Annotated in this window: 111 protein-coding genes, 2 tRNA genes and 2 pseudogenes (1 of these 115 running past the window's edge); 55 read left to right on the top strand and 60 right to left on the bottom strand. The window is 62.6% G+C overall.

The genetic code is table 11. From position 1 onward, the window contains the following. The 4 genes from sucD to GFD25_RS04460 form a co-directional block, all read left to right on the top strand. Positions 1–302: the end of a succinate--CoA ligase subunit alpha gene (sucD, locus tag GFD25_RS04475; protein ID WP_163230360.1), read on the top strand. It extends 628 nt beyond the left edge of the window; 302 of the gene's 930 nt are visible here — the last part of the coding sequence; its start codon lies beyond the left edge, outside the window; its stop codon occupies positions 300–302. Further along, a complete protein-coding gene (locus GFD25_RS04470; protein WP_163230358.1) occupies positions 299–1,762 on the top strand; it encodes a cell division protein PerM in 1,464 nt (487 codons plus the stop codon). The genes sucD and GFD25_RS04470 overlap by 4 nt, the downstream gene beginning before the upstream one ends. Further along, a complete protein-coding gene (gene purH, locus GFD25_RS04465) occupies positions 1,710–3,341 on the top strand; it encodes a bifunctional phosphoribosylaminoimidazolecarboxamide formyltransferase/IMP cyclohydrolase (protein ID WP_163230356.1) in 1,632 nt (543 codons plus the stop codon). The genes GFD25_RS04470 and purH overlap by 53 nt, the downstream gene beginning before the upstream one ends. Positions 3,342–3,475: 134 nt before the next feature. After that, positions 3,476–3,754 carry a DUF3017 domain-containing protein gene (locus GFD25_RS04460; protein ID WP_163230354.1) on the top strand — a complete coding sequence of 93 codons (279 nt, stop codon included), beginning with the start codon at positions 3,476–3,478 and terminating at the stop codon, positions 3,752–3,754. On the opposite strand, the gene GFD25_RS04455 is transcribed toward GFD25_RS04460, so the two are convergent. Further along, positions 3,677–4,666 carry an MIP/aquaporin family protein gene (locus tag GFD25_RS04455; protein WP_163230352.1) on the bottom strand — a complete coding sequence of 330 codons (990 nt, stop codon included), beginning with the start codon at positions 4,664–4,666 and terminating at the stop codon, positions 3,677–3,679. The genes GFD25_RS04460 and GFD25_RS04455 overlap by 78 nt on opposite strands. Before the next feature lie 242 nt (positions 4,667–4,908). Here GFD25_RS04455 and GFD25_RS04450 point away from each other — a divergent pair, with 242 nt between their 5' ends. Beyond that, positions 4,909–5,685, top strand: coding sequence for a pseudouridine synthase (locus tag GFD25_RS04450; RefSeq protein ID WP_163230350.1), 777 nt, complete (start codon positions 4,909–4,911; stop codon positions 5,683–5,685). Continuing rightward, positions 5,682–7,820, top strand: a complete 2,139-nt coding sequence (gene der / locus GFD25_RS04445; protein ID WP_163230348.1) for a bifunctional cytidylate kinase/GTPase Der — start codon at positions 5,682–5,684, stop codon at positions 7,818–7,820. Before GFD25_RS04450 ends, der begins: the two co-directional genes overlap by 4 nt. Before the next feature lie 106 nt (positions 7,821–7,926). On the opposite strand, the gene GFD25_RS04440 is transcribed toward der, so the two are convergent. The 8 genes from GFD25_RS04440 to GFD25_RS04405 form a co-directional block, all read right to left on the bottom strand. Continuing rightward, complete coding sequence (locus GFD25_RS04440; protein WP_163230346.1) at positions 7,927–8,493, bottom strand: hypothetical protein; 567 nt, start codon at positions 8,491–8,493, stop codon at positions 7,927–7,929. Positions 8,494–8,631: 138 nt separating this feature from the next. Beyond that, entirely contained in the window at positions 8,632–10,218 is a 1,587-nt protein-coding gene (locus GFD25_RS04435) for an ATP-binding cassette domain-containing protein (RefSeq protein WP_163230344.1), read from the bottom strand. A 577-nt stretch (positions 10,219–10,795) separates the two neighbouring features. Next, positions 10,796–12,712 carry an ABC transporter ATP-binding protein gene (locus GFD25_RS04430; protein WP_163230342.1) on the bottom strand — a complete coding sequence of 639 codons (1,917 nt, stop codon included), beginning with the start codon at positions 12,710–12,712 and terminating at the stop codon, positions 10,796–10,798. Next, complete coding sequence (locus GFD25_RS04425) at positions 12,712–14,637, bottom strand: ABC transporter ATP-binding protein (RefSeq protein WP_338024622.1); 1,926 nt, start codon at positions 14,635–14,637, stop codon at positions 12,712–12,714. Before GFD25_RS04425 ends, GFD25_RS04430 begins: the two co-directional genes overlap by 1 nt. 213 nt (positions 14,638–14,850) lie before the next feature. Then, positions 14,851–15,774, bottom strand: a complete 924-nt coding sequence (locus tag GFD25_RS04420) for a LysR family transcriptional regulator (protein WP_152357600.1) — start codon at positions 15,772–15,774, stop codon at positions 14,851–14,853. A 111-nt stretch (positions 15,775–15,885) separates the two neighbouring features. Continuing rightward, positions 15,886–16,515 carry an HAD family hydrolase gene (locus GFD25_RS04415; RefSeq protein WP_163230338.1) on the bottom strand — a complete coding sequence of 210 codons (630 nt, stop codon included), beginning with the start codon at positions 16,513–16,515 and terminating at the stop codon, positions 15,886–15,888. A gap of 126 nt (positions 16,516–16,641) precedes the next feature. Then, a complete protein-coding gene (locus GFD25_RS04410) occupies positions 16,642–18,537 on the bottom strand; it encodes a bifunctional ADP-dependent NAD(P)H-hydrate dehydratase/NAD(P)H-hydrate epimerase (protein ID WP_163230414.1) in 1,896 nt (631 codons plus the stop codon). A gap of 198 nt (positions 18,538–18,735) precedes the next feature. Further along, a complete protein-coding gene (locus GFD25_RS04405; RefSeq protein ID WP_163230336.1) occupies positions 18,736–19,143 on the bottom strand; it encodes a winged helix-turn-helix transcriptional regulator in 408 nt (135 codons plus the stop codon). Between the two features lie 144 nt (positions 19,144–19,287). Here GFD25_RS04405 and GFD25_RS04400 point away from each other — a divergent pair, with 144 nt between their 5' ends. Together GFD25_RS04400 and GFD25_RS04395 are read left to right on the top strand one after the other, a co-directional pair. After that, a complete protein-coding gene (locus tag GFD25_RS04400; protein ID WP_163230334.1) occupies positions 19,288–19,758 on the top strand; it encodes a MerR family transcriptional regulator in 471 nt (156 codons plus the stop codon). 96 nt (positions 19,759–19,854) lie between these two features. Then, positions 19,855–20,622, top strand: coding sequence for a carboxymuconolactone decarboxylase family protein (locus GFD25_RS04395; protein ID WP_163230332.1), 768 nt, complete (start codon positions 19,855–19,857; stop codon positions 20,620–20,622). Positions 20,623–20,716: 94 nt separating this feature from the next. On the opposite strand, the gene GFD25_RS04390 is transcribed toward GFD25_RS04395, so the two are convergent. The 3 genes from GFD25_RS04390 to GFD25_RS04380 all read right to left on the bottom strand — a co-directional run bounded on the left by GFD25_RS04390 (position 20,717) and on the right by GFD25_RS04380 (position 24,797). After that, positions 20,717–21,847 carry a 5-methyltetrahydropteroyltriglutamate--homocysteine S-methyltransferase gene (locus tag GFD25_RS04390; protein ID WP_163230330.1) on the bottom strand — a complete coding sequence of 377 codons (1,131 nt, stop codon included), beginning with the start codon at positions 21,845–21,847 and terminating at the stop codon, positions 20,717–20,719. A gap of 113 nt (positions 21,848–21,960) precedes the next feature. After that, complete coding sequence (locus tag GFD25_RS04385; RefSeq protein WP_163230328.1) at positions 21,961–23,010, bottom strand: cation diffusion facilitator family transporter; 1,050 nt, start codon at positions 23,008–23,010, stop codon at positions 21,961–21,963. A gap of 185 nt (positions 23,011–23,195) precedes the next feature. Further along, positions 23,196–24,797: an ABC-F family ATP-binding cassette domain-containing protein gene (locus tag GFD25_RS04380; RefSeq protein WP_163230326.1), complete on the bottom strand. Its 1,602-nt coding sequence runs from the start codon at positions 24,795–24,797 to the stop codon at positions 23,196–23,198. 208 nt (positions 24,798–25,005) lie between these two features. On the opposite strand from GFD25_RS04380, the gene pcp reads away from it, so the two are divergent. Then, positions 25,006–25,656 (top strand): pyroglutamyl-peptidase I, encoded by a 651-nt coding sequence (gene pcp / locus GFD25_RS04375; RefSeq protein WP_163230324.1) that lies wholly within the window; start codon positions 25,006–25,008, stop codon positions 25,654–25,656. Between the two features lie 213 nt (positions 25,657–25,869). After that, on the top strand, positions 25,870–26,676 hold the full coding sequence (locus GFD25_RS04370) for a M15 family metallopeptidase (protein ID WP_163230322.1): 807 nt from the start codon (positions 25,870–25,872) through the stop codon (positions 26,674–26,676). Here GFD25_RS04370 and GFD25_RS04365 read toward each other — a convergent pair. Both GFD25_RS04365 and GFD25_RS04360 read right to left on the bottom strand, forming a co-directional pair. Continuing rightward, positions 26,673–28,100: a sensor histidine kinase gene (locus GFD25_RS04365; RefSeq protein ID WP_163230320.1), complete on the bottom strand. Its 1,428-nt coding sequence runs from the start codon at positions 28,098–28,100 to the stop codon at positions 26,673–26,675. The genes GFD25_RS04370 and GFD25_RS04365 overlap by 4 nt on opposite strands. After that, positions 28,097–28,768 (bottom strand): response regulator transcription factor, encoded by a 672-nt coding sequence (locus GFD25_RS04360; protein ID WP_163230318.1) that lies wholly within the window; start codon positions 28,766–28,768, stop codon positions 28,097–28,099. Before GFD25_RS04360 ends, GFD25_RS04365 begins: the two co-directional genes overlap by 4 nt. A 157-nt stretch (positions 28,769–28,925) precedes the next feature. Between GFD25_RS04360 and GFD25_RS04355 the strand changes: the two genes are divergently transcribed. The 16 genes and pseudogenes from GFD25_RS04355 to GFD25_RS04280 all read left to right on the top strand — a co-directional run bounded on the left by GFD25_RS04355 (position 28,926) and on the right by GFD25_RS04280 (position 49,661). Further along, entirely contained in the window at positions 28,926–29,711 is a 786-nt protein-coding gene (locus GFD25_RS04355) for a hypothetical protein (protein WP_163230316.1), read from the top strand. Positions 29,712–29,793: 82 nt separating this feature from the next. After that, the gene (locus GFD25_RS04350) at positions 29,794–30,855 is read left to right on the top strand and encodes a peptidoglycan-binding protein (protein WP_163230314.1); all 1,062 of its coding nucleotides are present in this window, start codon (positions 29,794–29,796) and stop codon (positions 30,853–30,855) included. Further along, on the top strand, positions 30,852–31,640 hold the full coding sequence (locus GFD25_RS04345; protein WP_338024621.1) for an ABC transporter ATP-binding protein: 789 nt from the start codon (positions 30,852–30,854) through the stop codon (positions 31,638–31,640). The genes GFD25_RS04350 and GFD25_RS04345 overlap by 4 nt, the downstream gene beginning before the upstream one ends. Then, a complete protein-coding gene (locus GFD25_RS04340) occupies positions 31,633–32,832 on the top strand; it encodes an ABC transporter permease (protein ID WP_163230312.1) in 1,200 nt (399 codons plus the stop codon). The genes GFD25_RS04345 and GFD25_RS04340 overlap by 8 nt, the downstream gene beginning before the upstream one ends. An 86-nt stretch (positions 32,833–32,918) precedes the next feature. Further along, positions 32,919–34,445 carry a DUF3375 domain-containing protein gene (locus tag GFD25_RS04335; protein ID WP_163230310.1) on the top strand — a complete coding sequence of 509 codons (1,527 nt, stop codon included), beginning with the start codon at positions 32,919–32,921 and terminating at the stop codon, positions 34,443–34,445. Position 34,446: 1 nt separating this feature from the next. After that, the gene (locus GFD25_RS04330; RefSeq protein ID WP_163230308.1) at positions 34,447–35,133 is read left to right on the top strand and encodes a DUF4194 domain-containing protein; all 687 of its coding nucleotides are present in this window, start codon (positions 34,447–34,449) and stop codon (positions 35,131–35,133) included. A gap of 1 nt (position 35,134) precedes the next feature. After that, positions 35,135–38,647, top strand: coding sequence for an ATP-binding protein (locus GFD25_RS04325; protein WP_239512400.1), 3,513 nt, complete (start codon positions 35,135–35,137; stop codon positions 38,645–38,647). A gap of 4 nt (positions 38,648–38,651) precedes the next feature. Next, a complete protein-coding gene (locus GFD25_RS04320; protein WP_163230306.1) occupies positions 38,652–39,842 on the top strand; it encodes a DUF3322 and DUF2220 domain-containing protein in 1,191 nt (396 codons plus the stop codon). Between the two features lie 138 nt (positions 39,843–39,980). Next, a pseudogene (locus GFD25_RS04315) lies at positions 39,981–40,691 on the top strand (DUF1287 domain-containing protein); the annotation flags it as partial. Between the two features lie 235 nt (positions 40,692–40,926). After that, positions 40,927–41,655: a hypothetical protein gene (locus tag GFD25_RS04310; protein WP_163230302.1), complete on the top strand. Its 729-nt coding sequence runs from the start codon at positions 40,927–40,929 to the stop codon at positions 41,653–41,655. Between the two features lie 217 nt (positions 41,656–41,872). After that, a complete protein-coding gene (locus GFD25_RS04305; RefSeq protein ID WP_163230410.1) occupies positions 41,873–43,267 on the top strand; it encodes a UTP--glucose-1-phosphate uridylyltransferase in 1,395 nt (464 codons plus the stop codon). 153 nt (positions 43,268–43,420) lie between these two features. Next, positions 43,421–45,367: a helix-turn-helix transcriptional regulator gene (locus GFD25_RS04300; protein WP_163230300.1), complete on the top strand. Its 1,947-nt coding sequence runs from the start codon at positions 43,421–43,423 to the stop codon at positions 45,365–45,367. Between the two features lie 47 nt (positions 45,368–45,414). Further along, on the top strand, positions 45,415–45,726 hold the full coding sequence (locus tag GFD25_RS04295; protein WP_163230298.1) for a hypothetical protein: 312 nt from the start codon (positions 45,415–45,417) through the stop codon (positions 45,724–45,726). 4 nt (positions 45,727–45,730) lie between these two features. Next, the gene (locus GFD25_RS04290; protein WP_163230296.1) at positions 45,731–48,343 is read left to right on the top strand and encodes a DEAD/DEAH box helicase; all 2,613 of its coding nucleotides are present in this window, start codon (positions 45,731–45,733) and stop codon (positions 48,341–48,343) included. A 111-nt stretch (positions 48,344–48,454) separates the two neighbouring features. Beyond that, positions 48,455–48,802: an RNA polymerase-binding protein RbpA gene (locus tag GFD25_RS04285; RefSeq protein ID WP_163230294.1), complete on the top strand. Its 348-nt coding sequence runs from the start codon at positions 48,455–48,457 to the stop codon at positions 48,800–48,802. A gap of 142 nt (positions 48,803–48,944) precedes the next feature. Next, entirely contained in the window at positions 48,945–49,661 is a 717-nt protein-coding gene (locus tag GFD25_RS04280) for an HAD hydrolase-like protein (RefSeq protein WP_163230292.1), read from the top strand. A gap of 240 nt (positions 49,662–49,901) precedes the next feature. On the opposite strand, the gene GFD25_RS04275 is transcribed toward GFD25_RS04280, so the two are convergent. The 13 genes from GFD25_RS04275 to GFD25_RS04215 all read right to left on the bottom strand — a co-directional run bounded on the left by GFD25_RS04275 (position 49,902) and on the right by GFD25_RS04215 (position 60,386). Then, on the bottom strand, positions 49,902–50,264 hold the full coding sequence (locus GFD25_RS04275) for a C4-dicarboxylate ABC transporter (protein WP_163230290.1): 363 nt from the start codon (positions 50,262–50,264) through the stop codon (positions 49,902–49,904). Between the two features lie 81 nt (positions 50,265–50,345). Then, positions 50,346–50,972, bottom strand: coding sequence for a MerR family transcriptional regulator (locus tag GFD25_RS04270; protein WP_163230288.1), 627 nt, complete (start codon positions 50,970–50,972; stop codon positions 50,346–50,348). 94 nt (positions 50,973–51,066) lie between these two features. After that, complete coding sequence (locus tag GFD25_RS04265; RefSeq protein WP_163230286.1) at positions 51,067–51,504, bottom strand: FHA domain-containing protein; 438 nt, start codon at positions 51,502–51,504, stop codon at positions 51,067–51,069. Between the two features lie 18 nt (positions 51,505–51,522). Further along, the gene (locus tag GFD25_RS04260) at positions 51,523–52,359 is read right to left on the bottom strand and encodes a DUF881 domain-containing protein (protein ID WP_163230284.1); all 837 of its coding nucleotides are present in this window, start codon (positions 52,357–52,359) and stop codon (positions 51,523–51,525) included. A gap of 3 nt (positions 52,360–52,362) precedes the next feature. Beyond that, positions 52,363–52,695, bottom strand: coding sequence for a small basic family protein (locus GFD25_RS04255; protein WP_163230282.1), 333 nt, complete (start codon positions 52,693–52,695; stop codon positions 52,363–52,365). Between the two features lies 1 nt (position 52,696). After that, positions 52,697–53,713, bottom strand: a complete 1,017-nt coding sequence (locus tag GFD25_RS04250) for a DUF881 domain-containing protein (RefSeq protein ID WP_239512398.1) — start codon at positions 53,711–53,713, stop codon at positions 52,697–52,699. 3 nt (positions 53,714–53,716) lie between these two features. Then, positions 53,717–54,382 (bottom strand): CDP-alcohol phosphatidyltransferase family protein, encoded by a 666-nt coding sequence (locus GFD25_RS04245; RefSeq protein ID WP_163230279.1) that lies wholly within the window; start codon positions 54,380–54,382, stop codon positions 53,717–53,719. A gap of 12 nt (positions 54,383–54,394) precedes the next feature. Then, a complete protein-coding gene (gene hisG / locus GFD25_RS04240; protein ID WP_163230277.1) occupies positions 54,395–55,246 on the bottom strand; it encodes an ATP phosphoribosyltransferase in 852 nt (283 codons plus the stop codon). Positions 55,247–55,342: 96 nt separating this feature from the next. Then, positions 55,343–55,606 (bottom strand): phosphoribosyl-ATP diphosphatase, encoded by a 264-nt coding sequence (locus GFD25_RS04235; RefSeq protein ID WP_152357539.1) that lies wholly within the window; start codon positions 55,604–55,606, stop codon positions 55,343–55,345. 30 nt (positions 55,607–55,636) lie between these two features. After that, positions 55,637–56,305 (bottom strand): ribulose-phosphate 3-epimerase, encoded by a 669-nt coding sequence (gene rpe, locus GFD25_RS04230; protein ID WP_163230275.1) that lies wholly within the window; start codon positions 56,303–56,305, stop codon positions 55,637–55,639. A 63-nt stretch (positions 56,306–56,368) separates the two neighbouring features. After that, positions 56,369–57,298: a prolipoprotein diacylglyceryl transferase gene (lgt, locus tag GFD25_RS04225; protein ID WP_163230273.1), complete on the bottom strand. Its 930-nt coding sequence runs from the start codon at positions 57,296–57,298 to the stop codon at positions 56,369–56,371. Between the two features lie 106 nt (positions 57,299–57,404). Further along, on the bottom strand, positions 57,405–58,274 hold the full coding sequence (trpA, locus tag GFD25_RS04220) for a tryptophan synthase subunit alpha (RefSeq protein ID WP_163230271.1): 870 nt from the start codon (positions 58,272–58,274) through the stop codon (positions 57,405–57,407). Between the two features lie 24 nt (positions 58,275–58,298). Then, positions 58,299–60,386 (bottom strand): bifunctional indole-3-glycerol phosphate synthase/tryptophan synthase subunit beta, encoded by a 2,088-nt coding sequence (locus GFD25_RS04215; protein ID WP_163230268.1) that lies wholly within the window; start codon positions 60,384–60,386, stop codon positions 58,299–58,301. 186 nt (positions 60,387–60,572) lie between these two features. On the opposite strand from GFD25_RS04215, the gene GFD25_RS04210 reads away from it, so the two are divergent. Continuing rightward, positions 60,573–62,015, top strand: coding sequence for an MATE family efflux transporter (locus GFD25_RS04210; protein WP_163230266.1), 1,443 nt, complete (start codon positions 60,573–60,575; stop codon positions 62,013–62,015). On the opposite strand, the gene GFD25_RS04205 is transcribed toward GFD25_RS04210, so the two are convergent. The 5 genes and pseudogenes from GFD25_RS04205 to GFD25_RS04185 all read right to left on the bottom strand — a co-directional run. Next, positions 62,000–62,761 carry an SDR family oxidoreductase gene (locus GFD25_RS04205; RefSeq protein ID WP_163230264.1) on the bottom strand — a complete coding sequence of 254 codons (762 nt, stop codon included), beginning with the start codon at positions 62,759–62,761 and terminating at the stop codon, positions 62,000–62,002. The genes GFD25_RS04210 and GFD25_RS04205 overlap by 16 nt on opposite strands. A 101-nt stretch (positions 62,762–62,862) precedes the next feature. Beyond that, complete coding sequence (locus GFD25_RS04200; RefSeq protein WP_163230255.1) at positions 62,863–63,738, bottom strand: deoxyribonuclease IV; 876 nt, start codon at positions 63,736–63,738, stop codon at positions 62,863–62,865. 59 nt (positions 63,739–63,797) lie between these two features. Further along, entirely contained in the window at positions 63,798–64,331 is a 534-nt protein-coding gene (locus GFD25_RS12160; RefSeq protein ID WP_239512397.1) for a phospholipase D-like domain-containing protein, read from the bottom strand. Beyond that, the gene (locus GFD25_RS12465) at positions 64,243–66,984 is read right to left on the bottom strand and encodes a TOTE conflict system archaeo-eukaryotic primase domain-containing protein (protein WP_420837545.1); all 2,742 of its coding nucleotides are present in this window, start codon (positions 66,982–66,984) and stop codon (positions 64,243–64,245) included. Before GFD25_RS12465 ends, GFD25_RS12160 begins: the two co-directional genes overlap by 89 nt. Then, a pseudogene (locus GFD25_RS04185) lies at positions 66,961–67,392 on the bottom strand (VOC family protein); the annotation flags it as partial. The pseudogene GFD25_RS04185 and the gene GFD25_RS12465, both read right to left, overlap by 24 nt. 214 nt (positions 67,393–67,606) lie before the next feature. Here GFD25_RS04185 and GFD25_RS04180 point away from each other — a divergent pair. Further along, positions 67,607–68,218 (top strand): isochorismatase family protein, encoded by a 612-nt coding sequence (locus GFD25_RS04180; RefSeq protein ID WP_163230406.1) that lies wholly within the window; start codon positions 67,607–67,609, stop codon positions 68,216–68,218. Positions 68,219–68,272: 54 nt separating this feature from the next. Here GFD25_RS04180 and GFD25_RS04175 read toward each other — a convergent pair whose 3' ends face one another. From GFD25_RS04175 to GFD25_RS04165, 3 genes are all read right to left on the bottom strand, one after another. Beyond that, positions 68,273–68,758 carry a hypothetical protein gene (locus tag GFD25_RS04175; protein ID WP_163230254.1) on the bottom strand — a complete coding sequence of 162 codons (486 nt, stop codon included), beginning with the start codon at positions 68,756–68,758 and terminating at the stop codon, positions 68,273–68,275. Positions 68,759–68,808: 50 nt separating this feature from the next. Next, positions 68,809–69,528: an SOS response-associated peptidase gene (locus tag GFD25_RS04170; RefSeq protein WP_163230252.1), complete on the bottom strand. Its 720-nt coding sequence runs from the start codon at positions 69,526–69,528 to the stop codon at positions 68,809–68,811. Between the two features lie 63 nt (positions 69,529–69,591). After that, a complete protein-coding gene (locus GFD25_RS04165; RefSeq protein WP_163230250.1) occupies positions 69,592–69,891 on the bottom strand; it encodes a DUF2316 family protein in 300 nt (99 codons plus the stop codon). A gap of 243 nt (positions 69,892–70,134) precedes the next feature. Between GFD25_RS04165 and GFD25_RS04160 the strand changes: the two genes are divergently transcribed. Beyond that, a complete protein-coding gene (locus GFD25_RS04160) occupies positions 70,135–71,094 on the top strand; it encodes an aldo/keto reductase (protein WP_163230248.1) in 960 nt (319 codons plus the stop codon). 73 nt (positions 71,095–71,167) lie between these two features. Here GFD25_RS04160 and GFD25_RS04155 read toward each other — a convergent pair whose 3' ends face one another. Next, complete coding sequence (locus tag GFD25_RS04155; protein WP_163230246.1) at positions 71,168–71,800, bottom strand: pyridoxamine 5'-phosphate oxidase family protein; 633 nt, start codon at positions 71,798–71,800, stop codon at positions 71,168–71,170. Positions 71,801–72,057: 257 nt separating this feature from the next. Between GFD25_RS04155 and GFD25_RS04150 the strand changes: the two genes are divergently transcribed. The 6 genes from GFD25_RS04150 (at position 72,058) to GFD25_RS04125 (ending at position 76,633) form a co-directional block, all read left to right on the top strand. Further along, on the top strand, positions 72,058–72,702 hold the full coding sequence (locus tag GFD25_RS04150; RefSeq protein WP_163230244.1) for a GNAT family N-acetyltransferase: 645 nt from the start codon (positions 72,058–72,060) through the stop codon (positions 72,700–72,702). A gap of 26 nt (positions 72,703–72,728) precedes the next feature. Further along, positions 72,729–73,430 (top strand): response regulator transcription factor, encoded by a 702-nt coding sequence (locus GFD25_RS04145; RefSeq protein ID WP_163230242.1) that lies wholly within the window; start codon positions 72,729–72,731, stop codon positions 73,428–73,430. Then, positions 73,409–74,686 carry a hypothetical protein gene (locus GFD25_RS04140; RefSeq protein ID WP_163230240.1) on the top strand — a complete coding sequence of 426 codons (1,278 nt, stop codon included), beginning with the start codon at positions 73,409–73,411 and terminating at the stop codon, positions 74,684–74,686. Before GFD25_RS04145 ends, GFD25_RS04140 begins: the two co-directional genes overlap by 22 nt. A gap of 231 nt (positions 74,687–74,917) precedes the next feature. Then, a complete protein-coding gene (locus tag GFD25_RS04135; RefSeq protein WP_163230238.1) occupies positions 74,918–75,400 on the top strand; it encodes a hypothetical protein in 483 nt (160 codons plus the stop codon). Positions 75,401–75,562: 162 nt separating this feature from the next. Next, entirely contained in the window at positions 75,563–75,940 is a 378-nt protein-coding gene (locus tag GFD25_RS04130; protein ID WP_163230235.1) for an SdpI family protein, read from the top strand. Between the two features lie 279 nt (positions 75,941–76,219). Beyond that, on the top strand, positions 76,220–76,633 hold the full coding sequence (locus tag GFD25_RS04125) for a hypothetical protein (protein ID WP_163230233.1): 414 nt from the start codon (positions 76,220–76,222) through the stop codon (positions 76,631–76,633). Positions 76,634–76,752: 119 nt separating this feature from the next. On the opposite strand, the gene GFD25_RS04120 is transcribed toward GFD25_RS04125, so the two are convergent. Continuing rightward, positions 76,753–77,373 (bottom strand): hypothetical protein, encoded by a 621-nt coding sequence (locus GFD25_RS04120; protein WP_163230231.1) that lies wholly within the window; start codon positions 77,371–77,373, stop codon positions 76,753–76,755. 212 nt (positions 77,374–77,585) lie between these two features. Here GFD25_RS04120 and GFD25_RS04115 point away from each other — a divergent pair, with 212 nt between their 5' ends. Next, positions 77,586–78,431, top strand: a complete 846-nt coding sequence (locus tag GFD25_RS04115; RefSeq protein ID WP_163230229.1) for a DsbA family protein — start codon at positions 77,586–77,588, stop codon at positions 78,429–78,431. A 76-nt stretch (positions 78,432–78,507) separates the two neighbouring features. Here GFD25_RS04115 and GFD25_RS04110 read toward each other — a convergent pair whose 3' ends face one another. Beyond that, positions 78,508–79,794 carry a DUF2142 domain-containing protein gene (locus tag GFD25_RS04110; RefSeq protein WP_163230227.1) on the bottom strand — a complete coding sequence of 429 codons (1,287 nt, stop codon included), beginning with the start codon at positions 79,792–79,794 and terminating at the stop codon, positions 78,508–78,510. Positions 79,795–79,982: 188 nt separating this feature from the next. On the opposite strand from GFD25_RS04110, the gene GFD25_RS04105 reads away from it, so the two are divergent. From GFD25_RS04105 to GFD25_RS04090, 4 genes are all read left to right on the top strand, one after another. Beyond that, the gene (locus GFD25_RS04105) at positions 79,983–80,504 is read left to right on the top strand and encodes a GNAT family N-acetyltransferase (protein WP_163230225.1); all 522 of its coding nucleotides are present in this window, start codon (positions 79,983–79,985) and stop codon (positions 80,502–80,504) included. After that, positions 80,497–80,955 carry an ASCH domain-containing protein gene (locus tag GFD25_RS04100; protein ID WP_239512396.1) on the top strand — a complete coding sequence of 153 codons (459 nt, stop codon included), beginning with the start codon at positions 80,497–80,499 and terminating at the stop codon, positions 80,953–80,955. Before GFD25_RS04105 ends, GFD25_RS04100 begins: the two co-directional genes overlap by 8 nt. 32 nt (positions 80,956–80,987) lie before the next feature. After that, positions 80,988–81,476 (top strand): GNAT family N-acetyltransferase, encoded by a 489-nt coding sequence (locus tag GFD25_RS04095; protein WP_163230223.1) that lies wholly within the window; start codon positions 80,988–80,990, stop codon positions 81,474–81,476. A 465-nt stretch (positions 81,477–81,941) separates the two neighbouring features. After that, positions 81,942–83,270, top strand: a complete 1,329-nt coding sequence (locus GFD25_RS04090) for an MFS transporter (RefSeq protein WP_163230221.1) — start codon at positions 81,942–81,944, stop codon at positions 83,268–83,270. A gap of 130 nt (positions 83,271–83,400) precedes the next feature. On the opposite strand, the gene GFD25_RS04085 is transcribed toward GFD25_RS04090, so the two are convergent. Further along, on the bottom strand, positions 83,401–83,856 hold the full coding sequence (locus tag GFD25_RS04085) for a GNAT family N-acetyltransferase (protein ID WP_163230219.1): 456 nt from the start codon (positions 83,854–83,856) through the stop codon (positions 83,401–83,403). Positions 83,857–84,139: 283 nt separating this feature from the next. On the opposite strand from GFD25_RS04085, the gene GFD25_RS04080 reads away from it, so the two are divergent. Beyond that, positions 84,140–84,556: a peptide deformylase gene (locus GFD25_RS04080; protein WP_163230217.1), complete on the top strand. Its 417-nt coding sequence runs from the start codon at positions 84,140–84,142 to the stop codon at positions 84,554–84,556. Positions 84,557–84,630: 74 nt separating this feature from the next. Here the strand turns inward: GFD25_RS04080 and GFD25_RS04075 are convergent, their stop codons facing one another. The 16 genes from GFD25_RS04075 to GFD25_RS04000 form a co-directional block, all read right to left on the bottom strand. Further along, positions 84,631–84,996, bottom strand: coding sequence for a phage holin family protein (locus GFD25_RS04075; RefSeq protein ID WP_163230215.1), 366 nt, complete (start codon positions 84,994–84,996; stop codon positions 84,631–84,633). Between the two features lie 200 nt (positions 84,997–85,196). Continuing rightward, positions 85,197–86,753, bottom strand: coding sequence for an anthranilate synthase component I (locus GFD25_RS04070; protein WP_163230213.1), 1,557 nt, complete (start codon positions 86,751–86,753; stop codon positions 85,197–85,199). After that, the gene (gene hisI / locus GFD25_RS04065) at positions 86,750–87,166 is read right to left on the bottom strand and encodes a phosphoribosyl-AMP cyclohydrolase (RefSeq protein WP_163230211.1); all 417 of its coding nucleotides are present in this window, start codon (positions 87,164–87,166) and stop codon (positions 86,750–86,752) included. The genes GFD25_RS04070 and hisI overlap by 4 nt, the downstream gene beginning before the upstream one ends. Positions 87,167–87,247: 81 nt before the next feature. Further along, positions 87,248–88,018, bottom strand: coding sequence for an imidazole glycerol phosphate synthase subunit HisF (gene hisF / locus GFD25_RS04060; protein ID WP_163230209.1), 771 nt, complete (start codon positions 88,016–88,018; stop codon positions 87,248–87,250). A gap of 111 nt (positions 88,019–88,129) precedes the next feature. Further along, entirely contained in the window at positions 88,130–88,993 is an 864-nt protein-coding gene (locus GFD25_RS04055; RefSeq protein ID WP_163230207.1) for an HAD hydrolase family protein, read from the bottom strand. Beyond that, a complete protein-coding gene (locus GFD25_RS04050; protein WP_163230205.1) occupies positions 88,990–89,940 on the bottom strand; it encodes an L-lactate dehydrogenase in 951 nt (316 codons plus the stop codon). Before GFD25_RS04050 ends, GFD25_RS04055 begins: the two co-directional genes overlap by 4 nt. A gap of 75 nt (positions 89,941–90,015) precedes the next feature. Further along, complete coding sequence (gene secG, locus GFD25_RS04045; RefSeq protein WP_163230203.1) at positions 90,016–90,273, bottom strand: preprotein translocase subunit SecG; 258 nt, start codon at positions 90,271–90,273, stop codon at positions 90,016–90,018. Positions 90,274–90,447: 174 nt separating this feature from the next. Then, a complete protein-coding gene (gene tpiA, locus GFD25_RS04040) occupies positions 90,448–91,242 on the bottom strand; it encodes a triose-phosphate isomerase (protein WP_163230201.1) in 795 nt (264 codons plus the stop codon). An 86-nt stretch (positions 91,243–91,328) separates the two neighbouring features. After that, positions 91,329–92,534: a phosphoglycerate kinase gene (locus GFD25_RS04035; RefSeq protein ID WP_163230199.1), complete on the bottom strand. Its 1,206-nt coding sequence runs from the start codon at positions 92,532–92,534 to the stop codon at positions 91,329–91,331. 165 nt (positions 92,535–92,699) lie between these two features. After that, the gene (gene whiA, locus GFD25_RS04030; protein WP_163230197.1) at positions 92,700–93,647 is read right to left on the bottom strand and encodes a DNA-binding protein WhiA; all 948 of its coding nucleotides are present in this window, start codon (positions 93,645–93,647) and stop codon (positions 92,700–92,702) included. A gap of 187 nt (positions 93,648–93,834) precedes the next feature. Continuing rightward, positions 93,835–94,794 carry an RNase adapter RapZ gene (gene rapZ / locus GFD25_RS04025; RefSeq protein ID WP_338024619.1) on the bottom strand — a complete coding sequence of 320 codons (960 nt, stop codon included), beginning with the start codon at positions 94,792–94,794 and terminating at the stop codon, positions 93,835–93,837. Then, positions 94,791–95,738, bottom strand: a complete 948-nt coding sequence (locus GFD25_RS04020) for a shikimate dehydrogenase family protein (RefSeq protein WP_163230195.1) — start codon at positions 95,736–95,738, stop codon at positions 94,791–94,793. The genes rapZ and GFD25_RS04020 overlap by 4 nt, the downstream gene beginning before the upstream one ends. Before the next feature lie 90 nt (positions 95,739–95,828). Continuing rightward, entirely contained in the window at positions 95,829–98,138 is a 2,310-nt protein-coding gene (uvrC, locus tag GFD25_RS04015) for an excinuclease ABC subunit UvrC (protein WP_163230193.1), read from the bottom strand. Positions 98,139–98,294: 156 nt separating this feature from the next. Beyond that, positions 98,295–101,306 carry an excinuclease ABC subunit UvrA gene (uvrA, locus tag GFD25_RS04010; protein ID WP_163230191.1) on the bottom strand — a complete coding sequence of 1,004 codons (3,012 nt, stop codon included), beginning with the start codon at positions 101,304–101,306 and terminating at the stop codon, positions 98,295–98,297. A 237-nt stretch (positions 101,307–101,543) separates the two neighbouring features. Beyond that, positions 101,544–102,164 carry a TetR family transcriptional regulator gene (locus tag GFD25_RS04005; protein WP_163230189.1) on the bottom strand — a complete coding sequence of 207 codons (621 nt, stop codon included), beginning with the start codon at positions 102,162–102,164 and terminating at the stop codon, positions 101,544–101,546. A 628-nt stretch (positions 102,165–102,792) separates the two neighbouring features. Then, positions 102,793–103,260, bottom strand: coding sequence for a YbaK/EbsC family protein (locus GFD25_RS04000; protein WP_163230186.1), 468 nt, complete (start codon positions 103,258–103,260; stop codon positions 102,793–102,795). 658 nt (positions 103,261–103,918) lie between these two features. Between GFD25_RS04000 and GFD25_RS03995 the strand changes: the two genes are divergently transcribed. Continuing rightward, on the top strand, positions 103,919–104,113 hold the full coding sequence (locus tag GFD25_RS03995; protein ID WP_163230184.1) for a hypothetical protein: 195 nt from the start codon (positions 103,919–103,921) through the stop codon (positions 104,111–104,113). Between the two features lie 326 nt (positions 104,114–104,439). After that, positions 104,440–104,516: transfer RNA gene (locus GFD25_RS03990), tRNA-Pro, on the top strand. Positions 104,517–104,780: 264 nt separating this feature from the next. Here GFD25_RS03990 and GFD25_RS12150 read toward each other — a convergent pair. From GFD25_RS12150 to GFD25_RS03980, 3 genes are read right to left on the bottom strand one after another with little or no spacing between them, the layout of a single operon-like run. Then, positions 104,781–105,536: a hypothetical protein gene (locus tag GFD25_RS12150; RefSeq protein WP_239512394.1), complete on the bottom strand. Its 756-nt coding sequence runs from the start codon at positions 105,534–105,536 to the stop codon at positions 104,781–104,783. Then, positions 105,533–105,664, bottom strand: coding sequence for a hypothetical protein (locus GFD25_RS12385; RefSeq protein WP_275575574.1), 132 nt, complete (start codon positions 105,662–105,664; stop codon positions 105,533–105,535). The genes GFD25_RS12150 and GFD25_RS12385 overlap by 4 nt, the downstream gene beginning before the upstream one ends. Beyond that, on the bottom strand, positions 105,657–106,067 hold the full coding sequence (locus tag GFD25_RS03980; protein WP_163230182.1) for a hypothetical protein: 411 nt from the start codon (positions 106,065–106,067) through the stop codon (positions 105,657–105,659). Before GFD25_RS03980 ends, GFD25_RS12385 begins: the two co-directional genes overlap by 8 nt. Positions 106,068–106,473: 406 nt before the next feature. On the opposite strand from GFD25_RS03980, the gene GFD25_RS03975 reads away from it, so the two are divergent. The 4 genes from GFD25_RS03975 (at position 106,474) to GFD25_RS03960 (ending at position 108,234) form a co-directional block, all read left to right on the top strand. After that, positions 106,474–106,707 (top strand): hypothetical protein, encoded by a 234-nt coding sequence (locus GFD25_RS03975; protein ID WP_163230180.1) that lies wholly within the window; start codon positions 106,474–106,476, stop codon positions 106,705–106,707. 336 nt (positions 106,708–107,043) lie between these two features. Then, positions 107,044–107,238, top strand: a complete 195-nt coding sequence (locus tag GFD25_RS03970; protein WP_163230178.1) for a DUF2309 domain-containing protein — start codon at positions 107,044–107,046, stop codon at positions 107,236–107,238. A 93-nt stretch (positions 107,239–107,331) separates the two neighbouring features. Beyond that, positions 107,332–108,069, top strand: coding sequence for a hypothetical protein (locus tag GFD25_RS03965; RefSeq protein ID WP_163230176.1), 738 nt, complete (start codon positions 107,332–107,334; stop codon positions 108,067–108,069). Between the two features lie 91 nt (positions 108,070–108,160). Then, positions 108,161–108,234: transfer RNA gene (locus GFD25_RS03960), tRNA-OTHER, on the top strand. A gap of 251 nt (positions 108,235–108,485) precedes the next feature. Here the strand turns inward: GFD25_RS03960 and GFD25_RS03955 are convergent. Together GFD25_RS03955 and GFD25_RS12000 are read right to left on the bottom strand one after the other, a co-directional pair. Beyond that, complete coding sequence (locus GFD25_RS03955; RefSeq protein WP_163230174.1) at positions 108,486–108,695, bottom strand: hypothetical protein; 210 nt, start codon at positions 108,693–108,695, stop codon at positions 108,486–108,488. Then, positions 108,692–108,853, bottom strand: a complete 162-nt coding sequence (locus tag GFD25_RS12000; RefSeq protein ID WP_204314765.1) for a hypothetical protein — start codon at positions 108,851–108,853, stop codon at positions 108,692–108,694. The genes GFD25_RS03955 and GFD25_RS12000 overlap by 4 nt, the downstream gene beginning before the upstream one ends. Positions 108,854–109,144: 291 nt before the next feature. Between GFD25_RS12000 and GFD25_RS03950 the strand changes: the two genes are divergently transcribed. The 8 genes from GFD25_RS03950 to GFD25_RS03915 form a co-directional block, all read left to right on the top strand. Beyond that, positions 109,145–109,354: a tensin-4 gene (locus tag GFD25_RS03950; RefSeq protein ID WP_163230172.1), complete on the top strand. Its 210-nt coding sequence runs from the start codon at positions 109,145–109,147 to the stop codon at positions 109,352–109,354. After that, on the top strand, positions 109,351–109,680 hold the full coding sequence (locus GFD25_RS03945; RefSeq protein WP_163230170.1) for an HNH endonuclease signature motif containing protein: 330 nt from the start codon (positions 109,351–109,353) through the stop codon (positions 109,678–109,680). Before GFD25_RS03950 ends, GFD25_RS03945 begins: the two co-directional genes overlap by 4 nt. Before the next feature lie 136 nt (positions 109,681–109,816). Then, positions 109,817–110,257, top strand: a complete 441-nt coding sequence (locus GFD25_RS03940) for a hypothetical protein (protein ID WP_163230168.1) — start codon at positions 109,817–109,819, stop codon at positions 110,255–110,257. Next, on the top strand, positions 110,250–111,674 hold the full coding sequence (locus GFD25_RS03935) for a terminase (protein WP_338024618.1): 1,425 nt from the start codon (positions 110,250–110,252) through the stop codon (positions 111,672–111,674). Before GFD25_RS03940 ends, GFD25_RS03935 begins: the two co-directional genes overlap by 8 nt. Next, positions 111,674–113,185, top strand: a complete 1,512-nt coding sequence (locus tag GFD25_RS03930) for a phage portal protein (RefSeq protein WP_163230164.1) — start codon at positions 111,674–111,676, stop codon at positions 113,183–113,185. Before GFD25_RS03935 ends, GFD25_RS03930 begins: the two co-directional genes overlap by 1 nt. Continuing rightward, positions 113,094–114,497, top strand: coding sequence for a VG15 protein (locus GFD25_RS03925; RefSeq protein ID WP_163230162.1), 1,404 nt, complete (start codon positions 113,094–113,096; stop codon positions 114,495–114,497). Before GFD25_RS03930 ends, GFD25_RS03925 begins: the two co-directional genes overlap by 92 nt. Before the next feature lie 8 nt (positions 114,498–114,505). Beyond that, positions 114,506–114,727, top strand: a complete 222-nt coding sequence (locus GFD25_RS03920) for a hypothetical protein (RefSeq protein WP_163230160.1) — start codon at positions 114,506–114,508, stop codon at positions 114,725–114,727. Positions 114,728–114,819: 92 nt separating this feature from the next. Further along, positions 114,820–115,343, top strand: a 524-nt coding sequence (locus GFD25_RS03915; RefSeq protein WP_239512393.1) for a capsid assembly scaffolding protein Gp46 family protein, incomplete at its 3' end; no start/stop codon positions are given.

Genomic DNA, 115,343 nt, shown 5'->3' with positions numbered 1-115,343 from the left:
TCGAGGCGGATGAACACACCAAGGCGGTCATGATGATCGGCGAGATCGGTGGCACGGCGGAACAGGATGCGGCCCGTTGGGCGTCCGAGCATATGACCAAGCCGGTCGTCGCGTACATCGCCGGGTTCACCGCGCCGGAAGGCAAGCAGATGGGGCACGCCGGCGCCATCGTCTCCGGAGGCAAGGGAACCGCGCAGGACAAGAAGGAGGCTCTCGAGTCCGTCGGCATCCGCGTCGGCAAGACCCCTGGGCAGGCCGCCGACATCATGCGCGAAGTATTGGCCGAACACTCGATTTCATGATCGAACGAATCCGGCCCTGGTTCAGGGGCATTGCCGTCGCAGCGGCCTCCATGGCCGTGTTCGCCATTGCGGTCGGGTGTTTTCTCGCCCTGATGCTGCTGGTCATCTCAATGGAGGAAGGCGGCGACAACCTTTCCGCATCGGCGATGTCTCTGACCTCGGCCGTCGTATTGCTCAGCCAAGGCGTCGGTTTCACCGTCGACCCGGTGAATCTTACGCTGATGCCGCTGTTGCTGACCGTGTCGTTGGTTCTGCTGGTGCGTGCCTTCGCCCAGCGTCTGACCTGCGGCGTGGGAGGCTACGTCACCGGTTTGGCGGCATGGCTCGCCCTTGACACGTTGTTCAGCAAGGGTACCGATGCCATTCTGGACGACGCCCTGTGGCTGATACTCGTCAAAGGAGCGGCGGTATTCTCCCTCGGCTATCTGATGGCCGCGTTGCCGGTTTCCGTCGGGCTTGCCGCCACGATGGAACGCCTGCGTCGGTCCGCCGGTCCTCAACTGCTGCGCGCCGTACGCATCGGCATCACGATCGCGGTCGCGTTGATCGCGTCATATGTGACGATCGGGTTCATTTCCGTAATCGTCTGGTCCGTTCGCAACCATGCGGCGGTGATGCATCTGTACGACCTGCTGGGTATGGGCACCGGATCGCGCATCCTGACCACGATCGCGTGTCTGGCATGGTTGCCGAACCTGTGCGTCTGGGCGATCTCATGGACGTTCGGCGGTGGATTCTCCATCGGTGACCTGGGGTCGTTCACCCTTTGGATCGGCCAGTCCACGTCCCTGCCGTCGATTCCGGTATTCGGCGTATTGCCCGAACCCGTCGCCGACGAGCGTCTGCGCATCGCGTTGATTTCCATTCCGCTGGTTCTCGGCCTGTTGGCGGGAACCTTGTCCATATGGTCGAAACGGGGATTCTCGATACGTGCGGCCGGCCCCGCCAACCCGGTGGATCCCAAGATCGTGATGCTTGATTTCGCCTATCCGGCCGGATCGTTCTGCATCGCCTGCGCGCTGATATCGCTTGGATGTTCGTTGATGTTCCTGCTGTCCGACGGGGGATTGGGCAAGGAACGGCTCGCACATCTGGGCGTCGACGTCATGCAGTCCACTCAAACCGTGGCCAGACCGGCGGCGTTCGGCCTGTTTGCGGCATGGTTGCTGGCGTTGATTGGCGTCGCTTCGGTTTTCGGGATACGCTGGATCGCACGACGAATTCGCGCGAACCGCGCGTCTGCGGCCGTTCCGTCCGACGATGGGACGACGAACGCCGAGAAACGTCCCGTGAAGACGGATGACCGTCGTCCCGCGGACGCAATCGGCACCTCGCGCACGGCGAGGATCATCACCAACGTGCCCGATCACGGGCAGCAACAGGAAGCAGCAACCAAGGAGGAACAGGATGACAAACACGAACCGACCGATACGACGGGCGCTGGTGTCCGTCTTCCATAAGGAAGGCATCGAGGTTCTCGCCGAAGCGTTCATCAAGGCCGGCGTCGAGGTGGTCTCCACCGGTTCGACCGCCAAGAGGCTTGCCGAGCTCGGCGTCAACGTGACCGAGGTCTCCCAGGTCACCGGATTTCCGGAGAGCCTCGACGGTCGCGTCAAGACCCTCGACCCGCACATCCACGCGGGCATTCTCGCCGACATGACCAATCCGGACCATGTCTCCCAGCTCGCCGAGCTCGGCATCAAGCCGTTCGACCTTGTGGTCGTCAACCTGTACCCGTTCGCCGACACCGTGCGCTCCGGTGCGGACGAGGCCGCTACGATCGAGAAGATCGACATCGGCGGTCCGTCGATGGTGCGCGGCGCCGCGAAGAACAGCGCGACCGTCGCGATCGTTACCGATCCGGCCGATTACAAGCTCGTCGCCGAACGTGTCGCGGACGGACGCGGCTTCGATCTCGCCGAGCGTCGTTGGCTCGCAGCCAAGGCCTTCGCCCACACCGCCGCATACGACGCGACGATCAACGAGTGGACCGCCAAGCACTGGCCGAAGCCTGACACCGTCGAAACCCCCGATACCGACGAGAACGGCAATGTCGTCAACGACGCCAAGTTCCCGGCAGCCTTCACCCGCACGTGGGACCGCGCGCATGTGCTGCGTTACGGCGAAAACCCGCATCAGCAGGCGGCCCTCTACATCGACCCGCTTCACCGTGACGGTTTTGCCCATGCCGAGCAGCTCGGCGGCAAGCCGATGAGCTACAACAATTACGTTGACGCCGACGCCGCATGGCGCGCCGTGTGGGACTTCGCTCCGCGCATCGCGGTCGCCGTCGTCAAGCACAACAACCCGTGCGGTCTGGCCATCGGCGAAACCGCGGCCGAAGCGCACAAGAAGGCTCACGCCTGCGACCCGATGAGCGCCTACGGCGGTGTGATCGCATGCAACAGCACCGTCACCCTCGAGATGGCGGAAAGCGTGCGCCCGATCTTCACCGAGGTCATCGTCGCGCCCGCCTACGAGCCCGAAGCGCTCGAACTGCTGCAGACCAAGAAGAAGAACCTGCGCATCCTCAAGGTGGCCGAGCCGCCGAAGAGCCACACGCAGTTCCGCCAGATCGACGGCGGCCTGCTGGTGCAGGACACCGATCTGATCGACGCGACCGGAGACGATCCGAACGCGTGGAAGCTCGTCGCGGGTGAACCGGCCGACGCCGCCACGCTCAACGATCTGCTGTTTGCATGGCGCGCGATCCGTTGTGTCAAGTCGAACGCGATTCTGCTCGCGCACGACGAGGCTACCGTCGGTATCGGCATGGGCCAGGTCAACCGCGTCGACTCCTGCCATCTGGCCGTCGACCGTGCGAACACGCTGGCTGACGGTGCGGACCGCGCCACCGGTTCCGTGGCCGCATCCGACGCGTTCTTCCCGTTCGCGGACGGCGCCGAGATCCTCATCAAGGCCGGCGTCAAGGCCATCGTGCAGCCCGGCGGTTCCATCCGCGACGAAGAGGTCATCGAAGCGGCGAAGCAGGCCGGCGTGACCATGTACCTGACCGGTACCCGTCACTTCTTCCACTGATCTCGCCGCGGAACGCCGGCCGCTGTCCGTGAACGTGAGGGCAGTCGCCGGCGTTCTGCCCAGACAAGACATATAACAGGAGGCCTTGGCCCATGGAAGGCCAAGGCCTTATCGCATTCCGGAAAGGAACCGTCATGCATGACCATCCGTTCGTATCCGAAGCCCACGAAGGGAAGCCTTGGTTCGAATGGCTCGTCGCAGGCGTAACCGGCATCGCCGTGGTCGTGGCTTTCCTCGGATACGCGATGGCCGCAACCGTGATCATATCGGTTGCGGCCATCGTCACCGGACTGCTGCGCCTTGTGTTACGTGACCGCAGTCCCTGGAAGGTTCGCTCAGTGGCGTTCGACTCCTTCATCGGCATCGCCTTGGGAGTCGGCCTGCTGTTCACGTACTTCCTCCCCATGCTCTGATTGCGTGGACACGATGCCATCCGCCACATCGGAAACGGAGTCGACGGCCTCTTCCGAAGCCTCGGAGACGGCGGACTCATCCACGGTCCGGGTTCCCCTGTTGCGCGAGGCCTCCTTGGCCATCTGCGCGACGATCGTGATCAGGGCCACGACGGCGGCGGCAAGCACCGGGCACACCCAGAACACCCACAGCTGGCCGAGCGGCTCGGCGTTCAGCTGCTGCCCCTGCGCGAACACCGCGATGCCCGTGGCACGTGCGGGATTCAGGGCGGCACCGGTGACCGGATAAGTGATTGCGGCACCGATGGCGTATGCGGCACCCATCGCCGTCGCATAGTCCGCGGATGGGCGGCCGTCCTTGTCGGTGGAACGCATCGCGGTGGCGGAGATCAGCAGACCGGCGACCACTTCCACCACGATGGCCAGCACCACGCCGAAGCTGATGCCGACCGAGCTGATGCTCTGATAGGCAACCGAGCCGTTCTCGAAGCCGTTGACCGTGGGGGTCAGCCAGATCTTCGTCGAAATCTGGTCGGAGGTCGGCAGCAGGAAACGGAGGGCGGCGCCCGCGCCGAGTGCGCCGATCACCTGCGCGATGATATAAAGCACGCCGTCGGCCACGCGGGTCTTCGACTCCAGCATCGAAGCCACCGTCACGGCCGGGTTGAACTGTCCTCCGGACACCCCGGACAGTATGGCCGTCACCACGGCGTACGTGGCGCCGATGCCCAACGCGATGAACGCCATGTTCACGTTGTAGATGGATGTGCCGAACGCACAGATCAGGTAGATGGCGAAGCAGATCAGGAAGCTGCCGGCGAGCTCCGCCAGCGTGCGTGCCGCGAGCGTATGCTCGGTCGAAGAAGATTCTCCGGTTTCCTGCGGCATGGTATGTGACTCAAAAGCGGTCATTATCGGTCCTCTGTATGTCATGTTGCGGGACTTGGCCCGCCGGACGTCTGCCAATAGTACCAGCCCGGGCTGTGGTTCTCCTTGTACCGGTCCGATGCGGGCGACGTCGAGCCATGGGTCGGACCATGGGTTCGGGTATGCTGTTTCAGGTTGTGCGAAGTCCGGCCTCTGCCGGCGATGCAATCCGAATATAAGCAATACGCGCGTACGGTACAGGTACGCAAGGCCACGTTGGGAGAACGATGCCAAACGCATATTCCCGCGCCGAGAAGGCGCATTTCCATGATGATCGCAATGCCGTCCGTCTGCAGAAGATCCTTGCCCAGGCCGGATTCGGCTCCCGCCGCAAGTGCGAGGAGATGATCACCGACGGACGTGTCGAGGTCGATGGCGAGCTGGTCACCGAGCTCGGCACCCGTGTCGATCTCGAACGCCAGCAGGTGCGCGTCGACGGTTCGCGCATCCGCCTCAACCCGAACCATGTCACGCTCGCGCTCAACAAGCCCAAACGCGTGCTGAGCGCGATGGAGGACCCGAAGGGCCGGTACACGCTCAGCGACATCGTGGGCGACAAGTACGACCGCATCTTCCACATGGGCCGTCTGGATTACGATTCCGAAGGCCTGATCCTCATGACGAACGACGGCGAGCTGAGCCAGCACGTCATGCATCCCAAGTACGAGGTCGAGAAGACCTACATCGCCACGCTGGAAGGCAGGATCAGCGGCACGGTGTGCCGTCGTCTGGTCACCACCGGCGTGCAGCTCGACGACGGCTGGATCAAGCTCGACAAGTGCGCGATCATCGACGCGAACCGCGACACCACGATCGTCAAGGTGGTGCTGCACTCGGGCAAGAACCGTATCGTGCGCCGCATCTTCGGTTCGATCGGCTTCCCGGTCAAGCGTCTCGTGCGCACGCAGATCGGCCCGATCAAGCTCGGTGAGATCAAGCCCGGTTCGTACCGTGTGCTGTCCCAGACCGAGGTCCGCTCCCTGTCGAAGGCGGTGGGCCTGTGATCCGCGTCGCCATTGACGGTCCCGCCGGCGTGGGCAAGTCCTCCACGTCCAAGGCCCTGGCCAAATATTACGGATTCGCCTATCTCGACACGGGCGCCATGTATCGCGCCTGCGCATGGTGGTGCCTGAAGCAGGGCATCGACCTGGACGCCGAAACCGTGGACGAGCGGCTCATCACCGAAACGGTCGGCGAGTTCTTCACCGAAGGCCATTTCGACATCACGGTCGATCCGGACGATTCGCGCGTCACCTGCGACGGCGAGGACATCAGCGAGGCGATTCGTTCGTCCGAGGTTTCCACGCACGTCTCGAAGGTGTCGAGCGTGATTCCGGTACGTCATGTCCTGATCGCCGCGCAGCGCGCCACGATCGCGCGCGAGGCCGCTGCCGACTCGTTCTCGGGAGGTCTCGGCATCGTCGCGGAAGGACGCGACATCACCACGGTCGTCGCTCCCGACGCCGAGGTTCGCGTGCTGCTCACCGCCCGCGAGGAGGTGCGTCAGGCTCGCCGATCGGGCCAGGCTGTGGCCGGGAACGGCGTCGTCGGCGCTGAGGACGTGGACGCCCGAGACAAGGCCGATTCCAAGGTGACGAGTTTTTTGACCGCCGCGGACGGTGTGACCACGATCGACAATTCCGACATGGATTTCGAACAGACGCTGGATGCGCTGATCGAACTCGTGGATGCGGCCATCGAGGAGCAGGAATACCGTCAGTACGTCGCCAACCTTGAAGGATACGAACTGGACGAGGCCGACGAGGCGCTGGTCGCCGGTCGCGGACTCGACGACGCCTCCCGCGAATCCGGTCCCAAACAGGTCGGCGTGCTCGCCGTCATCGGTCGCCCGAACGTCGGCAAGTCCACGCTGGTCAACCGTATCCTCGGCCGTCGCGCCGCCGTCGTGGAGGATACTCCCGGCGTCACCCGCGACCGCGTCAGCTACGATGCGGAATGGTCCGGCACCGATTTCAAGCTGGTCGACACCGGCGGTTGGGAAGCCGACGTCGAAGGCATTGATTCGGCGATCGCCTCGCAGGCGCAGGTCGCCGTGCAGCTGTCCGACGCCGTCGTGTTCGTCGTGGACGCGCAGGTCGGCATGACCGACACCGACGAACGCATCGTCAAGCTGCTGCGTGCCTCCGGCAAGCCGGTCACGCTCGCGGTCAACAAGATCGATGATGCGGTCAGCGAATACATGGCCGCCGAATTCTGGAAGCTCGGATTGGGTGAGCCGTACGCGATCTCCGCCATGCACGGCAGGGGAGTGGGCGATCTGCTCGACGCCGCGCTCGACTCGCTGAAGAAGGCCAAGAAGACCTCCGGCTTCCTCACGCCGACGCATCTGCGCCGCGTCGCACTCGTCGGTCGCCCGAACGTCGGCAAGTCGTCGCTGCTCAACCAGCTGGCGCACGAGGAACGCGCGGTCGTCAACGATCTGGCCGGAACCACGCGAGACCCGGTCGACGAGGTCGTCCGCGTCGATGGCGAGGACTGGCTGTTCATCGATACGGCCGGCATCAAACGTCGCCTGCACAAGCTGTCCGGCGCCGAATACTATTCGTCGCTGCGCACGCAGGCCGCGATCGAACGTTCCGAGCTGGCGCTCGTGCTGTTCGATGCGTCCCAGCCGATCTCCGACCAGGACCTCAAGGTGATGAGCTCCGCCGTGGACGCGGGCCGTGCGATCGTGCTCGTGTTCAACAAGTGGGATCTCATGGACGAATTCGACCGTCAGCGCATGGAACGTCTGTGGAAGACCGAGTTCGAACGCGTGACGTGGGCCTCGCGCGTGAACCTGTCTGCGAAGACCGGCTGGCATACGAACCGCTTGGCCCGTGCGATGCGCGAAGCGCTCGATTCGTGGGACAAGCGCATCCCCACCGGCAAGCTCAACGCGTTCCTCGGCCAGATCCAGGCGGCGCATCCGCATCCGCTGCGTGGCGGCAAGCAGCCGCGCATCCTGTTCGCCACGCAGGCGTCCACCCGTCCGCCGCGGTTCGTCATCTTCGCCACCGGCTTCCTTGAGCACGGCTATCGCCGTTTCCTCGAGCGTTCGCTGCGTGAGGAGTTCGGTTTCGAAGGTTCGCCGATTCAGATCTCGGTGAACATCCGCGAAAAGAAAAAGCGTAAGTAAGGCGCAACGACACGGGGCCCGTCCGGCAGCATCAGCCGGACGGGCCCCATTCGTATTCGACGTCAAGCCCCTCCCGCGCGGCATGACGATGATATACGTCCGGATCTCAGAGGTCCTGCACGACAAGCATCCTCGTACGCCGGTCGTACACGGTGCGAGGATCCATCAGATCGAGACCGTTGCGCTCATACCAGCTGTACCGGGCCACCGCGTCACGTTGCCTCGCCGTCAACTGCAGAAACCCGGCCAACCTGATACGGCCATCACGCACGCGGAACACGGCGTGGCACAGGGAACCCCGGCATTCGCAAGGCACCGTGAACTCGAAATCGTCCGTGGCGCGAAACAGGATCACCGTGATGTCGTGGCTTCTCGGAACCCCTGTGGCATCGATGACATCGGGGCCTGCGATCAGGCGAACACCCTGCCAAAGGGCCTTGACCGCGACGGCGTCCGGCGGACGATGCTGCAGCCTGAATGCGCCCCAGACGCACCCTGCAAGACACGGAACGATGACGCAGCACAGAATCGCCATATCGCGCGTAAAACCGGAATATCCTCTTTCCGGAGGTCCGGCGACGACGGTGACAAGAAGCATGCCCATCGCGGAAAAGCAGCACATCAACAGGAACACGCCGCGCGTACGGCCGAACCATGCGCGCAGCGCAAGCATGCGATCACCGGGAACCCAACCATCATCCATGGTTCGATCATACGCGTGACGGAGGGCCCTCCGGAACATAACCGCAACGGCACGGGCCGGCCGGCCATATTCCCGACATGCCGTTACCCAAACGAAGGACGCGCGCCGTCAGCCGACCATCAATCGTGTCCTCGTGCCGTCGCGGCGCATCGACCAGCGGATCGTCGCGGTCTCCGCCAGAAATCCCTCGTCATGGGAGACAAGGACGAGTGCGCCGGGGTATCGCGAGAGCGCGCGCCCAAGCGCCCGCATCGAATGCAGATCAAGATGGTTCGTCGGCTCATCCATGACGATCAGATGAGGATGCCGTCGCAATCCCAGACACAGCAACAGCTTGCGCAGCTCGCCCGGCGACGGGTTCCCGCCGGCAAGCAAACGGTCTGGATCGGCGTTCAGCTGCGCCACGGACGACAGCACGACACCACGATCCCTTGCCGGCAATGCAGCCAACGCTTCCATCGCCTGCCGGGCATCTTCGGTCGTGGTGTTCTGCGGGACCACCAATCGCGGCAGGCGGAGACCGGTACGTCGCTCATCCCGTTCGATCGCACGCAACAGGGCATTGACCACCATGGTTTTGCCGGTGCCGTTCGGTCCGCTGATGCCGATGTGGTCATGCGGGCCGACCGTCAGCATCGGAACGTCGACGCCGTTTCCCGAGCCATGCTCGTCGTTGGCCTCATCTCCACCGTCCGCATAGGCGATGAATCCGGCCGGCAGGCGCACCAGTTCGCGGCGGCCGCTCGACTCGGCATCCATCCAAATGTCGCCGTCGTACCGTTTCGCCGCGGTGACGACCTGCGCTGCACGTTCCCACGCGGTCGCGACCTGTGCGTCGATACGAGCGCTCGCCGGTCCGAGACTGCTCGGATTGTGATTGTATTTGATCGCATTGCGCGCGTCATGGTCCTTGGGATCGACGAAACGATGATTACTCGCCGACGATACCTCCAACGTCGCATCATGCTTGCGTTGCGCCTTGACCGATGACAGTCGCGCGAATTCGCGGCGAGCGTCGCGCAACGCCGTATCCGCGGATTGCCGGTCGATTGCCGCGCTGGCCGATGCGATGGAATAGTTGCCCGGCCGTGCACGCACGACGGTTATATTCCGTCCGCGCACATGGCCACGTTCGAAGAACGCGCAGCGGTCGGCCACCGTGTCGATCAACGCCACGTCATGCGATACGAGAATGCCGATGCCGTCGAACGAGCGCAACGCGGCGACGATGCGCTCGCGGGTCGGCCCGTCCACATGATTCGTCGGCTCGTCCAGCACAAGCACATCCGGCCGCAACGCCAACGCGCATGCGATCTGCAGTCGTTTCGTCTCACCGCCGGACAGAGTGTCGGGTCGCCACGGCCAGTCGTCGCCTATGCCGAGATCGCGGCGGATCGCCAATGCCTCCGGTGACCAGTCGTTGGCGAAATCGTCCAGATTCACCGGTGTTTCGTCCGTGTTCTGCGGGCAGTACCCGACGGCGATGCTGTCCGGGGCGGGGGAGACGCTGCCGGAATCGGGGTACAGATCACCGAGCGCAATGCGGATCAGCGTGGTTTTGCCGATGCCGTTGTCGCCCAATACGGCCGTCCATCCGCGGGGGAACGTGACCGATATGTCGGTGAGCAACGGGTCCGGAGCTTCGGGAAAGGTAAAGGTGATATGGGATAGGGTGAGTACAGAATTCGGTGACATATGGTGCTCCAATGCGGTACGTTTGCCGTGAACCGGCGCTCGTTGATGGCCCGCGGGAACCGTCGGTTGCGGCGTAATGGCTGTGATTGCGTATTGGCACCAATATGCGAACGGCATATGCAAGGATGGAACGGTCACCATGGATTCGAAACAAAGCGAATCCATACGTGGAGTCGCGCGACAAGCGTTCCATACGGATATGCTTCACCTGTGAAGTCGTCCGCCGGTGCCGCTTATCGAATAATCAACGTAAGTAAGTCCTTGCTGTTCCGGCGGTTCCGGCATATCGAACCGCCGATGTCTGTTCTGAACGATTCATATCATACACGGCAAAACGGGCCGTCGTGCATCAGAACCGCCAGACGCCGGTCCGGTATCCATCGTTGCCCTCCGAATCAAGGAAGTCCGTCGTGAGCCGGCTTTCGATCAGAGGAGCCTTCGGACCAGTGATCCGAACGATTCCCCGACGTTCCAGTCGTATTCTCGTTTCGAGGCAGTGCTGGTTTCTTGGATTGTGAGATCCAGGGGGACCATCATGACGGGTCAGCACAACGCTGTGCTGACCCGTCATCTGCTGTCACTGCGCCATCTTGCCTTTGAGACCGGTGTACAGCGTGTAGTACCGGCCCTGCTGGGCGATGAGTTCATCGTGCGTGCCGCGTTCGACGATGCGGCCCGCCTCGATCACCATGATGCAGTCGGCGTTGCGGATCGTGGACAGGCGGTGCGCGATCACGAACGTGGTGCGCCCCTTCATCAGCTCGTCCATGCCGGCCTGCACGAGCGACTCGGTACGCGTGTCGATCGATGAGGTCGCCTCGTCCAGGATCAGTGCGGGCGGATCGGCCACTGCGGCGCGTGCGATCGCGAGCATCTGCCGCTGGCCCTGGCTCAGCGACGCGCCGTCGCCGGTCAGCTGCGTGTCATAGCCGTTCGGCAGCTTTTCGATGAACGTGTGCGCGTTGGCGAGCTTGGCTGCGGCGATCACCTCCTCGTCGGTCGCGTCGAGCCGGCCGAAGCGGATGTTCTCCATGATCGAACCGGAGAACAGGTGCGTGTCCTGCAGTACCATGCCAAGCGACTGTCGCAGGTCGGACTTGCGGATGTCGGCGATGTCGATGCCGTCGTATGTGATCGTGCCGGAGTCGATGTCGTAGAACCGGGTGATCAGGTTCGTGATCGTCGTCTTGCCGGCGCCGGTCGAACCGACGAGCGCGATCTTCTGACCGGGCTTGGCGAACATCGTCATGTCGTGCAGGATCGTCTTGCCGGGCACGTAACTGAACGTCACATGATCGAGCCGGATATCGCCGCGCATCGGCACGATCCGCCCGTCCGAGCCACGCCAGCCCCACTGATCGGTGCGATCGGTCGTTTCGGCCAGCTCGCCGGTCGCGGCATCCGGACGCACGCTCACCAGCGTGGTCTTGCCGTCGTCCGATTCGGTCTTCTGGTCGAGCAGCTTGAAGATGCGGTCCGCGCCGGCCAGACCCATGACGATCGCGTTCAACTGCTGGCTGACCTGGCTGATCGGCATGGTGAAGCTCTTGACGAACGTCAGGAAGCTCACCAGCCCGCCCAATGTCAGTCCGGTCACCCCGTTGACCGCGAGCCAGCCGCCGACGAGCGCACAGAGCACATACGCCACATAGCCGAGCTGGTTGTTGATCGGTCCAAGGAAGCCGGAGAACATGTTCGCCTTGTTGGACGCGTCGAACAGCCGGTCGTTGCGTTCGCGGAAGTCCGCCTTCGCCGCGGCCTCGTGCGTGAACACCTTGACGACCTTCTGCCCGCTCATCATCTCTTCGACGTAGCCGTTGAGCTCGCCGACCGACTTCTGCTGGCGGGAGAAATACGTGCCGGACTTGCCGGTCATGATCTTCGTCATCCACACCATCAGCCCGGACACGACGAGGACGACCACGGTCAGCGGCACGCTCAGGTAGATCATGCTGAACAGGATCATGACGATGCTGAACACCGAGTTGATGATCTGCGGGATGGACTGCGAGACCATCTGCCGCAGCGTGTCGATGTCGTTGGTGTACAGGCTCATCACGTCACCGCGAGAGTTCGTGTCGAAGTAGCCGAGCGGCAACCGCTGCATGTGCGTGAACATGCGGTTGCGCAGCTTCATCATGAAACCCTGCGTGATGAACGCCTTGAGCACGGCACTTACCGCGTTGGCGGCGATGCCGGCCGCATAGATCGACGCCATCACGCCGATCGCGCCGAGCAGCGGGCCGAAGTCATGATCATGCGAGGTGAGCATCGGCGTGATGTAGTTGTCGATGAGCGTCTGGAAGAACAGGTTGCCGCGCACCTGCGCAAAGATCGTGACGACGATGAGCGCGATCACGATGCCATATTGCACTCCGTACATGCCGAACACGAACCGCATGAGCCGCATGAAGATGCGGAACGGATGGTCGAGTTCGCGTCCCTGTTTCGCGCCGGCGGCCATACGGCCGGCATTGCCACGTGGACCGGGCATCAGCGCACCTCCTCGTCGTTGTCGTTATCCTGCACGTCGGAGTTTGCGATGCCATGCGTCGTGTCGTTCGCGGCATTCGTCACGCCAGCCGGCCCCGATGGCAATTGCGCGAACTGCTCCTCGTCGAAGTCGCCGCCGCCCTGTGTCTGCAGTTCGACCAGCTGGCGGTAGATCCCGTTCGATCGCATGAGTTCGGCGTGCGTGCCGACGCCGCTGATCCTGCCGTCGTCGAGCACGACGATCATGTCCGCGTCCTGCACGCTCGAGATGCGCTGCGCGATGATGATCTTCGTCACGTCGGGCATCCGGCTGGCGAACGCGTGACGGATCCTCGCGTCGGTGCCGGTGTCGACCGCGGACGTCGAATCGTCCAGGATCAATACCTTCGGGTCCTTGAGCAGCGCCCGCGCGATGCACAGGCGCTGCTTCTGACCGCCGGAGAAATTCTGGCCACCCTGCTCGACCTTCGACTCGTAGCCGTCGGGCAGCCTGTCGATGAACTCGTCGGCGCAGGCGATCGCGCAGGCCCGCTTGCAATCGTCGAGGGTCGCGTCCGGATTGCCCCAGCGCATGTTGGACAGGATCGTACCGGAGAACAGCACGTTGTTCTGCAAAACGACGGCGACCTTATCTCGAAGCACGGTGCGGTCATAGTCGCGCACGTCCACGCCGCCGACCGTGAGGCTGCCGCCGGTCACGTCGTACAGGCGCGGAATGAGGTTGACGAGCGTGGTCTTGGACGAGCCGGTGCCGCCGATCACGCCGATGACCGCGCCGGACGGGATCGTCAGATTGATGTCGGTGAGCACGTTCTCGGGGCCTTTGACGATGAGCTGATGCGTGGCCTCGATGCGGCGCTTCGCGGCCGGATCGTTCTCCGAAAGTTTGACGGCCGGATACGCGAAGTCGACGTGGCTGAACTTGATCGAACCGTCGCGCACCGCTTCGACCGGGTGTGCGGCGACGGGCATGTCGTCTTTCTCCTCGAGCACTTCGGCGATACGCCGGGCGCTGGCGGACGACATGGTGATCATCACGATCGTCATCGACAGCATGACCAGGCTCATGAGGATGTTCATGCAATACATCAGCAGACTGGTCAGGTCGCCGGTGGTGAGCCGGTCCTGCACGATCAGATGCGAACCCACCCAGCTGATGAGCAGCAGGCATCCCCACACGGTGGTCTGGATGATCGGGTCCACGGCGGCGAGCACGAGCTCGGCCTTGAGGAAAATGTCGTAGATGCGTTTCGACGTGGTCTTGAACACGCGGGTCTGCATGCCTTCGCGGGCGAACGCCTTGACCGCGCGTATGGCGGTGACGTTCTCCTCGACGGATTCGTTCATCGCGTCGTATTCGGGGAATGCCTGACGGAAGTATTTCGCGGCGATGTTCATGAGGATACCGAGGATGGTGCCGAGCACGACGACCGCTCCCAGATAGATCAGGGCCATCGTGCCGGAGACGACGAACGCCATGCACATGGCGATGATGAGGCTGGAGAACGCGCGCGGCACCATGCGCAGGATCATCATGAACGCGTTCTGGATGTTCATCACGTCGGTGGTGAGTCTTGTCACCAGGCTCGGTGTGGAGAACCGGTCAATGTTCGAAAACGAGAACGTCTGGATGTTGTCGTACTGGTCCTGTCGCAGGTTCTTTGCGAAGCCGGTTGCGGCGCGCGATCCGAAAACCGAGCCGAGACAGCCGACCGTAAGTCCGCACAGGGCCATGAGAACCATGAATCCCGCCGTACGCGAGATCACGCCCATGTCGCCTTTCTCGACGCCTTGGTCGATGAGCGTGGCCATGAGCAGCGGGATGATCATCTCGCATGCCACTTCGCCTATCATCCATATCGGCGTCAGGATCGCGTCGCGTTTGAATTCGCCGACGTGTCGCAGCAATATTCGTACCGTCTTCACTTGCCGTTCCTCCATGCTGGTTGCCGCGCATGCGTGCATCCGTGCCGAGCGCGACTCCTGTGAACGCGAACAAGACTAGCAACACCGTCGGTCCACGCGCATCGGTCCACATGCGTCCGTACATGCGCGACGGCCGGGGCCATCCCCGACAGTGCGGAAACGACCCCGGCCGAACACACGCGATCCGATCAGTCGAACGGCGGACCTGGTGGCTTAGTCGATCAGCTTGTATCCGTGCGATGCGACCACGGACTTGAGCTTCGACAGGTAATCCTCCGCCGCCTTCGACAGCTTGGCGCGCTCGTTGGTGATCCAGCCGACCAGCATCGTCTCGTCCGAGTCGAGCGGCACGGTGACGATCTTCTCATTGTTGAGATCGCCGTTGTCGATGCCGGTGCACACCGTGTAGCCGTTGAGGCCGACGATGAAGTTGAGGATCGTCGCGCGGTCGGTCACGTTGATCTGCTTCGGGTTGTATTCGGGCCAGACCGCCTCTTCCGCGAAGTAGAAGCTGCCGTCCTCGCCCTGCTCGTACTGGATGAACGGGTAGGGCTTCAGGTCCTCCATGGTGAGCTTCTTCTTGCCCGCCAACGGGTTGGTGCGGGCGAGGAACACATGCAGCGGGGCGCGGAACAGCGGATGGAACTCGAGATGCTTTTCGCGCAGGAGCTTGCCGATGACGTCCTTGTTGAAATCGGACAGGTACAGGATGCCGATTTCGGACAGCATGTTGGCGACCTGGTTGATGATGTCCTTGGTGCGCGTCTCGCGGATCGTGAACTCGTATTCGTCGGACTTGATCGAGTTGATCATCTCGACGAACGCCTCGACGGCGAACATGTAGTGCTGGGTGGACACGGAGCACAGCTGCTTGCGAGGCTTGGCGTTCTTGTAGCGTTCCTCGAGCAGGGCGGCCTGGTCGAGGACCTGACGGGCGTAGGTGAGGAACTCCGCGCCGTCGACGGTCAGGGCGATGCCCTGCGAGGAGCGGGTGAAGATCTCGATGCCCAGCTCGTTTTCCAGTTCCTTCACGGACGAGCTCAACGCGGGCTGCGAGACGTACAGTTCGTGCGAGGCCTCGTTCATCGACCCGCATTCGACGATCTTGACGATGTATTTCAGCTGCAGCAGTGTCATAAATTATGGTTATACCATCCGCCCGCTACGTGCAGTCGGTTTATAAGGTCGTGGCGCGTGCAGGCATGAAATACGTGATGCATGGACGCATGACCATGCATCACGTCGAAACTACAGACGCACGCCGAGGGCGGCGAGGGATTCGCGGGCCTCAAGCGCGTTCTCGAAGAGGATGCCGTGGATGCCGACCTCGTTCGCGCCGACCACGTTCTTCGAGGTGTCGTCGAAGAAGACGCATTGTTCGGCATTCAATCCGAAACGGTTCAGTGCGAGCTCGTAGATGTCGGCGTTCGGTTTGTGCATCTTCTCCACTCCGGAGACGACCGTGTCGTTCAACAGCTCGGCCAGCCGCGGGAACTTTTCGAATGCGAGATGGAACGTCTCGTGCGACCAGTTCGTCAGGCCCCACACGCCGTATCCGTGGCGCTTCAGATCCTCGAGCAACTCGACCATGCCCGGCAGCGTGCGCGGCAGCGCGTCATCGTAATGGTCGATGTAGTACTTGAAGATCCGCGCGATGTCCTCACCCTGCTCGCGCACGACGTCCGGATAGATGCCGGCGAAATCCTCGCCGGCGTCCATGCGGTCCTCATAGCGGAAGAAGCCGTGCGGATCGTCGTCGGCGCAGATCGCGGTCACTACGTCGTCGGGAAAACGGCCTTCGAGACATGCTCGGGTCTGCCAGTCGAGCAGCACGCCACAGAAATCGAAAATGACGTCGGTAATGGGGGATTGGGGCATGAGCTACCTCTTTAGGACGGTCGATCGGTCAATGGTTATGGATGGTGACTAGTGTACCGACGCGAACGCCCCGGCACGATGGCTCAGGGCGTCTTGCGGACGAACCGGAAATCTGCCGAATGATTGTCAGGACAGCAGTTTCCGGAACGCGTCCGGAATCGAGGCGACTACGTCGGATGCGACGATGGGATGGCCGAGCGAGCCGATCGAACGGCTCGGCGCCGTGCCGTAGATCGTCGGCGGGTTGAATCCACGCTGATCGGACGCCGACGCGATCGCCGCCGCATAACCATGCAGATATGCCGCATCCGCCGCCGTCTCGACGATTGACGCGACGTCATCCTGCTGGGCAAGCAGCGCGCCCATCATGCCGGCCAACACGTCGCCGGCGCCTGCGGTACCCAGCCATGCCGGCGCACGGCCGGCAACCAGCACGCGCACATGATCGCCTGCAGTTGCCTCATCGCTACCGGCGCCGTCGAATTCGATGTCGTCGGCCTCATCGCCGTCCAACGAGCCGGCGGCCTTGCGACGTGCCGCCAGCGCCGCGGCCGCGTCGTCGCCCGGATCCGAATGACGGGCGGCATCCGCGGCGTCTTCCTCGGCGTCTCCGACCACGATGCTGACCGCACCCTTGAGCAGCACGGTCGCGCCGGTCAGTTCATGCGCGCGTCTCGCCCAACGCAACGGTTCCAACTGCACGTCACGTGCGTCCACGTCCTCGCCGCGTTCGACCAGCAGCGCGGCCAGTTCGCCCGCGTGAGGCGTGATGACCACCTGCGCCGGCACCTCGTCGGGCAGCAGGTCCAAGGCCCCTGCGTCCACGACGACCGGCGGCATCTCGAACGCGAGATCGGGGTCATCCGCATCCTCTCCGACCGCATAATGCGACAGCAGTTTCGCGATCGTCTGACGCTGCACGTCCATGTCATCCTCGTCCGCCGTGCCGTCCGGCACGCCCGAACCCACGACCCACGCCTGCACGCGTCCCTTGCCGATCACGGCCTCTGGCACCGAGGACAGCACCATCGAGCGCGTGCGTTCGGGACCCATGTACCGGATCATGCCGACGTTCGTCGCGGCGGCCGCACGGCTCGACAGCACCGCCGCGCCCGGATAGCGCACCGAACCGGTGATGAGACCCGTCACGCCCCGCGAATACTTCGTATCGGCCAGTCTCGGCAGGCGGATGGCCTCGCTCGCATTGTCTCCCGACACCACTTCGACCAACGGGTCATGGCCGTCGACATCGAACCCGAAATCGACCAACGTCACTTTGCCGCACGCATAGGAAGCCGGCGGAAGGATCGCACACGGCTTGAGCGCGCCGAACGTCACCGTCACATCGGCCGGAATGTACGGCCCGGTGATCGCGCCGTCGTCCACGCCCACGCCGGACGGAGTGTCCACCGCGACGACGAACGGGAACTCGCCGGCGGTGTCTCCGTCCGGCAACGCCGTACGATCCGGCACCGTGCCGTCCACGCCAAGGGACGCGGCCATCGTACCGGCAATGCCTCTCAACTCGCCGGACAGACCGATGCCGGTCATCGCGTCGACGATCACATGGGAATGACGTGCCAGCTCGACGGCCGCACGCAGGCGCTCGCCCGCCTCTCCCGCGCCGAATCCGGCCGAACAGCCGGGAATCTCGGACGCCGGGTCGAGAATCAGCACCTTGCCGCCCGAACGCACGAATGCGGCGAACGCGTCCTCATGGACCGTGCGTCCCACCGCGACGGCGGTCACCGAAGCACCGTTCTCCGCGAGCGCGGCCGCCGCGTACAGTCCGTCGCCGCCGTTGTCTCCGGCCCCGGCGAGCAATGTGATTCGTGACTCGTCAAGCGTCAGCCCCTCATCGCCGAGCAGGTCGGCGACCGTATGGGCGACGGCCGTGGCCGCCATGCGCATCAGGGGAGCACCGTCTTCCAACAGGGGACGTTCCATCGCGCGCACGTCCGCCGCCACGTATGCGGCATGGCGCAGCGTGTGCAACCTGTTCTCGTCATTGTGACCAGCCATGATCTCGGCCATGATGCCAACCCCCTTGCGAGCGAATGAACCGTATGCGGGAAAACCGCTTTTCGTGTGCACTACTTTACCCGTGTCCGCGCCGTCGTGGTGCGAGCGCGAGGCAAGCTTGCCGAATGTTCGCTGGGAGAACACCGTATCCGCCTTCGCGCGTGGCCCTGGGGTCGGACGTTCGGGGAGCGGTGGGGCTTATGCCGCCTCGTCGGTGTGTTGCGGGCGGTGGAGCAGGAGATACCGGCGTGCTGCGTCTTCGGCGGCAGCCCGCATCGTGGCTTCCTCATAGTGGGTCTTGGCCCAAAGATGCAGCTGTATCAGGGGTTTGAGCGCGCTTGTTCCGGTATCCGTCAGCGAATATTCCGGCTGGGACGGGTCTCGTTCGCCTGTTCGACGTGCGATCACGCCCGCATCGATAAGCTCGGACAACGTAGTTGACAGCGCTTGCGAGGGAACGCTGCGCAGTCGTCTGCGCAGCTCATACATGCGCAGCGGTCTTGTCTGCAGGGCTTCGATCGTGACGATCGCCCATCGTCCGGATATCGCGTCGAGCAGATCGAAGTACGAGCCTTCGGAGGCGGCTTCCTTGTCGTGATGCGTCATTGGCCTTCTCTCACTACGTTGTTCGGTGCCCTCATGACGATATCGGCTTCGGGGGACGGAACAGGGGAACGGGGGTGTATTGCCGGATGTTTCGGTGTGTCGTCGGTTTTACTTCGAGCACTTGAAGTACCTACAGTACGAACCATGAGCACCACGACCACATGGCATACGATCCGTGAGGCGTCGCTGATATCGGGGCTGCCCGAATCGACGCTGCGCTACTACGAGCAGATCGGCATCATCGATCCCATCGCGCGGGACCCGAGTTCCGGTCATCGCGCCTATTCCGACGACGATCTCGAGGCGATCTCCATCGTCTCGTGCCTGTCGGCCACCGGAATGCCGCTCGAATCGATGCGCGCATACCTGCGTAACCGTTTCGACGGTCCGGAAGGCGCCCGCCGGCAGATGGAGCTGCTCGACGCCCAGTCGCTGCGATTGGCGGCCAAAGCGGAAAGCATCCGCATGCAGCAGGCGTACGTGTCGTTCAAGACCCTGTACTGGCGTGCCGTCGCCGAGGGCCGTGAAGAGGACGCGGAGCGGCTGCTTGAGGAGAACCGCGACATCGTGGAGAAGATCAAACGACTGCAGATCGGCGGCAAGGGCGACAGATGACAGCCGCAGGACCGTATCGGCGGCCGATATCGTCCGGACACGCCCTACCGGCGGCGTGAACGAACCATCCCGATCACGCAATGACAAGGAGCAATCATGTTCGACGGATTGAAAAACAGGATGAACAGGTTCTGGAACGACGACAGGACGCTGGCCGAAACCGACCCGGAGTTCGTGGAACTGTTCTCGAACTTCGCGTATGACGAGGTCATCAACGAACCGGGGGCGAACCATCCCGATCTGGACGACGCGACGCGTGCCATGGCGATTCTCGCCACGCTGGTCGGATGCCAGGGGCTGGACGACTATGAGCTCATGCTTCCGGTCGCGCTGGAAAGCGGCGTCAGCCCGGTGCAGGCCAAGGAGATCGTGTATCAGGCGGTCGCCTATCTCGGGTTCGGCCGTGTGCTGCCGTTCCTGAAGAAAACCAACGAGGTTTTCGCGGCGAGGAACATCGCGTTGCCGCTGGCCGGACAATCGACCACCACGCCGGAAACCCGTGCCGAGGCGGGCGAGCAGGCTCAGATCGACATCTTCGGCGAGCATATGCGCGGCTTTGCGCATTCCGGTCCGGAGGAGACGCGGCACATCAACAAATGGCTGGCCGACAACTGCTTCGGGGACTATTACACGCGCGGGGGATTGGATCATCGCCAGCGTGAGATGATCACGTTGTGCTATCTGGCGGCGCAGGGTGGATGCGAACCGCAGCTGGTCGCGCACGCCGGCGCGAACCTGAGGGTCGGCAACGAGAAAACGTTCCTGATCGCGGTGGTCTCGCAGTGCATGCCGTATATCGGCTATCCGCGCACGCTGAACGCGATCCGCTGCATCAACGAGGCGGCGGCGAAGTCGGAACGGTAGCCCGGGATACGGAAACGGGGCTGTGAGCCGGAGGGGAGATGCCTCCGGCTCACAGCCCCGTCGTCATGTCATGACGGCTCGCCGTGCGGCGAGATCAGTCGTGCCAGACCTCCTTGGCGATGGACTGCACGAGCGCGATCTTGGCCCACTGCTGCTCTTCGGTGAGCTTGTTGCCTTCCTCGGTGGACGCGAAGCCGCACTGGGTGGACAGGCACAGGCGGTCAAGCGGCACGTACTGCGCGGCCTCGGCGATGCGCGCCTTGATGACCTCCGGGTCCTCCAGTTCGGGCTTCTTCGACGTGATCAGGCCGAGCACGACCTTCTTGTCGCCCGTGACCTTGGCGAGCGGCGCGAAATCGCCCGAACGGTCGTCGTCGAACTCGAGATAGTAGGCGGCCACGTTCTCCTTGCCGAACAGCACGTCGGCCACGACCGAGTAACCGCCGGCGGACGCCCACGTCGAATGGTAGTTGCCGCGGCAGTCGTGCGTGGTGACGACGAGATCGGCCGGCAGGTCGGCGATCGCGGCGTTGTTCATCGCGGCGTACTGCTCCTGCATGGCGGCGAACTCCTCGGGCGTGTAGTGGGAGTTGAAGTTCGGATCGCAGAACATGCCCCACGTGCAGTCGTCGAGCTGCACGTTGCGGCAGCCTGCCTCGTACAGGGCCATGATCAGGCCGTGGAACGCGGCGGCGGTGTCGTCGGCCAGCTTGTCGTAGGCGGCCTGGTCGTCGCCGTAGAACTCGTGCACGGATTCGATGTTCTCCGGACGGAACAGTTCGGCGTACAGCTGGGAGGGGGAGGGAATGGTCTGGCGTGCCACGACCGTGTCGTCCTCGAAGGCCTTGAGGAACGCGAAGTGGTCGACGAACGGGTGCGTGCCGTCGAACGCGATCCTTCCGGACAGGCGGGCGGATTCGGCGCGGGTCACCTCGTCGTGGAACACGTAGCCCTGGTCGATGGCGACTTTCTCCACGCCGGCGAAGCCCCACATGCAGTCGAGATGCCACCAGCCGCGGCGGAACTCGCCGTCGGTGATGACATGCAGTCCGGCGGCCTTCTGCTTGGCCACCAGATCGGTGATGCACTGGTCCTCGACGGCCTTGAGCGCGGCGGCGTCGATCCTGCCGGCCTCATAATCAGCGCGAGCGGCCTTGAGCGCGGCCGGACGCAGGTAGCTGCCGACCACGTCGGCGCGGAACGGTGCGTTGTGCGAATATGCCATGGTTCCTCACGATCTTGCGCATCGGTTGCGCATGAGATTCGGTTGATACGTTGCGTAACCTTACCGCAACCCGGCCGACGAGAACCGGCATGCGTCCCGCACGCTGGCCGTCCCTACGCCTGCGCGACCGTGCCGCGGTGCGCCTCGGGACGGAAGACGTCGGGCTCGACGTAGATCTCGAACCGGTACCACGGCAACGCGCCACGCACCGACCGCTCGATCTTGTCGACCGTTTCCACGTCGTAGTCCCGGTCGAGCTTCGACGTTTCGACCTTGAGACACAGCAGGATGTCGTCCTCGGACATGTGGATCGTCTGCATGTTGAGCAGCCGGTCCACTCCGGGCGTCGATGTGACCGCGGCGACGATCTCGTCACGCGTCACCCGGTCGACGGTCTCGCCGAGCAAGAGCGAGCCGGATTTGAATGCGAGCAGCAGCGAGCCCGCGATCAATACCAGACCGACCATCAGACCGCCGATCGCATCCCACAGCTCGTCGTCGAGCACGATCGCCAGCGCAATGCCCGTGCCGGCGAACGCGAGGCCGATCAGCGCGAGCGTGTCCTCCATGATGACGGAGGCGAGCTCGGCCGACTTGGTGCGCCGCCAGAACCGGAAGATGCCCATGTGCGGCGTGCGCGTGCGCGCCATGCGCTCGTTTGCCTCCTTGGCGCTCGAATGCAGGCCGTAGCCTTCAAGGCAGGCGCTGACGACGACCACGACGAGCGCGGCCGTCAGTTCCATCTGGTTGGCGTCGCGCAGCGCGGGATCGGCGACTACTGCGACGATCTTCTTGATCGCCTCGGAGGTGGAGAAGAAGCCGCCGACGAAGAACAACAGCGTGGCGACGACGAACGACGCGAGATATTTCGCGCGGTACAGGCCGAACGGATGATCGCCGTCGGTGCGGTGTTTGGAGAAGCGGCCGCCGATCATGAGGACGATCTCGTTCGAACAGTCGGCGATCGAATGCACGGATTCGGACAGCATGGCCGATGATCCGGTGAATGCTGCGGCGCACAGTTTGGCGGCCGCGACGCCGATGTTCGCGGCGAGGGCCGCCTTGACGGCGGCTCCCGCATGCTTGGTCTGCTGTCGAATGTCCGTATCGCCGCTCAATGTCGCGGCGTCACCGGTCGCATGACGGTTTTGTGACTCATTCATGATTCCCCTCTTGCCCATGATGTGCCTGAAACACCACACATTGTAGGAGCATCGGGGGCCTGCGGCGAACGATGAAGGACGGTTGCGCGATAACGTGTGCGGTCTCAAGGCGTACCGAGGGAGGGCGTGCCTTCAGCACGTCGGCCGAGGAGCAACGCGGAGGACTCTCCGTTATCGCACAGCCGCTATTCTTCAGCAACGAGTTCGAGGTAGGAGTCGTTCCACAGATCCTCGTCGCCGTCGGGCATGAGCAGCACGCGCTCCGGGTTGAGCGCCTGCACCGCACCCTCGTCGTGGGTGACGAGCACGATCGCGCCCTCGTATTTGGCGATGGCCTTGAGGATCTCGTCGCGCGAGGCGGGGTCGAGGTTGTTGGTCGGCTCGTCGAGCAGCAGCACGTTCGCTCGGGAGGTGACCAGCGTGGCGAGCGCGAGTCGTGTCTTCTCGCCGCCGGAGAGGACACGGGCGGGCTTGAGCGCGTCGTCGCCGGAGAACAGGAACGAGCCGAGGATGGAACGCGCCTGCGTGTCGTTCAATTCCGGGGCGACGTGCGTGAGGTTCTCGAGCACGGTCGCGTTCAGGTCGAGCGTGTCGTGCTCCTGTGCGAAGTAGCCGATCTTGCAGCCGTGGCCGTATTCGACCACGCCCGTGTCGGGCTGTTCGATGTGCGCGAGCAGACGCAGCGTGGTGGTCTTGCCGGCGCCGTTGTAGCCGAGGATGACCACGCGCGAGCCCTTGTCGACGGCGAGGTTCACGCCGGCGAACACGATGTTGGAGCCGTACGCCTTGGAGATGTCCTTCGCCATGATCGGCGTGCGGCCGCAGGGTGCCGGCTCGGGGAAGCGGATGTCGGCGACCTTCTCCTTCTTCTGTGCTTCGGATGTGTTCTCGAGGAGCTTTTCGGCGCGGCGCATCATGTTCTGCGCGGCCACGGCCTTGGTGGCCTTCGCGTGCAGGCGGATGCCCTGCTTCATGAGGCGTTCGGCCTTCTTTTCGGCGACCTCGCGTTCGCGGCGGCGGCGTTCCTCGTCGACCGCACGCTGATGCAGGTACGCCTTCCAGCCGAGCGAGTACATGTCGATCTGACCGAGCTGCGCGTCGAGGTGCCACACCTTGTTGACGACCTCGTCCAACAGTTCGGTGGAGTGGGAGATCACGAGGAAGCCGCCCTCGAACTTCTTGAGGAAGCCACGCAGCCATTCGATCGAATCGGCATCCAGATGGTTGGTCGGTTCGTCGAGGATCAGCGTGTCCGCGTCGGAGAAGAGGATGCGGGCCAGTTCGATGCGTCGGCGCTGGCCGCCGGACAGGGTGCCCAGTTCACGGTTCATCACATCCTGCGGCAGGCCGAGGCTGTCGGCCATCGCGATCGCCTCGGATTGCGCCGCGTAGCCGCCGGCCTTGTCGAAGTCCTGCATGATCTTGTCGTAGCGGTTCATCGCGCGCGTCATCACGTCCGGATCCGGGTCGGTCATCTCCTTTTCGCATTTGCGCATGCGCGCGATGATCGTCGCGATGTCGCGCGCGCTCATCATGCGGTCGAGCGCGGTCTGCGTCTGATCCGCGGCGTGCGTGTCCTGCGGCAGATAGCCGAGCTTGCCGGAAACGCGCACCTTGCCGCCCGACGGCAGCATGTCGCCGGTGATCACGCGCGTCAACGTGGTCTTGCCGGCGCCGTTGCGGCCGACCAGACCGATCTTGTCGCCCTTGGCCACGTGGAAGTCGGTCGGGTGCAGCAGCGTGCGCGCCCCGATCTGAATCTCAAGTCCCTGCGCTTCGATGGCCATGCCTGTCAGTCCGTCCTTTTCGCTTGTCGTGCCGTCGTAATCATCGCGTTCCGTCAGAGCCCGCCCGCATGTCGTGCGGCGGGCAAAGTCCAACCGTCCACTATAGCGAAGGGGTGCCGAACATGCCGGCGGCGTCGCGCTACGCTGTGGCATGCGCGGGCCTCATGCGCGTCCGCGTCATCTTCCCATCACAGGCAAGGAGCGGTTCATGTCCAAGAAGATCCTCGTCACCGGTTTCGACCCGTTCGGCGGCGAACCCGTCAACCCCGCGTTCGAGGCCGTCAGACTGCTGCCGGACGAGATCGCCGGCGCGACGGTCGTCACGCTCGAGATCCCGACCGCGTTCACGCGCGGAGCGCAGGTCGTCGAAGAAGCGATCGAACGCGAACGCCCGGATTGGGTGCTGTGCGTCGGCCAGGCCGGCGGACGTTCGGCGATCACCGTCGAAAAGGTCGCGATCAACCTCGCCGAGGCGAGCATCCCCGACAACGACGGCGAGCAGCCGTTCGACACGCCCCTGCGCGCCGACGGCGACACCGCGTACTTCGCGACCCTGCCGGTCAAGGCGATGGTCAAGAACATCAATGACCACGGCATCCCCGCGTTCATGTCGTACACGGCCGGCACCTACGTGTGCAACGCGATCATGTACAACGTGCTCTACCTGCTCGATCGCAGGTTCCCCGGCGTCAAGGGCGGGTTCATCCACGTGCCGTATGCGGTCGAACAGGGCGTCGGCAAGGCGAACGGCACTCCGGTCATGGAGGTCGCGTCTATGGCCAAGGCCCTCGAATTCGCGATCGAGGCGGTCGCGACCGCGGAAGACGACGCGACCGAGATCATGGGCGAAACCCACTGACCGGCGCGCGGTTGAGACGGTCGGTGCGGGGTGACCCCTAAGGGTCGTTCCCGGACGGTCATCCCCAAGGATCAGGGTCGGTTCATCCCGCCGACCGATAGTGCGAAACCGTTGCGATTCCTACGATTGAAGGCATTGCAACGGTTTTCCGTTACGCGCGGATTCGGCTGTGCGCCAGCCGCGACGCGACCGTCGACAGGAAAGGGATGAACGATGACACGAACCACAACGGACCTCGTCGCATCGGGACGCATAAACGCGAACGGCCGCAATGGGCGTGCGGCATCCGGCAGGGGACCGGTGCGCAGTTTCGCGCGATACCGGTACGAGCGCATGGCCAAGGCCGTGGTGCGACTGGTCATCGCGGGCATCGCCATCGTGTCGATCATCGTCGGCGCGCTGTTCGCGCTGGGGCGCGCGGCCCATTGGGGCCCGTTCGCGCCGGGCATTCCCGAAGCCAGGTATTCCGCGCAATCGTGGAGCACGATCGTCGTCAACCGCTGGCATCGCATCCCCGACGACTATCCCGCGCCCGAGCTCACGCGGCTCGCCAACGGCCAGCAGGTCGATTCGCGCATCTACCCGGATCTGCAGCGCATGTTCGATGCGATGCGCGCCGATGGTCTCGATCCCGAGGTGACGGCCGGATACCGCACGCATGACGAGCAGCAGCAGATCATGAGCGACAAGGTCTTCCTGTACGAGAACCAGGGCATGAGCGCCAAGGACGCCGAACAGGAGGCCGGCAGGCTCGTCGCGATCCCCGGCACCAGCGAACATGAGATCGGCCTTGCCGTCGACCTGAACGCCGTCGGCGCGTCGGACGCGGACGCCAACCAGCGCGTGTACGACTGGCTCGCCGCGAACGCATGGCAATACGGGTTCATCCTGCGCTACCCGGACGGCGGAACCGACGTGACCGGCAACCAATACGAGCCGTGGCATTACCGGTATGTCGGCGCGGATGCCGCCAAGGACATCCACGACCGCGGCATCACGCTCGAGGAATACGCACGCTAACGAGGAAAACGGATCGCCGCGCGGAACGTAACGGGATCGGGCCGCGACAGCGTCAGCGTCGCTCCCATCGCGTCGCATGCGGCGTCCGCGATCGACAGACCGAGTCCCACGCCGGTCACGGCACTGATGCGCGAATGCTCGCCGCGATGGAACGGCTGGGTCAGCTCGTCAAGGTCATCGGGCAACCGTTCGTCGGTCGTGTTCGTCACGGTCAACGTCACGCCGCCGATGACGGTACCGTCGCCGGCGGCGGTGCCGTCATCGTGACCGGACTCGTCGCCTTTCGTCGTGATCGTCACGTCGATCGACCCGCCGTCCATGTTGTGCATGACGGCGTTGCGCACGAGATTGCCCACGGCCAGTTCCAGCAGCGCGCGGCCGGCGGCCACGCGCACGGCCGGCAGATCGTCGGCGTGCACGGTGATGCCGTGCGTCGCCGCGTCGTCCGCGACGTCGTCGATCATGTCGTGCACGCAGCCGGTCAGATTCGTCGTCCGGACGGTACCGGCCGTGCCGGCGGTGTCGTCCGTCGCGTTTTGCGGTGTCGTCCTGCCGTGCATGGCGGCATCAGCGCCATCGTTCGGCATATCCGGTTCCGGCCGATACCCGCCGATCGCGTCGTTCTGGATACGCGACAACGTGAGCAATGCCTGCACGAGCTGCGCGCCGCGACGGTTCGCGGCGAGCGCCCGACGCACGGACGGTTCCACGTCGGCCGGGAACCGTCCTTGGGAGAGCGGCGCGTCGAGGTTCGTTTCGACGGCGGCGATCGGCGTGCGCAGTTCGTGCGACGCGTTCGACACGAACCGCCGCTCGGCCTCGGACGCGGCCTGGACCCGGTCGAGCAGACCGTTGATCGACGTGACCAGCCTGCCGATCTCGTCATGGCCGTACGTGTAGTCGATCCGGGCATGCAGATCGTCCGGGCTGAGCGCCTCGACCTGACGGCCGACGCCGGCGACGCGGTTCGACAGTTTCGTGCCGACGATCCATGCGACGCCGAGCGCGAGCAGGCCGAACACGATCATCATGACGATGGACGACGCCCGCATGGTATTCACGAACGAGCTGGTGACCGAATCCACGGTTCTGGCGATGCCGAACGAGTATTGTGCCGAATCGGATTGGTCGAACACGTCGATGTTCGCCCCGTCGCCGAGCGCGACCGCGCCCTTATCGCATATGTCCTCCGATGCCGCATCCGGGGAGCCGGAACCGGTGCCGTCGGACGAATCGGACGGGTCGAACGAGGAGACGCACATGACGGCCATGTTCTGTTCGGCGGCGACATGGGCGACGATGACGTTCTGCGCGATGACGACGGCCGTCATCATCAGCATGGATATGACCGCTATGGACAGCACCATGACGGCCCTGAACGTGCGTGGCCTCAGCCGTGCGGCGATCGTGCGCATGCGGTTCATCGCAACCGGTATCCTTCCCCTCGGGTCGAGACGATCGCGTCGCGGTCGGCGAGTTTGCGGCGCAGCGAGTACACGGTGGTCTTGATCACGTCGGCCGGCTCGGCGGCGGTCGGATCGTCCCATACGGCCTCGTAGAGTTCCGGCACGTTCACGTAGCCGCCGTCGGCGCGCATGAGTTCGAGCAGCACGCCATACTCCTTCGGCGTGAGTTTGACGAGCGCGCGCCCGTGGTCGCGAAACACCAATCGTCGCGTCGTGTCGAGCGTGATGTCGCCGCGCGTGAGCACCGCCGCGGTCGAGTTGGACTTGCCGGCGCGACGTTGCAGCGCGCGGATGCGGGCGAGCAGTTCCGGATAGGCGAACGGCTTGGTCAGATAATCGTCGGCGCCGAGATCGAGGCCGCTGACCCGGTCGCTTACTTCGGCCGCGGCGGTGAGCATGATGACGGCGACGGGGATGCGGTTCGCGGCGATCGTCGCCATCACCGCGTCGCCCGAAAGCACCGGCAGATCACGGTCGAGCAGCACGATGTCGACGTTCTGGTCGGCGAGCGCCTGCAACGCTTCGGTGCCGGTCGCGGCAAGGCTCGTCGCGTAGCCTTCGTAGCGCAGCGCGTCGTCCAACGCGGCGGCCAGTTCTCGGTCGTCCTCGACGATCAGGATTCGCATGTCGTGCCTCTTTCGATGCGTGCGGTCTGGGGTGCTCCACCCATTATCATCCCCATCCTCCCGCTTTCTGGGTAATGCGAAGGTAAGACGGAACCTCACCGACACGCCACGGATGGCACGGTTGGATGGATGACGACACCGATCCCAAGGAGGAACCATGAACCGCAACCAGCGCATCCTGACCGTCGCCCTCACGTCCGCGCTCGCCCTGTCGGCGCTCGCCGGCTGCTCCACGCCGCTCACCGCGAACGGCGGTTCATCGAACGCAGCCGTCTCCGGGAGCGACACCACCGTGTCGACCGACGCGAACGTGAAGAAGTTCATCGCATGCCTGACCGGCAAGGGCATCGAGGCGCAGGCCGCGGCCGCCCCCGACATGTCCGGTTCGGCGGACGCGTCCCAAGCGCCGACGGTGAAGAACGCGGTCGAACTGCGCATGATCGACGCGGCCGGCAACCCGGTCCAGGTCGGTGGTGACTCGAACGGCATGACCGTCGACTCGGACGCGCAGCAACTGTATGCGGGCGCGACGTTCACCACCGTGGAGGATGACAAGGTGTGGGTCATGTTCAAGGACGCCACCGCGCTCGCCGGCAGCCCGTACGCATCCAAGCAACAGGACTATGCGGCGTGCCAGGCGCAGGTGCCGGACTTCACCCAGCCCGTGCAGGACGCGAACGCGCAGCCGGCCGTCTCCGACGCGCAGAAGCAGGCGGCGCTCGACTTCGCCAAGAAGGCGCGTGAGAAGGGCTACGGCTGGGTCGCCGACCCGGACGGCGACAATCCGACGACGATCATGATCCCGAAGACCGTGGGCGAGGAGGAGTTCCGCCGCTTCCTCAAGGACTGCCCGGTCGGCGACACGGGCGTCTCGTTCGGATTCGACGGCACGCCTGAAGAGTTCGGCTACGACTACACGCAGGTGATGCGCGACGCGCAGTGAGCGTCGGCGAAGGGGCGATGGCAACATGACACGAACGGAAGCGCGACGGTTTGGCACGCGACGCAGGATCATTGCAACGATCATGGTGATCATCGTCATCGCCGGACTGGCCGTGACATGCGTGGCGACGAAACCGTGGACCCTGATCGGCCTCCTGACCGCCGACGGGCGGTCGCCGTCGCGGAACGTCGATGTGACCACGCTGCGCACGCAGCCGGTCACCAAGGGCGTGCTCAATGCCGAAACCCGGCTCGGCGCGACCCTGCAATACGACAAGGCGAGCGACTTCGCGGCCGCGACCGGTACGATCACGCAACTGCCGGTCGCCGGCAAACAGATCAACACCGGCGAGCAGGTGTATGAGATGGACGGCGTGTCCGTGCCGCTGTTCCACGGCGAGCGCCCGTTCTGGCGTACCCTGCAGACGGATGTCTCGGACGGTCCGGACGTGACCCAGCTCGAACGGAACCTCGCCGAGCTCGGCTTCTTCGGCGGAGAGCCGGACGCGCATTTCGACTGGATGACCCGCGAGGCGGTCCGCCAATGGCAGCGTTCGCTGGGCCTGACCGGCGACGCGGCGGACGGCATGTTCCAACCGGCGTCCGTGGCCGTCGCCCCGTCCGCACCGATCCGCATCACGCAGGTCAAGGCGAAACTGGGGGAGTCGAACGTGAGTCCGGCCAGCTACACGAACGTCACCCTGCATGTCGAGGCCACGCTCACCGCCACGCAGGCCGCCACGTTCAAGGCGGGCGACAAGGCGCAGGTCGTATTGCCAGACAACACGACCATCGACGCGACGCTCGCCGCCGTCGACCAGGGCGGCCAATCCACCGGCACGGACGGGCAGACGACCTCGCCGTCGGCACGCATCGACTTCCCCGACCAGTCGCAGGTCGCGAAGTTCGGACCCGTGTCGGTGAACCTCGTCATCCCGAACGCGTCCGCATCGGCGAATACCGAAACGTTGATCGTGCCGGTGACCGCGATCGTCGCATCCGCCGGGAACACATACGCGGTCGACGTGGTGCGCGGAGACATGCTTATTCGTGTGCCGGTCGAGATCGGACTGGTCGCGAACGCACAGGTGCAGCTCACCAAGGCCGACGGGCTGAAGGCCGGAGACAAGGTGGTGGTGTCGTGACGGACGCACTGCTGACGCTCGAACAGGTCACCAAATCGTTCCCGGGCAAGGACGGGACGATGACGCAGATCCTGCATCCGACGACGCTGACGATCGCGCGCGGCGAACGCATCGCGATCGTGGGACCGTCCGGCTCGGGCAAGTCGACGCTGCTGTCCCTGCTCGGCACGCTCGACATGCCCACATCCGGCATGCTGCGATACGACGGCGACGATGTGACCGCGATGAACGAACGGCAACGCAGCGACCTGCGCGCCGCACGCATCGGATTCGTATTCCAGCAGTTCCATCTCATCGCCAGCGTATCCGCATTGGAGAACGTGATGGTCGGTCTGCAATACACGAACCTGCCCCGCGCGGAACGTCACGACCGAGCCGCCGCCGCACTGGAACAGGTCGGATTGGGACATCGTTTTCTCCATCGACCGTCGCAACTGTCCGGCGGCGAACAGCAGCGCGTCGCCATCGCACGGGCGCTCGTCAAACGGCCCGACATCATCTTCGCCGACGAGCCGACCGGCGCGCTCGACACCGACACCGGGCGCACGATCCTCGACCTGCTGTTCGATGCGGCCGACGGCGGCGCGAGCCTCGTCGTCGTCACGCACGACCCGAACGTGGCCGCACGCTTCCCCCGGCGGCTGCACATCCGCGACGGCGTGGTGCGCGAAATGACGGGGCAGCCGGCAACGGACTCCCATCAACCCGACGAAGCCGAGCGGCTCCCCCTGACAGGGACAACCGAACAAACGGCGATGACACGGAAGGATGATGACCATGCGTAAACCGTTGCGCACGCGCATCGCGGACCTCATGCACGCGGCATGGATCGGCGCGACAGGACGCGTCTCGCGCACCATACTCGCATCGCTCGGCATCGCGTTGGGCGTCGCCGCCTACGTGGCCCTGTCCGGCATCGCCGCATCCAACCAGGCCGCATTGCTCGCCCGGATCGACGCGCTCGGCGCGAACCTGCAGGTCGTGGCTCCCGGACAGGACGCCTCACGGCAGAGCATCCCGCTACCCGATTACGCGCCCGAAACGATCGCCCGGCAGCCATCCGTCGAACAGGTCGGCGTCTTCTACACGCCGCCCGAAAAAATCCAGATCTTCAAAAACCAGCTCGTACCGAAATCCAACGGCAACGCACTCGCCCTCAACATCATGGCCCCCGGCGCCTTGGACGCGCTCGGCGCGACCTACGCGCACGGCCACGGCATCGACCACAACAACGAGCACCTGCCCGTCGCGGTCCTCGGTTCCGAGGCCGCATGGCGACTCGGCGTCACCGACGTCGGCGACCGAGTGCTCATCGACAACGAATGGTACGGGGTCATCGGAATCCTCGACCCCCTGCCGCAGGCCGAAACGTTCAACACTTCCGCCATCATCGGCCGGGCGTGGGCGCTCGCACACTATCCCGACCAGGCGGCGAACATCGCCAGGATCAACGCGATCTGGGTACGCACCAAGCCCGGCGACGCCGAAACGTTGCGGCGTACGCTCGCCCACGCGGCCAACTTGTCCGGCGGCAACGTGAGCGTGACCGCATCCGCCGACCTGTCCAAGGCGCGCAACGCCACCAACGACTCGCTGACCACGCTCGGCCTCATGATCGGCATGATCGCGCTCGCCGTGGGCGGCATGAGCATCGCCAACATGATGATCGTCACCGTCATGGAACGTCGCGGCGAGATCGGCCTGCGACGGGCATTGGGCGCCACTCCCGGCAACATCCGCATGCAGTTCGTCACCGAGGCGGCCATGCTCTCCGCGATCGGCGGACTGGCCGGCATCCTCGTCGGCGCGGGCACGGCCGGCGGCGTGGCGCTCGCGGCCGGTCAACCGCTCGCCCTGGACTGGGCCGGCCTGCCGCTCGCATGGTGCGCGGCCATTATGGTCGGCGTCCTCGCCGGCTTCTACCCGGCCGGCCGAGCCGCCCGGCTCACCCCGACCGAAGCCCTGAGAAGCGAGTGACACGGTTCCCGGGATGGCTTCGGCCGGATTCCGGGAACCGACATGATAGCCTTGTAAGTTGCGGCAAGGAAAGCGAGGCTGGGTTCATGGGCGATGTCAGGCGGGAAATGGAACGGCTGCGGCCGGTCTACGAAACCGGAGTGCTCCGCCTGCTGCTGCGCAAGAACTCCATGATGTACGTGGCGCTATTGCGCGCCGCGTTCAACCCGCTGACGGGGGAACTGCCTCGCGAAATCCTCGAGGAACGGTTCGCGCAAAGCCTGTCGCATCTCATCGACGCCGGCGAATACACGCCGGAGGAAGATCAGGACCTCATCGCTGCGGCGCATCAGATCCTCGTCGACCTCACCCGCGAAGGCAACGGCGACTACGCGTGGCTCGCCAACTCGCTCGACATGACCTCGCACCGGTTCCTCTACCGGCTCACCGCCCGCGCCCACCGCGCCATCGAGGCATTGGGCCGATTGCAGGACACCACCAGCTCGCTGTCCGGCGCCCAGGCCAACAGCATCATCATGGAGATCGAACATGCGCGCATGCAGCTGACCGCCGATCCGGGCGAACGCATCCGCCTGCTCAAAGCGGAGATCGACGCACGCGAACGCGAGATCGAACAGATCCAACAGGGACGCCAACGCGAACGGCTCAGCGACGAGCAGGTCGAGGACATCATCGCCGTCGTCCACAAAACACTGCGCGACGTGCCGATCGATCTGCGCGAACTCGTACTCGCCGAACGCGACAACGGCGACGCGCTACGCCGACGCATGCAATCCGGCGACATGGACGTCAACGACAACCTCACCTCCTACCATGACGCGTTCCGCCGCTCGTTCAACGAATCCGACTCCGGACGCCGGTTCAACGACGCCTTCCAGGTGATCATCACCGACGAAGGACGCCAGCAGATCGACGACGCCGTCGCGGCCATAGCCAAAACACCGTATCTGGCCGGCGAATCCAGCGTGCTGATCGACCAGATCACAGCCGAACTCGAACGCATCTACAACGGCATCGAAGCGGTCCGCCAGCAGATACGCGTCTCCGACGAGGCGATCAGCCGACTCGTACGCCAGCAGACCGACACCAGATACCGCACCATGCTCGTCACGCTCAACCGCCTGTACACCAAGATCAGCGCGGCCGCGAAAGCGCATCCGAACGACGACCGACGCCCCTACCGCACGGACGTGGGCGACGTCACGTTCGCAGGACTGCCGACCCGGCCGGCGCGATCCATGTCCCGCGCATCGGTGCCCGGCCTCAGCGAACACGCCGCGCCGACCGGCATCCCCGAACCCGACATCCGATCCATGATCATCGGGGGAGGGCCGCGCGTACGGCACATGATCCGGCTCATCATGCGCAGCCCGGTCACCGTGACCGGACCGGACGGCGGCGAACGCGTCGACATCGCCGCCAGCTTCAACCGGTTGCCCGCCGACGAACGACGCGAAAGCGAAATCGTCGGCTTCCTGTCCGCACTCGCAACGGTCGACGGCGAGCAGACGGTCTGGCATTGCACATCGCTTGACGGCACTCCGCGCGACTGGACGACCAGACGGGTCACCGCCGGCATGAACGAACTCGACGAAACGCTCAAGGAAGGATGACATGGACGAGCAAGACACGACCGCCGCACTGTTCGAAGGCGACACCGGCGACATGAGCGCACCGGCCCGTCTGGCCGCCATCGCGCTTAAACGTGACCGGTACATCAGCGGGTCCGTCTACGACACCGCAATGGACAACCTCGACCAGGTGACCCGCTCGCTCAACAACGACATGCTCGAACTCGTCGTCAACGAACGCTACCGGATCATGTACGCCACCCCCGTCCCGGACGCCGGCCAGAACCCACGATCGCTCAAAACGCGAGTCAGCCTACGCCGCGAAGAGGCGGCGCTGCTCGCGTTCCTGCGCATCCGCGTCCTCGAATACGAAAACCTGCACATGCCCGCCGACGAATGGCTCGTCAGCTTCGAGGAGATACGCGCGGCGCTCGCCACCGGGGCAGGCTATCTGGCCTCGCGCAACGACGAGGAAGGCGTGATCAAGCTGATCGGCGCGACCGTCTCGTCCATGACCACGTACGGGTACCTGGAACGCTCGGCCGACGACGAAACGATGCTGCGCATCACCGAACTCGTGCCCGTCGTATTGGACCGCACGCTCGCGCAAACGTGGCTGGACGGCAAGGATGAAACCGGCGGCACGGACGACGGGCTCGTCGCGACGAACGGCACGAGCAACGCGGCCGATGCGGATACGGATGCCGATGTTCCCGAGGAAGGGGAATGAGATGACGAACGACATGAGCGAACCCACGATGACGGACGGCGCACGCGACATCCAGATCGTCCCCGACCGCTGGATGATGGAAAGCCGACAGCTCGTCAACTGGGGATCCTACGACGGATACCACATATTCCGGCCCTCCACGGACGACAGGCTGCCGGTGACGCTGCTCGCCGGCGCCAGCGAATCAGGCAAGTCCACGTTGGTCGACGCGCAGATCTCCCTGCTGTATCCGTCTGGCACGCCATTCAACAAGGCGTCGAACTCCGGACGCTCCGAACGCAGCGACTACACGTACCTGCGCGGCATGATCGGCGTGGGCGACACCGACGACGCGCCGATGTACCTGCGCGGCACCGACGCGGACGGCATGCCGCAAAGCGTCTGGGGCGCGATCGTGGACACGTACCGCAACGCCACCACCGGGCAGACGCTTTCCTGCGCCAAGTTCCTCTACCTGATGCCGGGCGAGGGACGCGGCGACGTGCGCCGCCAGTACGTCACCTGGAACCACGTCATCGACCCGCGCCTCATGGACCGGTTCCGCGACGGCCCGTTCACGCCCACCCAACTCAAGACGACCTACGAGGGCTGTTCGATCTTCTCGAACGCGAACGCGTTCCACGCCCGCATCTGGGGCATTATGGGCCTGACCGAGGAAGCCTGCCGACTGCTGCACAAGATCCAGTCCGCCGACGCGCCGTCACGGTTGGACGACATCTTCAAACAGGGCGTGCTCGGCGTGCCCGCGGCGATCGACAAAGCCGAGGATCTGGCAGGCGACTACGAACGGTACGCCGCCAACTTCGACAGCATGGAGGAGAAAGCCCGGCGCATGGAGATGCTGCAGGGCATCCGCCGGTCATACGGCCAATACGACAAGGCGCAGGCGAACGTCCACGCATTCGACGTCGTCGACCCGAACAGCGAACAGGGACGCGCCTCCATACGACGCTGGGCGCTGTCGCACATGGCCGAGGAAGTGACCGCCCAACTGCCTCACGACGAACACGACCGTAACCGCCACACGCAGGACGCTGCCGCCGAACGGGCGCACGGCGACGAGATCACCGCACGCATCGACGCGGTCAAAGCACAGATCCAAGGCGTCGACGGAGGCAGCCTCGCCAGGCTCGAACTCGACCTGACCCAAGCGCGGCAGAACCTGCGCACCGTGAGCGACAACCGCGACCGGATCGCACGGCAGTTCACGGCAATAGGCGAAACCATCCCCGACGATCGCGACGCATGGCAGGAACGGCAGGAACAAGCCGCGCAATTCGTCACGGACTACGACCGGCGACGCACGCAACTCGACCACGACCAGTACGAAGCCGCGGCCGCGCGCTCGCAAGCCAACGACGAACTGAACCGACTCACCCGAGACTACGAACGCCAACGCACCCAACGCACGCGCATCTCCCAGCAGATGGACGAGGAACGCGCCATGCTCTGCCGCGCCACCGGCCTGAGCGCCGAGGAACTGCCCTACGTCGCCGAACTCATGGACGTGCGAGAAGACGAGGAGACCTGGCGCACCGCGATGAACGTCGCCTACGGTCCGATCGCGCGCACGATCCTCGTCGACCAACGCCACGAACGGGGCTTCGCCGCCCGGGTCAGCACCATCGACCCGCACCTCATGTCACGGCGCACCTGGCGATTCGTGGACACGACCCACGACTACGCGAATACGAACACCGCGGCGGGCCTCGCCGACGGCGAACCCCGGCTGTCCGGCAAACTGCGCTACCGAGAAGACTCCCCGTTCTCCGGCTGGCTGCGCGACCAGACCGCCAACGAACGCTACGACGCACTATGCGTCGACGCCATCGACGACACGGACGAACGGACCCGCCAAGTCCAGCGCGACGGCCAGATCAAATCCGGACGCCACGGCCAGCACGGCATCAAGGACATCCGCCAGGTCATCGGATTCGTCAACCAGACCTACCTCGACGAACTGCTCCGACAGGCACAGGACGCCAAGACGGCGTTCGCCGAAGCCGACCAAGCATACGAAACGATCCGACAACAGGCCGAACGACTGCGCCGCGAACTCGCGCTCGCCGAAAACCTGAACGACACGGATTGGGACAAGGTCGCCGTGAAGGACGCCGAACAGCGCATCTCACGCATCGAACAGGACATCGACACGATCCGCCGCGATCCGAAACTCGCCGAACTCACCGCCGCGAGGGAACGGCTGGAACGGGAACTCGAACGGATCAACGACCGCCGGTTCAAGGCCCAAAACGCGGCGGACTCGTGCGCGCAGGCGGTCGACGCAGCCCGCACATGGCTGGACCGCAATGGGACCGGCGTCGATATCGGCGCAAACAACGTGAACGACCAAAATGAATCGGCCAAACGGATCCCGTTCGGCGACGACGTGGCGGAACGTCTGGGAGCCGCTTACGAACGGCAGTTCGCCGGGCAGGCCGATCCGGCCACACGCGCGCATCTGATCATCGGAGCCGGCCGCACTACGATGACCGACGACATGCGGTTCGAGAACATCATGGCCGAGCAGATCGGCAAGGAGATCGACGCCCGCCGCACCATGCTCGCCGAGCAGGCCGACGCAGCCCTCAAAACGCTCGAATCGCAGATGCAGGCATACCAAGACGTGTACGCAAAGGACGATGACGCGCTGACCGCCACCGTCGCCGACTACCGGTACTACGAGCAAGAACTGGACAGTCTCTCGCATCTGGCCGCCAACGACGCGACCGAAGCCGAATACGCCAACAGCCTGCACAAACTGTACTGGGACGCCCTCACCCTGCAACGCACGCTCAAATCCGACGAAGCCACCATCAAGGAACAGCTGTCACGCATCAACTCGATGCTCAAAGGACAGCAATTCGGCCCCAAAGGCGGCCGACTGTCACTGAACGTCACCGTACGGCCTCCCGAACGTGCGTTCGGCACGACCCTGCGGCGCGTGACCGAAACGCTCACCGCATGGGAACAACAACCCGACGCCGACGTGATCGCCTTGCGCAAGACGTTCCGTTCCTGCCGTCCGTTCATCGACATGCTGCACGACCAGCTCGCACAGATCAAAGACTCCGGCGGCATCAAACGATACGGCGCACACGATCTCGACCCGCGCTGCCGGTCCTCGTTCTACGCGACCGTACACCATGAGGACGGGCCGGACGAGCGCATCACCTCCACCGGAGGCCGTTCCGGCGGCGCGCTGCAAGAACTCACCTCGTTCGTCTACGGCGCGGCGCTCATCTACCTGCTCGGTGAAGGCAGCGTGACCGGCGAACCGTCCTACACGACGCTGTTCCTCGACGAGGCGCTCATCAAAGCGGACGGCCGGTACACCAAACGCGCGCTCATGGTACTGCCGCGGCTCGGCTTCCAGGTCATCGTCTCCGCCCCGGAAAGCAAGACCGGCGAGATCCTCGAAGTGTCCACCAAGGCATACGTCACCTATAAGGATCCCGACACCGGACACACCGCGCTGCGCGAAGCCAGCCTAGAGACGACCGGAAGGAAGTGAGCGAATGCGCACGGTCAGGGACATCGCGGCAATGATCGGAGAACGGCTGTCGGCAAGCAGATACACTGCCGACGACACGTGGCCGTACACGGCGTCCGTGCAACTGCCGCCCAGACAGGCCGATCTCGAGGATACGGCACTCGCCGTGCACGCCAACAACAAGGAAATCCGGGATTGGACGGCGAGAACCGGTTGCGAGACGACCGTACAGCGCCGGCTCATCGGCGGCGTGACGGTCGACTTGATCTCGAATGTCACCGTCGGGGATGAAGCCGTCGCATTGCGGGCTGCGGATCGTGCGACCTCGGCTGAGTATCGCCGTGCGAGGCGGCGCATCGAACGGATTCATAATCGATTTGGTCATATCCCGGCGTCGGATGCGCTGGCCGCCGCACGGATGACGGACGCGGAGAACGATGTCGATTTCAAGCTGCTGCTGCACGTCGCCGATTACTGCGCATCGCACGACATCGCCGGTCTGCGGCCGCGCGCAGTGCCGCTTGCCGGGTTCAGCGCTAAATGGCTGGATCGCAAGAAGATGAAGCGTCGCAGGGCGGTGGAATTGCTGTGCGGCAAATCGTCTCTGGAATTGGATGATCGACCACAGGAGCTGCGGTTCCGGCACCTTGATCCGTCGCGCATGCAGTTGCCGGACATGGTGGCCGTTCGTCCTTGGCATGACGGTGCCGGACTGGGCATCCGGTATGTGGTGATCGTGGAGAACAAGGACACGTATCAATCGATGCCGCCGATCCGGGACGGACTGTGCGTGTTCGGTTCCGGCAAGGCCGCGGTGGATGGTCTGACATTGCTGCCGTGTCTGTTCGACGAGCGTCCGTCCGATCTTCGCGTGGCGTACTGGGGCGACATGGATTCGGCCGGATTCGAGATACTGTCGGCCGTCCGGCAACTGGGACTTGACTGTGACTCGCTGTTCATGGATCGTGCGGCATACGACCGGTACGGCATATTCGGCACGAACCACGACCAACACGACAAGCCGCTCAAACGCCAGCAGCCGAAACCATTGTCCGGACTGCGCGACGATGAACGGGAACTGTACGAGGCATTGTGCACGGGGACGGACATTCCGTACCTGCGTCTGGAACAGGAACGGATCCCCCTGTGCGATGCGGCGGCCGCGCTGTCGGCAATGGGATTCCCCGTCATGACGGATGGCGTGGCCGTCGCATGACGTCGAATGCCCGATAGCGTCACCATAATCGCCCGTTTCCCGTATTGCTTCTGATCCGGAGGCATGACCGTACGAAAACCTGTATGCCGATTTTGCAAGCGACGACGTTCGTGATTGACTGGAAACGTCGATGCCTGAATGACGATATCGGACACGGAGGGCGACATGGCTCAGCATATCGGTGAAACGCAGCGGACGACACGATCAAAGCGGCGAATCGGGGCGATTATCGGTGTTCTTGTCGTGATGGCGTCACTCGTCGGCGGCGTGGCGTCGATCCGACAGCTCAGAGGTCTGCCATGGGGATCTCTGGTTCGCTCGTCGGCGAATGGCGAGGAATCGGTCATGACGTCATCCGAAACGGAACGACGCTATCCGCGTGTCTCGAACAGCGTCGACTTCAACGACAACGGCACCGACGATTACGCCGACATCGTCGCCGGGGCGCGTGCGGACGCCGAACGGCATCCGACGTACGACAGCGGATACTATGAGGGAGGATATCCGCCGGATGATCGCGGGGCATGCACCGATACGGTATGGCGCGCGTTCCGTCAGGCCGGATACGATCTCAAGGCGATGGTCGACGCGGATATCGCGGCCCATCCGGACGACTATGCGGCCGTCGCGCCGAGTCCCGACCCGAACATCGATTTCCGACGCACCGGCGTGCTTGACGTGTTCTTCTCGAAATACGGGCAGACGCTTACCACGGATACGACCGATTACGCACAGTGGCAGGGCGGCGACATCGTCGTGTTCGAAACCAGTCGGCATATCGGAGTGGTCTCCGACAAACGGGATAAGCAAGGCACCTCGTACCTCATCCACAACATGGGTCAGCGGCAGCGTGAAAACGATTACCTGGCTTTTGCGAAACACATGAAGGTCACCGGGCATTACCGGTTCGACGCATCGAAGATCCCGCAGGATGTGCTGAAAGCCTGGCGATGAGCATCCGGCGGAAGCGAGTTATCCACTTATCCACATTTTTTCATGAGCCGGTTGCGCGGCGGAGCATGAGACGGATACAGTGAGGCAGATCGCGGATAACGGTATCCGCCTCTAGCCAACAGGAGCAACCATGGTCGATATGACGATAGGCGTCAACGCGGACGCCTTTGGCCTGTCAACAGGCGATGTCGCCTCGCAATTCAAGAAGTGGGATCCGACGTTCCACGCAAGGACGCAGCGGATCTTCCGCGCTTCCGGTGCATGCCGCGAACTCGGTCAGGACCGTCCTCTTTCCGAATCGGACGAGCGCGCGTTCCACGATTGGTTCGCGCTCGACTGTCGAATCCGACAGGTGACGGATAGAGACGCCTCATATGACGGTGCCCGATTCACGCTGACATATGACGATGACGGCATGTCCCCGTACCTGATGATGGCCGAGATGATGCACGAAAACGGATCGATCGGCGATCGGGCCATCCGCGATATGAGGGAAATGGACATCACCAATTTCGCATCCGCATTCGGCATCATCGGGATCGACGAAAGCGAGGGTCGGCTGATGCTCGAGGACCTGATGTGGGAAGGCGAGTACGACGTGGCCGTCACGGCGTCGAAAATGGCGCAATATGCGAGATCCAAACATCACGGCATGGTCGTCGGACGCATCGCCAAGATTCGCGGGGCATGGATGTTGTATGGCGATCCGATCTACGAGTCGGAACGTCCCGTATCGGTCTATGGGCTCAGGAAGCTGCATACGCTCCGGTGCATCACCGAAACGCCTGATTTCCTCGGTCTGAAAGATATGTTCTACGACTGGAGGGACACATACGGCACGTCCCGGGATGCGTCATAAGGCGCGGATCGCTCGTCGGGCATGTCTCGTGGTTGGAGGCGTCGTCTTGCCGGTGTCTTCAACCACGCCATGAAAGCCGGGTATTTCCCCGTCCCCGTTCACCCCATCCGTACGGGGGTGTCGCTGGGGGAGTCTTCGGCTAGACTGTTTCTCAGTCTTGTTCGTTGCACGAAAGGATACGCTAGTGAGTGACGTCTTCGATCTCTCTGCGGAGAAAATGCATGCCAACGGCATGAGTGACGTGTCGATAGCCCAGTTCAGGCGCCTGTACGACGTATGGCGCAACGAGGAGGCCAGCAGCTGGATCCGGGAGTCCGACGTCGAGCCGCTGACCGGGGTGCCGAGTTTTCATGACGTCTACGAGACCATCGACCACGATAAAGCCGTGGAGGCCTTCTCGAAGACCGCGTTTCTCAAGCTCAACGGCGGATTGGGAACCTCGATGGGACTGGCTTGCGCGAAATCGCTGCTGCCGGTTCGTCGCCACAAGGCCAAGCAGGTCCGGTTCATCGACATCATCGTCGGGCAGGTGCTCACCGCCCGCACCCGTCTTGGCGTGCCGTTGCCGCTGACCTTGATGAATTCCTTCCGCACCTCCGCCGACACGATGCGGGTGTTGCATCGCAACCGCAAATTCCATCAGGAAGACATTCCGATGGAGATCGTGCAGCATCAGGAACCGAAGATCGTGGCGGCGACCGGGGAGCCCGTGTCGTTCCCGGAGAATCCAGAACTGGAATGGTGTCCGCCGGGACACGGCGACCTGTTCTCCACGATCTGGGAGTCCGGACTGCTCGACAAGCTCGAGGAACGTGGATTCAAGTACCTGTTCATCTCCAACTCCGACAATCTTGGCGCCCGTCCGTCCCGTACGCTGGCCCAGCATTTCGAGAACACCGGCGCCCCGTTCATGGTGGAGGTGGCCACACGCACCTACGCCGACCGCAAGGGTGGCCATATCGTGCGCGACAAGGCCACCGGCCGCTTGGTGCTGCGGGAGATGAGCCAGGTGCATCCCGACGACAAGGCCGCCGCGCAGGATATCAAGAAGCATCCGTATTTCAATACGAACAGCCTGTGGCTGCGCATCGATGCGCTGAAAAGCAAGCTCGCCGAGTATGACGGCGTGCTGCCGTTGCCGGTCATCCGCAACCATAAGACCGTTGATCCGACCGACCCGGATTCGACGCCGGTCATTCAGCTCGAAACGGCGATGGGTTCCGCGGTGAGCCTGTTCGAAGGCGCGATCTGCGTGCAGGTCGACCGTATGCGGTTCCTGCCGGTGAAGACGACCGACGACCTGTTCATCATGCGTTCCGACCGTTTCCATTTGACGGACTCCTACGAGATGGAGGACGGCAACTACATCTTCCCGAACGTCACGCTTGACCCGCGCTACTACAAGACCATCGCCGATTTCGACGAACGGTTCCCGTACGGAGTGCCGTCGCTGGCCGCGGCCAACTCCGTCACCATCGACGGAGACTGGACGTTCGGCCGGGATGTGATTTTCTTCTCGGATGCAAAGCTTGCCGACCAAGGCGAGCCAAGCTATGTACCGAATGGCGAATACGTTGGCCCGCAAGGCATCGAGCCGGATGATTGGGTGTGACCGGACGGCCGTCATTGGTCGGCTGTGAGGAAAAAGACCACGCTTTTTTCGGGAAAATGACGCCGCCGCCGAAAAATACCTCTAATATAGAGTGGAGATATGCCACTGCGGCATACGCACTTATGACGAAACGTTAACGATACGTGAGGACTAATGGCAGAGGGAACCAACGGAAGGCGGCGTTTTTCCGACAAGTGGGGCAAGCACGAGCTTGATGTACTGGCTGTGTTGTCATCCGCGTTTCCGCAATGGCTCACCTCCCGCCAGATCGCACAGCGTGTGAAAGCCTACGCGGATTCGTATGGCGAGCTTGCGGATCAGGCCGCGAAGGCGGCGTTCGCCAAGCAGTTCCAGAGGGATCGCGCCAAGCTTGCGGCCATGGGCATCGCCATCGAATCACGCCAGCCGGAGTACTCGTCCAAATCCGAAGGCCAGGATTTCGCATCCTACCGCCTCCAGTTGGGAGACGAACCCCGCGTGCGACTGCATTTCGCCCAGGAGGACCTGCCCGTGCTGGCGGCGGCGAATTACCTCGCCCGCTCCATTTCGGTATCGTCCACCTCCGCGAAACAGGAGCAGCCGCAACAGCACGCCTCCCGTACCACACCGCGCGTTCCGCAGACCCCGATCCCGGGTCTGGGTCTCGATTCTATCGCCCCGGGACTGGGCACCCAGACCATTCCCGAAACTTTGGTCAAGGTGATCGATTCACGTCGGTTCGCCGCGACGGTGGACGTCGACGGCGAGCATATCAACGTGGCTTACACCGATTCGGACGATCTCGCGATGTTCGTGCTCGAGCACCCCGGTGCCTACGTGGTCAGTCCGCCGGAGGCCGTGGCCGCGTTCCACCGTCGTCTCAACGCGGCGGCGCAGTTCGTGCTGGCGGACGAATCCTCCGGTGACAACAGCGCCACCGTCGTCACGTCGGCGATCAGCAGTCATCACGACCGCTCCGCCGCGGATGACGATGACGATCCGGAACTGTCCAAGGCCCATCAGAAGAAGAGCGCGTCGTTCCAGACCGGCAGCGAGGTGGATCGTCGTCTGCGCCTCATGCTGTTCCTGTCCGCTCACTTGGGTGAGGAATACTCGCTGGCGGAGCTGGCCGAACGGTTCATCGGCAAGGCCAAAAGCGAGGACGAGCTCAAGAAGTACGTGAACGTGATCCACAAGGACATCAACACGCTGACCACGGTGTCCGACGACGGGGAGATGGCGGGCAGCCAGTTCTTCGACATCGATTGGTCGCTGCTCGACGCCGAGGGGATCGTGTCGGCCACGAATTCGCTCGGCCTGGAGCGTCTTGCCGGCATTTCGCCCCAGTACCTGAGCCTGCTGACCGCATCGGTGAGCTACCTGGCGCATTCGCCGTTGCTGCCCGAGGAACAGCGTGACCAGGCCAGGTCGCTGTACGAGCGTCTGCATGCGCATGTGGTGCCCGGGGAAACCCCTTGGCTGAGCCTGACCGGCTACGAACTCGAACCGCACAGCTTCTCCGCGGTCAAACGCGCGATTTCCACCGACTCCCTGATCGACATGGAATACACGGACGGCGCGGGTCGTACCCGGCGCAAGCTCGTCGCTCCTGCCAAGATCTTCGTGGACGAGGGCGTGTACTATGCGGCCGTGTGGACCGATGTGGCCGACGCGGCGCCCAAAGACAAGCAGCATCTGGTGGTCAAGGACACCCGCATCAACAAGGCCAACGGCAAACCGCGCATCTGGCAGGTGCTGAGGCTGGCCCGCATCGAGCATGTCGAGCTCGTCGCGCCGGTCAAGCCGATCAGTATCCCCGACGTGCCGGTAAACGAGCTGCGCAAATGGAGTTTCGACAACGGCACGGCCGCGGTGTTCATCACCGACCAGCCGGACCTGTCCTTCCCGAAGACGTTGTCCGGAGCCACCGTCGAACCATACGGCGACGGGCAGAAAGTGCATCTGACCGTATCGTCTGATTCGTGGTTCGTCGCGTTCTGCATCGCACATGCGCGTCATATTACGGCCGTCGCGCCGGAAACGTTGCGTACGATGATCGTCGCCCGCGCGCAACGCGAACTGAGTGTCATCCCGCACGAGAACGATGGCGTCGATGAGTAAACGCCGCTCATGAGACGCGGCACAGAACAAGACGAGAGGAAGATGCCATGCCTTGGTGGGTCTGGTTGATGCTGGTGCTGTTCATGCTTGCCATGATCGTGGGCGGCGTCGCATATGCCGCCGTTCATGCGGTACGGGCCATGCATGGCATCGGCGATGTGGGATCACGTATCGGAGAGCTGATAGACGACATGCAACAGCCGGATCCGACCGATGATGCGCCTGCAGCCCCCACGTTCACCCAGCCGCTACGCACGGCCGCGGACAGGTACGCCGAAGCCCACGTGGCGGTCATCGAACGGGAACACGCCACACGAGAACGTCATGCCCGCCAATGGGCCGAATGGAACAACAAGTAGGATCATGCCGCGTCATCACCGCACCACTTCCGACAATTCGTCCGCAACCTCCCCGTCTCCCTCGCAGCGGTACGCGGCCTTCCTGAAAACCAGGGAGCAGGCCAGGTCATTGGCCGCCCGGTTCGCGGCGACCCTGCCGTTCGATATCGATGATTTCCAGCGCAAGGCGAACGAGGCTCTGGAAGCCGGCCGCAATGTGCTGGTCGCCGCGCCCACCGGAGCCGGCAAGACCGTCGTCGCCGACTTCGCCATGTACCTTGCGCAGGAACGCAATGTCAAGGCCTTCTATACCACACCGATCAAGGCGTTGAGCAACCAGAAGTACCATGATCTCGTCGCCGTATACGGTTCCGACAAAGTCGGTCTGCTCACCGGCGACACGTCCATCAACTCCGAAGCCGACATCGTGGTCATGACCACGGAAGTGCTGCGCAACATGCTGTACGAGCGTTCGACCACGCTCACCGCGCTCGGCTACGTGATCCTCGACGAAGTCCATTATCTCGCCGACCGGTTCCGAGGACCGGTATGGGAGGAAGTCATCATCCATCTGCCGCAGTCCGTACGCATCATCGGATTGTCGGCCACGGTGTCGAACGTCGAGGATTTCTCGCAGTGGATCGCCTCGGTGCGCGGCGAAACGACGCTGGTCGTCTCCGAAACGCGACCGGTCCCACTTGAGCAGCATGTGCTGGTGCAGGCCGATGACCATACCGAACCGGAACTCATCGACCTCTACCAGCATGACGAGCACGGCCGTCAGACCACCAGGCTCAACGCGGAGCTCATCAACCGGCTCGACCAGCTCGACCGCAGGGCGGCACGTCGACGCGGCGAGGAACGTCCGGCCAAACGCGGCGGCAAGAACGGCAGAGGACGTGGCGGTGCAGGCGGACGGCCGGAACGCGGCAAACCGGAACGACATACGCCCAAGCGTTGGGCCGTCGTCGATGAGCTCAACTATCTCGATATGCTGCCCGGCATCTACTTCATCTTCTCTCGCAACGGTTGCGATCAGGCCGTCGAACAGTGCATCAACGCGGGACTGGAGCTGACCACCGAGGACGAGGTGCGTCGCATTCGTCGCATCGTGGACGAGATGGTCGAAGGTCAGCTCTCGCAGACCGATCTCAAGGCGCTCGGCTTCTCGAAGTTTCGCTTCGCGCTCGAGGAGGGGTTCGCCTCGCATCATGCCGGCATGGTGGCATTGTTCCGACAGATCGTCGAACGGTTGTTCGAAGAAGGTCTGATCAAGATGGTGTTTGCCACCGAAACGCTGGCGCTCGGCATCAACATGCCGGCACGGTGCGTCGTCGTCGAAAAGCTCGAAAAATTCGACGGCACCGGTCACGTGCAGCTTACGCCGGGGGAGTTCACCCAGCTGACAGGCCGTGCCGGCCGTCGCGGCATCGATACGATCGGTCATGCCATCGTCGTGGACCACCGGGGATTCCTGCCCGCCACCGCGGCCGCATTGTCCAGCAAACGCGTATACCCGCTGCACTCCAGTTTCCGGCCGACGTTCAATATGGCGGTCAACCTGCTGAACGCCAGCGACTACGAAACGGCGCGCGTCACGCTTGATCATTCGTTCGCCCAGTGGGAGGCAAACGAATCCGCATGGCAGCTCGAATCGCAGATCGACACGCTGGAAAAAGCCATCGCCGGGTACGAGCAGGCGTTCGTGTGCGATCACGGCGACTTCAAGGATCTCATGACGATCCGCATGCGTTTGTCCGATTTGGAAAAAGGCGAACGACGCAAGCTCAAGCAGACAACGTTCCGTACCGACAAGCAGCGATCCGAGGCTTTCAGCGATCTGGACCGCCGGATCGCCCAGCTCAAGGAGGCCGACCGGGATCATCCGTGCCGTAGCTGCCCGGATCTGCAGCAGCATCTCAAATGGGGACATCGGTGGGTGCGTGAAATGCGGGAGCTGGAACGTGTGCGGGACCGTTATGATTCCCGTACCGGCTCGGTGGCACGCCAGTTCGACCGTATCTGCGGTATCCTGCTTGGACTTGGCTATCTGGAACGCGAAACGACGGTCCCCGGAGCGACCGGCGCACAGACGGAGGGCTACCGGCTTACCGAGCACGGTCAGCTGCTGCGACGACTGTACAGCGAACAGGATCTTGTGCTCGCGCAGGCGATCTGTGCCGGCACGTTCGACATGTTGCCTCCTCAATGTCTCGCGTCGGTGCTGTCTTCGCTCATCTATGAAGCACGACGCGGCGGCGGGGGAGAGCCGCGCTACTATCCGGGCGGCTCGCAAGGACCTGTCGCATGGGCCGCCCAAGAATTGCGGGGCATCCACGGCGCGATCCGCATGGAATGCGAGGATGCCGGCCTTGAGGCTCCGGCGCAGCTTGACTTCGGCATCGCCGACATCATGTACGAGTGGGCGGACGGAGAGGAGCTCTCCGAAATACTGCGCGGTCGTGAACTGACCGGAGGCGATTTCGTGCGCAATGCGAAGCGTCTGGCGGACATGCTGCAGCAGATCGCCACGGCCGCGCCGATTCTGGGTTCCGTAGGCGAGAATCTGGCACGTACGGCGCATGAAGCGGCGGATCAGGTAAACCGCGGCATCGTCTCCTACTCGGGTGTCGACTGATGCGGCGCCCCTTGACGCCGTAACGTGCGGTTTTGACACGCCCGAGGGAATAGGTCGGACGTCCCAACTGTTCGATAACGTGGTACAGATTGTGAGCACAAGGAGGAACCCATGGCGGAACGCAGCCTCAGAGGCATGAGCATTGGCGCGAAATCGCTGGAATCCGATGAGAATGTCGATTTTGCGGCACGAACCGAGGTGGCATACGTGTGTCCGAAGGGACACCGGACGATCCTGCCGTTCGCCGATGGCGCCGAGATCCCCGAGGAGTGGGAATGCCGCTGCGGCGCCACCGCCCATCGTGAGGGCGACGGCGACCAGGAGCCGGATGAGATCAGCAAGCCGACCCGCACCCATTGGGACATGCTGCTCGAACGGCGCAGCGAAGAGGAGCTCAAGGCATTGCTTGACAAGCGTCTGCAGATGCACCGCGAGGGATGGATCCCCGATTACGAGTGATCCATGGCATGTGTGCATGTCGGTTACGGACGGCACGATGTTGAACAACACATGAACTGATGCCCGGTCATTATGGCCGGGCATAATGGTATCCGTTTGCGACCCGTCAATTTCGGTCGCGCCAAACAGGGGAGAGGACACCATGACCCAGAACCATCCGATGAACGTCGTGCTGCTTGATCTCGACGGCACGCTCACCCAATCGCATTTCGGCATCATCGCATGCGTCGTGAAGGCGTTCGAAGGCCTGGGCTTGCCGGTGCCGGATGACGACGAGCTGCATCGATTCATCGGTCCGGCCATCATCGAGTCCTTCAAGCGCAACCATATTCCGGACGACAAACTGGACGAGGCCGTGCGTATCTACCGTGAATACTATGCCGACAAGGCCGTGTTCGACGATCCGAACGATCCTGGCCAACTGGTGCCGGGACGCCTGTACAACCGCGTATACGACGGCATTCCCGAGCAGCTTGCCGCGTTGCGCAAGGCCGGATATTATCTCGCCGTCGCCACCTGCAAGCCCGAATATCAGGCCGTGCCGATCTGCGAGCATTTCCACCTGACCGACATGGTCGATGCCGTTTACGGTGCCAGCCGTGACAATTCGCGCCTCGACAAGGATCAGGTGATCCGGTACGCGTTCGAGCACATCGGATTCGACGGCGCCGCCGGAGACCGCGCGCTGATGGTCGGCGACCGTTGGACCGACGCCGATGGTGCCGCGGCGTGCGGACTGGACTGCCTCGGATGCGGCTGGGGATATTCGGAACCCGGTGAGCTGGTGCAACACGGATGCTATCGGATCATCGATACCGTGGCCGAACTGTCCGGCGCGGTCGAAGAGTATTTCGCCTGACCGCCCTGAACCGGGACGGTTGCATCAGGCATCATCCCATATGTCCGCGGCCGTGAGAATGTATCTGCGATAACCGATCGTTCGATTGTCTCACTGTCGTGGACATACGTGAACCTGATCGTACGGGAATGAACGTCAACGGACGAGAATAACCGTATATCCTATTATCCGATAATGTACGTTATGTCAGAAAAGCAATCGCTAATCTAGCTCATCCACTCGTCCCACCCGCATCTATTCCTACTTTCTGCGCAACATGCGCTCCATCTGAGTGCGTTCCGCACGTTTCGCCTGCACGAACATGAACGCCCACGCTGCGATCACCAGAATCACGGATGCCGCCGCACCGGCATACAGGAACCGCTCGTAGAAATCCATCATGGCACGGCCGATGTCATCTTGGATCAGGATCAGCGCCATGAACGGCACCGCCGCGAACACCACGGAGCACACCTGCGCGTATATGACGTTCCAACTGACCGTATCCACGTCGGGCCGACGTTCCCCGGACAACAGCTTCCCCCGAATCACGCAGATCATGCAAACGCCCGCGGACCACAGTGACGACAGCACCCACAGTATGATCGGCAACAGATCGACCATCATCCCTCCCCTGTGCAAAACTCGCGGTCGTCATTTTCATGGCATCGCACGTGAACGTGCCCGTATGATCGATGTGATCGATCATACCCGTATTCCATCGGATGGCCGTCCATCAGACGAATATGTCCGGCCCTTGCGTTGAGCCTGACGTACGGCAAGGGTTTTGCGCATACGCATCGCCGTCAATTCGTCGATCGGCCTGTTGCCTCCGAGCGATACCGACGTCGTCTTCAGATCGACGAATTCCTCATGAGCCAGCGCATCATCGATCTGATGCCACAGCGAGCCCACCGACACCGCGAACACGGCCTTGCCGCTTTGCAGCAGTTCGAGCATCTGTTCACTGGTCGTGCATTCATGGACGTGCTGGCCATCGCACATGATGGTGACGTTTTCCAGCTGTTCCGCGGTCCGCTGCGATAAGAACCCGATCGCAGCGGTCACGTTCTGCAGGTTCACGCCGACGTCAAGCAATCGCTTCGAAACGGCAAGGATCACCACATCCTTGAACGAGTAGAGCCGACGCGAGCCGGAGCCGTGCGAAGGCGTGATCGACGGCTCCACGATCTGTTTGCGCGCCCAGTAGTCCAGTTGCCGATAGGTGATGCCGGCGACTTTTGACGCCACCGTCCCCCGATAGCCACGTTCGGCGTCCCTCTCCCCCTCGACGGCGAACAGTTCTCCCTGAACGGCATGCGGTGCGCCCATGGCACGACTCCCCTCCGTCGTTCGCGTTTCCGGATGATGTCATGTGGATGACGAAGAAGACGGAACGACCATTATGCCCCCGAAGGCGCGGCGGTCAGGCGATCACGGCCGATTTGGTGAAGTACACCAGCCGGAACTTGCCGATCATGATTTCGTCGCCGTTGCGCAACGTGGCACGATCCACTCGCTGCCGGTTCACATATGTGCCGTTCAGGCTGCCCGCATCGACCACTTCGAACGTGTTTCCGGTGCGGCGGAACACGGCATGGGAACGCGATACGGTCGAATCATCGAGCAGGATATCGGCTCGAGGGTCACGTCCGACCGTGATCTCGTCCTCGTCGAGCAGGTATCGCGAACCGGACACGGCACCTCGCGTCGAAATCAGCAATGCGGTGCCGTCGGACAGACGCGCGATCGTATCGAGATCCTCCTGCGTCAGCGGACGGTCTCCGGTGGTCGTGATCGGAATGGTGATGGCGGGCAGACCGATGATGGTCGTTTCGCCCGCGGTGGGAATCGGATTAGTCATAGCTCTTAATTGTACCTACTATTCGACTGGCGTTGCGTACCGATATTGCCGTGCCGCACGCGTCTCATCGATTTTTACCTCGTCTTCGGTGACGACGGTGACGGTCGAACCGTATTTGACCTTGAGTCGGGATCCGACGCCCCCGGCGATGTTGACCGCATTCGCCAGCGCCTGCGGATCCCCGATGGCCTTGACCACATACGGGGTCTCCAGCGCCGTGCCGTCGCAGATCAGGCCGCCGTCCTCGGACTGCGCGATATAGGTGGAGGTGACCACACGGACCGAATTGACCGCGATCACTTCGGCTCCCGCATTGCGCAGTTCCTCAAGCAGCGTGAACATGGTGGACGCGTCCACGTCGGATTTGGTGCCCTTGGTGATGCGTATGGTCACGCCTTCTCCCTTGGCCGGCAGTCTGCCGGACAGGATGCCGTTCGTCTCCTCGTTCTGCTTGGCGATCTTCTGGGCGGCCGCCTGCTTGTCGGCCGTGGCCTTGAGCGAGTCAAGCTGACTGGACAGCTCGCTTTTGCGTTGTTCGAGGCTCTGCACCTGATTGCTGGTCTCGTTGATCAGGCGGACCAGCTCGTCCTCGCTCATGGTCTCGTACGTGGACTTCGTATTGTTGATCTGGATCATGTATGCGAACGACAGCAGCGCGCACATGACGGCGATCAGCACGCTGGTCAGCAGACGCATACGTGTCGCGTTCGCCTTAAGCGAACGTCGTCCGGATCGACCGCGTTTGCGCACCATCGGGAACGAGCCGGTTTCGGTGTGGTCGTTGGCCTTGTCCATCGCATGCTGGACGTGCAGCTTGGTGAGGATGTCCTGGGACTGCCGTTTACGCCGTGCCATGGATCAGCCCTTGAAGATGAACCGGCGGATCGCCGACACGTTCGAGAAGATGCGGATGCCGAGCACGACGATGACGGCGGTCTGCAACTGGGATCCGACGCCGAGCTGGTTGCCGAGAAACACGAGCAGCGTTGCGGTGACGACGTTGGAAATGAACGAGATCACGAACACCTTGTCGGAGAAGCTGCGTTCGAAATACGCTCGTGCGGCGCCGAGCAGCGCGTCAAGAGCCGCGACCACCATGATCGGCAGATATGGCTGCAATATCACGGGAATGGCCGGTTTGACGAACAATCCGACGACTATGCCGATGATCAATCCCAACACCGCAGCCATCTCATTCGTCCTTTCTCGTGTAGGAAAGATTGCCCAATGCCGCCGCTTCCAGTGTAAGCGATCTGGATTTCGAAACCTGCGGGTAGATGCCCGCATTGGCGAGCGAGGAATACAATGCCGGCTGCCGTTCGGACCCCACTGCCGTGGCCAATGCATCCCTGTCCCCTATCGCCTCGATCCGATAAGGGCTCTGCACGGGGTTGACCCCCACCATGATCGTCTGTCCTGCGGTGCGGATGGAGGTCTGCACGCCGATGCGATATCCGTTCACGGCGATCGCCTCGGCACCCGATTGCCATAGAAGCGAGACGAACAGCTGAAGATCGGTGTCGGACACCAAACGGATCTGCGTGGTCGTGGTATCGCGGTGATAGGTGCCGTCAGCGGACGAATCGTCCGCGGCGATGGGATTGGCGATCGTGAGCGTGACGCCTTCCCCTTTCACCTTCGACAGCCCGTTGACCAGTTCGTCCTGGATCAGCGTATCGCTTTGGGAACCGTCTCCCGACTGCTTGGACTTGGCGGTGACCTGGCTTTGCAATTCGGAAACCTCGGTATTGAGCTTGTCGACCTCGCCGTTGAGCCCCTCCAGTTCGTTTGCCCAGTTCTGGCGCACTTCCTTGCGCGGGTCGGTATGGAGCTGCTGGACGAACAGGCTGCTGCAGAAGCCCACGGCGACGCAGATGAGAAACACGATGACGCGGGTCAGCCACCGTTCCCATGCCGGTATGTTACGTTGCGTGGCGAGACGGGAATCGGAGAACAGCGGATCCATCGGACGGTTGGTCAGATCGTCGAGCAGCTGCAGGGAACTGTCATGCGCCTTGCGACGATGGCGACGGGATGCCTGACCGATATCGGATGGCAGCGCCGCATGATGCGCGTCGATGCCGGCGATGGAGGCGGAAAAGACCGCGCGTCTGTGCACCGACGCCGTCTCCTCCGGCACGGGAAACGAGTCGGGAACCACCTGGCCGACGAGGTCCGCCGGCTCCTGCGCACGCATCGGTTCGGACATGGGTCAGGCGGCCTTTGTACCGGTCTTCTCGGCGTCCGTCATCCGTACGGTTCCCGCATCGAGATGCCGATCCGCACGGATCAGCCCGAAGCCCTGGCGCAGGTAGATGTATCCGGCGAGCCAATACAGCCCCACGCCCCAGATGCCTGCCGCCAACGCGGCCAGATGCAGCAGGTCGACCATGGGATTGGTCCAGATGTCGCAGAAGATCAGCGCGGTGATCGAGATCATGAGCATTGCAGTGCCGGACTTGCCGACGAAATTCACCGGCAGGGGGCCGTAGTCATGCTGTGCGAGCCAGAGCACCTCGATGCCCATGAGCAGATCGCGAAGACCTACGATGATGATCATCCACCACGGGATGATGCCGGCAATGCCGAGCGCGAGCACGCTGCATAGGATGAGCAGCCGGTCGGCGATCGGGTCGAGTATCTGCCCGACCTTGCTGACCTGATCGAGCAGCCGTGCGAGGATGCCGTCGACGCCGTCCGAAACCGCGGACAATGCCAACACCGCCAACGCCTCGATCATGTGGTGCTGCGACACCAGCCCGGAGATGATCGGGATGGAAATGATGCGCAGCAGACTGATCAGGTTCGGCACCGTGACATAGATGTCCCGCGGTTCCGGACTGTACTTCTTGCTGAACTTCTGTTTGAGATCGATCATGCGCTCGGCGGACTACATTCTCGACGCCTGCAACGCCGTCACGATGATGCCGCGCGCCCCGACCTCGTACAGCTGATCCATGAGCTGGTTGACCTTCGCCTTGGGCACCATGACTCGAACGGCGTTCCACTGCTTGTCGTGCAGCGGGGAGATCGTCGGGCTTTCGAATCCGGGGGTCACGGCCACGGCGGCGGCGACCTTGGACACGGGGATGTCATAGTCCATGAGCACGTAACGCTGTGCGGTAAGCACGCCCTGCAGGCGACGGGAGAACTTGATGAGCCGTTCGTCCTGCTCGTCCAGGCGCGGGGACCGGATCAGCACGGCCTCCGAATGCAGGATCGGATCGGCGAAGATGCGCAGACCGGCATTGCGCAGCGTCGTGCCCGTGGACACCACGTCGGCGATCAGGTCGGCGACGCCGAGTTGCACTGACGATTCGACCGCGCCGTCCAGATGGATGGTTTCGGCTTCGATGCCGTGAGCGGTCAGATAGTCGTGCACGAGCTTGTCGAAGGAGGTCGCTACGCGTTTGCCCTGAATGTCCTCGAGCGTGCTGATCGGGGATTCGTTCGGAGCGGCGAAACGGAACGTGGATGCGCCGAAGCCAAGCTTCATGTGCTCCTTCGCCTCCGTGCCGGAGTTAAGCAGCAGATCATGGCCGGTGATGCCGACGTCGATGGTGCCGCGGCCGACGTACACGGCGATGTCGAGCGGACGCAGGTAGAACAGTTCGATGCCGTTGTCCGGATCTTCGACGACAAGCTGACGCGGATTGGAACGCAAACGGTATCCGGCTTCGGCCAGCATGTTCCATGCGGGCTCGGACAGCATGCCTTTGTTGGGCACAGCGATGCGTAGCATATGGTTTCCTCCCCTAGTGGACCGGATGGGCCGGGTCGCCTTATCGAAAACGGGAATCCCGTTTGCTCGTGCGGCAACCCGGCAATGGTCGTCGTCTTACAGGTTCTTGTAGATGTCCTCGAGCGTGATGCCGCGGTCGATCATCATGACCTGCAGATGGTAGATCAGCTGGCTCATTTCCTCGGCGGTGCGTTCCGCGCCTTCGTATTCGGCGGCGATCCAGGTCTCGCCTGCCTCTTCGACGATCTTCTTGCCGATGAAGTGCGTACCCTTGGCGAGCTCGTCGACGGTCAGGGAACCGGCCTGCTTGGCGGCAGCCTTCTCGCTCAGCTCGGCGAACAGCGATTCGAAAGTCTTCATGATGGGGCGTGTCTTCCTTTTCTTTGAAGATCAGGCGCGGAACGCGGCCTGAGCCTTGTCTCGAATGTCGTCGATGGCCTGCGCGGGGCTTTCGGCACCGTATACGGCGGAACCGGCCACCAGCACGTCGGCACCCGCCTCGGCGACGATGTGGGCGGTCTTCGGGCTCACGCCGCCGTCCACCTGGATCTTGGTCGCAAGTCCGCGACGGGTGATCTCGTCACGCAGGCGGCGCACCTTGGCCATCTGGTTGTCGAGGAACTTCTGGCCTCCGAAACCGGGCTCGACGGTCATGATGAGCACCATGTCGAACTCGTCGAGGATGTCGAAGATCGGCTCGACCGGTTCGGCGGGACGAACGGCGAAGCAGGCCTTGCAGCCCATGTCGCGCAGCTGGCGGGCGAGACGCACCGGCGCATGGGTGGCACCCATGTGGAAGGAAACGGATGCGGCGCCGAGCTTGGCGTACTCCGGGGCCCAACGGTCCGGATCCTCGATCATGAGGTGCACGTCGACCGGCAGGTCGGTGACCTCGCAGATGCGCTTGACGATCGGCTCGCCGAGCGTCAGGTTCGGCACGAAGTGATGGTCCATGACGTCGACGTGGACGAGGTCGGCGTTGGAGATGGCCTTGAGGTCACGCTCAAGGTTGCAGAAGTCGGCGGACAGGATGCTGGGGGCGATTTGAATGGTAGTCATGGTTGCCTATTCTATGGAGTCTGAGCGACGAACGACGCCATGTTCGCGCCGTGCGTCGGTTGTTCATCGATTGTTCGACTGGGATGCGCCGTGTTCGGCGATCGACTGGCGTTCGAGTTCGTCCGCGGTGACCGCGGTGAGACGCTTCGACAGTTCCGCGGAGCTTCCGCCGACCTGCCAAAGCACGACGAACAGGATGCAGCCGAGGATGAAGCACAGGATCGCGGTCCACACGTTGACGCGCAGGCCGAGGATGATCGTCGAGTAGTTGATGCGGATCATCTCGATCCAGGTACGACCAAGCCCGTACCACATGAGGTACATGGCGAACTGCTGTCCCGCCTTGAGCACGTTCCACAACCGGTGTCCCAGCCAGATGATGATGGCGGCGCCGATGAGATTCCAGATCATCTCATACAGGAAGGTCGGGTGGAACAGCGTGCCGGTCGGGCATGCCTGGCCGGCGTAGCAGATTTCGGTCTTGCCGATCGCGTCCGCGTCGTTGAGCTTGAGGCCCCACGGCAGGGTGGTCGGCTTGCCGTACAGCTCCTGGTTGAACCAGTTGCCGAGGCGGCCTATCGCCTGAGCGACCATGAGTCCCGGAGCGAGCGCATCCGCCAGCAGCGCGAACGGGTAATGCTTGTGACGGCACCACAGGAACGCGGCCAGAGCACCGACGGATATGCCGCCGAAGATGGCCATGCCGCCTTCCCAGACCTTGAGGATGTTGATCAGGTTGCCGCTGGGCGGGAAATACTGTTCGGGCGTGGTGATGCAGTGGTACAGGCGCGCACCGACGAGGCCGCATGGCACGGCGACCAGCGTGGTGTCGAGCACCTGGTCGAAGGTCCCTCCGACACGCTTCCACCGTTTCGTCAGGATAGCGACGGCGGCACAGATGCCGATCAGGATGCAGATCGCGTACATGCGGATGGTCACCGGTCCGATCTGGAAATACGAGAACGTCGGTGATGGGATATAAGCCAGGTTCATCGTGTGATGCTCGCCTCTCTACTCATGGTTGCCGCTGCCATCCTACCGCAGTACGGTGCGCCACCCCTGTATTGCGTGAGTATGCGAGGGCGACGCACCGGATGGTTCACCGTGCGTTGTGGATGCCGTCGGCGAGCGATTCGGCCTTGGTCGCGAGATCCTTGAGTCCTTCGTCCGGATCCTTCGCGGTGCGGTCGTCGTCGTTCAGCAGCGTGTGCACGAGCGCCGAGCCGACGATCACGCCGTCGGCGTACGCACCGACCTTCGCTCCCTGTTCCGGCGTGGATACGCCGATGCCGACGCACACGTTCTTCGCGCCGGCCTTGCGGGTGCGGGCGACCAGCGTTTCCGGCGAGGCGTCGATGGACGCGCGTTCGCCGGTCACGCCCATGCGGGCGGCCGCGTACACGAAACCGCGTGCGTTCTTCGCGACGACCGCGAGACGTTCGTCGGCCGAATCGGGCGACACGAGGAAGATGCGGTCGAGTCCGTGACGGTCGGAGGCTTCGATCCACTCCCCCGCTTCATCCGGGATCAGGTCCGGGGTGATCAGGCCGGCGCCGCCGGCATTCTCGAAGTCGCGGGCGAAGCGTTCGACGCCGTAATGGTAGATGAGGTTCCAGTAGCTCATGATGAGCGGTACGCCGCCGGCATTCGCCACCGTTTCGACGGCCTTGAACACGCCGTGGATGCTTTCGCCGTTATTCAGGGCGATCTGGCTGGCGGCCTGGATGACCGGCCCGTCCATCACCGGGTCGGAGTACGGAAGACCGATCTCGACCGCATCGACGCCGTGTTCGACCATCGTGCGCAACGCGTCGAGCGACACGTCCGGATTCGGGAATCCGTACGGCAGATAGCCGATGAACGCGGGCTTGTTCTCGGCCTTGAACGCATCGAACATCGCTTCGGTACGGCTCGGCTTGTGGCTGATGCCGAGGGGCTGGCCCGACGGCGTGGTTGCTGTGTTCGTCATGATATGTGTTCTCCCCTCGTTCTTTCAGGCCACGGTGTCGCCGTGGGCGCCGGTCACGTCGAGTGCGGCCGCCTGCTCGTCGGTCAGATAGCCGAACCACTTGCCGGCGGTGGCCATGTCCTTGTCGCCGCGGCCGGAGATGTTGACGATCATCACGGCCTTGTCGTAGCCCTTCGCCTTGAGGTCGGCTGCGGCCTTGTACGCGCCGGCGACCGCGTGCGAGCTTTCGATGGCGGGGATGATGCCTTCGGTCTGGCTCAGATCGCGGAACGCGTTCATGGCCTCATCGTCGGTCGCCCACGAATAGTTCACGCGGCCGATGTCCTTGAGCCACGCGTGCTCCGGGCCGACGGACGCATAGTCAAGGCCGGCCGAGATCGAATACGTGTCGAGCGTCTGTCCCTCGTCGGTCTCCAACAGGTAGCTCTTCGCTCCCTGGAACATGCCGAGCTGGCCGGTGCCGGGGGCGAAACGAATCGCGTGCTTGCCGGATTCGGGACCGTCGCCGCCGGCCTCATAGCCGTAGAGGTTGACGCGTTCGTCATCGAGGAACGCGTTCATGATGCCGATGGCGTTCGAGCCGCCGCCGACGCACGCGCAGATCGCGTCCGGATGGTCGATGCCGTACCAGTCGCGCAGCTGCTCCTTGGCCTCCTCGCCGATGATCTTCTGGAAGTCGCGCACCATCGCCGGGAACGGGTGCGGACCGGCGACCGTGCCGAGCAGGTAGTGCGTGTCCTTGACGTTGGTGACCCAGTCGCGCAACGCCTCGTTGATCGCGTCCTTCAGGATGCGGTCGCCGAGCGTGACCTCCACGACCTCGGCGCCGAGCATGCGCATGCGGGCGACGTTGAGCGCCTGGCGGCGGGCGTCGATCTGGCCCATGTAGATGCGGCACTTGAGGCCGAGCATCGCGCACACGGTCGCCGTGGCCACGCCGTGCTGTCCCGCGCCGGTTTCGGCGATCACGCGCGTCTTGCCCATACGCTTGACGAGCAGCGCTTGGCCGAGCGCGTTGTTGATCTTATGCGCGCCGGTGTGGTTGAGGTCCTCGCGCTTGAGGAAGATGCGCGCGTCAAGGCCGGTCTTGGCCTTGACCAATTCGGCAAAACGCGGAGCTTCCGTAAGCGGCGACGGACGGCCGACGTAGCGCTGCTGCAGCGTCATGAACTCCTTGTGGAATTCCGGATCGGCCTTGGCCTCATCGTAGACGCGTTCCAGCTCGTCCAGCGCGGTGATGAGCGCCTCGGGCACGTACCGGCCGCCGAACTGACCCCAGTACGGTCCCTGATGTTCGCTTAACGGAGTGGTTTCGGATGCTTTCACTCTTGCTCCTGCCTTTACTAGTCGTTCCACTGCAAGTTCATGATCGGCGGCCGTGGCCACGCCCTCGCCCACCAGCACGGCGTCCGCGCCCGCGCGGCCATAATCCTCGACCTCGACCGCGCCGAACACGCCGGATTCGGCGACGCGGATCACGTCGTCGGGCAGATTCGCCGCCAGTTCGTTGTATTTGTTCACGTCGACCTTGAGATCCTTGAGGTTGCGCGCGTTGATGCCGATCACCTTTGCGCCGGCCGCGACCGCGCGTTCGATCTCCTCGCGCGTATGCGTCTCGACGAGCACGGTCATGTTCAGCTCATGCGCGAGGTCGAGCAGATGCTTCAGCGTCGCGTCGTCAAGCGCGGCGACGATGAGCAGCACGAGGTCCGCGCCGTGGGCGCGCGCCTCGAAGATCTGGTAGTCGGTGACGATGAAGTCCTTGCGCAGCACCGGGATATGGACTGCGGCGCGAACCTTGTCGAGATCGTCAAGCGAGCCGAGGAACCGTCGTCCTTCGGTGAGCACGGAGATCGCGCTCGCGCCGCCCGCCTCGTATTCGCGGGCCAGTGCCGCCGGGTCGGGAATGTCGTTCAGATGGCCCTTGGACGGGGATGCGCGCTTGATCTCGGCGATCACGGGGATGCCGTCGGCGCGCTTGAGCCATCGTTTCGCGTCAATCGGGGCCGGGGCCGCCAGTGCGGCCTTCCTCACCTCGTCAAGCGATACGGAGCGCTCGCGGGCCTGCTGGTCCTCCAATGCGCCCGCCACCAATTCGTCCAGAACCGACATGATCCTCCCTTGTTGTGCGGTCGATCATGCGTCACTGTAAGCCACTTGCCCGGCCCGCGCCTTCCGCGTCCTACATTCTGGGCGAGTCTCCGTGACAGGCCGACTGCGGCGTGTTGTTGTCCGCACTGTGACTGCTATATTGCCCGTGACGCACAGCGGAGGTCACGAACCGGGAAGGAAATTGGGATGGACGACGCGTTGTTCGAAAAGGCGCCGGTGCCGAAAGCGTATTTTTCGCTGGCGATGCCGGTCGTACTCGGCATGCTGGTCACGCTGGTCTACAACATGGTGGACACCTACGTCATCGCGCATACCGGCGACACGAGCATGGTGGCCGGAGTCTCCCTGACGGCCCCGGTGTTCACGGTGATGATCGCGCTTGGCGACATCTTCGGCCTCGGCGGCGCATCCGTCATCTCGCGGCTGTTCGGACAGCGCCGCTATGAGGACGGCAAACGACTGAGCGTGTTCTGCTTCTATGCCGCCATCGTCACGGGACTGGTCATCGTCGCGTTCGGTCTCATATTCCGCGCGCAAATGCTCGTGTTGCTCGGCGCGACCGACGACACGTGGCGGCACGCGTCCGACTTCTATACGCTGATCATCATCGGTTCGCCGTTCATCATCGCGTCGATGACGCCCGTCAACCTGCTGCGTACCGAGGGCCACGCAGTGCAGTCCATGATCGGTTCGGTGGCGGGCACGCTGGTGAACATCGCGCTCAATCCGCTGTTCGTCCACGTATTCGCCTGGGGCGCCGCGGGATCGGCAGGCGCGACCGTGATCGCGAACATCTGCACCGACGCGTACTTCGTCTGGTTCCTGTTGCGCCGCAGCCCGAACCTGTCGATCGATCCGAGACTGCTGCTCGTGCGCGCCGACGCCGCCGTTCGGGGCCTTACGGGATCCGTGACGGCGACTCGCGTCGCCATCGGGCGCCGTCTCGCCCTCGACGCCCACGATATCCGGGGCATCCTCGCCATCGGAATCCCCGCGGCCATCACGAACCTGACGCAAAGCGTCGGCATCGTCATGGTCAACCTGTTCCTGCTCCCCTACGGCACGGACACGGTCGCCGCCATGGGCATCGCGCTCAAGGTCGTCATGATCGCCGTGCTCGTCTTCGCCGGTTTCGCGTTCGGCGCGCAACCGCTCATCGGATACAACTACGGGGCACGCAACATGCCGCGCCTGCGCGCGATCATGCGGTTCTCGTACGGATTCCTCTGCCTGTTCGCACTGGCCATGACGCTGGTCCTCAGCCTTGCCGACCGCGTGCTCATGCGCTTCTTCATCGCCGACGAGACGATCGTCACGCTCGGCGCCGGCATGTTGCGTGTGCAATTGCTGAGTCTGGTGTGCGTGGCGATCGTGATGGTGACGACCTGCACGTTCCAATCGGCCGGCAAGGCGACGGGCGCGTTCATCCTGTCGATCAGCAGGCAGGGCTTGCTGCTGGCCGTCACCCTGTTCGCCGGCTCGCGCATGTTCGGCTATGCCGGCGTGATCGCCGCGCAGGCCGTCGCCGATCTGCTCACCGCGGTGCTGGCGATCGTCCTGTTCGCGATGATGCTGCCGGAGCTGTTGCCGGGAGCATCATCGCGGAACAAGGCTCAGCGCTCGCGGTAGACCTTCGTGTACGAGCCTTCGGCGCGCGGACGCACGACGATCGAATCGATGTCCACCGTGTCGGGCTGGTTCAACGCCCAGCGCACGCATTCGGCGACGTCGTCGGCGGTCAGCGGATCGGGCACGCCGGCGTATACGGCGGCGGCCTTCGCCTCGTCGCCGCCGAATCGCTTGAGGGAGAATTCGTCGGTGTGCACCATGCCGGGGGCGATGTCGATCACGCGCACCGGTTCGCCAATCTGTTCGAGGCGCAGCACGCGGGCCATCACCTTCTCGGCGAATTTCGACGCGCAGTATCCGGCGCCGCCCTCGTACGGTTCGATGCCGGCCGTCGAGGAGATGACGAGCACCGTGCCGCCGCCGGGAGCCTGCTTGAGCGCGGGCAGGAGCTTTTGCGTGATGCGCAGCGTGCCGATCACGTTCAGCTCGTACATGTTGCGCCAGTCGTCGAGGTTCGCGGTGGCTACCGGGTCCTTGCCGAACGCCGCGCCGGCGCAGTTGACGAGCGCCTTGACCGGGCCGCCCGCCAGTACCTTGTCCACGGCGGCCTGCGTGCTCGCTTCGTCGGTGATGTCGCATACCTCGTAGCTGACCTTGTCGCCGAGCTCGTCGGCGAGCGCCTTGAGTTTGGCTTCGCGTCGTGCGAGTGCGACGACGGTCCAGCCGTCGTTGACGAGCGCGCGGACGCTGGCGGCGCCGATGCCGCTTGATGCGCCGGTGACGACGGCGCGTTTGGTGGTTTCCATTGCGAACCTCCTTTGTTTTGCGGGATCAATACCGCGGGTGTGATCGCTCACGGTCTTGGTGTTCATGATAGTCGTGCTCGACCGGCGGATGCGGTTGTCGGTCAGACGTTGCGCAGTCCGCGTAGCAGGGCGATTTCGTCGCGGTGCGTGGTTGGGGTTTGCTCCTTGGTTTCGAGGATCATGGGCAGGTTGGCCGTGCGTGGGTCGTTGACGAGTTGCGCGAAGAACGCAGTGCCGAGTTGTCCGTCGCCGATGTTGGCGTGGCGGTCCTTGTGCGAGTCGAGGCCGTATTGCGAGTCGTTGGCGTGGATGGCTTTGACGCGGTTCCATCCGATCGTGTCGTCGAGTCGGCGCAGTACGCCGTCGAAGTCGTTCAGAATGTCGTATCCGGCGTCGTAGACGTGGCAGGTGTCGAGTGTGACGCCGAGGTTGGCCGTATGGTCGACGTGGCTGATGATTGTCGCGAGTTGGTCGAAGTCGCGTCCGCATTCGGTGCCTTTGCCGGCCATCGTTTCGAGCAGGATCGGTACGGTGGCGTCTGCGTCGTCTGTGGCGAGGAGGTCGAGTACACGGTTCAGTCCGTCGGCGATGAGCCGGCAGCCTTCCTCGGCTCCTTGCCAGACGTGCGAGCCGGGGTGGATGTTGAGGTAGATCTCCTGTCCGGCTTGTTGGATGGGTGCGAGCAGTTCGAGGTCTTCGGCGAGCGCGTGGATGGCGAATTCGCGTTTGGCGGGGTCTTTGGCGGCGAGGTTGTACACGTATGGCGCGTGGGCGACGAGCGGCCCGTAGTGTTCGGCGATGAGCCGGCGTGCGAAGTCGGTGGCGCCGTCGATGGTGAGGGATGTGGATTTCTTGCCGTATGGCGAGCGCGGGAAGAACGCGAACGTGGTGCCGCCTTCGACATGCGAACGTTCGATGAGTTTGTTCCACCCGCCGCTGGTTGATAGGTGCGATCCGATGAAGAGTTCTGTCGTCATGTTTTGTCCTTCTGTGCTTGCGTGTTTCATATTGTTTGTCTTTACCGCCGTATGCGTTTTCAGCTATCGGTGTTGTTTTGCGTTTCCTTAAACCGTCTTGCTAACGCGGGGTCGTGGAAGCGCAGTGAGCAGTCGTCGGGTTTTATGTTGCCGAGTGGTTCGGCGGTTCCAAACCAGATGAGCGCGTTGTCGAATACGGTGAACTCGTTGCATGATTCGACCGTATGCACATGGCAGCCCAATGCTTGTAGGCGTGTGATGTTTCGCTGCGTTCTTGCTCGTGACGTTTCGGTTGCCGTATCCGATTGGCGTACGGTAACGGTTACTGTCACTCCTCGGTTGATTGCTTGCATGATTACGTCGTCGAGCTGGCTGATGCCTCGTTGGGAAAGGTAGCCTGCGTGGATGGCAATTGTCTGGCTGCAATGCGTGATGTCATTGCGGAATGCGTTGAGGAAATCGTTTGCGGTGACAAGGTTATTTTCTGCATCGGAGCGTGTATCGTCAGCGGGGACGAGTGCCTTTGCGCGGTTTTGCAAGGCATCGGTTTTGGCTTGGCGAAGCACGTTGTCGGAAAGTTCGTCTGACAGCAATGGTTCGTATCCTTGGCTGAGGTAGGTTTTCAATCGTTTGCGATACATGGTTGAGGACATGGGTACGGTTACGTCGATGTAGTCGTAGACGCGTACTTCTTGTTTGCCGTCGTTGTCGCGGTGGAGTCTGCCGATATATTGGGTGACCGCCGTTTCCACAGAAACCGGTGCGGCGAGCATGAGCGTGTCGAATCGTTTTTTGGTCGAAGCCTTCGCCGATGTAGCTGCCTGTAGCTACGACGGCAAGGCTTTCGTTCGGGGGGATTTGGGTGATTTGTTGGAGTTTTTCTTGTCGCGTGTTCTTCGAATCCGCGCCGTAGAGAAGCATCACGTGCTGGCAGCCTCGATGTTGGAGGCCGTCAGCGAGTACTCGTGCGTGTTCGACGCGTTTGGTGAGTACGAGTGGTGTTCTTCCTGCTTGGATGGCGGTCATGGTGTCGTCGAGGATCATGTCGTTGCGTGGTTTGCTGTCACATGCGGCTTGAAGGTAGTCATGGTAGGTGAATGGTTCGATGAGGTCGAGGTTGACTGCCGTGAAGCGGGGGATGAATCGTCGGACGAATCGTTGTGTTGTCATCTGGTCTTTGACGTCGACGGTGTATCGGATTGGCCCGCACTGCATGACGGTGATTGGTTGCATGCCGTCGTCTCGTTTGAGCGTGCCGGTAAGTCCGTATACGTATTGTGCGGTGGTTGCGCGTGCGATGGCTTCGGTGTCCACGGAGGCGACGTGGTGGCATTCGTCGAAGATCACCATGCCATAGTTGTTGACGAGTTCTTTGACGTGTTTCTCGCCTGGCATGCCGCTTCGTTCGAACAGGGATTGTGCGAGCGCGATGTCGATGATGCCGTTTGCTTCGTTCTGTCCTGCTCCAATTTGGCCGATGATATTGGGCTGTTTGCGGCTTATGCGACCTGTTTTGGTGAGTTTCGGCGGCAGTGTCATGTCGATGTCGAGGAATTGGCTGAGTCGCTCTTTCCACTGGTCCAGCAGTGATGATGAACGCAGTACTATCAGCGTGCTGGTTTTGCGTTCGGCGATGAGATTAGCGGCGACAACGGTTTTGCCGAAGCCGGTTGGTGCCACGAGTATGCCGTTGTCGTGTGCGAGCAAGGATCGTGCTGCGGCGTTCTGCCGTGGTTGGAGCGTGCCTGTGAATTTTACGCGGATGGGATTTCCGGCGTTGCGTTTGTCTGAATAGGTAACGGATGCTCCTGCGGAAGAGAGCAAGGATGTTAATGGTTCCTTGCATCCTCGTGGCAGGAATATCGTGTCTTCGGTTTCTTCTCCGCGGTAGATGATGCGTGGCTTGTTGTATACGGGTTGGCGCATGACTTGGGCCCGATAGAAGTCGGGGTTGGCGAATGCGGCAAGACGGCGTATCGCGTTGAGCGCCGACGCTGTCATGCCGGTTTTGGGAATCGCGAGCATGTTGCGTTCGCTGATGTCGACGGCGTTTGGCACATCGGAGGATGTTATCGTGTTCCAAGGCCGGGAATGTCCCGTTCGGGGATCGTCCGGCTTGTTGTGGTCCTTATGCGTGTCCGTTCGTGCAGTCGCGCTCACGGTCGAAGTGTCTTTGGATGTGCCGACTGTTTCCTCAACGGTTGTATTGAGGAGTTTGCCCAACGGCCCGTTGAGTTGTGATGCCAGTGTCGCGATTGCATTGACTCGCTCGGAGGTGACTCGTTGGATTGAGGAGAGGAACGACCACTGGTCCTCATACGGCTTGAACTGGTCATCCACGAATACGCTGTTGCCGCTGTCACGTGCTTTGCGCTGCAAGGGCAAAGCGATCAGGTTGCCGAAACCTCCGGTGGGCATCGTGTCCTGATTGGGAAACATGCGATCATATGATCGGAACGCAATGTGGGTCAGATCCGACGCTTGCGTCAAGAGTACGGAGCCCATGCGTCTCGCCTGCGCCGCGTCGACTTGTTCGGCAAAGAACAGCCACAGGTGTCCGCCGTCTCCTGATCGGGAACGTTCCACGGCCGGCTGCAGACCATGCTGTTCGCAAACTCGCCGTACCGCCGAGATCTCGCGCATCCAGCCGTCGTCGTCGAAATCGATGGCTAGAAACCAGACCTTCGAATCCTTGGACATCGGATACAATCCGACGACGTTGGTGAATCTGTCGTCGCGTTTGGTGAAATGGTCCAAGAGAACCTGATCAGTCAACGGTTTGCATTGCCGCCGTTCCGGTGGAGTGGGTATGCGCTTGCCATCGGCCAGTTGCGTCCACTCGTTCCATGCGGCCGGAGCATATCCGATCTTGCCCGTCTTCTTGGAAACAAACCCATGCGCATACACGTCATCACGACCACGAAACAACGATCGGAACAATCGCATTTTGCAGGCAGACGAACTATGCGCGGTGATATGCCCGTTCTCGATATCGCCATGTTGCGAGGGATCGGAAATCGTCTCTTGAACATACTGCGCAGAACGATTCGGCAATGGATCATTCATCGCCACCGGTGCTTGAAACTCCGGTTCGCCTTGTGCGTCAACGACATGTTGCCGCGGATTATTCGCATTATCGTCTGCTGCCGCATCCCTTGTTGAAGACGTCTCGCGCGGAACAGTGTCACGCGATTGTGTCTGCTTTAATGCGTCGGGCCAGCCGCTCCAGTCGGTGACGGCTTCGATGTTGTTGCCGTCCGGGTCGAGGACGAACGCCGCATAGTATCTGGGATGGTAGGCGCGTGGTCCGGGAGCGCCGTTGTCGGTTCCTCCGGCGGCGAGTGCGGCTGTATAGAAGTCACAGACGGCGGCCGGGCTGTCGGCGAGGAATGCGATGTGGGTGACCGGGCAGGCTGGCGTTGCGAATGCCGTGTCGTGGACGGCGTTTGCGGAACCGTCCGGTTGCGCTGTCGCATCCGTTGCGTCCATTGGCGACACGTAGAAGTCGGAGTGTGGCGTGCCGTCGTCGACGCCGAATCCGATGGTGGGTTCGTGGTGGGCTTTGGCGATGTAGCCGAGTGGTGCGAGCGCTTTCGTGTAGAACGCGATGCTGCGATCGATGTCACGCACCTTGAGCGTCAGATGATCAAGCATACTGTCACTGTAGCGCGGCATCTTGTTCTTATGCAGTTTGGAACGTTGGGTGCCGATTTGCATTGACATTGTATGAGTTGAATGCCCGTTAGGAACGATGTGGCGGATATCACCACGGCCAGAAGCCAAGTTGTAGGCGACGCCGAGCAATTCCGCAGCCGAACCGTTAGAGTGGATGGCGGTTTATCGGCATCCGTTTGGGGAGGCAATCATGGTGGATAAGGCGTTGATCATCGTGGACGTGCAGCCGACGTTCTGCGAAGGCGGCGAACTCGGCGTGGACGGCGGCAATGCGGTCGCCGATCGGATCGCCGCATACGTGAACGCGCACCGCGGCGAATACGCGTACATCGCGACGACGCAGGACTGGCATATCGAGCCGGGCGCGCATTGGTCGGAGCATCCCGACTACGTGGACACGTGGCCGGTGCACGGCAGGGCAGGCACGCCAAACGCCGAACTGCATCCGGCGATCCGCGCCCTGAACGTCGCGCATCATTTCAAGAAGGGCCAGTATTCGGCCGCCTACTCCGGGTTCGAGGGCATCGAGGACAACACGGACCGCATCCAGTCGCATGGCGAGGTGGAGACCGCGCAGTCGGCCGGGCATACGCTGGTCAACGCGCTCAAGGCGGCCGGCGTCACGCAGGTGGACGTGGTCGGCATCGCCGAATCGCATTGCGTCAAGGAGACCGCGCTCGACGCGCGCAAACTCGGCTACACGGTGACCGTGTTCGAGGACCTCACCGTGCCCGTCAGCGAGAAGCTCGGCGTCTCCGCCCGCAAGGACATGGCCGCCGCCGGCATCGCCCTGCGCCGTTCCTGACCGGCGGTTTGGAAGATAGGGCTTGTTTGATCTGCCGTCGTGTTCTGCTCGACGTCAGGAATGCAACGGCAGACGTGCGGACAGCGTCCATGTTGTGCCGTGCACGGTGTGGTCGAGCGTGCCGCCGATGCGGCGGATGTGCTCGGCTTTGGTGCGCAGCACGGTTCCGAAGTCCAAGGAGCCGTTGAAATTGCCGGAGCCGGTTCGGACACGGTTGAGGGCGGCCAACGTCGCCTGCCGGTCGTCAAGCGTGATGCGGATGGCGCAGTCGGCGTGCGGCCGCGCGTGCTTGGCGATGTTGTTGCCGGTCTCGTCGATGAGGTCGCGCAGCACATTGACCGCTTCGACGTCGTAGCGCTGCGGCAATGAGTCGGACAACGCGACGTCCGTGGCGAAGCCGAGCGCTTCGAGACGGCCTGCGACCCCGTGGAAATGATCGCGCAGCATGGCGGTTTCGCCGGCCGGGTCGCCGTCGGCGAGCATGCGGATGATCTGCAGTTCGCGCGCCGACGGCATGGCCGCTGCGACGCCGGCAGTCAACGTAACTGGTGTGGTCGGCAATGCCGCCGTACCGGTCTCAGGCCTCCATGTCAGAACAGGCTGGGCGGTTGAACCTGCTGCAATGGTCGAATCAGCGTGCGGCCGTCGTCCTCGGGGCCAAACGCGGCGACTTCGTGAAAGGCGAGATTACGTGACAACTCAGTGCCGCCGTTCTGCATGTCCGTCATCAATGACGCACCGGCAACCGCGCCGTCGATCGAACGGTCAAGCCACGTGCCGGCCATGTCGCGCGGCACGAGCAGCGGCATGCGGTCGTGCACCGCGGCCGGACCGTCCACGGCCTGACAGGTGAGGATCGTCGCGGTCAGCAGCCACGGCGCCGGGCTTTGCGGCTGCGGAGCGCGCCACCACGAGAACAGTCCGGCCAGGAACAGTGGAGCGTCGTTCGGCGCGTGGAAATAGTACGGTCGGCGGCCATGGTATTCGTAGTATCCGGAGGCGGGGATGATCGCGCGCATGGATTTGGCGGATTCCGCAAACGTGGGTTTGACGCATGCCGATTCGACGCGTGCGTTGTACGTGGGATACGTCAGCTCCTTGCCGGTGCTCCACGCCGGTATCAGCGACCAGTACGCGCCGGTCAGATGACGCTTGCCGTCCTTCCCTTCCGCCACGATGCCGATGGTCCGCTTGGGTTGGAGGTTGTACGACGGAGCCGGAAGCGCGACGGGATTCACGTCGTCTTCGTCCACGTCGAACCGGGCCGCGATCGCGTCCCAGTCCAGATCGGCCGCAAAACATCTGCACATGGCGTCAGCGTATCACTTGGCGAATCACCGCCGTAACAGTCTGGTCGCGGGAATCAGCACGATTCAGTCGAGCCGGTTCGCGTCGATGACCCGATCGTCCAAGAACCAGTAATCGTGAGGGTCACCACGCAGCGCACTGAACGGCACCGGCTCCACGCCGGCGGCCGCGGCCTTGTCCAACAAATACCGACGCACGATCCATGGATATTCCAGCACGCCGGACCGCAGCTCGATGATGCGTTCGATGGTCGCACCGGGTACGCCGAAATCGGCGCCGATCCGCTCCGCGGTCAATCCCAGCAGCGTCATGTTCTCGCGGAACTCGCGAATGGTCGCCGCACGCTGTTCGCTCGTCAACGACATGCCGCACTCCCCTACCAACCTATTGAGATCAAATATTCCAGTGTCCACGATAGCCGCACATGACATCCGCCGCGTTCTCAGCCGGCAGCGGAATGGTCTCGCGTCCGCCCGCCCGATCGCGGGAGAATGGTGGGGACGCGGTCGCGACATCTCCGTTCGATACTCATCTCGAACGATTGGTTCGCGACGCGTCGCGATGATTCCGCACGAGGATATGTCAGGTACGCAGGAAAGGACGACAATATGACCGATCGGCGCGTGAAGGTGGGCAACAGCGATCTGGAGGTGTTCCCGCTGGTTTTGGGCGGCAACACGTTCGGCTGGACGAGCGACGAGGCGACCAGCCGCAAGGTGCTCGACGAATACGTCGAAGCCGGAGGCAACTTCATCGACACCGCCGACGTGTATTCGGCGTGGGCTCCGGGCAACGCGGGCGGCGAATCCGAGATCATCCTCGGCCGCTGGCTGGCCGTGCGGTCCAACCGCGACAAGGTGGTCGTCGCCACGAAGGTGAGCGAGCACCCGCAGTACAAGGGCCTTTCGCATGACAACGTGATCGCCGCGGCGAACGAGTCGCTGCTGCGTCTCGGCACCGATGTGATCGACCTGTACTATGCGCACTTCGACGACAAGAACACGCCGCTCGAGGAGACCGCGGCCGCGTTCGACGAGCTGGTCAAGGCCGGCAAGATCCGCGCGATCGGATTGTCGAATTACACTGCCGACCGCATCGAGGAATGGTTCCGCATCGCCCGCGAACACGGCTATGCGCTGCCGGTCGCGTTGGAGCCGCACTACAATCTCGTGGCCCGCGGCAACTATGAGCGCACGCTCGCGCCGGTCGCCGCACGCGAGAATCTCGCCGTGTTCCCGTATTTCTCGCTGGCCGCCGGATTCCTGACCGGCAAGTACCGTTCCGCCGCCGATGCGGAAGGCACGGCGCGTCAGGGCATGGTCGCCGACTATCTGATCGCCGACGGGTTCGCGCTGATCGACGCGCTCGACGCGATGGCGAAGGCGCACGATACGGCGATCGCGACGGTCGCGCTCGCATGGCTGCGGCATCGCCCGCAGGTCGCCGGCCCGATCGCATCCGCCCGTACGCCCGAACAACTGCCCGCATTGCTTGACTCGGTATCACTCGACCTGGCCGCCGACGAGATCGCCACGCTCGACAAGGCGTCCGCACCGTTCGCCAAGTGACCTACTGACTCTCTGATTCGTCATCGATGACGGCTGAGGCGCGGATCCATGCACGGTTCCGCGCCTCAGCATCTCAATCTCGGTTTTCGTCCGGTCGGCTATTGCGGACGCGATTCGGCTTGGCATGCGACTTCGCCGTGAGCCGGGTCGACTCGATCTTCCACACCGTGACACTGTTCACCTGCGCGTCGGTGAACGTGACGTGCGGCATGTGCGCCTGGTGCGCCATAAGCAGCCGCAGGCCGCGTCGGCGGTCGTCGAGATCGTCCACGATCGAGGCGACGCCGTCGCCGACGATCGACGTGAACGCCTCGCCCCAGTTGCATGCGGTCCGCCCTTCGATCACCTCGCAGTCCGCGCGCATGGCGAACGATACGGTCAGGCGATTCCCGGCCGCGCGGATCGCGTCGAGCTTGCGCCCGCGTGAAGCCGAATGCATCCACAGCGTAAGGCCGCCGGTCGCCGGATCATAGTCGTACCCGAAGTTCAACGGCACGATCGTCAGCCCTTCGGCATCCACATACGCCATGTCGACGATGTCGCACCGGCCGATGATCTCAGCTATCTGTTCACGGTCGACGATCTCCCGGTCCGCCCGCCGCATACGACGATGTTCGCCGGCAACCGTACGCTCGTCGTCCCGTCGCTTCGGCCGCCGCGCAATGCCAACGGATTCGTCGTTGCTGCCGGTATTATCCATGCTCATCTTCGGTAGCTCCCGTCTTCGATCGTCATCATCGATAAGGAACATGCTATACCGCCGCCAGGTTCGCTGAATCGACGCCTTCCGTGTGCGGGACTCCCCGTCGAACCATCGATCAAGACGATCCGTAATCCGTAGCATCCGTTACCGCAACCGCATGTACTCGCCCGGGCAAGCATCATGGATCTCCTCGGTAATCAAGCACAACCGTGTAATGTCGGTATACGATTCCGTACACGCCGATTATGTTGGGAGATCCGATGAACGACATCATCGAAACCACGCGTCTGCTGTTGCGCCCGTGGAAGATCGACGACCGCGACGAGACGGCCGCACTGTTCAGGTACGCTTCGGATCCGAAGATCGGGATGTTGTGCGGATGGCCGCCGCATCAGGACGCTGAGGAGAGCATGCGGGTCATCCGCGACGTGTTTTCCCCGGCCGAGCACAACTGGGCCATCACCATTCGGGACATCGCGGCCACGGGAGTCGATGCCGACGTTGACGAGCCCATCGGATGCATCGAATTGAAGCCGCTCCGTCACATCGACGACGGACCGGACCGCGCGCTCGACGAACGCTACGCCCGATACGTCGGCGGCAACGCGTTGGAACTCGGCTATTGGATCGGCCGCCCGTTCTGGGGCAAGGGATACATGCCCGAGGCGTTGCGCGCCGTGCTCGGCTACGCGTTCGGCACGCTGCATGTCGACGCCGTGTGGGGCGCCCACTACACGGATAACACGCAGTCCGGCCGCGTGATGGAGAAATGCGGCATGAAAATCGCCGGCGAGTCGAAGCGCAACCATTTCCCGCTGATCAAGGAATACCACGACGAGACCCTCCGCATCATCACCTCCGCCGAATGGCAAGCGGAGTGTTCCCGTCGATATGATGTCCGTTGACCGGATTTGTCATGGGATGGTGGCGTATGTACGACAGGAGACGGTTCCGCCTTGCGGTGGTGGACAACGACCAGTTGACGTTGACGATGCTGACGTTGCTGGTTCGTCGTGATCTTCCCGAGGTCGACGTGACGTGGGCGTGCCGGCGTGGCCGGGATGCGGTCGCCCGCTGCCTGTCGGCCGATTCGCGTCCGGATGTGCTGCTGGTGGATATGTCGTTGGAGGGGTTGAGCGGCGTCGAGGTGTGCCGGCAGGTGCGTGCGGCGACGGCCGATGTCGCGTTGATCGGCGTCACGTCGTTCTCGCTGGAGCATTACGCGGCCGACGCGTTGGCCGCGGGTGCGCAGTGTGTGATGGACAAGGCGCGGGTGAAGGATGTCTGCGAGGCGGCGGTCGCGCTGGCCAACGGTCGCATGCCGCGCACCAGGTATGTGTCCGAGCTGACTGCCGCGCAGTCGCATGCGCTGCTCGCGAAACATGAAGGTACCGGCGCTGATATCGATTCCGCTACACGCTCGGCGACTGCGCCCGCGGCCGTTGTGTCTCTGACGGAGCGTGAGCGTGAGGTCATGCGCTTGTGCGCGCAGGGGCGCAGTTCGCGTGAGATCGGCGAGATGCTTGGCGTTGGCGAGTCGTCGGTGAAGACGTATGTGATGCGCGCGGCGAAGAAGCTGGGCGCGCGGAACCGGACGCAGGCGGTGGCCGAATGGCTGATGCTGCAGGATTAGTTCGCCGCGCGGGTGAGCGTGTCCGTGCCGCCGGTGTGGGGCCGGTCATGTGGTGCGTCGTGCTGTTGTCCGCGGGGTTGACGGTGTTGGAGATGGTCGAGTATCCCGCGCAGCTCGTGGCGACCACGGTGCTGACGGTCATACACATACTGTGTCTTTTGGTGTTGCCGTTCTATCCGCTGCCGATGAGCGTGGCGGTCGCGGTCACGTATGTAGGGTGCGCGTTCCTGCCGGACATGAGCGGGGCGAGTCTGTTCTACGGCATGTGGGTCGCGTTGGCGGCGGTCGGTCGATACGGCAGGTTGCGATGGTGGATGCTGATGCCGCCAATGATCGCCGCGGTGCGTTGGATGGTCGCGGCGCGCGCCGGCATCCCGTTCGGCGACTACGTGATGCTGCTGGTGTCGTTCTTCGTGGTGTACGCGTTCGGCCGCGCGATGTCGTGGAGAGCCGTGGCCGTGCAAGCAGAACAGGATCAACTGCGTTACGAGCGGGAGCGAGACCGTGTGGAGGCCATGCGCCGCGACGCACGGGCAGCAAGCCGGATCCATGATGCGGTGACGAACAATCTCGCATACATGGCCATGCGATTGGACTACGAGCGGTCGCGTTCAGCGAACGACGAACAACATACGGCGTTGTTCGATGATCTGTACCGACGCACGATCGACACGCTCGGCGAGGTGCGCACGGTCATCGACATGCTCGACGGGAACAGTGACGGCACTGATGCCACTGATACCGGGAAGGAACATGATTCTATCGGGAATGGTCACGGCGGCGACGATACCGAAAACTCGGTCGCAGCGTCTTTGCCTTGCACCGCGTTTCCTGATCGTATCCGCGACGTACTGGACCGTGGCGACCGATATCTGTCCCAGCTTGGTTTCGCTGGAGAGTCGACGCTGATCGACAATCTACCCGCGGGCAAGTCGACGGATGCGGACGATGTCACTCGCGAACGTGAGTCCGCCGTGATCGACCTATTGCGAGAGCTGTACACCGACATCGCGGTGCACGGCGACCCGTCCGGCGAATACCACACGGTCGTGCGCCGCAACCGTGACGGCCTGTCCGTCGATCAGGTCAACGACATCGCCGAACACTCCCTCCTGCCGGACAAGCCCCATTCAGGCAAAGGATTGTCCCTGCATCGCACCCGGTTCGCCGCTCTTGGCGGTTCGATCAACACCTCCGCCGAAGATGGCACATGGGTTCTGCACGCGACTTTGCCGTCCGATCCATCTCAGCAGTAAGACATACGATTCCAGACTCCCGAATCCGCTGTCATGCGATTGCTTGACAGCACGTTGTATGCGCGCACAACGCATGTCACTATGGAGTTCGCATCACTGGCGGCCTCAAACGATAACGGACGTTACCATTGTCGTCTTTGGTTGACAGGGATTGCTATAAGTGGCGCGATTCCCCTTCTGCAGTCATCATTGATGTATGGAAAGCGCCAAACCTCGAAGAGGAGGCCAATCATGGCCGATAACACTATGCAAGACTCCCGCAATGGGCACGCGGGCATAAGCGAAGGAAGGTGGCGTCTATTCGCGGCGGCGGGAACCCTTGCGCTGTATTCCGTCGTATTGGCCGTATGCGGCCTGATTCGGTACGGATGGAGTGTGGAATGGTTCTGGACCTCCGGATCAATGGCGGTCACGTTTCTGCTGCTGGGCGCCGGCTCGCTTGCCGCAGGAGGATTCGCATATCGCGGCAAAGTGGCCGAGCGGCTGGAACCGGATGCCCGTGACCGGTTGCTCGCCGATAGATCCGACGCTATCGCAACGAAGATAACATTCGTCATCTGCATCAACTTGTGCGTCAACATGTTCACCATCGCCTTGGTATTTGACATTCAGCCGCTGCAGTATCTGGCGTGGGGCCTGACATTACCTTGCGTGCTGTATGTGGTGGTTTCGGTCATCGCCAAAGATCTGTTGCGCAAGACACGAGAGACATGATGAGAAGGAGCGTTCTGATTTCCGACATTGCGCTGGTGTCGACATCAGCTACGCGACAGCATCGACACCGCGCAGTTGATGGCGGTCTTCGACCCAAAGAAATGATGGTTACCACTGTCTACCTCTGAAATGGAACAGTACCAGAAAGAAAGGATTCGAATCATGCTCATCATATTGACTGCTTTGTTTGCATGGTCGGCGCAGTTGTGCTTTTCCGCCTATCGGGATGCAAGGAATGGCCGATTGGAGCGGAATTACCAGATCGGCATCAAGACCCGTTGGACCATCGCCTCGGATGAAACATGGGAATACATACACCGCAAATACGTGTTCGTGTTCCTCGGCAGCGGTGTATTGGTCTCCCTGATGCCGGTGGACGTGGTGGTAGGCATGATCGCGGCCCGTGACATCAATACCATGAGCATGATCTGGTGGTGGATGCTCCTCGCTCTCGCCGCCATACTCGTCACCTGGCTAATCATCTGCGGGATCATTGCGAATCTCGACGCTAGGAAACACTATTTGGAATCGCAGGCATAGGGTCAGGGCTGATCCCGATGAGAAACCGCTTGTTTTTGTGATGAGTAACCCTGGCTAGCAATGATTACCGCCGTCTCATGTCTTCTTTGGACGACAAATACCTCTTCGATTGGCGTGATCCCGGGTGGGTAATCATCATGGAGGAGTGAGATGCAGTAATACGCAACCGTCCTTGGCCGTTCGCGATCGGGGACGTACACGCGACCGTGATCTACTGCGCCGGCGTCTCGTTGTTGCCGTCACTGTTGAACGTGCTGATACTCGTCGTGACGTTGCCGCATGGCCTATGACCTGATGGTGGGGAAAGCCGCGATCATTGTCATCGCCGGACTGTTCCTGACCGTGTTGAATACCGTCGGCAATGGCATCATCTATGGGATTGGCGATACCGGTCGCTTTGTGTTCCAATACCTGTTGTTGGCGGTGACGAACGGCATCGCAGTGCTGTCGCTGTCCTTGTTTGCAAGGAGCGTGCTGCTCGGCCTGTCCATCTACGTGTTCGTGCCCATGCTGCTCAAACCGTTCATCATCTATCTGATACCTGCCACGAATGAACTGTTCTATCCGGAGGCGATACGCGAGGCGACTGCGGTAGGCCATCCACTTACCGGGATACTGGTGTTGATCCTATGGCTGCTTGTCTTCCTGATCATGGGTTATGCGGCGGCAGTCAGACGCATATGTCGTCGGTAGTTGACATGCACGCATCACGTCAGCAGGCTGATATAAGATAATTCCTAGAGCCAGCCCTGCGGGGATATGGAAGTTGAGACCGGTGCTCCCGTGATTCACGGGACCCGGTCTCCGCGTATCTACGTCAATACAACCTGCTCGTCGATGACCTTGGTGTCGGTGAACAGATTGAAATCCTGCAAGCCCAGTCTGGTGTCCACATACGCTCCAAGAGCCTGATCCGGCAGCCACAGAAGCGGCTCGGCATCCCCTCGCATATGAGTGATTCTGATTCGCGAGACCACACCCATACGCTCCAGTTGCATTCTGTGCGCGTTATCCGCCTTATTCAGAACATCGGTCCTTGCTTCCAAGACCAGCTGTTCAATGCCGTAGCCCTCAAGGATGGGAAGCAGCCGTTCCAGACACTTGCGACGCGCACGTTCGTCCTTCATATGCGTCATCCGTTCGCCTACCACGATGATGTGAAGCGATTCCATGCCCTCCAAGGATTTGATTACCTCGTTTTTGAATCGTGGCGTCATATCGTGCCAGTGCAGTTTCTTCGCACCGGCGGGTTTCAACCGCATGAGTTCGCTTCTGATAGAGTCCAGATTCCCCTCGATCAGAGATGCGCCCATCAGATACCAAGGGTGATCCAGATCCTTGTTTCTGATGCTTTCGTCGCCCCAAGCGGTAGACAACATCGTGAACCTCCTGAAAGCGGTGCTGGCAGATAAAGTCATCATGATATCAGACATGACTGCGTATTCGGCCCGTTGCAAGCCTCATTGCAAGACGCTGCAATAGATCGTGACATTCAACGAGGATTCTTTCTCGGACAGCCGGTCACATGCCGTTTCGTGTCGTCTTTGGTTGACAGATGCTCCTCCGATTAGCGTGATCCCGCGTGAGCACTCATCATGGAGGGGTGAAACGCAGCAATACGCAACGACAGAATTCTCGCAACGGCATGACGGTTTCAGCGGCGGAACGCCGTCAGCAGACCATCATCGGAATGTTGACCGTCGCGATCATCGCCGTTCTGCTGGCCGTGTGCAGTGTTGCTCTGTATCGCAGCATGTCGGTCAATCGTTCCGCCACGGAGGACGCTCCGCAATCGGAACAGGCCGCACATGATGCTTTGCGTAAGGTCAAGATCAAGCCGCCGATCGCGGACGACCAAGGAGGCATCCTGATCTCCAAGAACGGGTACGGCAGCAAGATCGACGACGTACCGACCGTCGGCATGTATCTGGAACCGTTGTGCCCGGGCTGCGCATTGGTGAGCCGCACGCTCGATCCGACGATCAAGAGCATGCTGGACGCGGGGCAGATCAATCTCGATCTGCATTTCATGACGTTCCAGGATTACAAAAGCAGCGATGAGTATTCGACCCGCGCGTTCAACGCGGCCGTCACGATCGCGCAGCAGGACCCGAACCCCGACCATCTGCTCGGATATCTGATGAACATCTACGCGCAAGACTTTCAGCCCGGCGAACTCAGCGAATACCGCAACGTGACCGACGACCAGCTCAAACAACAGGCACTCGACGCCGGCGCAGACAAGGCAACAGTGGACAAAGCTTTCGATGGCCGATACCGGTACCGGGCATGGCTGAAGGCGGCGGACGATTATACGATACTTCGTCCGGAACTCTATGCTCCGGGCAGGAACGGCTTCTCCACGCCCACCGTCACGATCAACGATCGTCGCTGGCAGATGAACGGCGGCGATCTGAAAGGCAGTTTCCTCACCGCCGTCGGTCTGGACGAGAACGAAGTCGGCGATCCGACGGCCAAGCCAAAAATCTGATTGCAACACGATTGAATCGCGGCTGATGAAGTCGATTCATACCGATACCGGCGACCCCTCGAACGATGGCAACCAATTACCGTGCGAGGTTCTCTCTGATCGCGCGTAACGCGTCAACACACTGCATGGCCAGCGGCAGGAAGTATCGGCTGTTGATGCCGACGACACCGGCCTGTCCAGTCAGCGTGAACTGCGTCCATATCGCCACGTACACCAACGTCACGCAGCCCATGATCAATATCCAAGACATCAGCCAGAACAACAGGCGTTGTCGATCACGTCTCCATACGATGACGGTCAGCGTCAGGGCCGCAACGGTAAGCGTCCAAAACCGGAACAGCAGTGGCGGTTCCCACCATGACCAGCCCTGCAGGTGAATGATGCTGTAGAACATCCGCGGCAGGAACCTGTGCGGAGCAGCTAGCAGTTCCTGTTGCCGTCGCAGCACCTCGTCGTACGGGACACGCGACGGGTTCGTGGCGAACCCGGTTCCAAGTCTCAACCACGCCAGCAACAACATAACCGGCAGCACGCACCCGGTGACGAGGACAAGCCGTGAACGCATGGGCATACGACGACGGACGATCATCGGCAGCAACGCCATGAGCAGACACGGCGCATACGCGAACTTCGATAACGCCAGCACCCCGGTCGTTCCGGACAACAGCACGCAGTCGCCGACGCCGAGCCGATTGCCTTGCAGGCATCGGACCAGCATGCAGGCCAAAGGCAGCGACAGTGCGACCACCGTCGAGTCGGGAGAGAACATGAACGAATCCGGCACCGCCAGGCACACGGCCAACAACCCGGCCGACAGACGAAACCAACGGAGCGAAATCCCGTCCGGCAAGCGCAGTCCGACCCACACCGCCGCGAGATAGACGGCCAACTGGAACACCTCGGCGAGATAGAACCGCCACGTCGCGTCCAATCGCAGCAGCCGTCCGGCGGCGAAGGCGGCCAGCTGCGGCAGGTACGCGATCGGCGGATACACGGCGGTGTTGTCGAACGGCACCTCGCTGTGCTGTCCGTCGCGTACGGTGACGGACGAGGCGTTCACCAAACCGGATACGTAATGGCGATCGTTGGCCAGCGAGAACGCGACCACGTCATCGTCGACCCAGCCGCCCGTGTTGTGTTCCGCGTCGGGATGATAGTCGGACGCCGCGCGTACCGGGCGGGCGATCACGTCGCCGTTGAGCATCGCGTCCACACGGTACACGTGCGCCCACACGTCCGGTGTCGACCCCGGAGGGGTCAGCACGATGCCCAACACGCCGCACAGCGCCACCAACGCAAGCACGATGACCGTCGTTCGACGCTGACGCGACCGGTCATCGTGACCATTCGGATACGGATTCATGACAAACCACCACAGGACTCCGCGGATCGGCACCATGCCGGACGGATTCCATGATGACCGCCTATCCGGGATTCATGCCAATCGAAGCGGAATCCGTCATCTTCAGACGACAGCAGACAACGAGAACGCGGCAATCCGGTTGACCGAGTGTAATGTAATCCACATCGCAATAAGGGAGGGAGGCGACTATGCAGTTGATCGAGACATGGCTGGCGGACCCGGAGCGCGCGTTCGACCTGTTCGCGAAGTTCCCGGCGGAGGAGACGGGATTCGAGAACCCGGCGGCCGGCATGAGCCGTGAACGGTTCGCCGCATACGTGCAGGGTCTGCGCGACGAAGCGTTGGGCATCGGACTGCCGGACGGCTGGGTGCCGGCCACCAAATACATCCTCGTCAACGACGAAGGCGACTACGTGGGCATCTTCAACCTGCGCCACCGACTCACCGACTTCCTGCGCAACGGGCCGGGCCACATCGGCTACGGCATCGCCCGCGAATACCGCGGCCACGGCTACGCGACCGCCGGATTGAAGCTCACGCTCGCCAAGGCGCGTGAACTCGGAATCAAGGAAGCGTATCTGAGCGTGCACAAAACCAATCCGGCGAGCCTCGCGGTGCAGCAGCATTGCGGCGCGCGCATCGACCATGAGGACGAGCGGGAATACTACACTCGCATCGACACGAGCGAAGGAACAATGCGCGATGAGTGACGATACGACGATGTCACTCTTGCCGTTGCCTTCGGAATATGCGGATCTGCCGAAGGCCGAGTTCATGACGCCCGGACCGGAACGTGATCGGCTGGTCAGGCTGATTCTCGACGGCATGAAGACCGCCACGACCGCACTGCTGATCGACTATACGGAATGCGGCGATCCTCTGCCCCGCATCGGCGATCGTTCCGTACTGGTCGATTCCGACGGGAAAAGCGTGGCGATATTGACCGTCACCGACGTCACAGTGACCCGTCTGGCCGATGTCACCGACCGGCACGCGATGGCCGAAGGCGAAGGCGATACGACCTCGGCACAATGGCTGCGCACGCACGAGGCGTATTGGAACTCCGCTGAATATCGCTCCTATTTCACCGACCCGACGTTCCCGATCGACGACGACACCCTCGTCGTACTCGAACATTTCAAGGTCACCGAACGGCTCTAGCATGGCATAGAACATCGGGAAGGAAGCCTGATATGACGATTCGTATCACTCCGATCGAACCTCGATGGTTCGAGGAGAAGGCGCAAGTGCAGTCGCAAACATGGCGGGAACTCAACCAAGGCAAGATTCCGCAGAAGATCGTGGATGCCATTACCCCGCGGTTCGCGCTGAAACTCACCGAGGCCCACGCCAAGGATCCCTATCAGATCACGCTGGTGGCGCTTGACGGCGATCATGTGATCGGGTTCGCGGAACTGCTGCGCACGCCGCGTTCGCCGATCGATCGGCCCGAAGCGGCGGAACTTGCCTCGCTGTACGTGCTGGCAGACCGGCATCGGCAGGGTGTCGGGCGCCTGCTGGTCGAGGCCGGCAAACAGGCCATCGGCAACGACCGGTTCGTGCTCTGGGTCGCCGGGTTCAACGCCAACGCGCAGGGCTTCTATCGGCACATCGGCTTCCACGAGACCGGCCGTACTCAAACCGAGGATCTGGGACCGGAACTCGAAATGATCAACTACTGAATGTCGGCGAAGTTCGTCTCTTCGAGACGACGATCACCGGCAATATTGTCATGCGATTGATTGACAGACGGACATCTTGCCACTGATATGCCACGGAGCGTGGCCACGCGGTGTCAACCATCGTCGACATGAACATACCGCAAACATCGTTCCCGCTCCCATCACGGTTTATCATGGTTATATCAATCGTTGCGGGACGTATCGGTCAGACGATCCTGAAACGAAGCATCGTCATCATCGGTCATAGGAGACTTGCATGTACGTCGTTCTGGAATCCTTCGCATACGACTAAGCGGGTTGACGGCTCGTTTCCCCGTCTCTCCCCTATCGCCGCGGGCCGGTTCGGGCTCGCGCGATATGTCGTTATGCCTGATTTCCGAACGCATCCCATGAACGGAATCCGCGACTGCCATATTCGGTTGGCCGTCGTATGCCGTTCATGGCCGTCATGAAACGAGTTTCACCATGAACACCGATGTCCATTCACCCAACCAAGCCGTCCCCGACTCTGCACGCAGCCCCCGTTCCTTGTGGAGCCTGGCCGCGTATCGCAACTGGCTTATCGCCGACACGAGCGACGTGTTCGCGGTCAGCCTGCACACGTTCGCCATACCGTTGATCGGCCTCGCCCTGTCCGGCTCGACGTTCGTCTCCGGTCTGCTGGTCACCATCGAATCGGCCATAGGACTGATGCTGATGTCGATCGGCGGCGCGATCGCCGACCGACACGACCGCCGACGGCTGATGATCCTGCTCGGTTGCGCCGGCATGGGCCTGTCCCTTGCGACGACCGTCCTGCTTGCCACCGACATGATGGACACGACGATGTTCGCATTGTTCGTCGTCCTGTTCGCCGTGATGAACGGCCTGTTGGGACCGTCCAACGACGCGATGCTCAAGTCGATCGTGCCGATGGAACGCTTCGCCAAAGCACAGGCGATACGCGAGGCGCGCGAATCCTGCGTCGAATTGTCCGGCGGCGCGATCGGCGGACTGCTGTACCGGATCGCCGGATGGTTCCCGTTCCTCGCCTCCACCGTACTGTATCTGGCCGCCGCGCTCACCGCACTGATGCTGCCGAAGAAAACGTCACCCACACCCACACCCGCGTCGGAGGATGCGTCATCAGCAGACCGGCAAGGCGACGAACAACCAACCGCTCCGTCGTTCCTCATCCAGTTCGTCGAAGGCTGGCAATGGACGCTGACCAGACGGACGATCCTCGCCGCCATCGTCCAAGGCGCGGTCATCAACGTCGCCTGCTACGGGAGCATCATCGGCGTGCAGATCATGCTCGCCGCACAGGGCACGGACGCGGCCCTCATCGGCCTGGTAGGCACGGCCACCGGCATCGCGGCTCTGATCGGATCGCTGGCCGCCGGCCGGCTGGTCGACCACATCCCGACCGGCAGACTCATCATCCTCACCTTCGCCGTGTTCACGCTCGCGATGGTCCCGTTGCTGTTCACCGACTCGTACGGTGTGATCGTCTCGTGCATGAGCGTCGCATCCCTGCTGTTCCCCGCGTTGAACGCCGGCGAACTCGGCTTCATCTACGGGCGCACCCCGGACCACATGCAGGGCAGGGTGTCCACCGTGTTCGAAACCACGATCGGCGTTCCCGGAGCGTTGACGCCAGCACTGGTCGGCTGGCTGCTGCAAGCGCCCGAACTTGGTTTCCGCGCGGTCATGCTGCTCGTCGTCGCATGCGCGGCCATCAGCCTGATGCTCGCCTGCATTACTTCGACGAGAAACATCCCCCTGCCCGCACGATGGGAGCAAGCCGAGCTCTAAGGTACGGATGGCAACTGGTGCAGGGGGTCACAACCGCCTGCACCACGTCATGAACACATCTTCTATGCGTCTTGACAGGGCTGCAGGAGTCGTCGGTCATCATTCGAAGACGATCGAGGAATGGCGAAGCCTACGACCGGCCTTCGTAGAGGTAGAACGTTTCCGCGACTCCGCCTCGCAGGGCCGCCCGTCGCTCACGCAACCGGGACAAGCCCCGATGCTCGTAGAAGCCGACATTGCAACTCGTGTCGGTGAACAGAAAATACCGGTTCACTCCGGTATCATGGAACCGGCTTATCGCATGATCGAACAATGCGCGTCCTACGCCGTGCCCGCGCGCGGCATCGCCGACCAGCAACAACGTCACTTCCGCGTCGAACCGCGAGCGCAACCCGTGCAGCAATCGCGCGTCGACGCGAGACAGCGACAGCATCTCATGCAGTCCATGTCTTCCTTCGACGGACAGCAGCAACGGCATCGCCAAACCGATGACGCGCAGACGATGCCGTCGGGACCGATGCGCGCGGCGTGGTGCGCGCGGATACGGATCACTCTTGTCGATGCGCGTCGTGATGATGCCGGACACCGTGCCGTTCCGTTGTGCTGCGCGACGACGGCGTCATCCGAGCAATCCAGACTGTGGTGCAGGTCGATCATGGCGAGCCGGCGGGCGCATGACGGACTCATGCCGGGATCGTCGTACCACATGCGGCGCAACATATCGGCGATGACGGGATAGTCGTCGCGTCTCAACGTACGCAAGGTAATGGTTTTGTCGTTCATCGGGACCGCCTCGAATAAGTCGGGTAATGATGGCTGGTACCATGCAGCTTACAGAGAACGCATCGCATCAGCGGAAAGGAACGACCATGCAACAGCCGATCATGACCGACGAACGATTCCTGAGCCGGCCGTCCGGACCTGCGAACGAAGACGATCTGACCGTCGGCGTCGATCTGGCGGACACGCTTGCCGCGCACGCCGATTCGTGCGTGGGCATGGCGGCGAACATGATCGGCGTGTCCAAGCGGATCATCGTGTTCGCGGACGAGGCGACCGGACGGAACATGGTCATGTTCAATCCGCGGATCGTCGAACGATCCGGCAAATACGAAACCGAGGAAGGTTGCCTGTCACTGACCGGCATGCGCACGGCCGTCCGGTATGAGAGGATCACCGTCACGTACCAGACGCGCCGATTCCGCGAGGTCACCGCCACGTTCGACGGTTTCACCGCGCAGATCATTCAGCATGAGATCGACCACTGCGACGGTGTGCTGATCTGACGACGGATCGACGGATTTCCCGGAGCATTCGGTTGGCTGTGTCTGGCGCGCGACATCGAGATCGCCGGAAATGGTTATTCGCCGATGACGTCGCCGACCAGTCCGGAGACGATCGCCATGATGAGCGAACCGAGGACCGACCACCAGAATCCGTGGATGATCACGCCCACGTCGAACAGGGTGAGTGCCAGCCATGAGGCAAGTTCCATGAACAGCCAGTTGAGAATCAACGCGAACAGGCCGAAGCTCAGGATGGAGATCGGCAGGGCGAGCAGGTGCACGACGGGTTTGATCGACGCGTTGATCAACGCGAGGAACAGCGAGAACGCCGCGATGCCGAGGATCGGCGGTTCACCGACCGCCTCCATGCCGGGGAGCAGGGCGACCATGACGCCCGCAGCGATCGTCAATATCAGCCAACGAGAAATGAAATGACCCATATCATCTGATTATTCCATCGGGAATGTCATCGGAATGTGATCATGCCGATCAGGGGCTGGCCGTCAGTTACCGGGAACACCCCTCGACTGGATGTGCCGCGTTTGGTTCGTCCCAGCATACGAGATGATGACCCCCATGCTGTACCTTTTACCAAGGTATGCATGGGGGTCATTCTGGCTGATTGCGGCCGTGCGGTGCGTTACAGTTCGCGCAGCTGTGCGGCGATCTTCACCGCTTCGACGCTGGCCTCGGCCTTGTTGCGCGTCTCCTGCCATTCGGTGGAGGGTACGGAGTCGAGCACGATGCCGGCTCCCGCCTGCACGCTGGCCTCATGGTCACGGATGAACGCGGTACGGATCGCGATGGCCATGTCGAGGTTGCCGGAGAAATCGAAGTAACCGACGGTACCGCCGTAAATGCCGCGGTCTGCGGGTTCCAGTTCGTCGATGATCTCGATCGCGCGCGGCTTGGGCGCACCGGACAACGTGCCGGCGGGAAACGCGGACGTGAACACGTCGAATGAGGTCATGGCCGGGTTCACGCGTCCGGTGACGGTCGAGCAGATGTGCATGATGTGGCTGAACCGCTTGATGTCCATGAGCGACACCACTTCGACGGTGGTCGGATCGCACACGCGGCTCAGATCGTTGCGGGCGAGGTCGACGAGCATGATGTGCTCGCTGCGTTCCTTCGGATCGGCGAGCAGCTCCTTCGCGAGTCGCGCGTCCTCCTCCGGAGTGGCGCCGCGAGGGCGGGAACCGGCGATCGGGAACGTCATCGCATGGCCGTTGTCGACCTTGATGAGCGTTTCCGGACTGGATCCGATCACGTTGAAGTTGCGCCCCTGCGCGTCGGTGAGCGCCATGAAGTACATGTACGGACTCGGGTTGAGCGTACGCAGGACGCGGTACACGTCGAACGGATCGGCCGGCGAATCGATGTCGAGCCGCTGCGAGATGACGACCTGGAACACGTCGCCGTCGACGATGTGCCGCTTGGCCGCCTCGACGGCCTGCTCGTAATGGCCTTTCTCGGTGCGGAACCGCAGTTCGGGCTGGGGCACGGATTCGTCGAGCACGTTGACGCGCGCTTCCCCGGCCGTGGGAGTGGCCGCATCGCGCTGCATGCGATCAAGTCGCTTGACGGCCTCGTCGTAGGCGGCGTCGGCACGGGTCGGCTTGTCGTCGACGTTCACCGCGTTCGCGATGAGCCATACCGAACCGGAGACGTGATCGACCACGGCGATATCGGTCGCCAAGGCGAGCACCGTTTCCGGCTGTCCGGTCTCGTTCGGCGCCTCGGCACGCAGCGTCGGTTCCCAATGACGAATCGCGTCCCAGCCGACCGTGCCGACCAGGCCGCTGGTCAGGTTCGGCAGACCGTCCACATGGGGGGCCTTCAACGTTTTAAGCGCGGAGTGCGCGACCTCGATCACGTCGCCTTCGGTCGGCACTCCGGAGGGAACCTTGCCCAGCCAGTCGGCCTTGCCTTCGTTCGAACGCAACTGCGCCATCGAATGCACGCCGATGAAGCTGTAACGACTCCACGTGCCGCCGTATTCGGCCGACTCGAGGATGAACGTGCCGCTTCGTCCTCCGGCGAGACGCTCGTAGAACCCGACGGGGGTCAGCGAATCGGCGAGCAGCCGGCGCACGATGGGAATGACGCGGTAGCCCTCGTCGGCCAGTTCATGGAACTGTTCGCGGCTCGGCCAGGTCGCGCCCCATGTCAGATGTTCGACGCTGCACTTGCTCATGCGTTTGCCTCCCGCCGCGATTCACGTTCCTGCTGTATGGTCCGATGCCCTTCGACGCACGGCAGCGGGCCGCCTTCGAGGAAACAGCTGCGCTTGCCGGTATGGCAGGCCGCGCCCACCTGATCGACCTCGACGAGCAATGCGTCGCCGTCGCAATCCAACGACACCGATTTCACATACTGCACATGTCCCGACGTGTCGCCCTTGCGCCAGTATTCCTGCCGCGAACGTGACCAGAACGTGACCCGTCCGGTGGTGAGCGTGCGACGCAGCGCCTCGTCGTTCATATAGCCGACCATCAGCACTTCGTGCGTATCGTATTGCTGGATGACCGCGGCGACCAGACCCTTGGCGTCGCGCTTCAGTCGCTGCGCGATACGGGGGTCGAGCGTCGTGTCGTTATCGTATTCCATGTTCTCCGGTTTCCTTGTGATGACGATGATGACGAAACGAATTTCGCCATGACGTGTGTGTCTTGAGGTCTGCCTCGCCGTTCAGCGCACGGTGTATCCGGCACGGCGCAGCTCGTCCTTGACTTCGCCGATGGTGACCTTGCCGTAATGGAAGATCGACGCGGCGAGCACCGCGTCCGCTCCGGCCTCGATGGCGGGAGGAAAATCGGAGGCCTTGCCGGCTCCGCCCGATGCGATGATCGGGATCTTCGCTTCCTTGCGCACGGCGCGGATCATCTCCAGGTCGAAGCCCTGCTGCGTGCCGTCGGCATCCATCGAATTGAGCAGGATCTCCCCTGCGCCCAGTTCCTCGGCCCGCTTGGCCCACCAGATCGCATCGATGCCGGTGGATTTGCGGCCTCCCATCGTGGTCACCTCGAAACCCGACTGCGTATGCTGTTCGCCGCGCTCGCGTCTGGCGTCGACGGACAGCACGAGCACTTGGTTGCCGAACCGGTCGGCCACCCGGCTGATCAGCGTGGGATCGTTGATCGCGGCCGTATTGACGCCGACCTTGTCGGCTCCGCAACGCAGCAGAGAATCGACGTCCTCGGGCGTGCGCACGCCGCCGCCCACGGTGAGCGGGATGAAGATCTGTTCGGCGGTACGGGCCACCACGTCGATCATGGTCTGACGATGCGAGCTCGACGCGGTCACGTCGAGGAACGTGAGCTCGTCGGCGCCCTGACGGTAGTATTCGGCCGCGAGCTCGACCGGATCGCCGGCATCGCGCAGGTTCTCGAAATGCACGCCCTTGACCACGCGCCCCGCATCGACGTCCAGACATGGGATGACTCGTATGGCCAGTGACATATTCACTCCTGTGTTTGCGTGCGTACGTTACGCACAACAGGTTAGCGTGCAGTCGATGCGGTCGATGCGCGTGATTCCGTTACGTGGAACGCGACCACGCGCATCATGCCGTCACGGCAGGTTCGTTTCGATCCACTGCGCCACGCCGTCCTCGTTGTTGCTCGGGCAGACCGCATCGGCGATGTCGAGCACCTTCGGATTCGCGTTCGCCACGGCCACGCCCAAGCCGGATTCCTCCATCATCGCGATGTCGATCACGTCGTCGCCGAACGTGACGGCCTGTTCCAACGGCACGCCCAGCCGGTCGCACACGATCCGCAGCGCATGCGCCTTGTTGGCGTCGGGACTCATCAGCATCCACATCGTGCCCTCGGAGACGTGCACGTCGAAATCATCCGGAACCAACGGCCCCAGCTGCTTCCACTGTTCCTCGTCAGGGAACACGGTGATCTTGTCGGCCACGCCGTCCGGGATGTCGCCGTCCGAGAAATCCGTGTACCGCCAGGTCTGCGTCTTCCAGTACACGCTGACGTCGAAGTTCGTGTACCGCACGTCGTCCATGACGATGCCGACCTTGAGCCCGGGCAGTTCGCGCAGGAAGTCACGGCAGACCTCGCAGGCACGGGCGGACGGGAACCCGATCTTGACCAGATGCCCGTCCGCCGCCGGACGCCTGCCGGTGAGCAGGTCGAAATCGGAATGCGACGGATCGAAGTCGATCAGGGCCCCGTTCAGGTAGATGACCGCGTCGACCGGCAGCCTGTCGGCGAACGCGAGTCCGGTGCTGACCGGACGGGCCGTCGCGATCGCGAACCCGATGCCGTGGTCATGCATGCGTTCGATGGTCGCGACGGCCCGGTCGGTGATGGACCGCTGTTCGAACGTTTCTCCGTCGTGCAGCAGCGTGCCGTCGAGATCGGTGACGACGAGACGGAACCGGCCGCTGTTGCGCCCGTCGTCGAGGCGGCCCGTCACAGCAGACCCTCGCAGTGTTCGCGGACGATCTGTGCGGAACGATGGAGCTTGGCGAGCTCGTCGTCGGCCAGATCGAGTTCGACGATCTCGTTCGCGCCGTTCGCGCGCAGTTCGGTGGGCACGCCGAGGAACACGTCGTGTTCCCCGTATTCGCCGTCGAGCAGCGTGGAGACGGGTACGATGCGGCGCTCGTCCCATAGGATCGTCTGCACGATGCCGGCGACGGTGGAGGCGATGCCGAAGTTCGTGCCGCCCTTGGTCCTGACGATTTCGTCGCCGCGACGGCGCGTCTTCTCTTCGACCTCGGCGGTGGACACGGACGAGAACCGGCTTTGGTTGTCGGCGAGGAATTTCGCGAACGGCTTGCCGCCGAGCGAGACGGTGGACCAGGCGGCGAACTGGGAGTTGCCGTGCTCGCCCATGACGAAGCCGCCCACATTGCGGGGATCGAGGCCGGTCTCCTCGCCGATGATGGTCTTGAGGCGCGACGTGTCGAGCGCGGTGCCGGTGCCGAGCACCTGCGTGCGGGGCAGTCCGGAGCGCTTCCACGCATACCAGGCCATCACGTCGACCGGATTGGACACCATGACGATCACTCCGTCGAACCCGGAGGCCATGACATGGTCGATCACGTCGCCGACCAGGCCGACGGTGAAGCCCAGTTCGGCCATGCGGTTGGAGTTCGCCGGCGGCTTGCGGCCCACGGTGATGACGACGATGTCCGCATCCTTGCAGTCGGAGTAGTCGCCGACGCGCACCTTGACGTGACGGTCCTGGAATTCGCTGCCGTCGTCAAGGTCGCGGGCCTCCCCCAGCGCCTTGTCGGCGAAATGGTCGATGAGCACCAATTCGTTGCACAGGCCGTGCGTGACAATGCCGAACGCGGCCGTGGAACCCACCTGCCCGGTGCCTACGATGACGACTCGGTTGCGGTTTGCGGTGACCATGGGAATCCTTTCCTATCTCATAAAAATGAGCCATGACCGGCAAGGATCATGGCTCATGAACGACATCGAGGGGTGTCAGACGAGGTTGAACTTCGTCATCAGGCCGAGGGCGATGATGATCGCGACCCACAGCAGGGCGATGACGACGGTCCAACGGTTCAGGTTCTTCTCGGCGACGCCCGAGGAGCCGGCGTTCTGGGTCAGACCGCCGCCGAACATGTCGGACAGGCCGCCGCCCTTGCCCTTGTGCATGAGGATGAGCAGGGTGAGCAGGAGGCTGAAGATGACGACGATGATCTGCAGCACAAGCTTGACGATGGCCCAAGCGGACATATGAGAACCTCCAGTTCTAAATCACACTGCCCTATACCATAGCGCAAGGTACTGAACAAACGCGGATATCCGTATCACGAAACGGCATTGCGCCCATGCCAGGTCGGTCGTTCGCGCGTTTCATGAGGTCCGGATCCGTTCGCGTTCCCTCCGGTTCCTGCTGGAACCGACCGACTAACGGGACACCGCCTTGAGCGTAAGCCGCGCGATCCTGGCGAGTTCGTCGGCGTCCAGCGCGGCGCCGCCGATGAGGAAGCCATCCACGTCCGGCTCCCCGATGAGTTCGACGGCGTTGGCGGAGCTGACCGAACCGCCGTACAGGATGCGCACGGTCTGCGCGACGTCCTGGTCGAAGGTCGCGGCGAGATCGTCCCGAATCGCCTTGGCCGCGTCCTGCGCGGTCTGCGGGGTGGCGACCATGCCTGTGCCGATCGCCCACACCGGCTCGTAGGCGATGACGAGCTTCGCCGCCTGATCGCTGGACAGGTCGCGGGTGACGTCGTGCACCTGTCCGACCGCGAAATCGAGCTCGATGCCCTGCCGGCGCTCCTCGTAGCTTTCGCCGACGCACAGGATGGGTCGCATGCCCGCGGCGAGCACCGCGCGCACCTGGTCGACGATGTTCGCGTCGTCCTCGGGATGGTATTTGCGGCGTTCGGAATGGCCGACGATGACGTATGTGCAACCCAGGGCGGCGAGCATGTCCGCGGACACGTCTCCGGTGAACGCGCCCTGCGTGGTGACGGAGACGGACTGGGCGCCGTAGCGAATGTTCAGGTTGTCGGCTTCGACGAGCACCTGCACGCTGCGGATGGAGGTGAAGGACGGCATGAGGGCGATCTCGCAGCGCTTGTAGTCGAAATGCGCGTCGCGCAGCAGCCAGACAAGCTTCTGCACGAAATAGGTGGCTTCCAGATGGTCGAAGTTCATCTTCCAGTTGCCGGCCACGAGCGGGATGCGTGATGCCATGTATGCGTTCCTTTCGGCTGGATTGTCGTTGAAAAACCGAACGGCTCCCCGAGTATCAGGGAGCCGTTCGCGATCCTATCGGAAATTTACTCGAGCACCTTCAGGCCCGGCAGCTCCTTGCCCTCGAGGAACTCGAGGGACGCGCCGCCACCGGTGGAGATGTGCGAGAAGCCGTCCTCCGGGAAGCCGAGGTTGCGCACCGCGGAGGCGGAGTCGCCGCCGCCGACGATGGTGAACGCGCCGGCCTTGGTCGCGTCGACGAGGCCCTGGGCCACGGCCTTGGTGCCGTCGGCGAACGCGGCGATCTCGAACACGCCCATCGGGCCGTTCCACACGACGGTCTTGGAGTCGACGATCTTGTCGTGGAACAGCTTCTGGGACTCCGGGCCGATGTCAAGACCCATCTTGTCGGCCGGAATGGCGTCGGCCGGGACGACCTCCGGGGCGACCGGGGTGTCACCGGCCGGGAAGCCCGGGTTCACGACGATGTCGGTCGGCAGCACGAGCTCGACGCCGTTCTTCTCGGCGGTCTCGATGTAGCCCTTGACCTTGTCGAGCTGATCCTCCTCGAGCAGGGAGGTGCCGACCTCGTAGCCCTTGGCCTTGAGGAAGGTGAACACCATGCCGCCGCCGATGACGAGACGGTTGGCCTTGTCGAGCAGGTTCTCGATCACGCCGAGCTTGTCGGAGACCTTGGAGCCGCCGAGCACGACGGTGAACGGACGCTCCGGGTTCTCGGTGGCCTTGGACAGGGCCTTGACTTCCTTCTCGACCAGCAGGCCCGCGGCGGCCGGCAGATCGGCGGCCACGTCGTAGTTGGAGCCCTGAGCGCGGTGCACGACACCGAAGCCGTCGGAGACGAAGGCCTCGCCGAGGGCGGCGATCTTCTTGGCGTAGGCGGCGCGTTCGGCAGGATCCTTGCTGGTCTCCTCCGGGTTGAAGCGCACGTTCTCGAGAAGCACCACGTCACCGTCGTTCATGGCGGCGACCTTGGCCTGGGCGTCCTCGCCGTAGGTGTCCTTGGCCAGCGGCACGGTGATGCCAAGCAGCTCGCCGAGACGGGCGGCGACCGGAGCCAGGGACAGCTCGGGGACGACCTTGCCCTTCGGGCGGCCGAGGTGAGCCATCAGGATGACCTTCGCGCCTTCTTCGCGCAGAGTCTTGATGGTCGGCAGCGCGGCCTTGATACGACCGTCATCGGTGATCGTGGTGCCGTCCAGCGGGACGTTGAAATCGGCGCGAACCAGAACGCGCTTGCCCTTGAGATCTCCAAGATCCTTGAGTGTCTTCATGAATATCCTTTCCTAACCACGCGTTTCGGAGTATGCGCCCCGTCCCGCGGGAAGAGTGGTGACGTGGATACGCCATAAGCGATGATACAAGGCCGAACGAACAAAAACACCGCCATTCGCGCGAAGCGAGGCGGTGTTTTGCATGAAGAAATGCGTGCGGGACGATCAGAAGCTGATGCCGCGCGCCTTGGCGGTCTTGTCGGCCAGCTGCAGCAGGCGACGGATACGACCGGCGATCGCATCCTTGGTGATCGGCGGATCAGCCAGACGTCCGAGCTCTTCGAGGCTTGCATCGCCGTGATCAAGACGCAGCTGTCCGGCGGCCTTGAGGTTGTCCGGCACCTCGTCGCCGAGAATTTCGAACGCCTTGCGCACCTTTTCGCTGGCTTCGGCCGCAGCCTTGGCGCTACGACGCATGTTCGCGTCGTCGAAATTCGCCAGACGGTTCGCCTTGCCACGGGCTTCCCCGTCGGAGCGCTTGCCGGTCCATTCACGCGCGGAACGCGGGGCGCCCATGAGGTTGAGCATGCGTTCGATCGCATCGGGATCCTTGAGCGTCACGCGTTCCGAGCTGCGCAACTGCCGCGGCTTCGCTCCGATGCCCAGACGCCGGGCGGCGCCCGCCAAGGCGAGGGCCGCCTCGTTGCACGGACAGGTGATCTCCAGATAGCTGGCCTTGCCCGGGTCGGACAGCCCGCCGTGGGCAAGGAACGCCCCGCGCCACGCGGCCTTGACCTGTGCGATATTGCCGTTGACGATCTCGGCGGGCAGACCGCGCACGAGCTGCTTGCGACGGTCCAACAGGCCGGTCTGCAACGCAAGGGCGGCTCCGCCCCGATCCACGTGCACCAGATAACGCTGCACGGTGCCGCTCGGGGTCTGACGGGCGACCTGGGTCAGCACCGCTTCATGGCCGTACAGATCCTTGATGTTCTCCTGGAGCCACTTCGCAGCTTCCAACGAATCGAATTGGGCTTGCACGATGATCTGCCGCTGCACGAGCCTCAATCCGCCACCGAAACGAATCATCGAGGTGACCTGCGCCTTGCGGGCGGCAGGAAGTTCGTTATCGATTGCGGCGAGTTCGCTTTTGACATCATCCAGAAGAGCCAAGAGCCAACCTCCTACTTCCCGTTCTCTTCAACGTTTCGGCCTCAAGGCTGGGCATCAACCCACCGTGCCATCGGCTTACTGTGATATCTGATCACTTGGACAACTCAAGCGCATTCAATCGCACTTTGGTCGGTTGTTTCTCGCCATGTGGTCATCTCACATCGCCCCGGCACCCGTCCCTCTCCGGCTACCGTTCGCCGTGCCTGCGCTGCAGTTCGCGGGCGGAGACGCTGACGACGAGACCATGCGATCGCAGCCGTCTCGCAAGCTCTTCGCTCATCGCCACGGATCGGTGCTGCCCGCCCGTGCATCCGATGGCGATGGTGACGAAATGCTTGTCCTCCTGCGCATAGCCTTTCAGCGCGACGAGAATGGCATGCTCGTAGGCTTCGAGGAACGCCTCCGCGCCGTCGCTGCCGAGCACGTAATCGGACACCGGCTTGTCCTGCCCGGTAAGTTCCCGCAGGCTTGGCACCCAGAACGGGTTGGGCAGGAACCTCACGTCGGCCACGAAATCGGCATCCAACGGAACGCCGTACTTGAATCCGAAGCTGAAAATATGCACGGACACTGTCTTCGGACCGGAGCCGAGCAACGCTTCGTACAGTTTGGTCGACAGCTGGTGGATGCTCAGCGCGGACGTATCGATGACCACGTCGGCACGCTCCTTGAGGTTCATCAGGAGCGCGCGTTCCTCCTTTATGCCGTCAATGAGCCGGTTGCCGTGCTGCAACGGATGCGGGCGACGCACCGATTCGTAACGTTTGATCAGCACGTCGTTGCTGGCATCAAGGAACAGGATGCGGGTCTTGACTCCGAGGTCGTCCAGGTGGCTGAGCACGGCTGACAGATCGTCGAAGTATTCGCGCGAACGCACGTCGATCACGGCGGCGAGCTTGTGCACGCCGCTGCCGGAACGACCTCCGCCCTGAGTCATCATGTCGACCAGCGGCACCAGAAGTTTCGGCGGCAGATTATCGACCACGTACCAGCCCATGTCCTCGACGCTGTCGGCGGCGTGCGAACGACCCGCACCGGACATGCCGGTAATGAGCAGGACTTCGAAATCGTCCGCCGGAGACGGCTCGCTGTCGTTGGTCTTGTTCTCCGCTACGGGAGCGGGCGAATGCCATGCCGGTTCGTTCACAATGCCTCCTCAAGAGCCTCTCGCATAGGTTGTTCCAGCACCGCCATCCAGTCGCGCCCGTGCAACGCCGCCTCTCCTTGGGAGCCGGTCATGAGCCGCACCTGCAGGATGGCCTGATACAGCAGCATCTCCTCGCCTCCCATCGCCACGGCGCCATGCTCGCGCCATGCTCGGATCAGCGCACTGGGACGTGGGTCATAAACCACGTCCAGCAGCATTCCCTTGGGGCGGAATGCTCCGTCCGCGTCGATATCCCGGGCGATCGCATCGGCGGCATGTCCCGGAATCGTGCTGATGACGATGTCGGCGTCACGCAACGCTTCAGTGACATGTTCCAGCGTGATCTCATGCAGGTCGATGGCATCGTTTCCGGTGAGGATCCGGGCGAGATCGGGGTTCTTGCCCGGATGCCGGGCCGCCACGGTGATCGTGCCGCGGGACGCCGAGGCCGTGCCGGCGATCATGACCGACGCGGCGCTTACCGCCGACGCGGCCGTATTGCCGTTGCCTATGACGACGGCATGGGTGAGATCCCGATCCTCCAGAGACGGGCCGGGTCCGACGTCGCAGGCATGCCCGAATGCGTAGAGGATGCCCGGCACATCAGTGTTATACAGCGCAATGGCGGGACGACCGCCGTTGTCCGAGGCGGATGACCAGTCGAACACCGCCGTGTTGGCGACTTTCAGCAGCTTGGCCCATGCATCCTTGGGGGTGCCGTACGGCTGGATGGTCTTCTTGAGCGGCATGGTCAGGCTCAGACCGCGCCATGTCGGGTCGAGTCCGTTCAGGAAATCGCCGAGATCGGCTTCGCCGACCTCATGACGCCCATATTCCCAATCGTCCAGTCCCAGCGCACGATAGGCGGCATCATGCAACACCGGCGACAGCGAATGCGCGATGGGCTTGCCAAGCACCGCGCAACGGTTGGCGATCTGTGTCATACCCCCTCCTTCGTTTTGTTCCTCATCCTAGCGTAATGCGACGCCCGACTCGGCACATCCCCCTGCGAACGGGATGGCGCTTCGCAGTGATTATTGTCGCTGAGCGTGCAATGCCTGATATATGGCCTCGGCTTTGGCGCGGCCGACGCCTTTGACCTGTTCGAGCTCCTCGAGGCTGGCCCCGCGCATGGCGCGCACCGAACCGAAGTGGCCGAGCAGCCGTTTCTGATAGGCCTCGCCGATGCCCGGGATGTCGTCCAGCGCCGAGCGGAGCGCCCCCTTGCGACGGGTCTGCCGGTGATACGTGATGGCGAACCGGTGGGATTCGTCACGTACGCGTTGCAGCAGGTACATGCCCTGGGACTGACGCTTGAGGATGATCGGATAGTCGTCGTCGGGCACCCACACCTCTTCGAGCCGCTTGGCCAAGCCGCACAACGCCACGTCGTCCACGCCGCAGTCGGCAAGGGCCTTGGCTGCGGCCATGACCTGCGGCTGGCCGCCGTCGACGACGATGAGGTTCGGCTTGTAGGCGAAACGACGACGATCCGTGTTCTGCTGCACGATCGGGGACGTCATGCCTGATGAGGGCGTTTCATCGCCTTTGGACCGCGCCTCGCCATCCATGTCACGCGAACCGTCCGATTCGCCCGCTTCTCGTTCTCGACGCTCGTTGTCCATGCTTTCGCCGGAATCTCCGGCGACGTTGCCGTGCTTGAACCGTCTGGTCAACGTCTCGTACAGGGCGCTCAGATCATCGACCGCCCCGTTGCCGTCCTTGCCTCTGATGGCGAACCGTCGGTATTCGGATTTCTTGGCGATCGCGTCCTCGAATACGACCATCGAGGCAACCTGGAAGGCTCCGCCGACAGTGTTTGAAATGTCGTAGCATTCGATGCGCAACGGCGCCTGCGCGAGTCCCAGAGCCTTGGCCACATCGTTCATGGCGTCCGACCGCGCGCCCATATCGCTGATGCGACTCATTTTGCTGCGTTGCAACGCCTGATTCGCATTGTCCGCGGCACGTTCCATCAGTGTCTTCTTTTCGCCGCGCAGGGCGGTACGGATGGTTACGGCGGCGCCCCGCAGTCCAGACAGCCATGATTCGAGTTCCTCGCGGCGAGCAGGTTCGACCGGGACGATCACCTCGCGCGGAATCGGGGATATCGGCGCGAGCAGATCGGCGCGGCCGGTCTGCTCCTGACGCTCGTGGCGTTCCCGGGTCGCCTGGGCCCTGGATATGGCGTCCGTCGCGGTCATCGACTGCGTCGAGCCGATCGCCTCACGCTTCTCCTCGACCTTGGCGGAAACGTCGCCGGCACTGATGTGTCCCTCGTCCTCGCCCGCATACACCTGCACGATGAGATCGGCGATCAGTTCCGCGTCGTCGATGTCCTCTACCCGTTCGACGCTCCAGTTTCGTTCCCCTCGTATCGACCCGTCGCGCACATAGAACGCATGCACCGATGCCTCGAGTTCGTCGGAGGCCATGCCGAACACGTCGGCATCCACGTCCTGATCGAACACGACCGCGTTCTGTTGCATGACGGTGCCGAGCATCTGGATTTCGTCGCGCAGCCGAGCCGCCTTCTCGAATTCGAGTTCGGCGCTGGCCTCCTTCATCTCGCGCGTGAGCTGGGCGACGTATGACTTGCCAAGTCGTCCGGTCATCACGCCGATCAGTTGTTCGCACATACGTCTGTGTTCCTTGACGTCGATGCGGCGAACGCAGGGCGCCGAGCATTTTCCGATCGACGCGAGCAGGCAGGGACGTCCGGTCAGCTCGGCCTTGCGGAACACGCTGTCGGTACAGGTGCGTACCGGGAACGTGCGCAACAGCTTGTCCAATGACTTGCGCAGCTCCCATACTTTCGCATATGGGCCGAAATACCTGCTGTCGCGCCGTTTGCGGCTGCGCGTCACCCACACACGCGGATATGTCTCCCCCGCCGAGATCGCCAGGTACGGGTAGGTCTTGTCATCTCGGAACTGCACGTTGAACCGGGGATCGAATTCCTTGATCCATGTGTATTCGAGAGTCAATGCCTCCAGTTCGGTGCCGACGACCGTCCACTCAAGACTGCGCGCGGTAAGTACCATCGTCTGCGTGCGCGGGTGCAGCAAATATAAGGGCTGGAAGTAGTTGGTCAACCTGCTGCGCAGGCTTTTGGCCTTACCGACGTAGATCACGCGGCCTTCGCCGTCGCGCCACTTGTACACACCGGGCTGTGCGGGGATATCGCCGGTCTTCGGACGAAACAGATCACGGGTGTCCCCCAGCAACGGCGCACCATTCTTGTTGACGCCCATGGACGAATCGACCCCGACCATGTCCTTCTGCAGAGCATCTGCCGTCCTGCGCCACACATCGGGCGCATGCCGTTCAATGTCGTTGGTCATGGTGTCTCCTTCGTCATCGAGAACATCGCAGCCGACAAACGAATGCCGTCATCGTAATATGCGGTGGAACCGGGGACCACGGGATTGGAGGAACGGCCCTGGATGCAGCGAACGGGCAATGCATTCCCCGCGGAATCCCGCGTTCAAGGCCACATCTCAGTCGACGTTGTCCCGCAGCATCGGACCAAGGAACTTTCCGGTCCATGATTCCGCGCATTCGGCCACCTGTTCGGGCGTGCCCTGCGTCACGACCGTGCCGCCTCCGTCTCCGCCTTCTGGGCCAAGGTCGATGATCCAGTCCGCCGACTTGACCACATCAAGATTGTGCTCGATGACGATTACAGTATTGCCTTTGTCAACCAGCCCCTGCAGGACGAGCAGCAGCTTGCGCACGTCCTCGAAATGCAAGCCGGTGGTCGGCTCGTCGAGGATGTACACGGTCTTGCCGGTGGAACGCCGCTGCAGCTCGGTGGCGAGCTTGACGCGCTGCGATTCACCGCCCGACAGGGTCGGAGCGGGCTGGCCAAGCCGAATGTAGCCGAGGCCTACCTCGACAAGCGTGTCGAGGTAGCGGGAAATCGACGGGTACGCCTTGAAGAACGTTGCGGCTTCCTCGATGGGCATGTCGAGCACGTCGGAGACGGACTTGCCGTTGTACTTGACTTCAAGCGTTTCGCGGTTGTACCGCTTGCCGTGGCATTCTTCGCATTCCACATACACGTCGGGCAGGAAGTTCATTTCGATCTTGAGCGTGCCGTCGCCATGGCATGCCTCGCAGCGACCGCCCTTCACGTTGAACGAGAATCGTCCCGGTCCGTAGCCGCGTACCTGCGCTTCGGGCGTCTTGGCGAACAGGGTGCGGATCTTGTCCCACACGCCGGTGTAGGTCGCGGGGTTGGATCGCGGCGTACGACCGATCGGGTTCTGGTCGACGTGAATGACCTTGTCGCACTGGTCGACGCCTTCGACGCGGGTGTGCTTGCCGGGCACGATGCGCGCGCCGTTGAGCTTGTCGGCGAGTACGGGGTACAGGATCTGGTTGACCAACGTGGACTTGCCGGAGCCGGAGACCCCGGTGATCACGGTCATGACGCCAAGAGGAAAATCGACGGTAAGGTTCTTGAGATTGTTCTCCCGCGCGCCAACCACGCGCAGCTGTTTGGTCTTGCGAACCTTGCGGCGGTGATCCGGCACAACGATCTCACGCCGCCCGGCGATATAGTCGCCGGTGATCGATCGCGGGGCCTCCACGAGCTTCGATGCGGGGCCCGAATATACGACCTCTCCGCCATGCTCGCCCGCACCCGGGCCGATATCGACCAGCCAATCGGCTTTCTCGATGGTCTCCTGATCATGTTCGACCACGATCAGCGTATTGCCGAGGTCTCGCAGATGATGCAGCGTTTCGATCAGCCGTTCGTTGTCGCGCTGGTGCAGGCCGATGGACGGCTCGTCAAGCACGTACATGACGCCGACGAGTCCGGAACCGATCTGCGTGGCGAGTCTGATGCGCTGCGCCTCGCCGCCGGAAAGGGTCTTCGCCGCACGGGACAAAGTCAGATAATTCAGTCCGACGTCATTGAGAAAGCCGAGACGCGCACGAATCTCCTTGAGGACCTCTCCCGCGATCTGCGCGGCGGAACCGGTCAGCTCCAATCCGTTCACCCATGCGAGGCTCGCTTCGGCGGACATGTCGCACACGTCGGCGATCGACTTTCCATTGATGGTGACGGCAAGCACTTCGGGGCGCAGACGGCGTCCCTTGCAGGTCTGGCAGGGCACTTCGCGCATGTACGACTCGTAGTACTGCTTCATCTGGTCGGAGTCGGTCTCGTCGTGCCGACGCATGAGCGTACGCACCACGCCCTCGAACCCGGTGGAGTATTCGCGCATGCGCCCCCACCGGTTGCGGTAGGAGACCTTCACCTTGAAATTACGTCCGTACATGATCGCATGGCGCACGTCCTCGGGCAGATCCTGCCACGGGGTGTCGAGATCGAAGCCCATCTCGTCGCCGAGCCCCTCGAGCACATGCCGATAGTACTCCCCCGTGCCCTTGGTCAGTCCCCACGGTTCGATCGCGCCCTCGTTGAGCGTTTTGCTCGGATCGGGAATGACGAGCTCCGGATCGATCTCCAACGAATATCCGATGCCGGTGCAATCGGGGCATGCCCCATACGGGGCGTTGAACGAAAACGTGCGCGGTTCGATTTCGTCGAGTTCGAGCTGATGACCGTTAGGGCAGGCGCGATGCTCGGAGAACGGCTGGCGCCGTGCGGGATCGTCGGCGTCGCGATCCACGTAGTCGATGACGATGATGCCCTTGGCCAGCCGCAGCGCTGTCTCGATCGAATCAGTGAGCCGCTGACGGATTCCGTCCTTGGTAACAAGACGATCGACCACGACCTCGATCGTGTGCTTTTTCTGCTTGGCAAGTTTGATGTCGTCGCTCAGCTGGACCATTTCGCCGTCCACGAGCGCACGGGCGTAACCATCGCCTCGCAACAGCTCGAGCAGATCCTCGAACTCGCCCTTACGACCACGCACCACGGGGGCAAGGATCTGGAAGCGGGTACGTTCCGGGTTCTTCAGCAACGTGTCGACCATCTGTTGCGGGGTCTGCGCGCTGACGGGCTCCCCGCAAACCGGGCAGTGCGGCACGCCAGTGCGGGCGAACAGCAGTCGCAGGTAATCGTAGATCTCGGTGATCGTACCGACCGTCGAGCGAGGGTTGCGGTTCGTTGTCTTCTGATCGATCGACACAGCCGGGCTCAGCCCTTCGATGAAGTCGACGTCCGGCTTGTCCATCTGTCCGAGAAACTGACGCGCGTATGCGGACAACGATTCGACGTAACGCCGCTGTCCTTCCGCAAACAGCGTGTCGAAGGCGAGCGAGGACTTGCCCGAACCGGACAGTCCCGTGAACACGACCATGCGGTTGCGCGGGATCGCGAGGTCCACGTTCTTGAGATTATGCTCGCGGGCGCCCTGGATCGTGATCTTAAGATCATTGGGAATATGCGATATGTCCGCGATGAGGGCACTGTCCGTGCGACGCAGGGGGGCTTTCTTGATCTCCCGGGCAAGGAACGTGTCGCTGGTCATCACGCGTTCGACCACCACGTCGCCGCTCTTACCGTTTGCCGCGGCCTTCCGTTTTGTCACCATATCGTCGCCTTCCGTCTTCCATTCGCACGTCGTCGACCGTTTTCTGCGCTCCAGAATACATGATTCCACGACCGATTTCGAACGAATGTTCGACCGGCGTGTTGTGACTTCCGGCTGCTGTTTCATACGTAATTCATATACATATGAAACAGGATCTGACCTATTTCATATGTAATCATACTTCATATGAAATGAACGTGAGGCGAAAAACGGGGATAACGCCTTGTCTTACGACGCTCAGCGCAGCAAAGAACAAGCGTCGGACATGATGTCAACAAGCAGATCAATATCGGCTCGGAACTCGGCGTCGCAACGTCGCGACCATTCGAACATCGCTTCGACCAGCCCGGAAACGAGCATGGTAACGGCGATCGGGGAATCAGAAGATCGGCCCGATCCGACACCTCCACGATCGTCGCGCACGACATGCATGATCTTCGTCGTCCAATCCGGGATGCGAGAATACACAACCTTTGTCAACCCGTCGTCTGCGCGAATGATTCTCATGCGGACAGCCAACTCGTCCGCCGACGACTGTTCCATCTCCCCCAGCATGACGGACACGAAGGAACGGACGACGTCAACGGCGGAAGCATCCTTCCGGACGGATTCGCGACGGAACCGGTCCGCGAAACCGTCAGCATCGAACAATCCGATGACAAGGTCCTCCTTCGCGGGGAAATACCGAAACAATGTGATCGGCGAGACCCCGGCTTCGTCGGCGATCCTACGCGTCGTCACCGAGCTGTATCCGCACTCGTCGAACAGTCGCAATGCAACGGCATTCAACGAGGCGCGCGTCCGCGCACGCTTGCGCCTCTGCCATCGCGTACGGCTCGCGGCGGCCTTGACGGACACGCCACGCATGCTCCGACGGGATTCGACCCGTGCGGAATCTCCGACAGCCGTCCGATCCGGACCATCGTCCAACCGCGAGACATCATCACCCGCCCCAGTCATGGCAGCCTCCTCCTTGACGAAACGCCTTCCCTTATCCTAATTCCGCGCATCGTCCGGTAAACGCAACCTTGGAATCCACATGGAAAACGCATCGAGGACGGCGCGACGGCCATGCCGTCAACACTCAGCCGGATCGTGCTTGACGGCGACCTGGTCCTTGCCGGCCACGGTCCTGGTTTCCATGATCAACATGTTGTCTAGTTCTTTCCGACGTCGAGATATTTCGACAACATGTTGTGTTTGCCGTTCGGCCGTTTCACGTATCGGATGAGCGGCACGCACGGTATCGCGGGAGCGCGGTTGACATCATCCGCATCCCTCGTGTTCGGAGCACCCTCGCGCACGTCTTCGGCGGCCTTGCGCTCACACTCATAGACGGGATCGTCACCTTCATCCGCGACCGATCGAGCACGGAGCCTTCAGCATGGCGACCGCTCGATCTCCTTTCGCCTATCCATGCATAAAGAAAGGCCACTCACGGAAAACCGTGATGGCCTTGCAGTCGATATATGCAGGACGATCATAGTCACTTCAGGTATTCGTCGCCGTTGAAATAGCCGATGATGTCATTGTTATCGACGATGAGTCTTGGCGCGATGACGAGCGTGTGATGCGTGTCCTCCATACCACAGTACACCATGTCGTGTTCCAGCAGTCTGCTGTCGAAGAACATGCGCACGCCGTTGAGGAACAGCGGGCCGACCGTGCCGACAGCATAGCCCGTACGTTCCTTGACCAGGCTCGGAGCAGCCAGATGGATCTGTCGCAATCCCAGGGCGCGGCCGAGCTCGCGCCATCTCAGATGTCCTCTGGCGGATGCGACGACGGCGAACACGCCTTCCTTGGTTTCGACGATGTAGGTGGCCGCCGCCTTGGTGACGTCGAACACCTTCGCGCCTGACTCCAGATCGACGATCGCGGCCTCATGCTCGATGATCCGCGCCTGAACGGGATGTTCCTCAGCGAATTGCCTGATTTGCTCGTAACCAGCCACGTCGCATACCTCCAATCAACGAAGCCCCATGCTTACCGTTCTTCATTATCCATCGTCCCATCTTTGACGTCTTTAAAGTCGTGATAGCGCATGTTGCAGTTGCCGGCCCCCTATCGATCGATCAACGGCCGGCGCGCGCAGGCCGCACCTCGAGTCTGCCCATTTTGAGTACGACGCGATTGTCTGCGCAGCACCGTTGCGATTTCGCATCGATGCGCAGGTAAACGACGGAACCGTCATCTGCCCACCCATTTTTGGCAAGAACTTTCTGACGGGCACAAGAGACGGACACGACATCTCGCAGACACCTTCACCCGACGCGCACCGATCGGACATGAAGCAACGCACGCGGATTCTCCCATCACCCGCTCGCGGGCGAATCACCCGACACTCCAGACTTTAATTTCACGGACAGCGCCCTCGTGCCGACGCGATACGAACAGAAAACGTACAGACGACCCGCTGTTGCCTGCACGAGAGAACCGGCTCCGGAAACACGGCGGCACCGGCTTTCGAGACATCGTCCAGAAGACCGACGACATCTCCATTGACGATCCGGAACATGCGCTTGCCCCTCACGCCTTCACCCTGCATTAATCAATCGTTTACGCCGGACCGGCAACGTCTGGGAAGCAGTACATATAATAAAGTCGGGAGGATGGTGGTCAGCATGGCCGGATATCTCATGTACTCATGGAGCAACGGAATCGGCGAACTGCGGGATCCTTACGGACATCGCGTCGAAGTGCGCTCCGGAAATCAAGGAAGTGCGCTGAGCAAATGCCGCGAACTGTTCCGCCGCCGCTATCCGCGCTTCGATTCGGACGAAATTCGCGTCGTACGCAAGCACTGACTACGCATCGCCGCTCTAGACCAAGCGTCACATCCCTACATCCGCCCATTGCGACACGTCGAATTTGCATTTTCTCAATGATCTGGTAATTTATCTACTCGGTGCTTTTGCGCCATCGGACCATAGCGCAGTTTGGTAGCGCACTTGACTGGGGGTCAAGGGGTTACTCAGTCCAGCTGAGTAGCACCTGACCTGAGGGCTTGTGCTGACTGGGCTAAGGGCCGACGGCGAAAGCTATATAATTGAAGACAGACACGATTAGACACGATGACGGAAACACCTTCGGTGTTTTACCCGCTCAGACACGACGTGAATAATCAGTCATTCGGACCATAGCGCAGTTTGGTAGCGCACTTGACTGGGGGTCAAGGGGTCGCGGGTTCAAATCCCGCTGGTCCGACCAGAAAGCCCGGAATTTCAACGATTCCGGGCTTTTTCGTTTCTCTCTCCTCCCCCTCTTTTGCCCGCTCAGACACGATTCAGACACGATTCAGACACGATTTTCAGACACGACCAGACACGATGCCCCCATGACACGCCTCATATCGCTGGCGTGTCGTTGGTTCTCCCGGCGACTTTCATTTATCCGATTCCACCGGCTCATTACACTTTCTACACAATGCGGCCCCGCTCTCCCATCGTGGAGAACGGGGCCGTTTTTGTCGTTTCAGCCGGCTCTTCGACGCAGCAACGGCACGATGCCGCTCAACGTGACGTGTCCGTGTTGGTCGGGTGTGAGGCGCTTCTGGTGGATCCATGCGCGGATGGTCGAGGCCGGCAATCGGATGCCGGCCTTGGCGCATTCTCGGCTCAGCTGTTTCGGGGTGCCCTTCTTCTCGGATTTGGCGAGCTTGTCGAGCAGCCGGTCGGCCACGTAGGTGCGGTTGACCTGCGCGCCGCAGGAACGGCATTCGCCCATGTGGTCCCGTGGCGCGCCCCAGACGACGCCGTGCTCGCAGAACGGGCACGCGCCGAACGCCACCCTCGTGGCCGGTGGATCCACCATGCGGCTCACCCTGCCGGCCATATCCACGACGTCCCTCCACCATTCTCGCGCATCCGATGCCGCGAGCAATGGGTTGTCGTCGGAAAGGATGGCACGCACAAGTTCGGACACGCCGGCCGTTCGTCTCGCCGCCGGCGGGCAACCGCACTGGAGCGCCGCGAGCCGTACCAGCTCCTCCACTTGGCAGTAGAGTTCCCACGCCTGCTCGCGTATCAGCAGCGGCGCGTGCGCCGACCTGCTGCGCACGCCGGTACGGTCGCTGCCGCCGGTGCCGGCCTGACGTGAGGCGATCAGCAACAGGGCGGGCACGTCCACGGCGATTGACTGCAACGCCTCGCGAAACTTCCGGGCGCAGGCCGCGCACACGTTGAGCCCGCCCGCATGGTTGCCGTCATGGTTCACGCAGTATCGGGTCATGGCCGCACCCCTTTCACGTTGCCGAGGTGCTGGTGGAGCTGTACGCGGCTGCCGGTGTCCCAGCCGCATGAGCGCCACCAGTGGAACCGGCCGTCGTATTCGGTGACGATGAGATGCGGCTCACTCATGGTCGTCCACCTCGATCTTGTCGGCGTAGCGGATGTGTTCCTGCATGAGGCTCAGCGACGTGAAGTCGTGGCCGCACGAGCAGATGAACACCTTGCCCTGCTTGGCGGTGTCCACGAGACGATGGGTCATCAACGGGCGGGGCGCTTGGAAGGATGCTACGGGCATGAGGATGGCTTTCTCTTCGATGTGGGCGAGGAACTGCTGGGGGCTTCGGGTCTTGTAGCCGCACGTGCATTCGCGCGTGGTGCCGGCCGCGGTGCCGAACCCGCTCGTCACGGCGGGCTGGCGGAGGAACTGGATGGCGGCCGGGTAGACGCGGCGCAACCGGTGGTGCGTGGTCTCCGGCACGGGGATGACGCGCGGCCGGGGCTTCGCGTGGCGTTTGGGTGGGATGATGCTCATAATGGTCGCCTCCAAAGTCGGGTGAACAGTCGGACCTCTTCGTCCGACAAGCGGATATTCGGGTTCCAGCGTTCCGCCGTCCGCCGTCTGGGTGGTTTGAACGGCTTCACGCTGATTGGAGCCCGATAACATTCGTGGATGGCGAGGTATTCGCCATCCGGGTCGATGCCGCGGGCCCCGTATGGATCCTGCAGCGAGAACAATCCGCAGGAGCCGTGCCGGATGATGCGGGTGAACTGTGTTTTGGCAAGTTGGTGTCCGCTTTGTGAGCGGTGTTTTTCCGCAGGTGCGAGGTGGTGCCGATCGGCGAGACACGGTACGTGACCTGCGTGGCAAACGCCCATGGCCTCTCCTGTGATTGGGATCACGCGGACGGCGCGGACAGGGGCTGGTCCGAATGAGCCCCGTGCATGAATCCCTTGACTGGCGTCGCATGCCATTGGAACGGTTGGACGGCCACCGGTTCATCGCGGTCACGTCCAGCGGGCAGACGATTGACGGATGGCTCAAATACCATCCCCGCCTGCAGGCATGCTTCGACACGGACGATCTGCTGCTCGTGATCGGCTCGCATGCCGGAACCAATCATCCCGGCCATGACGTCAAGGCCGTCAACGTGCTTGACGAGGCACGCAGATGAGCATGAGCCCGAACGAGAAACTCGCCCGCATCCTCCTGCAACTCATCCGACCACGACTCGACTGGCAGGACGCCGACCCCGCCACACAAGCCATGTACCGGCAACGAGCCCAAACCCTACGCGCCGAATACACGCTCCCCGGCCCCCTCGGACGACGACCGCATGGCGCTCGCCGCCCGCGCGTGGAAGGAGGAACGGATGGGAAGCGAACAATGGTTATGGGTCGGCGCTCGCCGCCCGCGCGTGGAAGGAGGGCTACGTGTCCGGAGTCCATGACACTGGACGGCCTCGAGATCCCGGTCGCACCATCAACCCCTACACGAAGGAGCAACCAAAATGAAGGCGGCATTCCGCAGGATCATCACCGACTGGTACCAGAGGAAGCACGAGCCGGTCGACACGATCATCCACGCGCTCGAACCCTACGGCGTCCCCGAACAGGAGATCCGCGACCTGATCCACCAACTCGACCATCCCACGCCACCCCAACCGAAACACCCCGAGTTCATCGAACCCACACTGTTCGACTGAACCCCGAACAAAACGAAACCCTCCACCCGCAAGGGGCAGAGGGAACCGCGACCACAGTCCACTATAGCCGACCGAGCGGAGGGTTTCGAACACATGACCGAACACACGCCACCACAACAACGATTCGACGCCAACCTGCGTTCGCTGAAGGCCGGATACGCGCCGCTCACCCAGCTTGCCCTGCGCAAGGCCACGGTCATCCACGACACGGGCGGTCACGGCACGCGATCGACGGCACCGGTACCCATGAATCTGGGAGCATGGCAATTCCAACAGGACATCGACAAGCTCGTCCGCACCATGACCAAAGCCGCCCGCCTGCACCCACACCACGCAATGGACACCACCGACCTGCTCACCGGCATCATCCACAACCAAACCCACCTCACCAACAGACACGACTTCCCCGCATTGGCCGAACTTGTCGACCAGGCCGCAGTCCGGTTGGATCGCATGCTCAACCCGCCGCCGGGCACGAAGATGATCGGCTGGTGCCCCCAATGCGGATACGAACTGCGTTGCGACCCGCTCGAACTCGCATCCGGCTACAAGGCATGCGACCAATGCCACACCACACACAAAATCAAGGACATCCACCGAACAAGCATGGCCATGATCGCAATAGGCGGAGCACGAGGCACCGCCGCATCAATCAGCCGACTCCTCACACCATGGGGCATCAACATCAAAGCCAACACAATCTCACACTGGGGATCCCGCAACGTCATCAACCCCGTCTCCACCGACGAAACAGGATCACCCATCTACCTCGTATGGGACGTATGGCAAGCATCCAACCGCACCGGCCGCGGTCGCAAAACCCAACCCTGAACTGTCCACAAAACTTGACGACACCAAACTGTCCATGTACACATATCTACAGTGGTCATTTCCATCAAAGATGGCGATGGCACGCGGCGCTCGCCTCCGTATCTCAGAGGCTAGAGCGTATGGCCACGGTCATAAGGTCGCCGGTTCGAATCCGGCCGGACGCGGGCGCCGCACACTGCTTCATGGGAGGCTCCCCGATCGGGCGCGGCCGGGTCCAATCCGGCTGCGAATCATGTCCTCCCGCCAACGGCTTGCGTGCCTGAGAGGACTAAAGGGCCATCGCCTCGGGGCGATGGTGTGGAGCAAACGGCGGACGCCATGTGCAGTCCGGCACTCTACCGCGGCTTCGAATACCGCCCAAGCCACCAAGCAAAAAGAGCGGCGCTCGCGACAATCATCGCGGGCGCCGTTCGTATTCAGTCGTCGGTCTTTGGGTGTTTGCGTGGTCGGCCTCCGCCGACGCCTCGGCCGGGACGGTTGGCGTTCCATTGGTCGATGGTTTCGGGCTTCCAGCCTTTGGTGTCTCCGATGTAGGCGTCGGGTTCGGGTAGCTTGTATGCGCTGGCGTTTTTGACGCCGAGTCGTTCGCCTACCTGTTTGGCGCTGAGGTAGTGGCGGGCGTTCATCGTTCGTCGTCTCGTCCGATGAGTCCCGCGGCGAGTCCCATGATGCCGGCGGCGATGCCGAATCCGCCGCTGGTGATGGTGTTGTCCCCGATGGCCGCGCCGAGGGCGATGGCTCCGAACAGTGCGGAGATGATGCCGAAGATGACTGATGTTCTCATGATGGTTTTCCGATGGATTAGGATTGGCTCGGAGGGCTCCGGCTAATTGGTCTAGCCGGAACCCTTGTTTACTTCTTGTGCTTCGGTCTTCGCTTGACCGCCACGATGAGGGCGATTATTGCGATGACGTTGGCGATGATGTCGTTTGCGACGTCGAACCAATCCTTGATGCTCATCGGTGTTACCTCCTTTCTGCCTTGCTGGCATAACTATTTTATCTTAGATAAATAAGTTATGCAAGCCGGGGACACGCGACACGCTGATATACTCCAACGATTCCAAGGAGGGGATATGAAGAAGAACGCCCCCACCCTCAACCTGATCGTCACCGACGATACGACCTCCAGCCGGCTCGTCGACCTCACCGACCTGCCCGTCCCCGTGCACGTCACCCCGGACGGGCACGTGATCGTGGACGACCTCGCCCCCTACTTCCAGACCGCCGCCCAAGCGTTCGCCGACACGTGGACGCGCATGGCCGGACAACAAGGCCGGCCATGAGCAAGGGCAATCCCAGAAAACGCAACGGATGGCGCCGAAACCAGCTCGTCGCGCGGGTCCGCGCCGCCTATGACGTGTGCGCGATCTGCGGCAAGCCGGTCGACAAGAGCCTGCGCTCGCCGCATCCCATGAGCGCGGAGGTCGACGAGCTCGTGCCCGTGTCCCGAGGCGGCGACCCGTTGGACTTCGGCAACTGCCGGCTCACGCACCGTCGATGCAACCGATTGAAAAGCGACAAGAGCGACGCGTACGCGCGCGGCCTGCTCTCACGCCGGTCCGAACCGCCCGCGACCGCACTGCCGTTCACCACGAGCGGCGACTGGTAGCCGCCGACCCACGGGAGGACACCCTCCCACCCCGTCTCGCGGCCTCCTCGGGTGCAGGGCCGATCTCTCCCCAGCGTTCGCAACCGTTAACCGTTAACGCTCCGCGTCATCGTTAACGCCAGCAGAAAGGGGTGCCATGATGCCGATGAGAGCCTGCGCGTACTGCGGCAAGCCCCTCGACGCGAACATGTCTTCGAGGGCACGCTACTGCTCTGACTCGTGCCGCGTGCTCTCCTGCCGCAAACGCCGAAAGGCCGGCAGGCCGGTGACGCGGAAACCACAAACCGCAAAACGGGAGCCGAACCCAAAGCCCGAGCCGGCGCCGCAACTGGGGTCGCGCGAGTTCGAACGGATGATGGACGGATCCCTGGAGGACGACCTGCGGCACGTGCGCGACCGGTTGAAAACCATATTGGACGATCCGGGCACGCCAGCGACCGCGATCGCGAACATCGCCGTCCGCTACGTGCAGGTGTGCGAGAAACTCCACGACATGGCCGGCGGCGACGATGACCTGTTCGACCCGGACGACGATATGACGGAGGTGAACGCGGATGCAGGAGCGTCGATTGTCTGAGATCGCCCAGCATCTCGCCCAGCCATCGGGCATCGTCTCCAGTGATTTCACCCGGTTGAACCGAATCGCCGTGAAGGCCGGCATCCGCTACGACCTGTGGCAGCAGGGACTGCTCTGGTTGCTGTTCGCCCGCCGCCAGGATGGCAGGTACGCGTGCGGCGAGGGAGGCACCGTCGTCAGTTCCTGCCGTCAGATCGGCAAGACGTTCACGCTCGGCACCGCCATGTTCTTGAAGTGCATCCTGCACCCGGGGCTGAAGGTCATCTGGACCGCCCACCACACGCGCACGTCGGACGAGACGTTCGCCGACCTGTGCGACCTGGCCAAGAACAGGCTCCTCGCCCGCTACGTGGAACGCATCCGCAGGGCCAACGGCCAGCAGGAGATCACGTTCCGCAACCACAGCCGGATCATGTTCGGCGCGCGCGAGAACGGCTTCGGCCGAGGCCTGCACTCGGTGGACGTGGAGATCTTCGACGAGGCCCAGATCCTCACCGTGCGCGCCCTGGACAACATGCTGCCCATCGTCAACGTCAGCCCCGACCCGCTCGTCGTGTTCCTCGGCAACCCGCCCAAACCCGGCGACCAATCCGAGGTGTTCGAGGAGAAACGACAGGCCGCGCTCAACGGCACCGACGGCATGGTGTACGTCGAACTCGCCGCCGACCGCGACGCCGACCCCGACGACCGCGACCAGTGGGCGAAGGCCAACCCCTCGTATCCGAAACGCACCAGCGAGACCGCCATATTGAGGATGCGCAACCTCATGGCCGACGACAGCTTCCGCCGCGAGGCCCTGGGCATCTGGGACGAGACGACCGCCAGCCGGGCCATCGACCCCACGGCCTGGCAGGCCGCGACGATCGACCCGGAACAGGTCGACAAGACCGGCCTGATCGGCTACGCGCTCGACATGGCGCCCGACCGGTCGACGCTGGCGATCGGCGGCGCGATCCGCCACCCGGACGGCACCGTCCACGTCGAACTCAGGGAGTTCAAGGCCACCAGACAGCATGGCACCATGTGGGCCGTCGACCATATCGCCGCACACTGGCCCAAGACCGCGAGCGTCGTCATCGACGCCCAAAGCCCCGCCGCCGCGCTGCTGCAGGAGCTCAAGAGCCGGCATGTGCGGCCGATCGTCACGAACGCGCAGGACATGGGCCGCGCGTGCGGCATGTTCCAGGACATGCTCAACGCCCACAAGCTCACCCACCTGCCCGACAGGGACTCGCCCGCACTCGCCACGGCCGTCGCCAACGCGGTCACCCGACCCATCGGATCCTCCGGCGCGGTCGGATGGAACAAGATGGGCTCGGACATCGACATATCCCCCCTGGTCGCGGTCACCCTAGCCCTCTACGGGACCATGGTGACCAAACGCGACCCCAACCGCAGACAGGAGATGATGGTCTGATGGTCAGTGCGGACATGGTCGCCGCCGCGGGCGGCAAACCGTTCCTCGCCGCAAACACGCTTCCGTCGGCACGCTCCATCACCGGCGTGGACGAATCCGATTGGGACACCATCGAGGAACTGCTCAAAGTCTGGCATGACAAGATGGGCGGCAACGTGCTGCGCAGCCTGTACTACACGGCCAAGGAACGCATGCGGGACTTCGGGATCGCCATTCCGGAGAAGATCAGGACCGGATACATGGCTCCCGTCGGCTGGCCCGCGAAAGCGGTCAGGGCGTTATCCGATCTGAGCGCGTTCGAGGGCTTCTCCGTGGACGGAGGCTCCTCCGAAGGACTGGCATCGGACGTCGGCGAACTGTTCGAACGCAACGCGCTGGACTCGGTCGTCTCCCAGACCATCGTGAGCGCGTACACGCATTCGTGCGCGTTCCTGACCATCAGCCGCGACGCGGACGGGCTCGCGAAAGTCACGCCACGCTCGGCGGACTGGTCGTCGGCGATCTGGGACACGTACGACAACCGGATCGGCAGCGCGATGACCATCACCGACGCCGACCGCGACGGCACGATAACCGGGTTCAACGTGTGGCTGGCCGACAGGGTGTACGTGTGCCGCAAGAAGTCGGGCCGGTGGAAGGCGACCACGCTGGTAACGAACTACGGGCGACCGAACGTGATCGCGTTCTCCTACGACCCGCAGCTCAACCGGCCGTTCGGACGTTCCCGTATCAGCCGGCCGCTCATAAGCCTGACCGACGCCGCGTTCCGCACGATCGTGCGCATGGAAGGCAACGCCGAATTCTACGCGGCGCCGAAGCTCTGGTTCCTCGGACTGGACCGGGACGCGTTGGGCTCGGACAAGTGGACGAGCCTGATCTCGGCCATCAACGCGGTCAGCCGCGACGTGGACAACAACATCCCGACCCTGCAGCAGATCCAGCAGGCCTCCATGCAACCCCACAGCGACATGCTCAAGACGCTCGCGATGATGGTCGCCTCGGAAACCAGCCTGCCCGTCAACGACCTGGGCATCACCATGGACAACCCCGCAAGCGCGGAGGCCATGGCCGCGGCCGAACGCAAGCTCAGCCGCGAGGCCGACCGGCAGAACCGCCTGTTCTCCCGCGCGCTCAAGGACGTGGCCGGCATGGCGCTGAACCTGCCCGTCGAGGAACTCGCAAGGATCACGCCCGTATGGGCTCCCACCCGCGAGATATCCGACGCGGCACGCGCCGACTACTACGCGAAGGTCGCCGGCGTCAACAGTGATTTCGCGGACTCGGACATCGGCCTGATGAAGGCCGGACTCACGTTCGGCGAGATCCAATCGTTCCGTGCATACCAGCAGCGCAAACGCGCGCAGGACCGTATCGAACAGCTCCAACGGCAGGTCACGATGAGTAGGCAGGGAGGGGACGTTGAGCAGACCGAACCTTCCGCCGATATCGGACGACAGGCGGCGGCATCTGGAAACGGTGCTGGACCGACTGACCAACAAGTATCAGGATGATCTGGAGGCATTGGCGGAGGAGGCCGCCGACGCCGTCGAATCCGGGTTCGGCCGTGCCGATCTCGACATGACCGACGTCATGCGCCGATACGCGCGCGAGGCCGGCCAGTACGCGAACGACTACTACAACGTCGTACGCCGGGCCTACGAGGAGGAATACGGCGTCACGATGGAGGACTTCGTCACGGACTCCTATGACGCCGATCGCACGCTGTACCGCATGGTCGGAGGTTTCAACGGTTCGGACTACAACGGCCTGAATTACTCCCAGCTCACGGAGGGACGGTCGCGCGCGGGACTGACGGTGGACGACCTGTGGCCGAGCCTGCGGAACATGGACGACGCGATGCAGTTCGCCGCCGACATGGTCCGCGCGTCCGCACGGTACACGATGCAGGACAACATCGCCAAGGACCCCGCCGAACCACGTTGGGCGCGAGTCACCGGAGGCGTTTCACCGTGCGCGTTCTGCGTCATGCTCGCCGGGCGCGGCTTCGTCTACCACAGCAAGGACACCGCCCAGTTCGGCGGCAGCTTCCACGACGGCAAATGCCACTGCACCACCATCCCCGGATGGAAAGATGATGTCCTCACCCCGTCGCAGCAGGAATGCAAGACCATGTACGAGGCAGGCAAGGCCGCCGCCGGCAAGAACGCGCCCCGCAACGCCGAACTCGCCGCCATGCGCCGCATCTATCCCGACCGGCTCAGCGACGGCGTCACGCCGACACCGGACATCCGGTGGAGCCACAACGCCATTGCCCCGACTCCCGACGAGCTCGCCCGACTATCCGACTTCACCGTGCGCATGCCGTGGGACAAATACACTCCCGAGCAGAAGCAGAAAGCGCTCCGCGGGTGGACGGACGGCACATTCAAGGCCTCCAACGACGCACTGTTCGGAAATCGTGAAATGACAGATGAAATCAGTAGCCGGATCGATATCATCGACGAGGCCATATCGGACCATTCAGTCCGCCGGCAGTTCACCGTAGACCGTTACATGCGGTTGGACGTCTTCGACATCGACGAATTGGATCAACTCCCGACGATCCCACCAGGTCGGATCATCCGGCATAACGGGTATATGGCCACATCCCTCTTCGAGGGCGGCGTCAAGGTCGAGAACGACGGCGTTAGAATCACGACGAGAGTGCTGCTTCCTCCCGGATGCAACGCCATATACCTTGAACCGATCACCAAAAAGAAAGGGCAGGAGGAGATATTGCTTCCCCGCGGAACGTTCCTCCAATACGAAGGCTTCGGACGGATGAAGAACGGCGATCCCGTGATATATGCCAGATTGGTATGATTGAGATCATGGACGAACGCTTTGTAACCACGCCGGATCAGGTCACCGTCATCACCGATCCGGATACCATCGCGAGCATCCACGCCAAGACAGGGTTTATCCCGCCGTCCAAAGAGGAACAGGAATGGATCTCCAGCGAAGGAACGAAACGATGGTCCGTAGGAGACTACGTGTCATCGGATGAACTGAGAGCGGAATACGCTCGTAAGAAGGCGCTCGGACAGCTCTGACCTGATCTTATAACCATTTTTTCTGTTTATAACCACCCGCACGGGTGGTTTTTTTATGCCCGGAACGGGCCCGATCTAACAAGGAGAACACCATGTTCAACATGAACCAGCCCTGGTATCTGCGCATGCCGCGCCATCTTCGCTTCGTCGATGCGGGCGCGGACCCGGGTGGCGCCGATGGCCGCAACGGCGGACAGTCCGGAACGGGCGATACCGGCGACGGCGATGACGTCGACTGGAAGGCGAGGTTCGAGGCGGAACGCTCCCACGCTCGCGAGTGGGAGAAGCGCGCCAAGGACAACAAGGCCGCGGCCGACGAACTGCAGCAGCTCAAGGAATCGCAGATGAGCGAGGCGCAGAAGGCCGAGGCCCGCACCGCGAAGCTCCAGAAGGAGCTCGACCAGCTCAAGGCCGAGAAGCAGGCGAGCGAGTGGCGCGCGCAGGTGGCCGGCGAGACCGGCCTGCCCGTGGACCTCATCGTGGGTGATTCGCTCGAAAGCATGCAGGAGCATGCGAAGGCGATCGGCGAGTACGTCGCGTCGAAGACCGGCCGGCAGCTGCCGCGTGTCCCGGATCCCGGCCGGCAGCCGAACCGCGCCCCGTCCGACCTCGAACA

The organism is Bifidobacterium aerophilum, from assembly GCF_010667685.1.
Taxonomy (GTDB): Bacteria; Actinomycetota; Actinomycetes; order Actinomycetales; family Bifidobacteriaceae; genus Bifidobacterium; species Bifidobacterium aerophilum.
This window is presented reverse-complemented; position numbering and strand designations above follow the sequence as displayed.

Excerpts from the sequence above, each read along its gene's own strand:
- GFD25_RS04170 (WP_163230252.1), bottom strand. The coding sequence starts at position 69,528 with ATGTGCAGATGTTTTGCGGCCGATCTGGACTGGGACGCGATCGCGGCC.
- GFD25_RS04070 (WP_163230213.1), bottom strand. The coding sequence starts at position 86,753 with ATGAGCAAGTGCAGCGTCGAACATCTGACATGGGGCGCGACCTGGCCG.
- GFD25_RS04130 (WP_163230235.1), top strand. The coding sequence starts at position 75,563 with ATGCTCATCATATTGACTGCTTTGTTTGCATGGTCGGCGCAGTTGTGC.
- GFD25_RS04210 (WP_163230266.1), top strand. The coding sequence starts at position 60,573 with ATGGACGACGCGTTGTTCGAAAAGGCGCCGGTGCCGAAAGCGTATTTT.
- GFD25_RS04200 (WP_163230255.1), bottom strand. The coding sequence starts at position 63,738 with ATGACGACAGAACTCTTCATCGGATCGCACCTATCAACCAGCGGCGGG.
- GFD25_RS04320 (WP_163230306.1), top strand. The coding sequence starts at position 38,652 with ATGCGCACGGTCAGGGACATCGCGGCAATGATCGGAGAACGGCTGTCG.
- GFD25_RS04270 (WP_163230288.1), bottom strand. The coding sequence starts at position 50,972 with ATGGGCGCACCGCATGCCGTTCAGGGAGAACTGTTCGCCGTCGAGGGG.
- GFD25_RS04325 (WP_239512400.1), top strand. The coding sequence starts at position 35,135 with ATGACGAACGACATGAGCGAACCCACGATGACGGACGGCGCACGCGAC.
- GFD25_RS04165 (WP_163230250.1), bottom strand. The coding sequence starts at position 69,891 with ATGTCGTTGACGAGCGAACAGCGTGCGGCGACCATTCGCGAGTTCCGC.
- GFD25_RS04150 (WP_163230244.1), top strand. The coding sequence starts at position 72,058 with ATGAACGACATCATCGAAACCACGCGTCTGCTGTTGCGCCCGTGGAAG.
- GFD25_RS04265 (WP_163230286.1), bottom strand. The coding sequence starts at position 51,504 with ATGACTAATCCGATTCCCACCGCGGGCGAAACGACCATCATCGGTCTG.
- GFD25_RS04350 (WP_163230314.1), top strand. The coding sequence starts at position 29,794 with ATGGTGATCATCGTCATCGCCGGACTGGCCGTGACATGCGTGGCGACG.
- GFD25_RS04105 (WP_163230225.1), top strand. The coding sequence starts at position 79,983 with ATGCAGTTGATCGAGACATGGCTGGCGGACCCGGAGCGCGCGTTCGAC.
- hisI (WP_163230211.1), bottom strand. The coding sequence starts at position 87,166 with ATGGAATACGATAACGACACGACGCTCGACCCCCGTATCGCGCAGCGA.
- GFD25_RS04440 (WP_163230346.1), bottom strand. The coding sequence starts at position 8,493 with ATGCTTGCGCTGCGCGCATGGTTCGGCCGTACGCGCGGCGTGTTCCTG.
- GFD25_RS04155 (WP_163230246.1), bottom strand. The coding sequence starts at position 71,800 with ATGAGCATGGATAATACCGGCAGCAACGACGAATCCGTTGGCATTGCG.
- hisF (WP_163230209.1), bottom strand. The coding sequence starts at position 88,018 with ATGTCACTGGCCATACGAGTCATCCCATGTCTGGACGTCGATGCGGGG.
- GFD25_RS04300 (WP_163230300.1), top strand. The coding sequence starts at position 43,421 with ATGGCAGAGGGAACCAACGGAAGGCGGCGTTTTTCCGACAAGTGGGGC.
- GFD25_RS04140 (WP_163230240.1), top strand. The coding sequence starts at position 73,409 with ATGGCTGATGCTGCAGGATTAGTTCGCCGCGCGGGTGAGCGTGTCCGT.
- GFD25_RS04255 (WP_163230282.1), bottom strand. The coding sequence starts at position 52,695 with ATGGCTGCGGTGTTGGGATTGATCATCGGCATAGTCGTCGGATTGTTC.
- GFD25_RS04205 (WP_163230264.1), bottom strand. The coding sequence starts at position 62,761 with ATGGAAACCACCAAACGCGCCGTCGTCACCGGCGCATCAAGCGGCATC.
- GFD25_RS04305 (WP_163230410.1), top strand. The coding sequence starts at position 41,873 with ATGCATGCCAACGGCATGAGTGACGTGTCGATAGCCCAGTTCAGGCGC.
- GFD25_RS03970 (WP_163230178.1), top strand. The coding sequence starts at position 107,044 with ATGAAGGCGGCATTCCGCAGGATCATCACCGACTGGTACCAGAGGAAG.
- GFD25_RS04450 (WP_163230350.1), top strand. The coding sequence starts at position 4,909 with ATGCCAAACGCATATTCCCGCGCCGAGAAGGCGCATTTCCATGATGAT.
- trpA (WP_163230271.1), bottom strand. The coding sequence starts at position 58,274 with ATGACGAACACAGCAACCACGCCGTCGGGCCAGCCCCTCGGCATCAGC.
- GFD25_RS04430 (WP_163230342.1), bottom strand. The coding sequence starts at position 12,712 with ATGCCCGGTCCACGTGGCAATGCCGGCCGTATGGCCGCCGGCGCGAAA.
- GFD25_RS03945 (WP_163230170.1), top strand. The coding sequence starts at position 109,351 with ATGAGCAAGGGCAATCCCAGAAAACGCAACGGATGGCGCCGAAACCAG.
- GFD25_RS04135 (WP_163230238.1), top strand. The coding sequence starts at position 74,918 with ATGGCCGATAACACTATGCAAGACTCCCGCAATGGGCACGCGGGCATA.
- GFD25_RS04050 (WP_163230205.1), bottom strand. The coding sequence starts at position 89,940 with ATGGTCACCGCAAACCGCAACCGAGTCGTCATCGTAGGCACCGGGCAG.
- uvrC (WP_163230193.1), bottom strand. The coding sequence starts at position 98,138 with ATGACCAACGACATTGAACGGCATGCGCCCGATGTGTGGCGCAGGACG.
- GFD25_RS04260 (WP_163230284.1), bottom strand. The coding sequence starts at position 52,359 with ATGGCACGGCGTAAACGGCAGTCCCAGGACATCCTCACCAAGCTGCAC.
- GFD25_RS04335 (WP_163230310.1), top strand. The coding sequence starts at position 32,919 with ATGGGCGATGTCAGGCGGGAAATGGAACGGCTGCGGCCGGTCTACGAA.
- GFD25_RS04160 (WP_163230248.1), top strand. The coding sequence starts at position 70,135 with ATGACCGATCGGCGCGTGAAGGTGGGCAACAGCGATCTGGAGGTGTTC.
- GFD25_RS04095 (WP_163230223.1), top strand. The coding sequence starts at position 80,988 with ATGACGATTCGTATCACTCCGATCGAACCTCGATGGTTCGAGGAGAAG.
- GFD25_RS04455 (WP_163230352.1), bottom strand. The coding sequence starts at position 4,666 with ATGACCGCTTTTGAGTCACATACCATGCCGCAGGAAACCGGAGAATCT.
- uvrA (WP_163230191.1), bottom strand. The coding sequence starts at position 101,306 with ATGGTGACAAAACGGAAGGCCGCGGCAAACGGTAAGAGCGGCGACGTG.
- GFD25_RS03965 (WP_163230176.1), top strand. The coding sequence starts at position 107,332 with ATGACCGAACACACGCCACCACAACAACGATTCGACGCCAACCTGCGT.
- GFD25_RS04310 (WP_163230302.1), top strand. The coding sequence starts at position 40,927 with ATGGTCGATATGACGATAGGCGTCAACGCGGACGCCTTTGGCCTGTCA.
- GFD25_RS12000 (WP_204314765.1), bottom strand. The coding sequence starts at position 108,853 with ATGAGAACATCAGTCATCTTCGGCATCATCTCCGCACTGTTCGGAGCC.
- GFD25_RS04395 (WP_163230332.1), top strand. The coding sequence starts at position 19,855 with ATGTTCGACGGATTGAAAAACAGGATGAACAGGTTCTGGAACGACGAC.
- GFD25_RS04460 (WP_163230354.1), top strand. The coding sequence starts at position 3,476 with ATGCATGACCATCCGTTCGTATCCGAAGCCCACGAAGGGAAGCCTTGG.
- GFD25_RS04075 (WP_163230215.1), bottom strand. The coding sequence starts at position 84,996 with ATGGGTCATTTCATTTCTCGTTGGCTGATATTGACGATCGCTGCGGGC.
- GFD25_RS04115 (WP_163230229.1), top strand. The coding sequence starts at position 77,586 with ATGACGGTTTCAGCGGCGGAACGCCGTCAGCAGACCATCATCGGAATG.
- GFD25_RS04470 (WP_163230358.1), top strand. The coding sequence starts at position 299 with ATGATCGAACGAATCCGGCCCTGGTTCAGGGGCATTGCCGTCGCAGCG.
- GFD25_RS04415 (WP_163230338.1), bottom strand. The coding sequence starts at position 16,515 with ATGCCCCAATCCCCCATTACCGACGTCATTTTCGATTTCTGTGGCGTG.
- GFD25_RS04360 (WP_163230318.1), bottom strand. The coding sequence starts at position 28,768 with ATGCGAATCCTGATCGTCGAGGACGACCGAGAACTGGCCGCCGCGTTG.
- GFD25_RS04400 (WP_163230334.1), top strand. The coding sequence starts at position 19,288 with ATGAGCACCACGACCACATGGCATACGATCCGTGAGGCGTCGCTGATA.
- GFD25_RS04340 (WP_163230312.1), top strand. The coding sequence starts at position 31,633 with ATGCGTAAACCGTTGCGCACGCGCATCGCGGACCTCATGCACGCGGCA.
- GFD25_RS04275 (WP_163230290.1), bottom strand. The coding sequence starts at position 50,264 with ATGGTCGATCTGTTGCCGATCATACTGTGGGTGCTGTCGTCACTGTGG.
- GFD25_RS03950 (WP_163230172.1), top strand. The coding sequence starts at position 109,145 with ATGAAGAAGAACGCCCCCACCCTCAACCTGATCGTCACCGACGATACG.
- GFD25_RS03930 (WP_163230164.1), top strand. The coding sequence starts at position 111,674 with ATGGTCAGTGCGGACATGGTCGCCGCCGCGGGCGGCAAACCGTTCCTC.
- GFD25_RS04090 (WP_163230221.1), top strand. The coding sequence starts at position 81,942 with ATGAACACCGATGTCCATTCACCCAACCAAGCCGTCCCCGACTCTGCA.
- GFD25_RS04145 (WP_163230242.1), top strand. The coding sequence starts at position 72,729 with ATGTACGACAGGAGACGGTTCCGCCTTGCGGTGGTGGACAACGACCAG.
- GFD25_RS04365 (WP_163230320.1), bottom strand. The coding sequence starts at position 28,100 with ATGAACCGCATGCGCACGATCGCCGCACGGCTGAGGCCACGCACGTTC.
- GFD25_RS04080 (WP_163230217.1), top strand. The coding sequence starts at position 84,140 with ATGCAACAGCCGATCATGACCGACGAACGATTCCTGAGCCGGCCGTCC.
- GFD25_RS04420 (WP_152357600.1), bottom strand. The coding sequence starts at position 15,774 with ATGACACTGCTGCAGCTGAAATACATCGTCAAGATCGTCGAATGCGGG.
- GFD25_RS04295 (WP_163230298.1), top strand. The coding sequence starts at position 45,415 with ATGCCTTGGTGGGTCTGGTTGATGCTGGTGCTGTTCATGCTTGCCATG.
- GFD25_RS04285 (WP_163230294.1), top strand. The coding sequence starts at position 48,455 with ATGGCGGAACGCAGCCTCAGAGGCATGAGCATTGGCGCGAAATCGCTG.
- GFD25_RS12150 (WP_239512394.1), bottom strand. The coding sequence starts at position 105,536 with ATGACCCGATACTGCGTGAACCATGACGGCAACCATGCGGGCGGGCTC.
- GFD25_RS04250 (WP_239512398.1), bottom strand. The coding sequence starts at position 53,713 with ATGTCCGAACCGATGCGTGCGCAGGAGCCGGCGGACCTCGTCGGCCAG.
- GFD25_RS04435 (WP_163230344.1), bottom strand. The coding sequence starts at position 10,218 with ATGTCACCGAATTCTGTACTCACCCTATCCCATATCACCTTTACCTTT.
- purH (WP_163230356.1), top strand. The coding sequence starts at position 1,710 with ATGACAAACACGAACCGACCGATACGACGGGCGCTGGTGTCCGTCTTC.
- GFD25_RS03920 (WP_163230160.1), top strand. The coding sequence starts at position 114,506 with ATGGACGAACGCTTTGTAACCACGCCGGATCAGGTCACCGTCATCACC.
- GFD25_RS04405 (WP_163230336.1), bottom strand. The coding sequence starts at position 19,143 with ATGACGCATCACGACAAGGAAGCCGCCTCCGAAGGCTCGTACTTCGAT.
- GFD25_RS12385 (WP_275575574.1), bottom strand. The coding sequence starts at position 105,664 with ATGAGTGAGCCGCATCTCATCGTCACCGAATACGACGGCCGGTTCCAC.
- hisG (WP_163230277.1), bottom strand. The coding sequence starts at position 55,246 with ATGCTACGCATCGCTGTGCCCAACAAAGGCATGCTGTCCGAGCCCGCA.
- GFD25_RS04390 (WP_163230330.1), bottom strand. The coding sequence starts at position 21,847 with ATGGCATATTCGCACAACGCACCGTTCCGCGCCGACGTGGTCGGCAGC.
- secG (WP_163230203.1), bottom strand. The coding sequence starts at position 90,273 with ATGTCCGCTTGGGCCATCGTCAAGCTTGTGCTGCAGATCATCGTCGTC.
- GFD25_RS03955 (WP_163230174.1), bottom strand. The coding sequence starts at position 108,695 with ATGAACGCCCGCCACTACCTCAGCGCCAAACAGGTAGGCGAACGACTC.
- GFD25_RS04035 (WP_163230199.1), bottom strand. The coding sequence starts at position 92,534 with ATGAAGACACTCAAGGATCTTGGAGATCTCAAGGGCAAGCGCGTTCTG.
- GFD25_RS04120 (WP_163230231.1), bottom strand. The coding sequence starts at position 77,373 with ATGTCTGATATCATGATGACTTTATCTGCCAGCACCGCTTTCAGGAGG.
- GFD25_RS04385 (WP_163230328.1), bottom strand. The coding sequence starts at position 23,010 with ATGAATGAGTCACAAAACCGTCATGCGACCGGTGACGCCGCGACATTG.
- tpiA (WP_163230201.1), bottom strand. The coding sequence starts at position 91,242 with ATGGCATCACGCATCCCGCTCGTGGCCGGCAACTGGAAGATGAACTTC.
- GFD25_RS04330 (WP_163230308.1), top strand. The coding sequence starts at position 34,447 with ATGGACGAGCAAGACACGACCGCCGCACTGTTCGAAGGCGACACCGGC.
- GFD25_RS04280 (WP_163230292.1), top strand. The coding sequence starts at position 48,945 with ATGACCCAGAACCATCCGATGAACGTCGTGCTGCTTGATCTCGACGGC.
- GFD25_RS04380 (WP_163230326.1), bottom strand. The coding sequence starts at position 24,797 with ATGGCCATCGAAGCGCAGGGACTTGAGATTCAGATCGGGGCGCGCACG.
- GFD25_RS03940 (WP_163230168.1), top strand. The coding sequence starts at position 109,817 with ATGATGCCGATGAGAGCCTGCGCGTACTGCGGCAAGCCCCTCGACGCG.
- lgt (WP_163230273.1), bottom strand. The coding sequence starts at position 57,298 with ATGAACCTGGCTTATATCCCATCACCGACGTTCTCGTATTTCCAGATC.
- GFD25_RS04355 (WP_163230316.1), top strand. The coding sequence starts at position 28,926 with ATGAACCGCAACCAGCGCATCCTGACCGTCGCCCTCACGTCCGCGCTC.
- GFD25_RS03980 (WP_163230182.1), bottom strand. The coding sequence starts at position 106,067 with ATGAGCATCATCCCACCCAAACGCCACGCGAAGCCCCGGCCGCGCGTC.
- GFD25_RS04100 (WP_239512396.1), top strand. The coding sequence starts at position 80,497 with ATGAGTGACGATACGACGATGTCACTCTTGCCGTTGCCTTCGGAATAT.
- rpe (WP_163230275.1), bottom strand. The coding sequence starts at position 56,305 with ATGACTACCATTCAAATCGCCCCCAGCATCCTGTCCGCCGACTTCTGC.
- GFD25_RS04245 (WP_163230279.1), bottom strand. The coding sequence starts at position 54,382 with ATGATCGATCTCAAACAGAAGTTCAGCAAGAAGTACAGTCCGGAACCG.
- GFD25_RS04020 (WP_163230195.1), bottom strand. The coding sequence starts at position 95,738 with ATGACACAGATCGCCAACCGTTGCGCGGTGCTTGGCAAGCCCATCGCG.
- GFD25_RS04370 (WP_163230322.1), top strand. The coding sequence starts at position 25,870 with ATGACACGAACCACAACGGACCTCGTCGCATCGGGACGCATAAACGCG.
- GFD25_RS04215 (WP_163230268.1), bottom strand. The coding sequence starts at position 60,386 with ATGTCGGTTCTGGACGAATTGGTGGCGGGCGCATTGGAGGACCAGCAG.
- GFD25_RS04125 (WP_163230233.1), top strand. The coding sequence starts at position 76,220 with ATGGCCTATGACCTGATGGTGGGGAAAGCCGCGATCATTGTCATCGCC.
- GFD25_RS04290 (WP_163230296.1), top strand. The coding sequence starts at position 45,731 with ATGCCGCGTCATCACCGCACCACTTCCGACAATTCGTCCGCAACCTCC.
- GFD25_RS03995 (WP_163230184.1), top strand. The coding sequence starts at position 103,919 with ATGGTGGTCAGCATGGCCGGATATCTCATGTACTCATGGAGCAACGGA.
- GFD25_RS04410 (WP_163230414.1), bottom strand. The coding sequence starts at position 18,537 with ATGGCTGGTCACAATGACGAGAACAGGTTGCACACGCTGCGCCATGCC.
- GFD25_RS04110 (WP_163230227.1), bottom strand. The coding sequence starts at position 79,794 with ATGAATCCGTATCCGAATGGTCACGATGACCGGTCGCGTCAGCGTCGA.
- GFD25_RS04235 (WP_152357539.1), bottom strand. The coding sequence starts at position 55,606 with ATGAAGACTTTCGAATCGCTGTTCGCCGAGCTGAGCGAGAAGGCTGCC.
- pcp (WP_163230324.1), top strand. The coding sequence starts at position 25,006 with ATGTCCAAGAAGATCCTCGTCACCGGTTTCGACCCGTTCGGCGGCGAA.